Here is a 115,343-nt window from a genome sequence, read left to right as displayed (position 1 = left end):
CGCAGATCTTCGAGGAGATGGGCTTCACCGGCAACGGCCAGAACTTCCTGCTGCCGTCCTTCGTCGAACTGGCCTCGCTGGCCGCCACCGTGTGCGCGATCCTCATCATCGACCGCCTCGGCCGCCGGGTGGTGCTGCTCTCCGGGATCGGCACGATGGTGGTGATGCTCGCCGTACTGACCGCCGTCTTCGCCACGGGGGAGCTGCACGGCGCCACCACCTGGGTGGGCTTCGCCGCCATCCTGCTGTTCACCGCCGCGTTCAACTTCGGCTTCGGCGCGCTGATCTGGGTCTACGCGAGCGAGGCGTTCCCCGCCCAGCTGCGCTCCACGGGGGCGTCGGTGATGCTCACCGCCGACCTGGTCGCCAACCTCCTGATCGCCCAGTTCTTCCCGTCGCTCATGGCCCGGGCGGGCGCCGCCGCGACCTTCGCCGGGCTGGGCGTGCTCGCCCTCGCGGCCCTGGTGTTCGCCGCCTTCACCGCCCCCGAGACCAAGGGGCGCCAGCTGGAGGAGATCCAGGAGTACTGGCGCAACGGGGGCCGCTGGCCCGCTCCGGTCGGCTCCGCCCGGGTCGGCGCCGGGCCGCTGGACGGGTCCGCGGCGTCCCCGGCGCCCCCGGCCTCGCCCTCGTAGGACAGCGCTCGCGCGGGGGACGCAGGGCCCGGTCCGCCGGGCGTTCCGGTAGGCCGGGCCCTGGGGACGGCGGCTCAGGAGGGGAGCTGCTCCTGGTAGGCGGCCAGGGCCGGGGCGGTCTTCGTCGCCACGAATTCGGTGATCCGGTACTCGCACACCCCGGCGAGGACGAACGGGTCCTGGGCGGTCAGCTGCTCGACGGCCGCGCGGTCCGCGCCGGCGGCGAGGATCACGCCCCCGTCGCGCGGGTTCTTCCGCCCGGATGCGAGGAAGTGGCCGGCGGCGTACCCCTTTTCCAGCCAGACCACGTGGTCCGGGAGAACGACGTCGACACGGTCGAGCGGAGCGGTGTAGGTCAGTTCCAGTACGAACATGGCGGAAAATATACGCCTGCCGCAGGGGAACGGGGGTTCGGTAGCGTGGCGGGCATCATGGACACCTTCGGAACCCTCTCCCGCGCCGACGAGCTGCGCAACTGGCCGGCGGACGAGGCCGGGGCCCGCGCGGTCCAGGACCGGCTGCGCGCCCACGTGCGCCTGGACGAGGCCGGCCCCGAACCGGGCTTCGCCGGCACGGTGGCCGGGGTGGACGTCGCCTACGACGACGAACGGGGCGTGGTCGCCGCGGCCGCCGTCGCCCTCGACGCCCGGACCCTCGCGGTGGTCGACGAGGCCACCGCCGTCGGCCCGGTCTCCTTCCCCTACGTCCCCGGGCTGCTCGCCTTCCGGGAGATCCCCACCGTGCTGGCCGCCCTGGACCGGCTCGGCCACACCCCCGGCCTGGTGGTCTGCGACGGCTACGGGCTGGCCCACCCGCGCCGCTTCGGGCTCGCCAGCCACCTCGGGGTGCTCACCGGGCTGCCCACCCTCGGGGTCGCCAAGAACCCCTTCGTCTTCCGCTACGAGGCGCCCGGGCCGGAGCGCGGCGCCACCTCGCCGCTCGTGGACGACACGGCCGCGGGCCCGGAGGAGGTGGGACGTGCCCTGCGCACCCAACGGGGCGTCAAACCGGTCTTCGTGTCCGTCGGCCACCGGGTGGACCTCGACCGGGCCTGCGCGCACACGCTGCGGCTGGCGGCCACCTACCGCCTCCCGGAGACGACCCGGGCCGCCGACGCGCTGTGCCGCCGGGCGCTGGCGGACGCCTGACCGCGGGCGCCCCGCTATGCCCGGACCACCCGGAAGGCGATCCCCGCCCTCCGGAGGCGCCCGGTCAGCGCGTCCCCCATGGCCACGGCCGTCGTCACCTGGCCCGCGGTCGGCGGGAGGTCGTCGAAGGCCAGGCTGAGCGCCGCCTCGGCGAGCATCTTCGCGGTCTCGTCGTAGCCCGGGTCGCCGCCCGCCACCTCGGTGACCAGGCGGGTACCGCCGCCCGAGGCCACGAACCGCACCGCGAACCAGCTCCGCGCCCGCCGCTCCGGCCCGGGCCCCTCGCCCGGCTGGAGCCGTCCGGACAGCCAACGTCGGACCGGCGGTACCTGGGCGAGCGCCGACACCGCCCCCGCGCCCGCCGCACCGGCCACCGCGGTCGGCAGCCGCCGCACACCCGCGTAGTGGCGGTACCGGAAATCGGGGCCGTAGCGGTCCAGGGCGGCCGCGGAGCGGGCGACGATCCGCGGGTCCAGGGTCGGCAGCGGCACGCCCCAGGTGCCCGTCTCCCGGCTCCGGACGGGCGGCCCGAACGGGGCCCGCACCGTGCGGCCCGCCGGCCGCGGTTCGGCCCGCCGGCGGGCCCGGGCGGCGCGCGCCATGGCGGCCGGCCGGGAGACCGCGGTCAGCGCGGACGCCAGGGTGCCGCCGGAGAACGCGGCGTCGGTCCGCACGAAACCGTCGATGCGCACCGGGACGCCCTCCGGGAGCAGCCCCACCGTGTAGAGCACCCCCAGGTCGTACGGGACGGAGTCGAAGCCGCAGGCGTGGACCAGCCGGGCCCCGGACGCACGGGCCGCGGCGTGGTACCGCAGGTAGACCCGGTCCACGAACTCCGGCTCGCCGGTGAGGTCCAGGTAGTCGGTGCCGGTCTCGGCACAGGCGGCGACCAGGGGTTCGCCGTGCACCAGGTAGGGGCCGACGGTGGTGGCCAGGACGCGGGTGCCGGCGGCCAGGGCGCGCAGGGAGTCCGGGTCGGTGCTGTCGGCGCGCAGCAGCGGGAGGCCCGCACAGGCCGGGTTCACGGCGGCCAGCCGCTCCCGGAGCCGCTCCAGTCCCGCTCGGCTGCGTCCGGCGAGCGCCCAGCGGCAGCCCTCGGGGGCGTGCCGGGCCAGGTACTCCGCGGTGAGCGCGCCGGCGAAACCGGTCGCTCCGTACAGCACGAGGTCGTGGTCGCGTCCTGGGATGTCGGGCCGTGGCATCGCTGTCCTCTCCTGGCCGGGCCGGGGACCGGACCCTACCGAGGGGGTGCCAACCACCGGACGGGCGGGGGCCGTCGGCGCCCACGGGGGTGCGACCGGTCTCCACGCGGCCGGGGCGCGGGGCCTGGCGCTCGGCCAGGGCGTCTCCGGGGCCCTGCCGACGTACCTCGCGGGCCGCTTCCCGCCCGCGACCCGCGCCGCGTCGCTGGGCTTCGTCTCCCACACGGGCGCGCTGGGCGGTGCGGTGGAACCGGGGCGCGGGGCGGCGGTCCGGGGCGGAGGGCCGTGCGGTGCCGCGTAACGGGAGGCGGCGGGGCGTCAGGGTCCGGCGGGGGGCGGGGGCGCGGCCGCGCGGCCGGCGGTGCGGCTCACTCGGTGCTGTCGCCGCGGCGCCCGAGCGCCACGCCGCGCACGCCCTCCAGCTCCGTCAGCGCCTCGACCAGGGGATGCGCCGAACCGCTGCCCTCCAGGCGCAGCAGCACCTCGGCGGCTATCCGGGGGTTCTCGGCGCCGGTCTCCACCTGGACATCGGTGACCCGGAAACCACTCCCCGTGCACATCTCCAACATCCGTCCCAGCAGCCCCTGTTGGGGCTGGTAGGTGAGGCGCAGTTCGACCCGGCCGAAGGACGGGCCGGACCCGAACCGCTCCGAGACCCAGGAGAAACCGCGGACGACCAGGAAGTGCACCGCCGTCGCGCCGATCGCGAGCAGCGGCAGCCCGCCGCCGCACGCCATGCCGATGGCACAGGTCAGCCAGATGGTCGCGGCCGTGGTCAGGCCCCGGACGGCGTCCTTCCGCACGAAGATGAGGCCGCCACCGATGAACCCGATGCCGGAGACGACCTGGGCGGCGACCCGCGAGGGGTCCAACGCCACCCCGTCGGTGCCGAGCAGCGCCCCGAAGCCGTGGATCGACACCTCCATGAACAGGGCGCTGCCCACCCCGACGAGAGTGTGGGTGCGCAGCCCGGCGCTCTTCTGCCGGGCCTCCCGCTCCAGGCCGATCAGCGAGGACAGCAGCAGGGCCAGGGCCAGCTCGGTGAACTGGCGCAGTCCCTGGCCCGCGTGGACGTCGAACAGTGCGGCGGCGTGGTGAGACATGACGGCATTGTCCCTCCGCCGGCCCGGCGCCGGGCGCTCCGCGGGCCGTTGTCAGTGGTCGCGGTTAGCGTGGAGGTCGACGGGCGGCGCGGGTGTGCGCGGCCCCGCGGACAGGCACCGCGCGCGGTGCCGGACGGGGGAGCGGACGTGGCGGAGACGAGGGCGCGGGCGGTGCGGCAGGCGGCGGCGCGGGCGCGGGTGCGGACGGGCGCGCCCCGCCGCGGCATAGCGCCCGCGCGGCTCATCGACCGGCCTGGCGGGGGTTAGCGGCGCGGCAGTGGCAGGCGCGCGAAGGCCCGTGGCGGCGATGGCAGTTCGGCATCGCCGCCACGGGCCTTTTCCGGCACCGGCCACGCGGCACGAGGGGGCTTGTGGAAAGTGGAACACGTTCTTAACATCACGGGTGTTACATCAGAAGTGTCACAGTGTGGAAGGCAGCACGGAAGGCAGAGGGCGCGATGACGCAGTCAGCAGACGGCCCGCTGAGCGGCGTGCGGGTGGTGGAGCTCGCCGGCATCGGCCCCGGACCGTTCGCCGCCATGCTGCTGGCCGACCTCGGCGCCGACGTCGTGCGGGTCGACCGGCCCGGCGGCGCCGGCCTGGGCATCGACCCGGCCCGCGACGTCACCAACCGCAACAAGCGCTCGGTCCTGGTGGATCTGAAGCGGTCCGAAGGGGTCGAGCAGGTCCTCGCCCTGGCCGGGCGCGCCGACGTCCTCATCGAGGGCTACCGCCCGGGCGTCGCCGAGCGCCTCGGCGTCGGCCCGGACGCCTGCCTGGCGCGCAACCCCCGCCTGGTCTACGGCCGGATGACCGGCTGGGGCCAGCAGGGCCCGCTCGCCGGCACCGCGGGGCACGACATCGGCTACATCGCCCTCACCGGCGCGCTCGGCATGATCGGCCCGCCCGACGGCCCGCCCGCCGTCCCCGCCAACCTCCTCGGCGACTACGCCGGCGGCTCCCTCTATCTGGTCATCGGCGTCCTCGCCGCCCTCCGGCACGCCCGCACCGAGGGCGGCACGGGCCAGGTCGTGGACGCCGCGATCGTCGACGGGACCGCCCATCTGACGGCGATGATCCACGGCATGCTGGCGGCCGGCGGCTGGCAGGACCGCCGCGGCGCCAACCTCCTCGACGGCGGCGCCCCCTTCTACGGCGTGTACGAGACCGCCGACGGCGGGCACATGGCCGTCGGCGCGCTGGAGCAGCGGTTCTACGCCGAGTTCGTCCGGCTGCTCGGCCTGGGGGACGAGGTCCCCGGCCGGGACGACCTCGCCGCCTGGGAGGAGCTGCGCACCGCCATCGCCGCCCGGTTCCGGACCCGTACGCGGGCGGAGTGGACGGCCGTCTTCCAGGACTCCGACGCCTGCGTGGCCCCCGTGCTCTCGCTGCGCGAGGCCCCGGCGCACCCGCACCTCGCCGCCCGCGGCACCTTCACCGAACACGCCGGCATCACCCAGCCCGCCCCCGCGCCCCGCTTCTCCGCCACGCCCGGAACGCTCCGCAGACCGCCCGCCCGGCCCGGCGCCGACACCGCGGAGGTCGCCCGCGACTGGGACGTGCCCGCCCTGGTCACCCCCGGCGGCGCGCGCCCCGCCGAGCCCGGGGAGGCGGCCCGCTGATGGCACCGGCCACCCCCCGCCAGGAGCACCGCCCCACCGGCCGCGAGCGGGCGGCCGGGGCCGCGGTGCCCGCCGCGTTGGGCGAACGGGTGACGCTGCGCGCCTCCCAGGGGGATGTCCGCGGCGGGTTCGCCGCGTACCGCGCGGCCGGGGTGACGATGCTCCCTGACCGGCCCATAGCCCCCGGTCCCGTCCGGCCCGCCGAGACGGTCGAGGACCGGCTCTGAGGGGACCGGGCGCGACCCGGCGCCCACCGGGGGCCGCCCGGCCCCGCCCGGGCGGCCCCGCCCACCAACCGCACCGCACCCCCGAAGGGACAGCAGAGTGAAGCGCCAGCTCTTCACCGAGGACCACGAAGCCTTCCGCGAGACGGTGCGCACCTTCCTCGCCAAGGAGGTGACACCGCACTACGCCCAGTGGGAGAAGGACGGCATCGTCAGCCGGGACGCCTGGCGCGCCGCCGGCCGCCAGGGGCTGCTGGGCCTGGCCGTCCCCGAGGAGTACGGCGGCGGGGGCACCACCGACTTCCGCTACAGCGCCGTACTGGCCGAGGAGTTCACCCGCGCCGGCGCCCCCGGCCTGGCCATCGGCCTGCACAACGACATCGTCGGCCCCTACCTCACCTCGCTCGCCACCGACGAGCAGAAGCGCCGCTGGCTGCCCGGCTTCTGCACCGGCGAGACCATCACCGCCATCGCCATGACCGAGCCCGGCGCCGGCTCCGACCTCCAGGGCATCCGCACCGCCGCCGAGGACCGCGGCGACCACTGGGTGCTCAACGGCTCCAAGACCTTCATCTCCAACGGCATCCTCGCCGACCTCGTCATCGTCGTCGCCAGGACCACGCCCGAGGGCGGCGCGCACGGCCTGAGCCTGCTGGTCGTCGAGCGCGGGGCGCCCGGGTTCGAGCGCGGCCGCAACCTCGACAAGATCGGCCAGAAGTCCCAGGACACCGCCGAGCTGTTCTTCCACGACGTCCGGGTGCCCAAGGAGAATCTGCTCGGCGAACTCAACGGCGCGTTCGTGCACCTGATGACCAACCTCGCCCAGGAGCGGATGGCGATAGCCGTCGCCGGGATCGCCGGTGCGGAGCACGTCCTGGAGCTCACCACCCGCTACGTCAAGGAGCGCGAGGCGTTCGGCCGGCCGCTGGCCAAGCTCCAGCACATCCGCTTCGAGATCGCCGAGATGGCCACCGAGTGCGCGGTCACCCGCGCCTTCCTCGACCGCTGCATCGCCGACCACGCCGCGGGCGCCCTGGACGCCGTGCACGCCTCCATGGCCAAGTGGTGGGCCACCGAACTCCACAAGCGCGTCGCCGACCGCTGCCTGCAACTCCACGGCGGCTACGGCTACATGACCGAATACCCCGTCGCCCGCGCCTTCACCGACGGCCGGATCCAGACCATCTACGGAGGGACGACCGAGATCATGAAGGAGATCATCGGCCGCTCCCTGCTCGGCTGACCCTCCCCGACTGCGCCTCCCGGGCCCGTGGCACCGGCGGCCGTGCGCCGCCGGTCCCGCCCCGGGCCGGAAAGAAAGGCTTCCCCGTGAGCACCGAAGCGTATGTGTACGACGCGATCCGCACCCCCCGCGGCCGCGGCAAGGCGAACGGCGCCCTGCACGGCACCAAGCCCATCGACCTGGTCGTCGGCCTGATCCACGAGGTCCGGCGGCGCTTCCCCGGCCTCGACCCGGCCGCCGTCGACGACATCGTGCTGGGCGTCGTCGGCCCGGTCGGCGACCAGGGCTCCGACATCGCGCGGATCGCCGCGATCGCCGCCGGCCTCCCCGACACCGTCGCCGGGGTCCAGGAGAACCGCTTCTGCGCCTCCGGCCTCGAAGCGGTCAACATGGCCGCCGCCAAGGTCCGTTCCGGCTGGGAGGACCTGGTCCTGGCCGGCGGCGTGGAGTCGATGTCGCGGGTCCCGATGGCCTCCGACGGCGGCGCCTGGTTCGCCGACCCGATGACCAACTTCGACACCGGCTTCGTCCCGCAGGGCATCGGCGCCGACCTCATCGCCACGCTGGAGGGCTACTCCCGCCGCGACGTCGACGAGTACGCCGCGCTGTCCCAGGAGCGGGCCGCCGCGGCCTGGAAGGACGGCCGCTTCGCGCGCTCCGTCGTCCCCGTCCGGGACCGCAACGGCCTGGTCGTCCTCGACCGCGACGAGCACCTGCGCCCCGGCACCACCGCCGACTCGCTGGCCGGCCTGAAGCCGTCGTTCGCCGCCATCGGCGACGCCGGTGGCTTCGACGCGGTCGCCCTCCAGAAGTACCACTGGGTCGAGAAGATCGACCACGTCCATCACGCCGGCAACTCCTCCGGCATCGTGGACGGCGCCGCCCTGGTCGCCATCGGCTCCCGCGAGGTCGGCGAGCGCTACGGCCTCACCCCGCGGGCCCGTATCGTCTCCGCCGCGGTCTCCGGCTCCGAGCCCACCATCATGCTCACCGGCCCCGCCCCCGCCAGCCGCAAGGCACTGGCCAAAGCCGGGCTGACCATCGACGACATCGACCTGGTCGAGATCAACGAGGCGTTCGCCGCGGTCGTGCTGCGCTTCGTCAAGGACATGGGCCTGAGCCTGGACAAGGTCAACGTCAACGGCGGCGCGATCGCCCTGGGCCACCCGCTCGGCGCCACCGGCGCGATGATCCTCGGCACCCTCGTCGACGAACTGGAGCGCCAGGACAAGCGCTACGGCCTGGCCACCCTCTGCGTCGGCGGCGGGATGGGCATCGCCACCGTCATCGAGCGCCTCTGACCCTCGTCCCACCCCACTACGGAGTACCGACCATGAGCCGAGCCACCACCATCCGCTGGGAACAGGACGAGACCGGCGTCGTCACCCTGGTCCTGGACGACCCCGACCAGTCCGCCAACACCATGAACGGCGCCTTCAAAGCCTCCCTCACCGCGGTCGCCGACCGCCTGGAGGCCGAGCGCGACGGCATCCGCGGCGTCATCATCACCTCCGCCAAGAAGACCTTCTTCGCCGGCGGCGACCTGCACGACCTGATCGCCGTCACCCCCGACCAGGCCCAGCAGGCGTTCGAGGCGGGCAACGGCATCAAGCGCGACCTGCGCCGCATCGAGACGCTCGGCAAGCCCGTCGTCGCCGCGATCAACGGCGCGGCGCTGGGCGGCGGTTACGAGATCGCCCTGGCCTGCCACCACCGCGTCGCCCTGGACACCCCCGGCACCAAGATCGGCCTGCCCGAGGTCACCCTCGGCCTGCTGCCCGCCGCCGGCGGCGTCACCCGCACCGTCCGGCTGCTGGGCATCACCGACGCCCTGCTGAAGGTGCTCCTCCAGGGCACCCAGTACAGCGCCCCGCGCGCACAGGAGGCCGGGCTGATCCACGAGGTGGCGCAGACCCCCGAGGAACTCCTCGCCAAGGCGCGGGAGTTCATCGACGCGCACCCCGAATCCCAGCAGCCCTGGGACGTCAAGGGCTACCGGATCCCCGGCGGCACCCCCGCCCACCCGAAGTTCGCCGCCAACCTCCCGGCGTTCCCCGCCAACCTCAAGAAGCAGCTCAACGGCGCCCCCTACCCGGCCCCGCGCAACATCCTCGCCGCGGCCGTCGAGGGCTCCCAGGTCGACTTCGAGACCGCCCAGACCATCGAGGCGCGCTACTTCGTCGAGCTGGTCACCGGCCAGGTCTCCAAGAACATGATCCAGGCGTTCTTCTTCGACCTCCAGGCCGTCAACGCCGGACGCAGCCGCCCCCAGGGCATCGAGCCGCGCACGGTCCGCAAGGTCGGTGTCCTCGGCGCCGGCATGATGGGCGCCGGCATCGCCTACGCCTGCGCCAGGGCCGGTATCGACGTGGTCCTCAAGGACATCACCCTCGACGCCGCCCGCCGGGGCAAGAGCTACTCCGAGGGCCTGCTCGACAAGGCGCTCGCCAAGGGCCGGACCACCGAGCGCAAGCGCGACGAGCTGCTGGCCCGGATCACCCCCACCGCCGAGCCCGCCGACCTGGCCGGCTGCGACGCGGTCATCGAGGCGGTCTTCGAGGACGTCGCCCTCAAGCACAAGGTCTTCAAGGAGATCCAGCACCTCGTCGCCCCGGACGCGCTGCTGTGCTCCAACACCTCCACCCTGCCCATCACGCTGCTGGCCGAAGGCGTCGAGCGGGACGCCGACTTCATCGGCCTGCACTTCTTCTCCCCGGTCGACAAGATGCCGCTGGTGGAGATCATCAAGGGCGAGCGCACCGGTGACGAGGCCCTGGCCCGCGCCTTCGACCTGGTCCGCCAGATCCGCAAGACCCCGATCGTCGTCAACGACTCCCGCGGCTTCTTCACCTCCCGGGTCATCGGCCACTTCATCAACGAGGGCGTGGCGATGCTCGGCGAGGGCCTCGACCCCGCCTCGGTCGAACAGGCCGCCGCCCAGGCCGGCTATCCCGCCAAGGTGCTCTCCCTGATGGACGAGCTGACCCTCACCCTCCCGCGCAAGATCCGTGAGGAGACCCGGCGCGCCGTGGAGGAGGCCGGCGGCACCTGGCAGCCGCACCCGGCCGACACCGTCATCGACCGCATGGTCGACGAGTTCGGGCGCCCCGGCCGCAGCGGCGGCGCGGGCTTCTACGACTACGGCGACGACGGCCGGCGGACCGGCCTGTGGCCAGGGCTGCGCGAGCACTTCGGGCGCGCCGGCGCCGCGATCCCGTTCCGGGACATGCAGGAGCGGATGCTGTTCGCCGAGGCGCTGGACACCGTCCGCTGCCTGGAGGAGGGCGTGCTGACCTCCGTCGCCGACGCCAACATCGGGTCCATCCTGGGCATCGGCTTCCCCGGCTGGACCGGCGGTGTGCTCCAGTACATCAACGGCTACCGGGGCGGCCCCGGACGGGAGGACCTCGTCGGCCCGTCCGGTTTCGTGGCCCGGGCCCGGGAGCTCCAGGCGGCCTACGGCGACCGGTTCGCGCCCCCCGCGCTGCTGGTCGAGAAGGCCGACAGGGGTGAGACGTTCACGGACTGACCCACGCCTGACGGGGGCGGGTCCGCGCGGTCCGCCCCCGTCACCCCGCGCCGGTGGCGCCGCCGCCGTCGCCCCCGCCGGGACGCGCCCCGGCGGCCCCGGCCTCCCGGCCGTCCCGGCCGTCCCCGCTGTCGTGTCCGTCGCGGCCGCCCGTGCCGAGCCACTCCCGCAGCTCTTCCTTCATCGACCGCTGGAACGCCGTGACCAGCGCCTGCACCACCATCGGCTGCATATGCGCCGACAGCGACTTCATCCGCGCCATCTCCGCCGCGTCCGGCCCGCCGTCCCGGTACGGCTCCCACACCTCGTCCTTGAAGAGGCGGCTGAGCTCCCGGGCCGCCGAGCGGGTGTGCTCGATGACGACGGTGCGCGCCGCCAGGATCGTCTCCAGCGCGATCGGCACGTCGAGCAGCCGGGCCCCCAGGTGCAGCAGCCCCGGATCGACGCGGTAGACCCCCGGGTCCTCGGTCCGCACCAGGACGTTCATCGCCGCCAGCCGGTCGAGGTCCTCCTCGGTCAGCTCCCGGCCGGCCCGCCGCTCCAGCTGCTCCAGGGTCGCGTCCTCGGCCTGGTCCGGGATCCAGCCGGCCACCAGCGCCCGGTGGATGGCCAGGTCCTGGGCGCTCAGGTCGGGCGGCAGCTGCGCCAGGTAGCGTTCGATGGCGGACAGCGTCATGCCCTGGTGCTGGAGCTCCTCGATGAGCGCGAGCCGTGAGAGGTGGTCCGGTCCGTAGCGGCCGACCCGGCGCGGTCCGATCTCGGGCGGCGGGAGCAGACCGCGGGTGCTGTAGAAGCGGATCGTGCGGACCGTCACGCCCGCGCGGGCGGCGAGCTCGTCGACGGTCAGACCGGGGGCGGACTCCATCATGTTCAACAGTATTGCTGTCTCACCACAGCTGTGAAACCTCCGCGGCGCCCGCCGCACGTACCGGGCGTCACGCAGCGTGCGGGCCGGGGGTACAGATGCGACGGGCGCGAGCAAGCGAATTTCGCTACCGGCGAGTAGAGCGAAGTCGGCAAACTGGCGAACACTCATCGCCGCTGCGGCCACACCGCCGTGTTATTTGCCACAAAGGCGGACAAATACCTGGTCTTAAGTCCGCCATGTGAAATCTCCCACAGACGGCGGTCCGCTCTTCGGGGAAGGTGTGCCGACTGGCCGTTCGCGCGACCCGCGGAGCCGGTCATGGTCAAGCTCTCCGAAAGCGAGATGAACCACCAGTGAGCACTGAAACCGTCGTGGATGAAGCCCAGCGGCCATCGGACGGGGGGAGCGGGGTCCGGCAGGACGCGGGAGACGCCGGCTACAGCAAGGGTCTCAAGAGCCGGCACATCAACATGATCGCCATCGGCGGCGCGATCGGTACCGGGCTCTTCCTGGGCGCCGGCGGCCGGCTGCACTCCGCCGGCCCGGCCCTGGCCGTCGCCTACGCGGTCTGCGGGCTCTTCGCCTTCTTCGTCGTCCGCGCACTGGGCGAACTGGTCGTGCACCGCCCGTCCTCCGGCTCCTTCGTCTCCTACGCCCGGGAGTTCCTGGGCGAGAAGGGCGCCTACGCGGCGGGCTGGATGTACGTGGTCAACTGGTCCACGACCGGTATCGCCGACATCACCGCGATCGCCCTCTACACCCACTACTGGAGCCTGTTCACCAGCATTCCGCAGTGGGTGATGGCGCTGATCGCGCTGGCGGTGGTGCTCTCGATCAACCTCATCTCGGTGAAGATCTTCGGTGAGATGGAGTTCTGGTTCGCGATCATCAAGGTCGCGGCGCTGGTGGTCTTCATGTTCATCGGGATCTTCCTGCTGGCCACCCAGCACCCGGTCGACGGGCACACCCCGGGCCTGCACCTGATCACCGACCACGGCGGCCTGTTCCCGACCGGTCTGCTGCCCGTGGTGATCGTGCTCCAGGGCGTGGTCTTCGCCTACTCGGCCGTCGAGCTGGTCGGCGTCACCGCCGGTGAGACCAGCGAGCCGCAGAAGATCGTGCCCAAGGCCGTGAACTCGATCATGTGGCGGGTCGGCATCTTCTACGTCGGCTCGGTGATCCTGCTGGCGATGCTGCTGCCGTGGAACGTCTTCAGCGCCAACGAGAGCCCGTTCGTCACCGTGCTGTCCCACGTCGGCATCCCGCACGCCGGCGACGTGATGAACCTCGTCGTGCTCACCGCCGCGATGTCCAGCCTGAACTCCGGCCTGTACTCCACCGGCCGCATCCTGCGCTCGATGTCCATGGCCGGCTCCGCGCCGAAGTTCGCCGGGCGGATGAACCGCAACCAGGTCCCCTACGGCGGCATCATGCTCACCTCCGCGGTGTGCGTGCTCGGCGTCGGGCTGAACTACTGGCTGCCCAGCGACGCGTTCGAGATCGTCATCAACATCGCGGCGCTCGGCATCATCAGCACCTGGTGCACGATCATGATCTGCCACATGGTGTTCGTGCGCCGCTCCAAGCAGGGACTGGTCGAGCGCCCGCGCTTCCGCCTCCCCGGCACCCCGGTCACCGACCTGGCCACCATCGCCTTCCTGCTCGGCGTCATCGTGCTGATGTGGTTCGACGACGGTGTCGGCCGGAAGACCGTGCTGCTGATCCCGGTGCTGGCCGCGGCGCTGGTCGGCGGCTGGTTCGCGGTCCGCGGCCGGGTGAGCCGGATCGCCGCCGAGCGCGAACTCGCCGAGTGAGCCGCGCGGCACCGTAACCCCACGGCCTGCCAAGGGCGGCCGCGGCAGCCTCCGGGCCGCCGCGGCCGCCCTGCGGCGTTTGGCGGACCGGTCAGCCGGCGCGCAGCGGGTAGTGGTCGGAGAGGTTGGTGTAGGTGTAGTCCTTGCCCCAGCTGGAGACGGTCCAGGGCGCCGACTCCTCCTCGACCACGGTGTTGTGCCAGTCGGCGGGCCGGGCGTGGCCGTTGCGGAACAGCACGTAGTCCAGGTCCTCGCGGGGCTCGCCGGGGTAGCGGTAGCGGGCGATCGAGTTCTCCTGGGTGTCGAAGGAGTACGGGTGGCCGGTGCGGCTGTCGGCGGCCGCGAGATCGCCGTTGGCCAGCAGGGCCTGGTACTCCGTGCCGTGGGAGTCGATGTTGAGGTCGCCGGCCACCATGACCTCCTCGTCCGCCGGGATGTTCCGGGCGTCGAGGAAGGCGTCGATCTCCTTGAGCTGCCTGGCCCGGTCGGCGGCCGCCTCACCGGCCTTGCAGCCCGAGTCGGTGGACTGGGTATGGGTGCCGACCACGTGCACCCGGGTGCCGCCCACGTCCAGGACGGCGTAGACGAAGCCCTTGTTGGAGAAGGCGTCCGAACCGCAGGCGTCCTGGTAGACGTACTGCTCCTTGCGCAGGATCGGCCACTTGCTCAGCAGCGTCACCCCGCCGTCCTCGGGCGTGACGGCCGAGTAGGCGCCGCCGGTGGCGTCCCAGCCGCTCCGGCTGCGGCCGACCACCGGTGTCTGGTGCGGGTACTCCGCGGCGGCCCGCGCCTTCAGCGCGTCCGAGGAGGAGTTGTCGAAGGCTTCCTGGAGCACGACGACGTCGTTGCCGTGGAAGAAGTCCGCCGCGGTGATCGCCTGGGCGCGGTGGTCCTGGCCCCAGTTGGGGTAGAGGTTCTTGCTCATCAGGAAGGTGTTGTAGCTGAGCACCTTCAGCCGGGGCGCGGTGGCGGCCGTCGCGGTGGGGGACGTGGCGGCCAGCGCGGCGACGGCCAGGGCCCCGGCGAGGGCGGCGGTCCGGAACGTACGCGGCACGGAGTGCGGCACGGAAACTCCCTGTGGAGGTGGGGACATGGGGGCGTGCACCGGCGACGCACATCAAACCAGCTGGAGTTACTTCCAGGTAACCGTCCGATGGGCGGGAGATGGACGGATTCGGAGGCGAAAGGATGCAGAGGCGCGGCGCGGCGGTGAAGTCCCCTTGCCGGCGGGGTGAGTCCCGGCCCGCCGCCCGCCCGCCGCCCTTGGCACCCCGCCGCCCCGGCACCGGCCCGTGGGACCGCCGGTCGCCGGGGGCGGCCGTATGATGGGGAAACGGATGAACACCGCACGAATGGGCGTAGAACGGATGAAGCCGGTACGTGCCGACCCGGTGCCGCCCCCGCCCGGCGGGGTGCTCTGGTCGCTGGTCGGGGACGTCAGGACGCTGCTGAGCCTGCCCGCCGCGCTGACCCTCCAGGTCGCGCACCCCGCGGTGGGCGCCGGCGTGGCCGACCACTCCGTCTTCCGCACCGACCCGTGGGGCCGCGGGGAGCGGTCCCTGGCCTCCTATCAGCTGTGGGTGTACGGCGGTGCGCGGGCCGCCGAGGAGGGCCGGCGGCTGCGGACGCTGCACCGCACCATCCGGGGCACCGACGCGCACGGCCGGGCGTACCACGCGCTCAACCCCGCCTGCTACGCCTGGGTGCACGCCACCGGCTACCCGGTCTTCCGGCACGCCCAGCGCTACCTCGGCCGCCCCTTCACCCCGGCGCAGGAGCGGCGGCTCTACGCGGAGTGGCTCCGGGTCGGCCGGGTCCTGGGCCTCCGCGACCGCGACCTGCCGCAGACCATCGAGGAGTTCTGGCCGTACTACCGCGAGGTCCTCGACACCGAACTCGAACAGACCGCCGTGGTAAGAGAGTTGCTCGCCACCGACCGGCCGCTGCCGCCCCCCGACCGCGGTCCCCGGTGGCTGCGGCTGCTGCTGCGGCTCGGCTGGCCGGTGCTGCGGCCCGGCTTCCTCCGGCTCCTCCGCTTCCTGACCATCGGCCTGATGCCGGCGGACGCCCGGCGCGCCCTCGGCCTGCCGTGGACCGACGCCCAGGAGCGCCGGCTGCGCCGGCTGGGCCGGGTGGTGCGCACGGTCGTGCCGGTCCTGCCGGAGCGGCTGCGCTATCTGCCGCCCGCCCGCCGGGCCCGCCGGGAGTACCGCGCGGGCCTGCGGTGACGCGCCGGCGGGCGGGACCGGCGCACCCGCTCCGGTCCCGCCCGCCGGTGTCCGGTCAGTGCCCGCCGTGCACGTCGTGGGTGGCCGCGATCTGCTTCCAGGACTTGGGCTGGGCGACCAGCCCGCGCGCGGCGAACGCCTTCGCCCCGGCCCCCGCGGCCGGCTTGACCGGCTGGTACAGCCAGGTGTCGAAGAAGCCGGCCAGCGGCGTGCCGGACTTCTTCTCCGCGAACTTCACGAAGTCCCCGACCGCCGCGTTGCCGTACCGGTGCTCCGTCGGCCAGGACTTGAGGAGGTCGAAGAAGACCTTGTCGCCGATCTTGTTGCGGAGCGCCTGGAGGGCCAGTGCGCCGCGGTCGTAGACCGCCGAGTCGAACTGCCGGTCCGCGCCCGGGTCGCCCGGCTTGACCGTCCAGAAGGGGTCGTCGGCCGGGTGCTGGGCGTAGACGTAGTCCGCCAGCTGCTGCGCGGTGCCCTCGCCCTCCTTCTCCGACCACAGCCACTGGCTGTACGCGGCGAAGCCCTCGTTGAGCCAGATGTCCTTCCAGTCCTTGAGCGACACGCTGTCGCCGTACCACTGGTGGGCCAGCTCGTGCACCACCACCGAGACGTTGGTGCCCCGGTCGAACGCCTTCTTGCCGTAGAACGGCCGGGTCTGGGTCTCCAGCGCGTACCCGGCCGGGACGTTGGGGACGTAGCCGCCGACGGCGTTGAACGGGTACGGGCCGAAGACGCTTTCCAGCCACTCGGTGATCTCGGTGGTGCGCTCGATGCTGGCGCGCGCCGAGCCGAGGTTGGCGCCCAGGTCCGGGCTGACCGCGTTGATCACCGGCAGTCCGCCGGCGGTGGTGTCGGTGGTGATGTCGAACTTGCCGATCGCCAGCGTCGTCAGGTACGTCGCCTGCGGCTTGTCCGAGCGCCAGTTGTAGCGGGTCCAGCCGAGCTTGGAGGACTGCGAGGCCAGTACGCCGTTGCTGAGCGCCTGGGTGCCGTCCGGCACCGCGACCGAGATGTCGTACGTCGCCTTGTCGGTGGGGTGGTCGTTGCTGGGGAACCACCACACGGCCGAATCCGGCTCCTGGGCCACCACCGCGCCGTCCGGCGTACGGGCCCAGGCGGTGAAGCCGTCGATCTTCAGCTCCGAGGGCTTGCCCGCGTAGCGGACCACCACGGTGATGTCCTTGCCCTTCTCCAGCGGCGCGGCCGGAGTGACCTCCAGCTCGTGCTTGGAGGAGGTGGCGAAGGCGGCCTTCTTGCCGTTCACCCGGACCTCGCTGACCTGGAGGCCGAAGTCCAGGTTGAAGCGGGAGAGGTCCTGCGTGGTCCGGGCGAGCAGGGTCGCCGTGCCCTCCAGCAGGTCCGTCTTCGGCTGGTACTTCAGCCGCAGGTCGTAGTGGGAGACGCGGTACCCGCCGTTGCCGCTCTCGGGGTAGTAGCTGTCGCCCGCGCCCGGGGCGCCCGGGGTGCCGTGGACATCGAGGCCGGCGGCCGCCGCCGGGATCGCCAGCAGCAGGCTCAGCGCGGCCGCGCCCGGGACCAGGAGTCTGTGACGCACGAGTCCTCCAACTCGTAGGGGGGGTGGAACTGTTGAGGACCTTATGTGCGCACCCCGCCCCACGTCATGTCCATGGCCCCATTTGACACATGACCGACATCTCGTCGACATGCGTCCCCTGCGGCCCTCTTCTGCCCGGGAGTTGACCCGCGCTACCGTCCGCCCGTGACGATACGGAGGGGACTACCCCACACCCCATGGACCACGCTCGTCGGCGCGGCCGTCCTCGCCCTCCTCGCCCTGCTCGCCGGGCCACCCGCGGCGAGTGCGGCCCCACCGCCCGGGGAGAGCCGGCCCGTCTACTCCTACGACCACGCCATCCGCGAGACGGTCTGGGTGGACACCGGGCTGGACGGCGACGCGGACGGCCGCCCCGACCGGGTCGCGGCCGACATCATCCGGCCCGCCGAACCCGCCCGGCAGGGCCGCCGGATACCGGTGATCATGGATGCCAGCCCCTACTACTCCTGCTGCGGACGCGGCAACGAGAGCCAGAAGAAGACCTATGACGCCCAGGGCCGGCCGATCGGGTTCCCGCTGTTCTACGACAACTACTTCGTCCCCCGCGGCTATGCGACCGTCCTCGTCGATCTGGCCGGAACCAATCGCTCCGACGGCTGCGTCGACGTCGGCGGCCGCTCCGACATCCAGTCCGCCAAGGCTGTCGTCGACTGGCTGAACGGCCGGGCCCGCGGCTACACCGCCCGCACCGGCGGCAGCCCCGTCACCGCCGGCTGGTCCAACGGCCGCACCGGCATGATCGGCAAGAGCTGGGACGCCACCATCGCCAACGGCGTCGCCGCCACCGGCGTCCCCGGCCTCGCGACCATCGTCCCGATCTCCGGCATCTCCTCCTGGTACGACTACTACTTCGCCCAGGGCGCCCCGCTCTACGACGGCGGCCCGGACGGCCTCGCCGACGCCGTCGAGAGCCCCGGCGCGCACGGGAACTGCGCCGCCGTCCAGCGCAAGCTCGCCGACGGCGCCCCGCGCAACGGCGACTGGACCGGCCTGTGGACCGAGCGCGACTACGTCCGCAGCGCGGGCAAGGTCCGCGCCAGCGTCTTCCTCGTCCACGGCATGCAGGACCTCAACGTCCGTACCCAGCACGTCGGCCAGTGGTGGGACGCGCTCGCCCGGCACGGCGTCCAGCGCAAGATCTGGCTCTCCCAGACCGGCCACGTCGACCCCTTCGACTACCGGCGCGGCGCCTGGGTGGACACCCTCCACCGGTGGTTCGACCACTACCTGATGGGCTACCGCAACGGCATCGAACGCGCGCCGATGGCCGACATCGAACGCGCCCCCGGCACCTGGACCACCGACGCCCGCTGGCCCGCCCCCGGCACCGCCTCGGTGACCGTCTACCCGCGCCCCGGCACCACCGCCGGCGCCGGGGTCCTCGGCACCCGGCCCGCCCCGTCCGGCCGGACCGCGGCCTTCACCGACGACCCCGCCCGCGGCGAGGCCGACTGGGCCGCCGACGCCGACCGGGCCACCCCGGACAAGGCCGCCTTCACCACCGGGCCGCTGACCGCCCCGCTGCGGCTCTCCGGCGCCGGCACGGTCACCGTCACCGCCACCCCCAGCACCACCAGCGCGCACCTCTCGGCCGTGCTGGTCGACCTCGGCCCGGACACCATCCGGAACTACGCCGGCGACGGGGAGGGCATCCGCACCCTGACCGGGACGACCTGCTGGGGCGCCGGCACCCCCGCCGACACCGGCTGCTTCAAGGAGACCGCCGCCGACACCACCGGTGTCGGCGCCACCGTCTTCAGCCGCGGCTGGGCCGACCTCGGCCACGCCACCGACCCGCACCGCGGCCACCCGCTCACCCCCGGCACGCCCTACACCCTCACCCTCCGCCTCGCCGCGAGCGACCACGTCGTGCCCGCCGGGCACCGGCTCGCCCTGATCGTGGCCGGCACCGACGCCCACCTGATCGACCCGCCCGCCACCCGCCCCACCCTCACCCTCGACCTGGCCCGCACCGCCGCCCGGCTGCCGGTCACCGGCGGCGCCCCGGCCCTCGCCCGGGCCACCGCCGGCCACCCGGCCGCCGCACCGGCCGGCACCGCCACCGAGGGCATCGCCCCGCCGCCGGCCCTCAGCCGGCTGCCGTACGGCTCCTGACCGGCCGGGGCCGCCCCGGCGACCCGGGGCGGCCCCACCCCTGCTGCCCACCCACGGAGGCCCCCTCGTGGCACCCCGCAGAGCACTCCGTTCCCGCGGCCTGGTCCTCGGCGCGCTGACCGCCGCCCTCACCGCCGCCTTCACCCCCGCCCCGCCCGTCACCGAAGCGGTACCGACCCCCGTGCCGCGCACGGGATTCGAGACCAGCCACGGCGCCCGCTGGACCGGCGAAGCCGAGGAGGCGGCGTTCCTGGCGACGGTGGCCCGCGCCTCGGACCGGGTCCGCGTCGACCGGATCGGCACCACCGCCCAGGGCCGCCCGCTGCGCCTGGTCCGCATCGGTGCCCCGGCCCGCCCCGCCGGCGCCCGGCCCGGCACCTCCGTCCTGCTGATCTGCTCCCAGCACGGCGACGAGCCCTCCGGCCGGGAAGCCTGCCTGACCACCATCCGCGACCTGGCCTACGCCACCGACCCGGCCACCCGCCGCTTCCTGGCCCGCACCGGCGTCCTCGTCGTGCCCACCGCCAACCCCGACGGCCGCGCCGCCGACACCCGCGGCAACGCCGACGGCACCGACATCAACCGCGACCACCTCGCCCTGGCCACCCCCGAAGCCCGCGCGATGGCCGCCGTGCTCCGCGACCACCACCCCGACGCCGTCTACGACCTGCACGAATACACGCCCAAAGCGCCGTACTACGTCAAGGACCTGCTCTCCCTGTGGCCGCGCAACCCCAACACCGCGGACGCCGTCCACCGGGAGTCGGCCGCCCTCGCCGACGACTTCGTCGCCCCCGCCGTCCGCCGGGCCGGCTTCAGCACCGGCGTCTACGGCATCTGGACCGACCCGGTGACCGGCGACCCCGTCAAACAGGTCGCCGGGGACGGCCAGGAGCGGATCCTGCGCAACACCGCCGGTGTCAAGGGCGCGGTCGGACTCCTGGTGGAGACCCGCGTCGATCCCCTCACCGACGCCGAGAAGGCCGACCCGGCACGCAACAACCGCCGCCGCGTCACCTCCCAACTCGCCGGTCTCAAAGGGCTCTTCGCCTTCCTCGACCGGCACCGCGGGCGCATCGCGGCGGCCACCGCGGCGGCCCGGGCGGCCGGCCTGGCGGACCGCGGCCCCGTCTACCTCGGCGGCGCCGACAACGACCCGCCGGCCGCCGACCGCGTCCTGACCCGGCCCCCGCGCGCCTACCGCCTGGATGCCGCCCAGTACGCCCGGGTCCGCCCGGTCCTCGCGGCACACGGCGTGACCTGGCGGCCGGACGCCGGCGGCGGCGCCACCGTCCCGCTCCGCCAGCCCCTGCGCGCCCTCGTCCCGCTGCTGCTCGACGGCCGGGCGGAGTACCACCTCGTGGCCGGGCGGCCGGTGGACCGATGAGGCGCCGGGCCGGGCGCGGCCCGCACCGGAACATCCGGGCGCGGGCTCAGCGCCCGGCCGCCGCCCGCACCAGCCGCAGCACCTCCTCCGCACAGCCCCACGACACCGTCACCCCGGCGCCCCCGTGCCCGTAGTTGTGCACGCACACCGTCCCGTCCGGCAGCCGTTCCACTGCCAGCCGCACCGCCGGACGGGCCGGGCGCAGCCCCACCCGGTGCGCCAGGACCCGGGCCCGCGCGACCTGGGGGACATGGCGGGCGCAGCGCGCCACGATCGCCTCCGCGACCGCCGGATCCGGCTCCCGCGACCAGCCGCCCTCCCGCGCCGTACCGCCCAGGACCAGGCCGAACGGCTGCGGCAGCAGATACGTGGTGTCCACCGCGCCCGCCTCGGCGGCGGTGAACCACTCCGCCACGCCCGGATTCTCCACGATCACCAACTGCCCCTGGACGGGCCGCACCGCCGGATCGGGGACCAGCTCCCGGGCGCCCAGCCCGGCGCAGTTCACCACCGCCCGGACGCCTTCCGCGGCCTGCGCCAGGGACGCCACCGGCCGCCGCACCAGCGAGCCGCCGGCAGCCGCCAGCCGCCGCTCCAGGTACCGCAGGTGCACCGGCATCTCCACCAGCGGCGTCCGGGCCCGCCACCCCGCCCGGCAGCCGGCCGGCAGCTCCGCGGCGCGCGCCCGCCGCCAGCCGGGGACCGCCGCGTACCAGTCGGCGAGCCCGTCCTCGGGCCCCTGCGCACCGCCGTCCGCCCCCGGGCCGTCCGCCAGGGTCCCGGCGACCAGCCGCACCCCGGTCCGGTCCGGCCGGGCGGCAAGCCCGGTCAGCACCTCCAGGGACCGCAGCGACCACCGGACCGCCTCCGCGTACGGCTGTATCCGGTACGGCCAGCACAGTCCGCCGGCCACCGCCGAGGTGGTGCCGCCGGCCGTGTCGCGGGCCACCACCCGCACCCGGCAGCCGGCCTCCGCCAGCACGACCGCCGAGGTCAGCCCGATCACCCCGGCGCCGACCACGCACACCTCCGGTGCCACCGCCCCGCCCGGCACCGCCGCCCGCTGGTCCGCCATCTCCGCACCCTCCCACGCCCTCGCGCCCGCCGGCCCCGGCCCGCACCGCGCCCCGGTACCGCGCACCGGCACTGCGGACCGGTGCTGGGGTAGGGCTTCCCCGGCCGGCGCGGTCCGGATCATGTGATCTCCGGCCGGCGCGTCCCGGGCCGGGCGCGCCGCGGCCGGTGTGCGGAGGATCACGGGCCCTCCGGCCGGTACGTCCCCGGCCGGGCCCTGGGACCGGCCCGTTCACCGGCCCGCTTAAGGCGCATGTGATCTTCGCGTAACCCTCCGGAAGCGGTCCGGACAAAGCCGGACCTTACGCTGGTGGTGCCCCCGGTGGACCGGCCCGCGCCGCACCACCGGCCGGGCCCCGGCACCGTCGGCCGATGTCGCCCCTCGGATCCGCCCGCGTCCCCTGCCCACGTCACCGTCCGAGGAGACCCATGCCCCGCCCCCGGCGCGCCCTGCCCGCCTGGCTCGCCCACCCCTTCCGCTGGCAGCGGCTGCCCGTGCCCTGGGCGGCGGTGGCCCGGGGCACGCTGTGCGCGGGGCCGCTGCTCGCCGCGGGGATCGCCGCCGGTCACCCGGCGCCCGGGGTGCTCGCCGGACTCGGCTCGATGCTGGCGGGCGTCAACGACCGCCCCGGCACCCGCCGCACCGGCGTCGTCCACATCGGCCTGCCCGCGCTGGCCGCCGCCCTCGGGATGCTGCTCGGCGCGACGCTGCGGACGGCCGGTGCGGGCTGGTGGACCGTGCCGGCGCTGGCCGCGGTGGGCTTCGTCTCCGGCGCGGGCAGCGTGGCCGGCCCGGTCCGCTCCACCGCCGCGATGCAACTGCTCGCCGCCACCGTCCTGGGCGCCGGCATGCCGCTGCCCGGCGCGCCGTGGGCAAAGGCGCTCTACGTGCTCGCCGGCTGCCTCTGGCTGCTCCTGCTGCGGCTGGCACTGCGCCCGCCGCGCCCGGCGGGCGGCCCGCTCAGCGGGGAGCGGGCCGCCGTCGCCACCGTCTTCGACGCGCTCGCCGACGCCCTCGCGACGGCCGGCGGACCCGGTGCGGAGGCCGCCCGGCGCCGGCTCACCGCCGCCCTGGACCGCGCCGACGAGGCGCTGCGGCTGCGCCGCCTCACCGGCCGGCTGCTGCGCCGGCCGCCGCGCCCCGGGGAGCTCCTGCTGGCCGAGCGCTTCGCCGCGGCCACCGCGCTCTGCGAGGCCGGCGTCGCCCTGCTGTGGGAGGCCCGGCCGCTGCCGCCGCGGATCGCCGCCGCCCCCCGGCGCTTCGCCGAGGCGCTGCGCACCGGCCGCCCGCCCGGCCGGCTCGCCGCCCCCGAGCACAGCTCCGCCGCCCGCGCCGCCTTCGACCACGCCCTGCTGGACGCCGCGGTCGCCTTCGCCCGGGAACGGCCGGCGCCGCCCGCCGGGGCCCTGCCCGTCCGCGCACCGTTCCCGCTCCGCGTCCGGCGGCCCGGCCCGCCGACCCGGTCCCGCGGCCTGCTCGGCCCCGCCGCCCGGGACTACGGACTGCGGGTCGCGGTCTGCATCGCCGCCAGCACCGCGGTGGCGCTGCTGCTCCGCCCCGGCCACTGGTACTGGCTCCCGGTCACCGTCACCTTCCTGGTCAAGCCGGACCTCGGCCCGCTGTTCTCCCGTACGGTCAACCGCTTCGCCGGCACCGCCGCCGGGGTCCTGGTGTTCGCCGCGGCCGGGCTGTCGCTCGGTGCCGGGTGGGCCTGGTGGCCCGCGCTGCTGGCCGGCGCGGGCGGGGCGCTGCTGCCGTTCGCCACCCGCCACTTCGCGCTTCAGACCGGCGCGGTCACGGTGATGGTGCTGTCCTTCGTCTACGTCGGTGCGGCCTCCGCGTCGCCCGGCGGCGGCTACCCGCACAGCGCCGCGCCGACCGCCGCCGAGCGGATCACCGACACCTTCCTCGCCTGTGTGATCGTGCTGCTCGTCGGCCATCTGCCGCGGCTGGCCGACCCCCGCCGCCGGGTCGGGGCGCGGGTCACCGAGGCGCTGCGCGCCACCGAGCGCTTCCTGCGGTACGTGCTGGCACCGCGGCCCGGCCAGGACCCCGGCGGCGCCGTCGCGGCCCGCCGCCGGGCGCTGCGCCGGGCCGCGTACCGGACGCTGGCCGAGGCCCGGGCCGCGGCCGAGACCGCCGCCGCGGAGTTCCGCACCGGCCGTGCCGCCGGCCCCGACTGGCTGACCGTGGTCGCCGCCGCGGAACGCATCGTCGACGCGGCCACCGCCTGCGCGGTCCGCCTCGACCGCGGCGCCCGCCGCCCGTCCCCGGAGGAGGCCGAACGGCTCTGCCGGGCGCTGTCCACCATGGCCGAGGCCCTGGCGGCCCCCGACGGCCCCGCCGCCACCGGTGCCCCGCCGCCGCCCCTGCGCCCCCTCCCGGACTGCGCGACCCTCACCGACGTCGCCACCGAACTGGAACGCCTGCGCGGCCAGACGGCACTGGTCTGAGCGGCACCGGTCCGAGCGGCACCGGCCTGAAGGCCGCCGGGGCGTACCGGCGGCGGGGCGGGGGCCCGGCGGCGGTACGCGGACCCGGCGGCGGCCGGCGGCCCGGACGGACCGGGTCGGAAGCCCGCCGGGCCGACCGGCCGACCGGGCTCCATAGCCGACCGGACCGCTCGGGCCGCCCGCAGGGTCACCCCCCGGCCGCCACCCCCGCCCCGCCGGCCGCCCCGTCGGCCCGGCGGCGCAGCCGGACCAGCTCCGCCGTGCCGCCGAGGATCAGGGCCAGGGCCACCAGCAGGGCACTGACCCACAGGGGGGCGCGGTAGCCGAAGCCGGCGGCGAGTGCCGCGCCGCCGCACCAAGGGCCCAGCGCGGCACCCACGTTGAGCGCGGCGGTGGCGAAACCGCCGCCCAGCGTGGGGGCTTCGGCCGCCGCGTGGAGCGCCTGCGCGATGAGGGTGGAGCCGACCGCGAACGAGAGGGTGCCCTGGACGAGGACCAGCGCGACGGCGGCCGCCGGATGGCCCGCGGTGAGCGCGAAGAGCGCCCAGCCCGCCAGGAGCGCCGGGCCCCCGGCCGCGAGCAGCGGGCGCGGCCGGCGGTCCGCCAGCCGCCCGCCGGCCGTGACCCCGGCGAACGACCCCAGCCCGAAGAGCGCCAGCACCACCGGCACCGCGCCGGCCCCGAGCCCGCTGACGCCGGTGACCAGCGGCGCGAGATAGGTGAAGGTGCAGAACGTGGCGCCGTTGACCAGCGCGCCCAGCAGCAGCGTCACCAGCAGCCGCGGCCGGCGCAGCGCCCGCAGCTCCCCGCGCGCGCCCACCGCGGCCCCCGCTCCGGCACCGTCCTCCGCACCGGGCACCGACCGGGCGAGGGCCAGGACGGCCGGCAGGGACACCGCCGCCACCGCCCAGAACGCCGCCCGCCAGCCCCACTGCTGGCCCAGCACCGCGCCCGCCGGGACCCCGGCGACGCAGGCCAGCGTCGTGCCGCTCAGCAGGATCGAGGTGGCCCGGCCGGTGGCGCCCGGCGCGGCCAGCGCCGCCGCGGTCGCCAGCGCTACCGCCAGGAACCCGGCGTTGGCCAGCGCCGCCACCACCCGGGTGGTCAGCAGCACCGCGAAACTGCCGGTCACCGCGCCCACCACGTGCGCCACCAGGAAGGCGACCAGGAAGACCAGCAGCGCCCGGCGCCGCGGCCAGCGCCGGCTCAGCAGCGCCATCAGCGGCGCCCCGACGACCATCCCGGCCGCGAACGCCGAGGTCAGCGCCCCCGCCGCGGGGATGGACACCCGGAGGTCCGCGGCGATGTCCGGGATCAGCCCGGACAGCATGAATTCGGAAGTGCCCTGCGCGAACACCGCCAGCGCGAGCAGATACAGCACGAATGGCATGAGATTTCTCCGCACCACACACGACCGGCACGGCCCGGCGGCGCCGTCGGACGATCCGACGGCGCCGCGGTACGGCCGGTGGGGAAGCGGCAGCCCCGGCTACCGCGATGACAAGACCTGCCTCAACGGGCGGTCCGGTGGCGGAGAAAGCTGAGCAGCCACCGGACGGCGCCGGTGGCTAGCGTCTTGAGGACTCGGGGCTGTTCATGATCCGCAGGGTAACCCGGGCGGCCCGGCCCCGTCCACGGAATTGCCCGGACACCGCGGCCCCGGAAACGGGCCCGGGCGGCGGCGGGACACCGTCCCACCACCGCCCGGAAGACCACCGCGGGCCGCCCGCGGACCTCAGCGGCCCGTGCCGCCCAGCAGCCCGGCCCGCCGCAGCGCGTCCGCCATCGCGTCGTTGACCGGACCGGCGTCCCGACTGCCCCGGCCCTCGCCGCCGCGCCGGCCGCCGCCGCCCTGCCGCTGCCGCGGCGCACCGCCCCGGCCCTCGCGGGCCCCGCCGCCGCGCCGTTCGCCGCCGCCCGCCGGGCCCTTGCCGGGCTCGTCCTCCAGCCGCAGGGTCAGCGAGATCCGCTTGCGCGGGATGTCCACGTCGAGCACCTTGACCCGCACGATGTCGCCGGGCTTCACCACGTCCCGCGGGTCCTTGACGAAGGTCTTCGACATCGCCGAGACGTGCACCAGACCGTCCTGGTGCACGCCGACGTCCACGAACGCCCCGAAGGCGGCGACGTTGGTCACCACACCTTCCAGGAGCATCCCCGGCGCCAGGTCGCCGATCTTCTCCACGCCTTCCTTGAAGGTCGCGGTGCGGAACTCCGGACGCGGGTCGCGGCCCGGCTTCTCCAGCTCCTGGAGGATGTCGGTGACCGTCGGCAGACCGAAGGAGTCGTCCACGAAGTCGTCCGGGCGCAGGGCGCGCAGCACCGCGGTGTTGCCGATCAGCTGCCCGACCTCGCGGTCGGCCGCCCGCACGATCCGGCGCACGACCGGGTACGCCTCCGGGTGCACGCTGGAGGCGTCCAGCGGGTCGTCGCCGCCCCGGATCCGCAGGAAGCCCGCGCACTGCTCGTACGCCTTCGGGCCCAGCCGCGGCACGTCCTTGAGGGCCTTGCGGGAGCGGAACGGGCCGTTGCCGTCCCGGTGGGCGACGATGTTCTCGGCCAGGCCCGCGCTGATGCCGGAGACCCGGGCGAGCAGCGGCGCGGAGGCGGTGTTGACGTCCACCCCGACGCCGTTCACGCAGTCCTCGACCACCGCGTCCAGCGAACGGGACAGCTTGGCCTCGGCCAGGTCGTGCTGGTACTGGCCGACCCCGATCGACTTCGGGTCGATCTTGACCAGCTCGGCCAGCGGGTCCTGGAGGCGGCGGGCGATGGACACCGCGCCGCGCAGCGAGACGTCCAGCTCCGGCAGCTCCTGGGAGGCGAACGCGGAGGCGGAGTACACCGAGGCGCCCGCCTCGGACACCATCACCTTCGTCAGCTTCAACTCCGGCTGGGCGGCGATGAGTTCGGCCGCCAGCTTGTCGGTCTCCCGGGAGGCGGTGCCGTTGCCGATCGCGATCAGCTCGACGCGGTGCTCGCGCGCCAGCCGCGCCAGCGTGGCCAGCGCCGCGTCCCACTTCTGCTGCGGCACGTGCGGGTAGACGGTCTCGGTCGCCGCCACCTTGCCGGTCGCGTCGACCACCGCCACCTTCACGCCCGTACGGAAACCGGGGTCCAGGCCCATCGTGGCGCGCGTCCCGGCGGGCGCCGCGAGCAGCAGGTCGCGGAGGTTGGCGGCGAACACCCGGACCGCCTCGTCCTCGGCGGCCTGCCGCAGCCGCAGCCGCAGGTCGATCCCCAGGTGCACCTGGATCCGGGTGCGCCAGGCCCAGCGGACGGTGTCCCGCAGCCAGGCGTCGCCAGGCCGCCCCCGGTCGGTGATCCCGAAGCGGTGCGCGACGGCCCGCTCGTAGGCGCTGGGGCCCTCACCGGCCTCGGCCGGGTCCTCCGGCTCCAGGGTGAGGTCGAGGACGTCCTCCTTCTCGCCGCGCAGCATCGCCAGCACCCGGTGCGAGGGCAGCTCGGTGAACGGCTCGGCGAAGTCGAAGTAGTCGGCGAACTTGGCGCCTTCCTCCTCCTTGCCGGGGCGGACCTTCGCCGCGACCCGGCCGCGCGTCCACATCCGCTCGCGCAGCTCCCCGATCAGGTCCGCGTCCTCGCTGAACCGCTCGGTCAGGATCGCCCGCGCGCCCTCCAGGGCCGCGGCCGCGTCCGCCACGCCCTTGTCCGGGTCCACGAACGCCGCGGCGGCCGCGGCCGGTTCCACCGACGGGTCGTCCAGCAGCCCGTCGGCCAGCGGCGCCAGGCCCGCCTCCCGGGCGATCTGCGCCTTGGTGCGCCGCTTGGGCTTGAACGGCAGGTAGATGTCCTCCAGCCGGGCCTTGGACTCGGCCCCGCGGATCTGCGCCTCCAGCGCGGCGTCCAGTTTGCCCTGCGACCGCACCGATTCCAGGACCGCGGCCCGCCGCTCCTCCAGCTCCCGCAGGTAGCGCAGCCGCTCCTCCAGGGACCGCAGCTGCGCGTCGTCGAGCATCTCGGTCGCTTCCTTGCGGTAGCGCGCGATGAACGGGACCGTCGAGCCGCCGTCGAGCAGCTCGACCGCGGCCTTCACCTGCCGCTCCTTGACGCCGAGCTCCTCGGCGATCCTCGCTTCGATGGACCCGAGGGTCCCGGTCGGCTCCGTGGCTGCCGTCACGTTGATCCTGCCCGCCTTCCAGCGACTTGCCTTGAGCCTGCATTGTGCCGGGTGGCCCCCCGCGGTGTCGCACCGCCCGGCCGGAGCGGCGCGGTGTGAGAGGACGCACCCGCACCCCGCCGCCCCCGCCGCCGCGCGGCCGGCTACTCCTTGCCGAACAGCTCGGCGGGGAACGCCCCGGCCGCCATGAGGCGGGTGGTGAACCCGGCGGCCAGCTCGGTCAGCCGGGCCACCCCGGCCGCCCCCAGGTGCGCGTAGGGCGCCCGGTCCAGCCGGTCGGTGGCCGCCTCCAGGTCCTCGCGCAACTGCTTCCCGGCCGGGGTCAGCTCGTTCGCGGCGTCCAGCAGTCCGCGCCCGCGCAGCCGCTCCTGGGCCGCCGTCAGCTCCTCCGGCGACCAGCCGCGGGTCGCCAGCAGGCCCCGGTAGCTCATCCCGCGCCCGGTGGCGGTGTGCGTCACCAGCGCCTCCACCGGGTCCAGCTCGGCGTCCACCAGGGCCGCGAGGTGGCCGTCACCGCGGTGCTCGCGCAGCAGGGAGGCGGCGTGCCAGTAGGCCAGGTGCGGGGCGTCGGGCACCGGCAGATCGGCGTGCGCGGCGTACAGCGGCCGGAAGTGCCGGACGCAGCCCTCGGCGGCGCGCAGCGCCAGCTCGGCGGCCTCGGCCATCTCCGGTGCGGCCAGCGCCTCCTCGCCGAGCAGGCGGCGCAGCGTGGCGTCCACCGCGCGCAGCCGGGCCTCCAGGACGGCCTGCGGTGTGGTCACCGTCCAGACCTGCGGGACGTGGCGGGCGACCAGTTCGTACCTGAAGGAGTAGAAGGTCGCGGCGACCGTGCCCGGGCCCACCGCGCCCATCGGCGCGCTGCGCGCGGCGAAGTAGCCGGCGCGGCTGTCCTGGACGCCCAACGCGGCCATCTCCGCGGGGAGTTCGGGGGCGAAGTAGTGCGCCGAGTGGAAGGGGTTGAGCACCTGTTGGCAGTGCCGGCCGGCCTTGTCGGGCAGTGCGCTGGAAGACGTCATGCGAGCAGGTTACCGACCCGTTGGTATGGCGTCGCCGGCGGTCCGGCCGAGGGCTGCGGCGGCTCCCGCGGCGGCCTGCCGGGCGCCCGCCGCCGGCCGGCGGTCCCGGCGTGGCAGGAAAGGTGGGTTTTCCGTCATTGCCGCCCTCGCGCCCGGTGATCAGGATGGACGGCATGGAACCGCGCGATGTGCTGGTCGTCCTCTTCGACGGCGTGCAGAGCCTCGATGTGACCGGCCCGGTCGAGGTGTTCACCGGCGCCGGCGGGAGCGCCCCCGGCGCCTACCGCATCCGCACCGCCAGCCCGGACGGCGCCCCGGTCCGCACCACCAGCGGCCTCACCCTCGTCCCCGACCTCGCGCTCGGCGCGGTCACCGCACCGCCGCACACCCTCCTCGTCCCCGGCGGCGAGGGCACCCGCACCCCCGACCCGCGGATCGTCGACTGGCTGCGCGGGCACGCCCCGCGCGCCCGCCGCCAGGTCTCGGTGTGCAGCGGCGCCTTCCTGCTGGCCGCGGCCGGCCTGCTGGACGGCCGCCGCGCCACCACCCACTGGAGCCTGTGCGCCACGCTCGCCGCGCGCCACCCCGCCGTCCGCGTCGAACCGGAGCCGATCTACGTCCGGGACGGCGACGTGGCCACCTCCGCCGGTGTCACCGCCGGCATCGACCTGGCGCTGGCCCTGGTGGAGGAGGACCTCGGCCGGGACGTCGCACTGCGCGTCGCCCGCCTCCTGGTCGTCTTCCTCCGCCGCCCGGGCAACCAGACCCAGTTCAGCGCCCAGCTCGCCGCGCAGACCGCCGAACGCCGCCCGCTGCGCGACGTCCAGCAGTGGATCAGCGAGAACCCGGGCGCGGACCTCTGCGTCGAGGCGCTCGCCGCCCGCGCCGGGCTCTCCCCGCGGCACTTCGCCCGCGCCTTCCGCGACGAGACCGGGATGACCCCCGGGCGCTACGTCGACCGGGTCCGCCTGGAGGCGGCCCGGCGGAGCCTGGAGGACACCGCCGACGGCATCGAGCGGATCTCCCGGCACTGCGGCTACGGCACGCCCGAGGCGATGCGCCGGGCCTTCGTCCGGACCCTCGGCGCCTCCCCGGCCGAGTACCGCCGCCGCTTCCGCCCCGCCCCACCGCCCTGACCACCGCCCGCCCTGCCGCACCGCACCGGGCACGCCCCACCGGGCAAGCCCCACCGGGCACGCCCCACCAGGAACCCCGCACGGAACACCCCGCACGGAACGAGGCCCCCATGCAGATCGCCATCCTCCTCTACGACCGCTTCACCGCTCTGGACGCCGTCGGCCCGTACGAGACCCTCGGCCTCGTCCCGGACGCCGAGGTGGTCTTCGTCGCCGAACGCCCCGGCGTCCACCGCAGCGACAAGGGCTCCCTCCACCTCGTCGCGGAGGCCGCGCTGAGCGACGTCACCGCGCCGGACGTCCTCGTCGTCCCCGGCGGCCCCGGGCAGGCCGCGCTCATGGCGGACGGCCCGCTGCACGACTGGATCCGGACCGTGGACGCCGGCACCACCTGGACCACCTCGGTCTGCACCGGCTCGCTCCTCCTCGCCGCCGCCGGCCTCCTGCGGGGCCGCCGGGCCACCTCCCACTGGCTCGCGCTGGACCAGCTCCCCGCCTTCGGCGCCGAACCGACGGGGCAGCGGGTGGTCTTCGACGGCAAGTACGTCACCGCCGCCGGGGTCTCCGCCGGCATCGACATGGGCCTCACCCTGGCCGGCCGGATCGACGGGGACTTCACCGCGCAGACCATCCAGCTCGGCATCGAGTACGACCCGCAGCCGCCCTACGACGCCGGCGCCCCGGACAAGGCGCCGGCCGCCGTCGTCACCGCCCTGCGGGAGCACGGCGGCCTCATCCTGGCCGGCAAGCGGTGGCGGGACGGGGGCGCCGGCGGCGCGTGAGGAACCGGCGGCGCGGGCGGGCGGCCGCGGCTCAGCCCTCGGGCCACCGGAACCGCGGCGCCCGCCGCTCCAGGAAGGCCGCCGCGCCCTCCGCCGTCTCCCCGCTCTCCCGCGCCCGCGCCGCCCAGTACGCCCCGCGCGCCTCCGCCTCCTCGGGGGGCACGTCCCACGTCCCGTTGGCCAGCTCCTTGGCCGCGGTCTGGGTCAGCAGCGACCGGCTCGCCAGGATCGCGGTGAACTCCGCGATCCGCTTGTCCAGCCCGCCCGCGTCCACCACCTCGTCCACCAACCCGGTCCGCAGCGCCCGCGCGCAGTCGATCAACTCCCCCGAGAACAGCAGGTACTTGGCGGCCGGCAGCCCCACCAGCCGGACCAGCCGCCGGGTCGCCGACGCCGGGTACGCCACCCCCAGCTTGGCCGGCGTCACCCCGAACAGCGCGCCCTCCTCGGCGAACCGCAGATCGCAGGCGGCCGCCAACTGCGCCCCGCCGCCCACGCAGTAGCCCCGTATCGCCGCCACCGTCGGCCGGGGGAAGGCCGCCAGCGCCTCCTCGGCCGCCACCGCCAGCCCCGGCGAATCGCCCGCGGCGTCCCGCAGCGACCCGATGTCCGCCCCCGCGCAGAACGTCCCGCCCTCGCCGGTCAGCACCAGCGCCCGCACCGCGCGGTCCGCCGCCAGCCGCGCCAGCAGCGGCGGCAGCTCCCGCCACATCGCCACGGTCATCGCGTTGCGCTTGCCCGTATTGCTGATCGTGACGGTCGCGGTGCCGCCGCCGACCTGCGTCCTCAGACCCGGTTCCATGCCCGGATATTAGAGCGACCGCGCCGCGCCGGGCCGGATACGATCGGCGGCCTGATGTCAGCCACACTCGTCGCCAAAGACCTCGCCGCCGGCCACGGCGAGCGCGTCCTGTTCTCCGGTCTCGATCTGGTCGTCGCCCCCGGCGACGTGATCGGCCTCGTCGGTGCCAACGGCGCCGGCAAGTCCACCCTGCTGCGCATCCTGGCGGGCCTGACGCCTCCGGAGCAGGGCGGCCTCGCGCTCAGCCCGCCCACCGCCACCGTCGGCCACCTCCCGCAGGAGCCCGACCGCCGCAGCGGCGAGTCCGTGCGCGCCTTCCTGGCCCGCCGCACCGGCGTGGCCGCCGCCCAGCGCGCCCTGGACACCACCACCGAGGCGCTGGCCGAAGGCCGCCCCGGCGCCGACGACGCCTACGCCACCGCCCTGGAGCGCTGGCTCGCCCTGGGCGCCGCCGACCTCGACGAACGCGCCGAGGAGACCGCCGCCCAGCTGGGCCTCGCGGTCAGCCTCGACCAGCCGATGACCACCCTCTCCGGTGGCCAGGCCGCCCGCGCCTCGCTCGCCTCCCTGCTGCTCTCCCGCTACGACGTCTTCCTCCTCGACGAGCCCACCAACGACCTCGACCTGGACGGCCTGGAGCGGCTGGAGACCTTCGTCACCGGCCTGCGCGCCGGCACCGTCCTGGTCAGCCACGACCGCGAGTTCCTGGCCCGCACGGTCACCCGCGTCCTCGAACTCGACCTCGCCCAGCAGCAGGTCAACACCTACGGCGGCGGCTACACCGCGTATCTGGAGGAGCGCGAGCGGGCCCGCCGGCACGCCCGCGAACGTTACGAGGAGTACGCCGACACCAAGGCCGCCCTGGAGACCCGGGCGCACACCCAGCGCAACTGGATGGAGAAGGGCGTCCGCAACGCCCGCCGCAAGGCCCCCGACAACGACAAGATCGCCCGCAAGGGCCGCGTCGAGGCCACCGAGAAGCAGGCCGCCAAGGCCAAGCAGACCCAGCGGATGATCGAGCGGCTGGAGGTCGTCGAGGAGCCCCGCAAGGAGTGGGAGCTGCGGATGGAGATCGCCGCGGCGCCCCGGGCCGGCGCGGTGGTGGCCACCCTCCGGCGGGCCGAGGTCCGCCGCGGCGACTTCCGCTTCGGCCCGGTCGACCTCCAGATCGACTGGGCGGACCGGGTCGCCATCACCGGACCCAACGGTTCCGGGAAGTCCACGCTGCTCGCCGCCCTCCTGGGCCGGCTGCCGCTGGACTCCGGCGCCGCCGCCCTCGGCCCGGGCGTGGTGGTCGGCGAGATCGACCAGGCCCGCGGCCTGCTCTTCGCGGGCGACGGCGGCACCTCGCTGATGGACGCCTTCCGGGCCGCGGTCCCGGACCTGGCGCCCGCCGACGTCCGCACCCTGCTCGCCAAGTTCGGCCTCAAGGCGGCCCATGTGCTGCGCCCGGCGCGCACCCTCTCGCCGGGGGAGCGCACCCGCGCCGCGCTGGCCCTCCTCCAGGGCCGCGGGGTCAACCTCCTCGTCCTCGACGAGCCGACCAACCACCTCGACCTGCCCGCCATCGAACAGCTGGAGTCCGCGCTCGCCTCGTACCCGGGCACCCTGCTGCTGGTCACCCACGACCGCCGGATGCTGTCGGCGGTGCACACCACCCGCCGGATCGAGGTGGCCGCCGGCCGGATCACCGACCGCGCGGTCTGACCGCCGGCCCGCCCCGGACCGCGCCCGGTTTTCGATTTGTCTCCGGGGCACCGACCCCGTAAGGTAATCCGAGCCGACGCGGGGTGGAGCAGCTCGGTAGCTCGCTGGGCTCATAACCCAGAGGTCGCAGGTTCAAATCCTGTCCCCGCTATTCGAAGGAACAGCAGGCCCGGTGCATCCGCACCGGGCCTGCTGCCGTCTGCGCACCGCGGGTGCCCGCCTCCGCCCTGCCCGCTCCCGCGATCCGGGGTATACCGGGAAAAACGGTCACGATCGAGGAGGCGGCGATGGTCCGCGGATCCAGGTCTTCCGGGCGCGGCCCCACGGCGGCCCGGCTGGGGCGCAGCTTCGGTCTGCTGGCGGTGCTCGGCGCCGTCCTCGTCCTGGCCGGGATCGTCGGCCTGATCTACGTGGCCGCGGCCACGCTCACCACGATGCTGCTCTTCGGCTGGCTGCTTTTGATCGGCGGCGTGGTGGGGCTGGCGCACGCCGTCCAGTCCCGGGGCTCGAACTTCTTCTGGCTCGCGGTGGTCGTCGCGGCGCTGAACATCGCGGCCGGTGTGGTGGTGCTCCGCCGGCCCGAGGCGTCGGCCGCCGCGCTGACCATGTTCGCCGCCCTGCTGTTCCTGGCCGGCGGGCTGTTCCGCCTGGTGGGCGCGGTGGTGGTGCGCGGACCGCAGTTCGGCTGGACGCTGCTCCAGGGGGTGATCGGCCTCCTGCTGGGCATCGCGGTGCTGGCCAACTGGCCGCACAGCAGCCTGTACGTGATCGGCTGCTTCTTCTCGCTGGCGCTGCTCTTCGACGGGCTCGGCCTGCTCGCCATGGGGATCGGCGGGCGGCAGGTGGTCGGCATGGTCGAGCGCCGCTGAGTGGCTTGATCCATACCCCGCGCGGGGCGGTAGCGGTGGTGCGCCGGCGCCTACCCCCGGCCGCCACCGTCGAAAGGCGAAAGAAGGCCGACAGAATGCGCCGCGCGACTGATCAATACCGACAGAAACGGGCAAAAGGCGTCGATAGGCGCTGACTTGCGTTCAGGAGCCCGGGACGGACCGGCGGATTCTCAACACTCGTGGTGTGAGGATGCCTTCCGGACCCCCCGCAGAATCCCCCGACGAGCTGACCTCCCCGCTCGCGCACGAAGGTGTCTGGCGGTTCACCGCCCCGGCACTGGAGGCGTCGGTGCCGCAGGCGCGCCACGCGGTCCGGGACCTGCTCGCCGAGCAGCGCGCCCCGGTCACCGCCGGCACCCTGGACACCCTGCTGCTGATCGTCTCGGAGCTGGTCACCAACGCCGTCCGGCACGCCGCGCTGCTCTCCCCGCACATCGCCGTCCAGCTCGGTCTCGGCGCCGGCTGGCTGCGGATCGCCGTCGAGGACGACCACCCCTACCGCCCCAAGGCCCTGGAGGCGGACGAAGGGGACGTCGGCGGACGCGGCCTGTGGCTGGTGAAGGTGCTCACCGCGGAGGCGGGCGGGAAGTGCGGGGTGGAGCACACCGCGGGCGGCGGCAAGGCCATCTGGGCCGAGCTGCCGCTGGCCCCGCTCGCTACCAGCCCGCCGCCTGCCCGGTGAGCTCCCGCACCGCCGGCCGCGCCGCGTCCAGCACCGTCATGAACCACGCGGAGAACGGCGCCCGGCCGTGCCGCTCGGCCAGCTCCTCCGGCGTGACGAACGCGATCTCGGCGATCTCCTCGGCGTCCGGCGCGGGCTCGGCCCGCACCAGCCCGACGAACAGGTGGTTGTACTCCTGCTCCACCAGGCCGGAGGCCGGATCCGGGTGGTTGTAGCGCACCGTCCCCGCCTCGGCCAGCAGCGCCGGGGCGACGCCCAGCTCCTCCGCGGTCCGCCGGGCCGCCGCCGCGAACGGCGTCTCGCCCGGGTACGGGTGGCCGCAGCAGGTGTTGGACCACACACCGGGGGAGTGGTACTTCGACAGCGCCCGCTGCTGGAGCAGCAGCCGGCCCTTCTCGTCGAAGAGGAAGACCGAGAAGGCCCGGTGCAGCCGGCCGGGGGGCTGGTGGGCGGAGAGCTTCTCCGCGGTGCCGATCGTCGTGCCGTCCTCGTCGACCAGCTCCAGCATGATCGGCTCGGCGGCGCCGTCCGGCGTGCCCGCCGCCGAGGTCCCGGCGGTCTGTCCGTTGGCAGGTGTGATCGGCATGCCCATCCTTGTCGTCGGTCGTCGACGTCAAGTCTGCCCCACCGGGCTCCCCATCAGTGGCAGAGCGCCACCGGGCGCCGCGCGGCGCCGCGTGTCCCGGCGTGCACCGGGAGCCGCGCGCCCCCGGTCCGCCACCGGCATGGCCCGCGCCACAGCCGCACCGCGGCAACCCGTGACCAGCCCCCGCATAACCGGCGCCCCGCCCCGCGCCGACCCGCCCGCCAGTTGTTCCGGCACCGCCCGATCCACCATGATGATCGCGGCAGGCGCACCCGGCGCTCACCCGATCGAGTGGTGAATACGTGGTGAACGGCCGCATCCCGCGATCCGATAGCCTCTGCCGACGTGCCACCCGGCCCTCCCGGGCGAGGTGTGCCGCACCCGCCGCCCGGGTAGTTCGTGCCGAATGTGGTGAAACGGACCGACCGGCGCTGCTCGTCAGCATCCAAGGAGTGAGTTCGTCTGTCGACCGCCATCCTCACCGGTCCGCCGGTCGCCGGGTCGTCGCTCGAAGCCGACCTGCGCACACTGGGTTTTGACGTCCGTACGGCCGGTGACCCGTCCGGTACGGCCGCGCTGCTGGCCCAGGTGCCGGCCCAGGAGCGGGTCGCCCTGGTGGACCCCCGCTTCGTCGGCCACCTGCACGCCCTGCGGCTCGCCCTGACCGACCCCCGCTTCCCGGCCGCCGCGGTGCCCGGCGCGCTCACCGTGCAGCCCGCCGCCCGCGCCGCGCTGGACCGTGCCGCCGCCCGCATCCCGGTCGGCGCCGGCACCGCGCACCTGACGGACCTGCTCACCGACACCCTCACCGACGCCCTGGACCGGGCCGACGCGGGGCTGCACCGGGTCGAGCTGGGCAGCCTCGTCGCCACCCTGGCGCTCACCCCCGCCCAGCGGGAGGAGGCCAGGGCGGCGGTCGCGGCCGTCGACGACGAAGCGGTCCGGCTGCGCACCGCGGTGAAGTCCCGCGACGGGTTCTTCACCACCTTCTTCATCAGCCCGTACTCGCGCTACCTCGCCCGCTGGTGCGCGCGCCGCGGCCTGACCCCCAACCAGGTCACCACCGCCTCCCTGCTCACCGCGCTGATCGCGGCGGGCTGCGCGGCCACCGGAAGCCGCGGCGGCTTCGTCGCCGCCGGTGTGCTGCTCCTGCTCTCCTTCGTCCTGGACTGCACCGACGGGCAGCTGGCCCGCTACTCGCTCCAGTACTCGACGCTGGGCGCCTGGCTGGACGCCACCTTCGACCGGGCCAAGGAGTACGCCTACTACGCCGGGCTCGCCCTCGGCGCGGCCCGCGGCGGGGACGACGTCTGGGCGCTGGCGCTCGGCGCGATGATCCTCCAGACCTGCCGCCACATCGTCGACTTCTCGTTCAACGAGGGCAGCGAGTTCGAGGGCGGCGCCGGGAACGCCGGCCCCGCGGTGGCCCTGTCCGACCGGCTCGACGCGGTCGGCTGGACGGTCTGGGCGCGCCGGATGATCGTGCTGCCGATCGGCGAGCGCTGGGCCATGATCGCGGTGCTGACCGCGCTGACCACCCCGCGCATCGTCTTCTCCGCCCTGCTCATCGGCTGCGCGCTGGCCGCCTGCTACACCACCGCGGGCCGGGTGCTGCGCTCCCGGGCCCGCCGCGCCCGGCGCACCGACCGCGCCGCCCGGGCGCTCGCCGACCTCGCCGACCACGGCCCGCTGGTCGAGCTGCTCACCCGCGGCGGCCGGGGCCGGACCCGCACCGGTTCCCTGCTCGCGCCCGTTATGGCGTTTCTCTCGTCCGCGGTGCTGCTGGTGTGGGTGATCTCGCAGCCGCGGCCCGCCTCCTGGCTCACCGTGGGCGTCGCCGCCTGCTCCGCGCTGCTGGCCGCCGCGGCCCTGTCCCGCCCGCTCAAGGGCGCCCTGGACTGGCTCGTACCGCCCTTCCTGCGGGCCGGCGAATACCTCACCGTGCTGGTGCTGGCCGCCCGGTCCGGCGACCACGGAGCGCTGCCCGCGGCGTTCGGGCTGGTCGCGGCGGTCGCCTACCATCACTACGACACGGTCTACCGCATCCGCGGAGGCACCGGGGCCCCACCGCGGTGGCTGGTCCGGGCGACCGGCGGCTACGAAGGGCGGATCCTCGTGATCACCGTCCTCGCCGCCCTGCTGCCCGCCACAGGTTTCACACTCGCGCTCACGGCTCTCGCCGTGGTCCTGGCGCTGCTGGTGCTCGCCGAGAGCATCCGCTTCTGGGTGTCCTCCCAAGCACCCGCCGTACACGATGAAGGAGAACCCGCATGATCGGCCTCGTGCTGGCCGCCGGCGCCGGACGGCGTCTGCGCCCCTACACCGACACCCTGCCGAAGGCCCTGGTGCCGGTGGGCCCGGAAGGGGACGGGGAGGCGGCGACCATCCTGGACCTGACGCTCGGCAACTTCGCCGAGATCGGCCTGACCGAGGTCGCCATCGTCGTCGGCTACCGCAAGGAGGCCGTGTACGCGCGCAAGGAGGCCCTGGAGAAGAAGTACGGCCTCACGCTGACCCTCGTCGACAACGACAAGGCCGAGGAGTGGAACAACGCCTACTCCCTGTGGTGCGCCCGTGACGTGCTCGCGGCCCACGACGCGGTGATCCTCGCCAACGGCGACACCGTGCACCCGGTCTCCGTCGAGCAGACGCTGCTGGCCGCCCGCGGCAACGGCCAGCAGATCATCCTCGCGCTGGACACCGTCAAGCAGCTCGCCGACGAGGAGATGAAGGTCGTCGCGGACCCCGCCAAGGGCGTCCAGAAGATCACCAAGCTGATGGACCCGGCCGAGGCGACCGGCGAGTACATCGGTGTCACCCTCATCGAGGGCGCGGCCGCCGCCGAGCTGGCCGACGCCCTGAAGACCACCTTCGAGCGGGACCCCGACCTCTACTACGAGGACGGCTACCAGGAGCTGGTCAACCGCGGCTTCAAGGTCGACGTGGCGCCGATCGGCGACGTCCGGTGGGTCGAGATCGACAACCACGACGACCTCGCGAAGGGCCGTGACATCGCATGCCGGTACTGACCCGCCTCATCCCGTCCCCGGTCGTCGTCGACATCAGCGCCGGCGCCCTGGACGACCTGGCGGGTCTGCTGGCCGACCAGCGCATCTCGGCGTCCGGCAAACTCGCCATCGCGATCAGCGGCGGCTCGGGGGCCCGGCTGCGCGAGCGGCTGGCCCCCGCGCTCCCCGGCGCCGAGTGGTACGAGGTCGGCGGCGGCACCCTGGACGACGCGATCAAGCTCGCCGACGCCATGAAGAAGGGGCACTACGACGCGGTCGTGGGCCTGGGCGGCGGCAAGATCATCGACTGTGCGAAGTTCGCCGCCGCGCGCATCGGGCTGCCCCTGGTGGCGGTCGCCACCAACCTGTCGCACGACGGGCTGTGCTCCCCGGTCGCCACCCTCGACAACGACGCGGGCCGCGGCTCGTACGGCGTGCCCAACCCGATCGCCGTGGTGATCGACCTCGACATCATCCGGGAGGCCCCGGCCCGCTTCGTGCGGTCCGGGATCGGCGATGCGATCTCCAACATCTCCGCGGTCGCGGACTGGGAGCTGTCGCACCGGGAGACCGGCGAGGCGATCGACGGACTGGCCGCGGCGATGGCCCGGCAGGCCGGCGAGGCCGTCCTGCGCCACCCCGGGGGCGTCGGCGACGACAACTTCCTCCAGGTGCTGGCCGAGGGCCTGGTGCTGACCGGCATCTCGATGTCGGTGGCCGGCGACAGCCGCCCCGCCTCCGGCGCCTGCCACGAGATCAACCACGCCTTCGACCTGCTCTTCCCCAAGCGGGCGGCGAGCCACGGCGAGCAGTGCGGCCTCGGTGCCGCGTTCGCCACCCACCTGCGCGGCGACCGGCAGACCGCCGCGCTGATGGTCCAGGTGCTGCGCCGCCACGGGCTGCCGGTCACCCCGGGCGACATCGGCTTCACGGACGAGGAGTTCGTGCAGGCCGTCGAGTTCGCCCCGAAGACCCGTCCGGGCCGCTACACGATCCTGGAGCACCTGGACCTGTCCACCGACGAGATCAGGGACGCATACGCCGACTATGCCGAAACCATCAGTAGCTGAGCTCCGCCCGGTCGTTCACCCCGAGGGCGTGAAGGACCGGCGCAGCGGTGAGCACTGGGCCGGCCGCCTCTACATGCGGGAAATCTCGCTGCGCTGCGACCGGTACCTGGTCAACACCCGGGTCACGCCCAACCAGCTGACCTACCTGATGACCGTCTTCGGCGTGCTCGCGGCCCCGGCGCTGCTGGTGCCCGGCATCTGGGGCGCCGCGCTCGGCGTGCTGATGGTCCAGCTCTACCTGCTGCTGGACTGCGTCGACGGCGAGGTCGCCCGCTGGAAGAAGCAGTTCTCGCTGGGTGGCGTCTACCTGGACCGGGTCGGCGCGTACCTCTGCGACGCCGCGGTGCTGGTCGGCTTCGGCCTGCGCGCCGCCGACCTGTGGGGACCGGGCCGGATCGACTGGCTCTGGGCCTTCCTGGGCACTCTGGCCGCGCTCGGCGCGGTGCTGATCAAGGCGGAGACCGACCTCGTCGGCGTCGCCCGCCACCAGGGCGGTCTGCCGCCGGTCAAGGAGGCGGCGTCCGAGCCGCGCTCGTCCGGTATGGCGCTGGCCCGCCGGGCCGCCGCGGCGCTCAAGTTCCACCGGCTGATCCTCGGGATCGAGGCGTCGCTGCTGATCCTGGTCCTGGCGATCGTCGACGCGGTCCGCGGCGACCTGTTCTTCTCCCGGCTGGGTGTCGCGGTGCTGGCCGGTATCGCGCTCCTCCAGACGCTGCTGCACCTGGTGTCCGTCCTCGCCTCCAGCAGGCTCAGATGACCGCGGCGTCCGGGATGCGGCTCGGGGCGGTGGTCCTCACCATGGGCAACCGCCCCGACGAGCTGCGTGCCCTGCTGGAGTCGGTCGCGCGGCAGGAGGGCGACCCGGTCGAGGTGGTGGTGGTCGGCAACGGCGCCCCGCTGCCGGAGCTGTCCGTGCCGGGACTGGCCGTACGGACCGTCGAGCTGCCGGAGAACGTCGGCATCCCGGCCGGCCGCAACGCCGGCATCGAGGCGTTCGGCCCGGCCGGATCGGACGTCGACGCCCTGCTCTTCCTCGACGACGACGGGCTGCTGGCCGGGAACGACACCGCGCGGCTGTGCCGGGAGGCGTTCGCCGCCGACCCGGAGCTGGGCATCATCAGCTTCCGGATCGCCGACCCCGACACCGGGCTGACCCAGCGCCGGCACGTCCCGCGGCTGCGCGCCTCGGACCCGCTGCGCTCCTCGCGGGTGACCACCTTCCTCGGCGGCGCCAACGCGGTCCGCACCGCGGTGTTCGCCCGGGTCGGCGGGCTGCCCGGCGACTTCTTCTACGCCCATGAGGAGACCGACCTGGCCTGGCGGGCGCTGGACGCCGGCTGGCAGGTCGACTACCGGGCGGACATGGTCCTGCACCACCCCACCACGGCCCCGGCCCGGCACGCGGTCTACCACCGGATGGTGGCCCGCAACCGCGTCTGGCTGGCCCGCCGCAACCTCCCCGCCCCGCTGGTTCCGGCCTATCTCGGTGTCTGGTTCCTGCTCACCCTCGCCCGCCGGCCGTCGCTGCCGGGACTGCGGGCCTGGCTGGGCGGATTCCGCGAGGGCTGGGCCACTCCGTGCGGCCCCAGGCGCCCCATGAAGTGGGCTACCGTGTGGCGACTGACCCGTCTGGGCCGCCCTCCCATCATCTGACAAGCTCGTATCTGAGAGCATCAGGCGCGAACCGGTGCGTGCCCCGGCAGCGCACCATGAGGACGAAAGTGTCAACTGTGAGCGAGACTACGCACGACAGTGCGGTCGCCATGAGTGCCCCGCCATCCGCCGACGAAGGGCTCACGCCGGCCCAGCGGGCCCAGAAGTACGGACTGGCGCAGAGCGGGGCCCGCCCCACCCTCCCGGAGTACGTCCGGCAGCTGTGGGCCCGCCGGCATTTCATCTCGGCCTTCGCCAGCGCCAAGCTGACCGCGCAGTTCAGCCAGGCGAAGCTGGGTCAGGTCTGGCAGGTGGCGACGCCACTGCTGAACGCCCTCGTCTACTACCTCATCTTCGGTCTGCTGATCGGCACCCGGAAGGGCGTCCCGGACTACGTCCCGTTCCTGGTGACGGGTGTCTTCATCTTCACCTTCACGCAGAGCTCGGTGATGGCCGGCACGCGGGCGATCTCCGGCAACCTCGGCCTGGTGCGGGCGCTGCACTTCCCGCGCGCCTGCCTGCCGATCTCGTTCTGCCTGATGCAGCTCCAGCAACTGCTGTTCTCCATGGGCGTGCTGGTGGTCATCCTGCTGGCGTTCGGGCAGGTGCCGACGTGGTCGTGGCTGCTGGTGCTGCCGGCGCTGCTGCTCCAGTTCGTGTTCAACACCGGCCTGGCGATGATCATGGCCCGGCTCGGCAGCAAGACCCCCGACCTGGCGCAGCTGATGCCCTTCATCATGCGGACGTGGATGTACGCGTCCGGCGTGATGTTCAGCATCAGCGTGATCCTGAAGGGCAAGCACGTCCCGCACTGGGTCGAGGTGATGCTCTACTCCAACCCCGCCGCGGTCTACATCGATCTGATCCGGTTCGCGCTGATCGACAGCTTCAAGGCGAACCAGCTCCCGCCGCACGTCTGGGCGTACGCGCTCGGCTGGGCGCTGCTGGCGGGCGCCGCGGGCTTTGTGTACTTCTGGAAGGCTGAGGAGCGGTACGGACGTGGCTGAGCAGATGGACGGCGTCCAGCCGACGGCGGCGGCGCAGGAGCGGATCCCGACCGTGATCGCGGACGAGCTGCACATCGTCTACCGGGTCTACGGGACGGGTACGGGCAAGGGCAGCGCGACCGCAGCGCTGAGCCGGATCATCCGGCGCCGCCCCTCGGTGGGCGTGCGCGAGGTGCACGCGGTCAAGGGGGTCTCCTTCACCGCGTACCGGGGTGAGTCGATCGGCCTGATCGGCTCCAACGGCTCCGGCAAGTCGACCCTGCTGAAGGCGGTGGCGGGCCTGCTGCCCGCCGAGCGCGGCAAGGTCTACACCCACGGCCAGCCCTCGCTGCTGGGCGTGAACGCGGCCCTGATGAACGACCTCACCGGCGAGAAGAACGTCCTCCTGGGCGGTCTGGCGATGGGCATGTCCCGCGAGCAGGTCCGCTCCCGCTACGACGAGATCGTCGACTTCTCCGGCATCAACGAGAAGGGCGACTTCATCTCGCTGCCGATGCGCACCTATTCGTCCGGTATGGCGGCCCGGCTGCGGTTCTCCATCGCGGCCGCCAAGGACCACGACGTGCTCCTGATCGACGAGGCGCTGGCCACCGGCGACCGCGCGTTCCAGAAGCGCTCGGAGGCCCGCATCCGCGAGCTGCGCAAGGAAGCGGGTACGGTCTTCCTGGTCAGCCACAACAACAAGTCGATCCGGGACACCTGCGACCGGGTGCTGTGGCTGGAGCGGGGCGAGCTGCTGATGGACGGCCCGACGGACGAGGTCATCAAGGCGTACGAGAAGGAGACGGGCAAATAGCCCATCCGCCGCAGAAGGCCCTCGCGAGTCCGCTTCGCGGGGGCCTTCGGGTGTGCCGGGAGGGTCAACTCCCGGAGCCGCCGGAGGAGTTGATTCCGGCCATATGGTGACCGGATCGTTGCCCGGGGCGGCGGTACCCGCCCGGACGCCGGCTGGATACGCGGCGTAAGCTGTACGGGTACTGAACAGCACAAGTAGTGCAAGTCGGGCAATTCCCCCGAGCGAGCGACGGGAGCTCGATCGGAGCGCGTCGCGGGCAGCGGCGTGTCCGAAATGGGATGTTTTAGCTTGGCGGTGTAGAACGGGAGACGTGACGGCAATGGCTACTGGTTCGCTCCGGCTCCACAACGCGCCGGGTAGCCCCCGGTGAGCCGAGGAGACGAGCAGGCGCATCGCGCCTTCCTCCGGAGGGTGGCGGTGAGTGGCAGGAGGGACCACACGCGCACCGTGCTCGATCAGGCCGCGCACGAGAATTTCCCGGTCGCGCCGTTCTTCCTGCCCCGCGCCTGGCGCGCCGATCTGATGGCCCTCTACGGCTTCGCCCGGCTCGTCGACGACATCGGTGACGGCGACCTCGCCCCCGGTGGCGGCGACGCCGTCCTGCTCGGCCTGGACCGCGAGCGCTACGACGACCGGCCCGCGCTGCTGGACGCCCTCGAAGCGGACCTGCACCGGGTCTTCAGCGACCGCGCCCCCGGCCCCAAGCACCCGCTGATGCGCCGCCTGGGCCCCACCGTCCGCCGCTGCGCGCTCACCCCCGAGCCCTTCCTCGGCCTGATCGAGGCCAACCGCCAGGACCAGCGCATCAGCCGCTACGCCACCTACGGTGACCTCGCCGCCTACTGCGAGCTGTCGGCCAACCCCGTCGGGCGGCTCGTCCTCGGCGTCACCGGCACCTCCAGCCCCGAGCGCGTCCGGCTCTCCGACGCCATCTGCACCGCCCTCCAGCTCGTCGAGCACATCCAGGACGTCGCCGAGGACCTCGGCCGGGACCGGGTCTACCTCCCCGCCGAGGACCTCAAGCGCTTCGGCGTCACCGAGGACGACCTGGCCGCGCCCAGCGCGGGGGCGCCGGTGCGCGCCCTCATCGCGTTCGAGGCGGAGCGCGCCGGCCGGCTGCTGGACGAGGGCGCGCCCCTGGTGGGCAGCGTGCAGGGCAGGCTCCGGCTGCTGCTGGCCGGCTTCGTGGCCGGGGGGCGCGCCGCGCTCCAGGCGGTCGCGGCCGCCGATCACGACGTCCTCGCCGGCCCGCCGAAGCCGACCAGGCTCAGCCTGCTGCGCGAGGTCGGGGCGACACTGCGACGAGAGGGGTGAGTCGACCGTGGAGGCAACCGCACAGATGTCCGCGCCGGTGCTCGCTGCGTACCGCTACTGCGAAGCGGTCACCGGCCAGCAGGCGCGCAACTTCGCGTACGGGATCCGGCTGCTGCCGGCCGACCGGCGGCAGGCCATGTCGGCGCTCTACGCCTTCTCCCGCCGGGTGGACGACATCGGCGACGGCGACCTGGCGCCGGCCGCCAAGCAGGACCGCCTGGCAGGCACCCGCGCCCTGCTCGCCCGCATCAAGGACGGCCGGATCGCCGAGGACGACACCGACCCGGTGGCGGTCGCGCTGGCCGACGCCGCCCGGCGCTTCCCCATCCCGCTCGACGCGCTGGACGAGCTGATCGACGGGGTGCTGGCGGACGTCCGCGGTGAGACCTACGCGACCTGGGACGAGCTGAAGGTCTACTGCCGCTGCGTGGCCGGCGCCATCGGCCGGTTGTCACTCGGCGTGTTCGGCACCGTACCCGGCGCGCTCGATGTGGAGCGCGCCCCCGAGTACGCCGATACGCTCGGGCTCGCGCTCCAACTGACCAATATCCTCAGGGACGTTCGCGAGGACGCGGGCAACGGACGGACGTACCTGCCGGCCGAGGATCTGGCCAAGTTCGGCTGCTCGGCGGGGTTCGACGGACCGGTGCCGCCGCCCGGCGCCGACTTCGCCGGGCTGGTGCAGTTCGAGGCCCGGCGGGCCCGCGCGCTGTTCGCCGAGGGCTTCCGGCTGCTGCCGATGCTCGACCGGCGCAGCGGTGCCTGCGTCGCCGCGATGGCCGGTATCTACCACCGGCTGCTGACACGGATCGCCGCCGACCCGGAGGCGGTGCTGCGCGGCCGGGTCTCGCTGCCCGGCCGGGAGAAGGCGTTCGTCGCGGTGCGCGGGCTCTCCGGGCTCGACGCCCGGGCGATCGGCCGCCGCCAGGCGGTCAGGAGGCGTGGATGAGGTGCCGGACCCCGTACACCGGCCACGGTGCGGCACCGGTGCGGCGGGCAACCCCGAGCCGGACGGCGGCGTCCTTGACAGGCGTGAGGGGGGAGAGCGCATGAACGCGGGAGCCACGCCGTCCGAGCGCGCCCCCGGCCGTCCCGAAGGGGCGGCCGCGGTGGTCATCGGGGGCGGACTCGCCGGCACCACCGCGGCGCTGGCGCTGGCCGACGCCGGCCTGCGGGTCACCCTCGTCGAGGGCCGCCCGCGCCTGGGCGGCCTGGTCTTCTCCTTCCGCCGCGACGGTGCCGCCGGCCCGCTGACCGTCGACAACGGCCAGCACGTCCACCTCCGCTGCTGCACCGCCTACGGCGACCACCTGAAGCGGATCGGCGGGCACCACCTCGCCCCCCTCCAGGACCGCCTGGACGTCCCCGTCCTGGACGCCGTGGGCGCCGGCGGCCGGCCCCGGCTCGGCCGGCTGCGCCGCACCGCCCTGCCGGTCCCGCTCCACCTCGCCAAGAGCCTGGCCTGCTACCCGCACCTCTCACCCGCCGAGCGCGCCGGGGTGGTGCGCGCCACCCTCGCCCTGGGCCGCCTGGACCTGGACGACCCCGCCCTGGACGCCACCGACTTCGGCAGCTGGCTGCGCCGCCACGGCCAGTCGCCGCGCGCCGTCGAGGCGCTGTGGGACCTGGTCGGCGTCGCCACCCTCAACGCGACCGCCGGCGACGTCTCGCTGGGCCTGGCCGCCAAGGTCTTCAAGACCGGACTGCTCTCCGCCCCCGGCGCCGCCGACATCGGCCGGGCCCGCGTCCCGCTCGGCGACCTCCACGACACCCTCGCCGGCGCCGCACTGCGCGAGGCCGGTGTCCAGGTCGCGCTGCGCACCCGGGCCACCGCCGTCACCCGCGACGGGGACGGCGACGGCTGGCGGGTCGCGGTGGGCAGCGGCCCGCACGGCGGCCGGACGCTCACCGCCGACACCGTCGTGCTGGCCGTACCGCAGCGCGAGGCGCACGGCCTGCTGCCCGACGGCGCGCTGCCCGACCGGGACCGGCTGCTGGACATCGGCACCGCGCCGATCCTCAACGTCCACGTGGTCTACGACCGCCCGGTACTGCGCCGCCCGTTCTTCGCCGCGCTCGGCTCCCCGGTCCAGTGGGTCTTCGACCGCACCGGCCCCTCGGGCCTGGCCCGCGCCGACGGCCACCGGCGCAGCCAGTACCTGGCCCTCTCGCAGTCCGCCGCGCAGGAGGAGATCGACCAGCCGGTCGGCAAACTCCGCGCCCGCTACCTCCCCGAGCTGGAGCGGCTGCTGCCGGCCGCCCGGGGCGCCCGGATCCTCGACTTCTTCGTCACCCGCGAGCGGACCGCGACCTTCGCGCCCGCCCCGGGCGTGGGCCGGCTCCGCCCGGCCGCCCGCACCCAAGTCCCCGGCCTGTTCCTGGCCGGTGCGTGGACCGCCACCGGGTGGCCCGCGACGATGGAGAGCGCTGTGCGCAGCGGCACCGCCGCCGCCCGCGAGGCGCTCACCGAACTCGGCTGCCCTCCGGGCCGGTTGCCCTGAGGAGGCGGCATGACACCGCGTACGCGCGCTCGCACGAGCACGAGCATCGGAAACAGAGGAGAAACCGTGGCTTCCCCGGCTATCGACACCGCGAGCGTCACCGCGCTGCTGGAGCGCGGGCGGACACTCGCCACTCCCGTGCTGCGTGCCGCCGTGGCCAGACTCGCCCCTCCCATGGACACCGTCGCCGCCTACCACTTCGGCTGGATCGACGCGGCCGGCAACCCCAGTGCCGGGGACGGCGGCAAGGCGGTCCGCCCCGCGCTCGCGCTGCTCTCCGCCGAGGTGGCCGGCGCCGCCCCCGAGACCGGGGTGCCGGGCGCGGTCGCCGTCGAGCTGGTGCACAACTTCTCGTTGCTGCACGATGACCTGATGGACGGTGACGAGCAGCGCCGGCACCGCGACACGGTGTGGAAGGTGCACGGCCCGGCGCAGGCCATCCTGGTCGGCGACGCGCTGTTCGCGCTGGCCAACGAGATACTGCTGGAGCTCGGCACGGTCGACGCCGGCCGCGCCACCCGCCGGCTGACCCTGGCCACCCGCAAGCTGATCGACGGCCAGGCCCAGGACATCTCCTACGAGCACCGCGAGCGGGTCACCGTCGAGGAGTGCCTGGAGATGGAGGGCAACAAGACCGGCGCGCTGCTCGCCTGCGCGGTCTCCATCGGTGCGGTGCTCGGCGGCGCCGACGACCGCACCGCCGACATCCTGGAGCGGTACGGCTACCACCTCGGCCTCGCCTTCCAGGCCGTCGACGACCTGCTGGGCATCTGGGGCGACCCGGACGCCACCGGCAAGCAGACCTGGAGCGACCTGCGGCAGCGCAAGAAGTCGCTGCCGGTCGTGGCCGCACTGGCGGCCGGCGGTCCGGCCTCCGAGCGGCTCGCCCGGATCCTGGCGGCCGACGCCAAGAAGACCGAGACCGAGATCGCCGACTTCACCGAGGAAGAGTTCGCCTCCCGCGCGGCGTTGATCGAGGAGGCCGGCGGCCGCGAGTGGACCTCCCAGGAGGCCCGCCGCCAGCACGCCACCGCGATCGCCGCCCTGGACGAGATCGAGATGCCCGAGAAGATCCGCGGCGAGCTCGTCGCGCTCGCGGACTTCGTCGTCGTACGAGAGAGATGAGGACCGCCGCCACGCACTAGCTCGCAGTCGCCGGCCGGTGCCGCACCGCGCACCGGCCGACGGAATCCCTGACCACGCATTGACGGTTCACTGCAGAAGGGGAAGCCATGACAGCGACGACCGACGGCAGCACCGGGGCCCTCCCGCCCCGGGGCGCCTCGGCCACCGATGCCGCCGAAGCCGCAGCCGCGCCGGCCGGCGGAGCGCGCACCGCCGTCCTGCGGAACACGGCGGACGCCGCGCGGGAGGCCACCGCCCGCGCCACCGAGCACCTGCTCGCCCGCCAGGACCCCGCCGGCTGGTGGAAGGGCGACCTGGCCACCAATGTCACGATGGACGCCGAGGACCTGCTGCTCCGTCAGTTCCTGGGCATCCAGGACCCGGCCGTCACCGAGGCCGCCGCCCGCTTCATCCGGGGTGAGCAGCGTCCGGACGGCACCTGGGCCACCTTCCACGGCGGCCCCGGCGAACTCTCCACCACGATCGAGGCGTACGTCGCGCTGCGGCTGGCCGGCGACGCGCCGGGCGCCCCGCACATGGCCACCGCCGCCGCCTGGATCCGCGCCCGGGGCGGTATCGCCGCCTCCCGCGTCTTCACCCGGATCTGGCTCGCCCTCTTCGGCTGGTGGAAGTGGGACGACCTGCCCGAACTCCCGCCGGAGCTGATCTACCTCCCCAAGTGGTTCCCGCTCAGCATCTACGCCTTCGGCTGCTGGGCCCGGCAGACCATCGTCCCGCTCACCATCGTCTCGGCCAAGCGCCCGGTCCGCCCGGCGCCGTTCGCCCTGGACGAGCTGCACACCGACCCGGCCGACCCCGCCCCGCCGCGGCCGACGGCCCGCGTCACCAGCTGGGACGGCCTCTTCCAGCGGCTGGACAAGGCGCTGCACCTCTACCACAAGGTCGCCCTCCGCCGGCCGCGGGCCGCCGCGATGCGCGCGGCCGCCCGCTGGATCATCGAGCGGCAGGAGAACGACGGCTGCTGGGGTGGCATCCAGCCGCCGGCCGTCTACTCCCTCATCGCCCTGCATCTGCTCGGCTACGACCTCGACCACCCGGTGCTGCGCGAGGGCCTGGCGTCCCTGGACCGGTTCGCGGTGTGGCGCGAGGACGGCGCCCGGATGATCGAGGCGTGCCAGTCCCCGGTCTGGGACACCTGCCTGGCGACCATCGCGCTGGCCGATGCCGGGGTGCCCGCCGACCACCCGCAGCTGGTCAAGGCCGCCGACTGGATGCTCGGCGAGCAGATCGGCCGGCCCGGCGACTGGTCCGTGCGCCGCCCCCAACTCCCGCCCGGCGGCTGGGCGTTCGAGTTCCACAACGACAACTACCCGGACATCGACGACACCGCTGAGGTGGTGCTGGCGCTGCGCCGGGTCCGGCACCCCGACCCGCAGCGGATCGCGGACGCCATCGACCGCGGCGTGCGGTGGAACGTGGGGATGCAGTCGGGGAACGGCGCCTGGGGCGCGTTCGACGCCGACAACACCAGCCCGTTCCCCGACCGCCTGCCGTTCTGCGACTTCGGCGAGGTCATCGACCCGCCGTCGGCCGACGTCACCGGCCATGTCGTCGAGATGCTCGCAGAGGTCGGCAAGGCCCACGACCCGCGCACCCGCCGCGGCGTCGCCTGGCTGCTGGCCCAACAGGAGCCCAGCGGCGCGTGGTTCGGGCGGTGGGGCACCAACTACGTCTACGGCACCGGCTCGGTGCTGCCCGCCCTCGTCGCCGCCGGGATCCCCGCCTCGCACCCGGCCGTCCGGCGGGCCGTCGACTGGCTGGAGCGGGTGCAGAACGACGACGGCGGCTGGGGCGAGGACCAGCGCTCCTACCAGGACAAGGAGAAGTGGGCCGGGCGCGGCGCCTCCACGCCCTCGCAGACCGCCTGGGCGCTGATGGCGCTGCTGGCGGCCGGTGAACGGGAGAGCGAGGCGGTGCGCCGCGGGGTGCGCTGGCTGGTCGAGGCCCAGCGGCCGGACGGCTCCTGGGACGAGCCGTACTTCACCGGCACCGGCTTCCCGTGGGACTTCTCCATCAACTACCACCTCTACCGCCAGGTCTTCCCGCTGACCGCGCTGGGCCGCTACGTGCACGGCGGGCCGGCCACCGCCGGGGCCGCCGCGGCACCGGTGGGGGCCTGATGCCGGGACGGCCCCCGCCGGACGCGGATCCGCCGCTGCTGGTCGCCTGCGCGCTCGGCATCGAACGGTTCGCGCTGCGGGGCGGTGAGCGCGGCGCGGCGGGCCCGCCCGCGGTCACCCTCCGCACCGGCATGGGCCCCCAGGCCGCCGAACGGGCCCTGACCGCCGCCCTGGCCCCGGGTGCGGCCACCGCGGGCGCCCCGGTGGTGGCCAGCGGGTTCTGCGCCGGGCTCGCCCCCGGGATGCGGCCCGGGGACGTGGTCGTCGCCGCCGCCACCCGCGGCCACCGCCCCGGCGCCCCCGAGGTGCCCTGCCGGGACAATGCCCCGCTGGTGGCCGCCCTGCGGGCCCGCGGCCTGCGGGTGCACACGGGGCTGCTGTGCGGCGCCGACCACGTCGTACGCGGCGCCGAGCGGGCCGCCCTGCACGCCCAGGGAGCCCTCGCGGTGGACATGGAGTCCGCCGCCACGCTCCGGACGGCGGTGCGCCGCGGCAGCCCCGCGGTTGCCGCCGTCCGGGTGGTCGTGGACGCCCCGGAACACGAACTCGTGCGCATCGGGACGCTGCGCGGTGGAATATCTGCCTTCCGCGTGCTGCGCTCGGTATTTCCTGTTTTCTTTGAATGGCACCGTTCTTTGCTGCTCTCCAGGAGGTGAGCCAGATGGCAATGCCGCTCCGCCAGTCCATCCGGGTCGGGACCTATCTGTTTGAACAGAAAGTGCTGCGCAAGCGGGAGAAGTTCCCGCTGATTGTCGAACTGGAGCCGCTCTTCGCCTGCAATCTGAAGTGCGAGGGCTGCGGGAAGATCCAGCACCCGGCGGGCGTCCTCAAGCAGCGGATGCCGGTGGCCCAGGCGGTCGGGGCGGTGCTGGAGTCCGGTGCCCCGATGGTGTCCATCGCCGGCGGCGAGCCGCTGATGCACCCGCAGATCGATGAGATCGTGCGGCAGCTGGTGGCCCGCCGGAAGTATGTCTTCCTGTGCACCAACGCGCTGCTGCTGCGCAAGAAGATGGCGAATTTCAAGCCCTCGCCGTATTTTGCGTTCGCGGTGCACATCGACGGGATGCGGGAGCGCCACGACGAATCCGTCGCGAAGGAAGGCGTATTCGACGAGGCGGTGGCGGCCATCAAGGAGGCCAAGCGGCGCGGCTTCCGGGTCACCACCAATTCCACGTTCTTCAACACCGACACCCCGCAGACCGTCATCGAGGTCCTGAACTTCCTCAACGACGACCTGAAGGTCGACGAGATGATGCTCTCGCCGGCCTACGCCTACGAGAAGGCCCCCGACCAGGAGCACTTCCTCGGCGTGGAGCAGACCAGGGAGCTGTTCCGGAAGGCGTTCGCCGGCGGCAACCGCCGGCGCTGGCGGCTCAACCACAGCCCGCTGTTCCTGGATTTCCTGGAGGGCAAGGCGGACTTCCCCTGCACCGCCTGGGCGATCCCCAACTACTCGCTGTTCGGCTGGCAGCGGCCCTGCTACCTCATGAGCGACGGCTACGTCCCCACGTACCGGGAGCTGATCGAGGAGACCGACTGGGAGAAGTACGGCCGCGGCAAGGATCCGCGCTGCGCCAACTGCATGGCGCACTGCGGCTACGAGCCCACCGCCGTCCTGGCCACCATGGGCTCCCTGAAGGAGTCGCTGCGGGCGGCCCGGGAGACCGTCGGCGGCAACCGCGGGTGACGCGCCGCACGGGGGCGCCGGGGGCGGTGGCCCGCCGGCGCCCCCGGCCCGTTCCCGCCGACCGCCCGTAAGGAGAACACCCGTGTCCGGATTCGACCTCAACCGGCTGCTCGCCGAACGCGGCGCCGAGCGCTACGCCCTGCACGCCCGCCACCTCAACCACCAGCTCCCGCGGATGCTGCACACCATCGGCTTCGACAAGGTCTACGAGCGGGCCGAGGGCGCCTACTTCTACGACGCCGACGGCCAGGACTACCTCGACATGCTCGCCGGTTTCGGGGTGATGGGCCTGGGCCGCCACCACCCGGTCGTCCGCCGGGCCCTGCACGACGTCCTCGACGCCCAGCTCGCCGACCTCACCCGCTTCGACTGCCCGCCGCTGCCCGGTCTGCTCGCCGAGAAGCTGCTGGCCCACGCGCCCCACCTGGACCGGGTGTTCTTCGGCAACAGCGGTACCGAGGCCGTCGAGACCGCGCTGAAGTTCGCCCGCCGCGCCACCGGCCGCCCGCGCGTCCTGTATTGCGCGCACGCCTTCCACGGCCTGACCACCGGTGCGCTCTCGGTCAACGGCGAGGACGGCTTCCGGGACGGCTTCGCCCCGCTGCTCCCGGACACCGCCATCGAGCTGGGCGACCTGGCCGCGCTGGAACGCGAGCTCGGGCGCGGCGACGTGGCGGCCTTCGTCGTCGAGCCCATCCAGGGCAAGGGCGTCACCCCCGCGCCGCCCGGCTTCCTGCGCGCCGCCCAGGAACTGCTGCACCGCCACAAGGCGCTGCTGATCGCCGACGAGGTGCAGACCGGTCTGGGCCGCACCGGCGACTTCTTCGCCTACCAGCACGAGGAGGGCGTGGAACCGGACCTGGTGTGCGTCGCCAAGGCGCTCTCCGGCGGCTACGTCCCGGTCGGCGCGACCCTCGGCAAGGACTGGATCTTCAAGAAGGTCTACTCGTCGATGGACCGCGTCCTGGTGCACTCGGCGAGCTTCGGTGCCAACGCCCAGGCGATGGCGGCCGGCCTGGCGGTGCTCTCGGTGATGGAGGACGAGGAGGTCACCGCGAACGCCCGGCACACCGGCGAGCTGCTGCGCTCCCGGCTGGCGGCGCTGGTCGACCGGTACGAGCTGCTGCACGAGGTGCGCGGCCGGGGCCTGATGATCGGCATCGAGTTCGGCCGGCCGACGTCGCTGGGGCTGCGCAGCCGCTGGACGATGCTCCAAGCCGCCCGCAAGGGGCTGTTCGCGCAGATGGTCGTGGTGCCGCTGCTCCAGCGCCACCGGATCCTCACCCAGGTCTCCGGCGACCACCTGGAGGTCATCAAGCTGATCCCACCGCTGATCATCGGCGAACGGGAGGTGGACCGCTTCGTCGAGGCGTTCACGGCCGTGATGGACGACGCGCACAGCGGTGGCGGGCTGATGTGGGACTTCGGGCGGACCCTGGTCAAGCAGGCGGTCGCCAACCGCTGACCGCCCCCGGGGCGGCCGGGCCGGCGCGCCGCCGCCCGCCCGGCCGCCCGGGCGTCAGTCCTCCAGCAGCGTCGCGCGCAGCCGCTCGCGGGTGGCGGGGGAGAGCTTCAGGCCCTCGGTGAGGTAGGCGTCGACCGAGCCCCAGGTGCCCTCGATCGCGTCGAACGCGGCGGTGAGGTAGTCCAGGCGCGCGCCGAAGAGGGGCGAGAGCAGCTCCATGACCTCGGGCGACATCCCGGCGGCGGAGTGGTCCGAGCGGCGGACCTTGTAGCGCCGGCTGGGGTCGTCGGACTTGAGGTAGTCCGCCACGATGGCGTCCCGCTCCACGCCGACCGCGAGCAGGGTGACCGCGATGGACAGGCCCGCGCGGTCCTTGCCCGCCGCGCAGTGCATCAGCGCCGGGACGCTGTCCTCGGCCAGGGCGTGCAGCACCCGGCTGTGGTCGGCGGTGCGGGTGGTGATGATCTCGCGGTAGGTGTGGGCCATCCGGTCCGCGGCCTTGCCGTCGCCGAGGACGACGCGCAGCTGGTCCAGTTCGCCGTCGCGCACCATCGTCCAGAATTCCGCGCCGTCGGCGGGGTCGGTGAGCGGGATATTGACGTTCCGTACGCCGGGGAGGGCGACGTCGGGGCCCTCCAGCGCGATGTCGGAGGCGTTGCGGAAGTCGAAGATGGTGTGCAGCCCGAGGCCGGCCAGGAACGCGGCGTCCGCCTCGGTGGCGTGCGCGAGGTGGCCGCTGCGGTAGAGCCGGCCGTACCGGAGGCGACGCCCGTCGACGGTCGGCAGTCCGCCGACGTCGCGGAAGTTGCGGACCTCCGCGAGCTCCGGCGGGGACTGGGGGACCTGTGGCGTCTGCGTCACGGGCGCTCCTCGGGATCGGCCGCCGACGCTGTCGTCGACGAGGCGGGCTGGTTCGACGATACGACATTGATGCAATAGGCAATCAGGTCGCAACACCCGGCAACAGCGCGCAACAGTGCCGCAACGGCGCGCATCATCCCCTCTGCGCGGCGCTCGATGAGCACTCTGTGATCGATCGTTATTCCAACTTGAGCAGAATTTGACCGGGTGGCATTAATCACCTCCCGTCAACCCCTGGTTACGGTGGCGTAGGTCACTTCTGAAGGTGAAGTATGTCCCGACGTGGCAGACGATTCGAAGAACATCAGCAACGGCGCGGCAGGCGCCATCGGGTCGTACGCAGCCGTCGGGGACAGCTTTACCGAGGGGGTCGGGGACCCCGGACCGGACGGGGCGTACATCGGCTGGGCGGACCGCCTCGCGGTCCTCCTCGCCGACCAGCGGGACGAGGGGGACTTCCGCTACGCGAACCTCGCCGTACGGGGGCGGCTCCTGGACCGGATCGTCGAGGAGCAGGTGCCCCGGGCCAAGCAGCTCGCGCCCGCGCTGGTGACGTTCTGCGCCGGCGGCAACGACATCCTGCGCCCCGGCTCGGATCCGGACGCGGTCGCCGAGCGCTACGAGGCGGCCGTCGCCGAACTCCGCGAGACGGTCCCCTTGGTGCTGCTGTGCACCGGTTTCGACACCCGCGGGATCCCGGTCCTCAAGCACCTGCGCGGCAAGATCGCCACGTACACCGCCCACGTGCGGGCCATCGCCGACCGGCACGGCTGCCCGGTGCTGGACCTGTGGTCGCTCAAGTCCGTGCAGGACCGCCGGGCCTGGAGCGAGGACCGGCTGCACCTCTCGGCCGACGGGCACACCAGGGTGGCGCTGCGCGCGGCGCAGGTGCTGGGCCTGCCGGTGCCGGCCGACCCGGACCAGCCGTGGCCGCCGGAGACCGAGCGGACCGCCGCCGAGGCGCGGCGGGACAACATCCACTGGGCGCGCGAGCACCTGGTGCCGTGGATCGGCCGCCGGCTGCGCGGTGTCTCCTCCGGTGACGACGTCGCGCCCAAGCGGCCCGACCTGCTGCCGCTCTGACCGCCGCGCCCCTTACGGGAACCGAGGCCCCGGCCGCCCCTGGCGGCCGGGGCCTCAGTGCGTCGCGACGCGGTACGGCAGATCCGCCCAGACCACCTGGCCCCGGCCGCTGTCGACCGGCCGGGTGCCCCAGCTGTCGGAGAGCGCGCCGACCAGGAACAGGCCGCGCCCGCCCTCCTGATCGAGGCTGCCGGGCTGGGCGTGCGGCGCGGAGGTGCCCGGGCCGCCCTCGTCGGTGATCTCTATCCGGATGTGCGCCCCGACGACCGTGAGCTCGCAGCCGACCTTCTCGCTGTCGGTGTGCCGCACCGCGTTGGTGAACAGCTCGGTGACCACCAACTCCACGTCGTCGCGGACCTGTTGAGCAGCGCCCCACTCGCGCAGCAGCGTGCTCACACGCCTGCGCGCCTCGGGCACGGACGTGCGCCGCGCCGGCAAGTGGAACGCGTCCTGCGGGCTCTGGGCGAGGAAGCCGCCGCATCGCCCTAACGACGGAGCGTTTTTGTAGGAAGCCACGACATAACTATGTGCGATGTTGCTCACCGTTGGCAAGGATCACTCTGTAATTTGCAGAATTGAAAGTGCAGTCTGTTCGAGCTGATGACGGCATGACACACTGCTGAACACTGAAGCTGGTTGGAGGGGATCGGACGTGGCGGACCCACGGTCTGCGGGTGCACCCACCGTCCTGCGGGTGGTGCTCGGCAAGCGACTGCAGGATCTGCGGGAGAAGGCGGGGCTCTCCTTCGAGCGGGCCGCCGCCGCACTGGACGTGACGCACGCCACGATACGGCGCATGGAGAAGGCCGAGGTCGGCCTCAAAATCCCCTACGTCGAGAAGCTGCTCGCGACCTACGGCGTCACCGATCAGAAGGAGATCGACGGCTTCCTCTCCCTCGCCCGCGAGGCCAACCGCCCCGGCTGGTGGCACCGCTTCCGCGACGTCCTCCCCGAGTGGTTCAGCGCCTTCGTCAGCCTGGAGAGCGAAGCCAACCTCATCCGCTCCTACCAACCGCACTACGTCCCCGGCCTGTTGCAGACCGAGGACTACGCCGCCGCGGTGCTGCGCGCCGGGATGCCGCACGCCGCACCCGCCGACATCGACCGCGTGGTCGCCCTCCGCATGGAGCGCCAGGCGCTGCTGACCCGGGACGACGCCCCGATGCTCTGGTCGGTCATGGACGAGACCGTGCTGCGGCGGCCCATCGGCGGGCCCAAGGTGATGCGCGGCCAGATCGCCCGCCTGATGGAAGCCACCTCGCTGCCGAACGTCCGGCTCCAGGTGATGCCGTTCGCCGCGGGCCCGCACCCCGCCATGTACGGACCGTTCCACATCTTCCGCTTCCCGATCCCGGAGCTCCCGGACATCGCGTACGCGGAAAGCCTCGTCGGAGCCGTGTACTTCGACCAGCGCAACGACGTCTCGCAGTTCCTGGAGGCCCTGGACCGGATGTGTGCGCAGGCCGCGCCGGCACACACCACCGAGGCCATTCTGGGTGGCTTTCGCAAGGAGATCTGAACCCCCCATGGATCGCATACGTATCTACAACGGCATGCCCGCCAACGAGCTGGGCACCGACGGCTGGCACAAGCCGTGGAGCGGCGGAAACGGCGGCGAGTGCGTCGAGGCCATGCGCCTGCGGGACGGCCGGGTCGCGCTGCGCCAGTCCACCGACCCGGACGGCCCCGCGCTGATCTACACCCACCGCGAGATGGTCAGTTTCATCGAGGGCGCGAAGGCCGGCCACGCCGACTTCCTGCTCTCCGCCGCGCCGTGCCCGGCGCACTGAGGGAGGAGCCATGACCGACCAGCACAGCCCTCCCGAGCCGGCGGACCCCGCCGTCCCGGAGATCGGCCCCTACCCGCCCGGCCCCGACCACCTCGGCTTCGCCGCCGACGAGATCGACACCAGCCGGCCCCACCCGGCCCGGATGTACGACTACTTCCTCGGCGGCTGGGACAACTACGAGGTCGACCGGGTCGCCGGCGACCGGGTCATCGAACTCCACCCGCAGGTCCGCGACAGCGTGCGCGCCAACGGCGCCTTCCGCCGGCGCGCGGTCCGCGCGGTGACCGCCGCCGGGGTGCGGCAGTTCCTCGTCCTCGGCATCGGCATCCCCACCTCGCCCAACCCGCACGAGGTGGCCCGGGCGACCGCCCCGGACAGCCGGGTGGTCTACGTGGACAGCGACCCGATCGTCGCCACCCACGCCCGCGCCCGGCTCGCCAACGCCGCCGGCACCGCCTTCGCCCTCGGCGACCTCCGTGACCCCAAGGCCGTCCTGGACGACCCGGTGGTCCGCGAACTCATCGACCTCGACCGGCCGGTGGGGCTGCTGATCGGCGGGGTGATGGACTTCCTCGCCGAGGACGACAACCCCGCCGCGCTGCTCGCCGCGTTCGGCGCCGCGGTGCCCGCCGGCAGCCACCTCATCCTGTCGCACGGCACCTACGAGCCCTACGAGGGCTACGCGGAGGGCCGGGTCGACGAGGCCGCCCGCGCCCACGTGGAGGAGGTCTACAAGAGCTCCACCGCCCCGCTGACCCTGCGCACCAAGGACGAGATCGCCGCGCTCCTCGGCCCGTTCGCCCCCCTGGAACCGGGCGTCGTCCGGGTGCCGCTGTGGCGGCCCGACGAGGACGTGCCCGGCCCCGAGGAGCTCAACAACACCATTTTCTACGGTGTGGTGGGCCGCAAGGGCTGACCGGACCGCTCCCCGGCACGGCCGGACCGCACCCGGGCGCGGCCGGTCCCCGGGTGCGGGGGCGGAGGGCTATGCGCCGGTACCGGAGACCTGCGGCTCGGCGGGGGCGGGCGGCGCCGGGGGTGGCGGGGGCGGCGGCGCGGCCGCGGTGAGGGCGGCGCCGAGGTCGTCCGGACCGGCGAGCGCGGTGTGCGTGCCCGCGGCCGTACAGGCGTGCGCGCCGGCCACCGCGCCGAGCCGGGCGCACTCCTCAAGGCTCCGGTCGGACAGCTTCCCGTAGAGGAAGCCGCAGGTGAAGGCGTCGCCGGCGCCGTTGCTGTCGATGACCGGGCCCGGCGGTACGGCCGCCGGGATCAGCCGGGGGGTGCGGTCCTCCGGGGTGAGGAGGTACGCGCCGCCCGCGCCGGCGGTGGCGATCACCGCCTCGGCCCGGCCGTCCCGGATGATCTCCCGCATGATGGAGCCGATCCGCTCACCGGCCCCCGCCGTACTGAGGAAGACCAGGTCCGAGCGGAAGGCGAAGTCGCGGTGGTGCTCGGTCAGACCGTCCCAGTCGTGCAGGTCCGTGGAGACCGGAATGTCCAGGGCGGCGAGGTCGTCGTAGAGGTAGCGGGTGAAGTGGCTGATCGACAGGTGGACGTGGCGGGTGCGGCGCAGGAGGGGGAGGTAGTGCTCGGGCGGCATCCGCAGATCGAGCGGGTCGCGGGCGTCGTAGAAGGACATCCGGCGGCCGTCGGGTGAGACGAGGTTGACCGCCCGCCGGGTGCCGTGCGGGGAGATCAGCGGCCGGAAGTCGACCCCGCTGCCGGCCAGCCGCTCGCGGACCAGGGCGCCCGGGGGGTCGTCGCCGAGGAAGTCCACGAATCCGGTGGTCAGTCCCAGCGCCGCGCAGCCGAGCGCGACACCGGTGCCGGTGTGGCCCGCCCATTCGCGGATGGGCGGCACGGCGTGGCTGTCGGCGGTCGGTACGGGCAGCGCACCGACCCGCACGACGGTGTCCACACCCGATCCGCCGACGACGAGTACGTCATATGGCTCAGATACCTGCTGGAAGGTCACAAGCGTCCCTGAATCCCTTGCTGGTGAGACGAGTCCCGTGCTGGTGGGAGCGGCCGCGCCGGCGGTGCGCCCGCCGTCGGGAGTCTAGACGCACACTCGCCTCATATCGGGATGTCAGGGACGCGCGTGACGCGGGGAGGGGCGCACCGCCCGGCGGACGCCCCGCGCGGCGCGGCGGCTCCCTCCCGGGCGCGTGGGCACGCCCGCACGTGGGGGTGCGGTGGCCTGTCGCGCGGTCGGGTCCGCGCTGCGCGCGGGCCTCGGAACGCCCGCCCGCTCGGCAACCGGGCCGGCCGCGCCACCGGCCGGAGCGCGCCGGCCCGGTTGCCGCGTGCCCGGCCGTCCGGGCCCCGGGACGCACGGGCCGTTGACACCGGGGCGCCGGGCGGCCGAGGGTGAGGCCCGGTCAGTGATCGTCGGGAGCCCGGTGACGGGCCGCAGCCCGGCCGGGGCACGCGCACCCGGCCGCGGGGGAGAAGAGGGACGCCATGGCGGAGCACACCGGGCGCGGACGGACCGCGATCGTGATTGGCGGCGGGCTCGCCGGGATGCTCGCCGTCGCGGCCCTGCGCGGACACGCCGACACCGTCACGGTCGTCGAACGGGACCGCTACCCGGCCGGTCCGGTCTTCCGGAAGGGCGTCCCGCAGGCTCGCCACCTGCACATCCTCCTCACCGGCGGCCAGCGTGCCCTGGACCGGCTGCTGCCCGGTACGGTCGCCGCGCTCACCGGGGCCGGGGCCCGCAGCCTGTACTTGCCGCGCGATCTGGTGACCCGTACGCCGACCGGCTGGCAGCGCCGGTTCGACGAGCGCCGGCATCCCACCCTCAGCGTCACCCGGCCGGTCCTGGACGCGGTCGTCCGGGAACAGGCGCTGCGCGCCGCCGCCCCCGCCACCCGTGTCGAGGTCCTGGAGGCGACCGAGGCCGTCGGGCTGGCCGGCGAGGCGCGGCGGGTGACCGGCGTCAAGGTCCGTGCCCGCACCGGCGAACGGGCGGCCGGCCCCGCCCGGGTCCTCACCGCCGACCTGGTCGTCGACGCCTCCGGCCGCAGCTCCCGCACCCCCCGCTGGTACGTCGAACTGGGCCGCGAGGCGCCGCGCGAGGAGACCGTCGACTCCGGCCTCGCCTACGCCACCCGGATGTACCGCTTCCCCGGCGGCGAACCGGCGATCGGCGTCAACATCCCCGGCTGGCCCGCGTGCCCCAGGGGCGCCGCCTACGTCCCCGTGGAGGACGGCAACTGGCTGCTGACGCTGTCCGGGGTGCGCGGTCACCACCCGCCCACGGACGAGGCGGAGTTCGCCGCGTTCAGCGCCACCGTCGGCGACCCCTACGTCCACGATCTGCTGGACCGCGCCGAACCGGTCTCGCCGGTGCACGGCTTCCGCGACACCTGCAACCGCCGCCGGCACTACGGCCGGCCCGGCGCCGTCCCGGAGGGCCTGCTGGTCCTCGGAGACGCCAACTGCACCTTCAACCCGGTCTACGGCCAGGGCATGTCGGTGGCCGCACTCGGCGCGCTGGCCCTGCGGGACACCCTCGACGGCGCCGGGGGCCCGGGACCCGGCGTCGCGGCCCGGGCCCAGCGGGCGATCTGCCGGGCCGCCGAGCCCGCCTGGATGGCCGCGGTCGGCGCGGACCGCCCCTACGTGCGCGACCCCGGCGCCACGGCCGGTCCCGCCGAGCGGCTGACGACCTGGTACCTGGACCGGCTCTCGGCCCGCGCCGCCGTCGACCGGGTCGTGGGCGCCGCCTTCCGGGACGTCGTCTGCCTGACGGCCCCGCCGTCCCGCCTGATGTCCCCCCGCGTCCTCCTCCGCACCGTCGCGCTGCCCCGCCGCCCCGGGCCGCCGCAGCCGTCGCCGACGGTTGAGGGGGAGTGAGGCGCGTGAGGGGGGTGAGGCGCGGGGTGAGTGGGGTGCGGGGGTGAGCGGGGCGACTGCCGCCGGGGCGGCCGCCGGATGGTCTCCGGGCGGCGTTCGCGTGGCGTCCGCATGATGTCCCCGATGACGTCCGGACGGCCCGCGGCATGCGGGGACTTCGAGGAGGGGGGGAGGCCCTTGATCGGGTGAATCAGCGGGTTCGGGGTTCACTCGCACGGGTGTTTTCGCGGGGGCGCGATGGTGCGCTCGCGGTGCCGCATACGCACCCCGAACCGCTTGTGCGCCAGGAACGCGCTGGTCAGGGTGGGTGGCGGAGTGCGTGGTCGGGGCCGCCGGGCCCCGGGGCGGGCGTGGCGGCGGGGTGGCGCTGGAACCCAGCGATCGCGCGGTGCGTTCACTTCGCGACTGTTCCGACCCTGGAGGTGCCGTGACCGCGTCCCGACCCCGCCCCGCGCGCTTGTCCGCGCTGCGCCCCGCGAGCTTCGGCGCCGAGCCGACGGGGGAGCGGCTGGCCAGGATGCGCAGATCCCCGCAGTTCACCGACGGTCAGTTCCGGAATCCGGCGCCCACCCGGCAGGTGCTGCGGGGCGCCGCCCTGCCGATGGTCCGTACGCAGCTCAGCCGGGAGGGGCGGCTGCGGCGGGCGCCGGTCGGACGCGTCCCGGTGCACCGCCCGTCCGCGGCGGAACTGTCCCACCCACCCGCCTCCGGGCTGCGGCTCACCTGGATGGGGCACTCCACCGTGCTCGCCGAGATGGACGGGCACCGGGTGCTCTTCGACCCGGTGTGGGGTGAGCGCTGCTCGCCGTTCAGCTGGGCCGGGCCGAAGCGGCTGCATCCGGTGCCGCTGCCGCTGGCACAGCTGGGTCCGGTCGATGCCGTGGTGATCTCGCACGACCACTACGACCACCTCGACATGCCCACCGTGCAGGCCCTGGCCGCCACCGGCGCGGCATGCGTCGTGCCGCTGGGGATCGGCGCGGACCTGGAGTTCTGGGGCGTGCCACCGGCGCGGATCACCGAACTGGACTGGCACGAGTCGGCCCGGGTCGGCGAGCTGACCCTCACCGCGACCCCGGCCCAGCACTTCTGCGGGCGGGGAATGCGCGGCCCGCAGCACACCCTGTGGGCCTCCTGGGTGGTCGCCGGCCCCGAGCACCGGATCTACCACAGCGGCGACACCGGCTATTTCCCCGGTTTCGCCGAAACGGGCGCCGCGCACGGGCCGTTCGATGCGACGATGATTCAGATAGGGGCGTATTCGGACTTCTGGCCGGACATTCATATGACACCGGAGGAGGGGCTGCGGGCCCATCGTGACCTCCAGGGCGGGGAGCCGCGCGGCGTGCTGCTGCCGATCCACTGGGGCACCTTCAACCTCGCCCCGCATCCGTGGGCCGAACCGGCCGAACGGACCGTCGCGGCGGCCTTCCGGGCCGGGGTGCCGGTGGCCGTGCCGCCGCCGGGCCGGCCGTTCGAGCCTGCCGACGAGCAGGTCGTGGAGCCGTGGTGGCGCGCGGTGGCCGTCCCACCGGTGCAGGGCTGGCCCAGCTGGCCCCCGGCGGCCCCGTCTCCGGCGCCGGCCCCGGTGCCGGTTGCTGCCTCGGCCGTGGCGTCGGCGCCGCCCCTGACCTCGATTCCGGCACACCACGCAGCCGGTCAGCCGGCGGCCCCGGCCCCGGCCCTCGCACCCGACCCAACGGCCCCCGCCGCCGCTGCACCCGCCGCGATATCCACCCCCGTGTCCGCTGATCCCGGGACAGCCGCCCCGGCACCGGCCGCATCCGTGCCCGTAGCGATGGACGACGCCGTGCCCGGCGGGGCGCCCGATCCTGTGGCTCCCGCGGCGGACACGGCGACGGGGCCGTGAAACCGGCACCGGGCGCGTGGTCAGGCAGCGGAACGGAACGGGCACCGGGCGCGTGGTCAGGCAGCGGAACTGACAGGTGCGTCAGGCGCGTCGTCAGACAGCGGAAGGGCCTGGCGTGGGGCGCGACACCGGGCGGCGCAACCGGCGGCCGGGCAGTGACCGGACCGAGGTCGAGCCGAGACCGGATCGGGGAACCCGGGGTCGGGGCACGTCAGTTGGCCCTTGGCCCTGGCGACGGGCGGGAGGTCCGAGCCGCGGGGGAGGGGGAGCGCAGGCGGCGGAGAGCCACCGCGTCCTCCCGGCCTGCCGGCGACCGGCGTCCGGCGGCGGGGGTCCGACGACCGGCCACCCGCCTCCGGCCGGACCGGCGGCGCGAGGTGAGGGAAGGCGAAGCGAGGTGAGGGAAGGCCCCCGGGGCGTGTGAGGCGTAGGGCGTGGCGTAGGGCACTGCCCGGGAGGGGGGATGTGAGAGCAACTCGGCTGCTGCACACGACAGTTCGGATCTATTCGGATCTGTGTGCGGGGGGTGTCTACTCAAGGAGGTAGCGCGGGGTGGCGAAAGGCGGAGGGAGTCCGAACGGCGCCTCCGCAACAACTAGCGTGCGTGCTCCGCGAACCGCCAACGGCCGATCCGGAGGGCGCCGATGCCTACCGCTACCCCGCCGAGGACCGAGACGTCCCAGGAGGCTCCCAGGTCCCACGGGGGACGGCACGGCCGGGCCGCGTTCCCGGAGCCGGGCGCCGACGCCGCCATACGGTCCCGCCTGGTCCGGCTGGCCGCCGTCCCCGCCCTGCTGACCGCCGTCGTCTGCACCGGCGCCGCCGCCTTCACCGTCCACAGCGGCGGCGCCCGGCTCACCGGCCGCGAGTGGACGGTGCTGGCCGGCGGCCTCGTCGTGGTCTGCGGCATCGTGCTGTTCGCCGGCCTCGCCGGGAACGCCGAGGCGCGCGCCCTGGCGAACCGCTGCGCCCGGCTGCGCCTGGTGTGCGCCCGCGCCCGGAACGACATCGCCGACCTCCTCGACCGCGTCCGCGACGACGCATGGCTGCGGCCCCGCGAGGACCACGAGCCGCTTCCGGAGCCCGGCGGCGACCCGTTCGGCCTGCTCGCCCACGACGTGGCCGCCGCCGGGCGGGCCGCCGAGGCCGCCCTCATCGAGGCGGTCGGCATCGTCCGCAGCGACGCCACCGGCGACCAGCAGAAGCTGGAGGTCTTCGTCAACCTCGCCCGGCGCCTCCAGTCCCTCGTCCACCGGCAGATCCTGACCCTGGACGAGCTGGAGTACCAGGTCGAGGACCCCGACCTGCTCAAGGGCCTGTTCGTCATCGACCACCTGGCCACCCGGATCCGCCGGCACGCCGAGAACCTCGCCGTCCTCGGCGGCGCCATCACCCGCCGCCAGTGGACCCGCCCGATCACCATGACCGAGGTGGTGCGCTCCTCCACGGCCGAGGTCGAGCAGTACACCCGGATCAAGCTGGTCTCGCCCTTCGAGGGCACCCTGCGCGGTCACGCCGTCGCCGACGTGGTCCACCTGCTCGCCGAACTCGTCGAGAACGCCACCGAGTTCTCCGACCCGGGGACGCCGGTCACCGTGCGGGCGCGGCATGTCACCGCCGGGCTCGCCGTCGAGGTCGAGGACCGCGGCCTGGGCATGTCGGCCGAGGAGCAGGAGCAGATGAACCGCCTGCTCGCCGACCCCGAGCACATCGACCTCACCGAACTCCTCGACGACGGCCGGATCGGCCTCTACGTGGTCTCCTCGCTGGCCCAGCGGCACGGCATCGTGGTCCGGCTCCAGGGGAGCATCTACGGGGGAGTCCAGGCCGTGCTGATCGTGCCGCCGGAGCTGCTGGGCGCCAACTCCGCCGAGACCCGGGAGGAGTTCCCGGACGGGATGGAGGACGAGGACGTCCCGGCGCCGGTACGGAGCGACCGGGCGCACGGTGACCGGTTCGACGACGCTACGGGCCGCCGGGCCCCGGCCGCCGCCGGAGCCCCCGGGGCCCGCGCCCTGGCCCCCGTCCGCGCGCTCCCCGCCGGTCCGGGCGCGCTCCCCGCCGCTCCCGGCGCGCTGCCGGGCCGCCGCCGGATCGTCCGCACCCCGGCCGGGGCCACGGCCGCCGCCGTCGAGGCCGCCGCCACCTCCCCGCAGCACACCGCCGCGACGCCCGACGGCCCGCGCCCCGGCGGCCACCACCCCGCCGACCACCGGTCCCTGGAGCCCCGCCCCGCCGACCGCGGGACCGATCCGTTCGCCCCTTCCGACTACCGTCCGGCAGGCCCCGGCCCGGCAATCGCCCGCACCACCGGCTACCGGCCCGGCGAGCCCGCCCCTTCCGGCCACCGGCCCCTGGAGCCCCGCCCCGCCGACCACCGGCCCGATGCGGACGACCCTTCCCACTACCGCCCCGCAGGCCCCGCCCCGGCAACCGCCCGCCCCGCCGGTGTCCGGTACGACGACCCGTCCCGGGCCGGCACCCGCGCCCCCTGCCCGCCGGGCCACGACACCTCCCAGGACCCGGACCCGGGCCCGGCCCCCGACCCGGGCCCCGTGTTGCTGCCGCCGGCGCCGTTGCCGTTCCAGGAGGGGCCCCGGCCCCGGTTGCCGCGGCGTATCAAGCAGGCGCACATCGCGCCGCAGTTGCGGGACGGGCCGCCGCCGCAGCTCCGCCGCAGCGGCCCCGAGCGGCTGCACGACCCCCATCTGATGGCCGCCTACCAGCGCGGATTCAGCCGCGGCGACCCCAGCTACGCGGCCGGCCTCACCGCGGCCGGCCACCCCGCCCCCGGTCCTGCCACCACCCCGGGCCAGGACGGCGAAGCCGGCGGGCCCGGAGACCCCGGACCGCTCCTTGCCCCTGACCACGACGCCCCGATGGCCCGCCCCCGAGGAGACGACCCCGATCATGGTGAGTGACGTGCGTGCGCAGACGCACCCGGAGTTCCGCGGCGATCAGCACACCGACCTCTCCTGGCTGCTGACCGGACTCGTCCAGCGGGTCCCGCACACCCGCAGCGCCGTCCTGCTGTCCGCCGACGGCCTGGTCAAGGCGTTCCACGGCTTCGAACCCGATGTCGCCGACCACATGGCGGCGCTCTCCTCCGGCCTGTATTCCCTCGCCCGCAGCGCCGGTTCGCGCTTCGGGGAGGGCAGCGACATCCTCCAGGTCGTGGTCGAGATGGAGGAGACCTTCCTCTTCGTCGCCGCCGCCGGATCGGGCGCCTGTCTGGCCGTCCTGGCCGGCCGCGAGGCCGACGCCGGCGTCCTCGGCTACGAGATGGGGATGCTGGTCAAGAGCGTCCGCCCGTACCTCTCGACGCCCCCGCGCCGACCGGCCCCGGCGGGTGACCGTTGACCGTGCTCCTGCCCCGCCGCCAGCGGCGGTCCGGCCCGGACGCACCGTGGATCGACGACGGGGCGGGCCACCTGGTCCGCCCGTACACCGTCAGCAAGGGCCGTACCCGCCCCACGGCGCACTTCGACCTGATGACCCTGGTGCGGGCCACCGGCCGGCGGCCCGCCGGGCTCCAGGGCCCCGACTACGACCGGGTGCTGGGCCTGTGCGACGGGCCCGTCCCGGTCGCCGAGGTCGCCGCGCACACCCGGCTGCCCGCCGCGGTCACCAAGGTGCTCCTCGCCGATCTCGTCGCCTGCGGGGCCCTCACCGCGCGGGCCCCCGCGGCCGTCGCGGCCGGGCCCGCCCCCCGTACCGACCGCGACCTGCTGGAGGCGGTGCTGCATGGACTTCGTCAACGACTGTGACCCCCGGCTCCGGACGGACGCCGCGTCCGAGCCCTTCCCCACCGCGCTGAAGATCCTGGTCGCGGGCGGATTCGGGGCCGGCAAGACCACCTTCGTCGGGGTGGTGAGCGAGATCGAACCGCTCAGCACCGAGGAGCTGATCACCCAGCTCAGCGCCGGCACCGACGACCTGTCCGGCCTCGCCGACAAGGCGACCACCACCGTCGCCATGGACTTCGGCCGGATCACGCTCGGCCCGGAGCACGTCCTCTACCTCTTCGGGACGCCCGGCCAGCACCGCTTCTGGTTCCTGTGGGACGAGCTGTCCCACGGGGCGCTGGGCGCGGTGGTGCTCGCCGACACCCGGCGGCTGGACCGGTCCTTCGCCGCCGTCGACTTCTTCGAGGGGCGCGGCGTCCGGTTCGTCGTCGCCGTCAACGAGTTCGACGGCGGCCACCGCTACGCGCCCGAGGAGGTCCGGGCCGCCCTCGACCTCGCCCCCGGGATCCCGGTGCTGCGCTGCGACGCCCGTCGGTGCGCGTCCGGCACCCGCGTCCTGGCCTCCCTCGTGGAGCACCTCCTCACCCCCGTCCCCGCCCTCACCGCCACCCCGGAGCTGCCGTGAACGTCCCCTCCGCCCGCTTCCCGTTCCCCTCCCGCCTCCCGTCCTGGCGCCACCCCTCCTCCCAACTCCCTTATCTGGACGAGGACCTGACCCGCCGCCTGGTGATCACGCCCGAGGACCACGAGGCGCCGGCCCGGGTCGCCCGGCTGCGGGAACTGGGCATCGGCAAGAACCCGCTGCCCGCCTTCGACACCTTCGCCCGCAAGCTCGCCCGGACGACCAACACGCCCTACGCCATGGTCAACTTCGTCGACGAGCGCGAGCAGTACTTCGCCGGCCTCTACGCCCCCGACCTGGACACCGCCGTCGAACTGGGCCCCGCGCCGCCCAGCGGCCGCCCCGAGCGGTTCATGGCCCGCGACCACGGCTACTGCCCCTACGTCGTGGTCCGCCGCAAGGCACTGGTCCTGGAGGACGTCTGCGACTACCCCCGCTTCGCCGGCAACCCCGTCGTCGACGAACTCGGCATCCGCACCTACCTCGGCGCGCCGCTGATCGACCGCACCGGCACCACCCTGGGCACCGTCTGCGTCGTGGACCGCGAACCCCGCCCCTGGGGGCGCGAGGGGCTGCACACCATCAAGGCGTTCGCCGCCGAACTCGTCGAGCAGATCCACCAGATGGAGCGGCGGCAGCGGGAGGCCGGGGCCTCCTGACCGCTGCCGCCGCCCCGCCGCTCACCGGGCCCTGGCCAGCGCCGCCTGTCCGCCCGGGAAGCCGTCCCCGGCCGCCCGGTCCGCCGGGGCCGGCCGCAGCACCTCCGCCAGCCGGCCCGACCAGTCGCCCTTGCCCTGCCCCAGCGCCAGTTCACCCAGCCGCAGCAGCTGGACGTCGGAGGTGCCGGCCGGCGCGAAGACATGGTGCGCGTCGCGCAGGAAGCGTTCCACCGGCCGGTCGGTGAACAGCCCGCACGCGGCGTGGATATCCATCGCGTCGCGCGCCGACTCCAGCGCCGACTCCACGTTCACCAGCTTGGCGTTCATCAACTCCGCGTCGCACGGCTGCCCCTCGTCCAGCAGGTGCACCGCGTGGTACGCGGACAGCCGGGCCAGCAGCAGCCGGGACTGGATCCGGCCCAGCTTCAGCTTGATGGTGGGGAGCGCGGCGAGCGGTTCGCCGTAGCGGTGCCGCTCGGCACAGAACGCCGTGGTCTCGTCCAGCACCGCCTGGTGGATGCCCAGCGAGACCGCGGTCAGATTCGGCCGGCCGTACAGCACGCTGGAGGAGTACGCCACCGCCAGCCCGTCGCCCTCCCGGCCCAGCAGACTGGCCGCCGGGATCCGGCAGTCGTCGAAGAACAGCTCGCCGAAGCCGAAGCCGTGCAGCCCCATCGCCGGGCGCTGCGGCCCGACCCGGAAGCCCGGCGTACCGGTCTCCACCAGGAACGCCGACAGGCCCCGCGAGCCCTCGCCGGTGCGCACCACCACCCCGTGCAGATCACCGATGTGGCTGTTGCCGACGTAGATCTTGCGACCGTTGAGGACGTAGTCGGCGCCGTCGCGGACGGCGGTGGAGGCCATGCCCAGCACATGGCCGCCGGACTGCGGTTCGGTGACCGCGATGGTCGGCAGGCAGTCGCCGGACGCGATCGCCGGCAGCCAGGTCTTCTTCTGCTCCTCGCTGCCGAAGTGCACGATCTTGGCCACGCCCAGCTGGGACGCCTGCACCATGGCGCCCATCGCGGCACTCACCCGCGACAGCTCCTCGATGACGATGGTCTTCGCGACGTGCCCGGCGCCCATCCCGCCGTACGCCCGGTCCACCGTCGCCCCGATCCACCCCTGCCGGGCGATCAGCCGCGACAGGTCGGGGCAGACCGTGCGGCTCGCCTCCATCCCGGCGATCCGGGGCCGTACCTCGCGCTCGGCGAAGTCCCGTACCCGGCGCCGGAGTATCTCGTGCCGCTGGTCGGTGAAGTAGCGATGCAAGACGAGCCCTCCTCCGCGCACTTCCGCGCGTGCCGGCCGCGTTCCCCGCGGGGCGGCACGGGCGGCGCCGCCGTGGTCCCACCGGTACGTGATCTGTCACGTACCGCGTGCAATACCCGTTGGCATACCAGCTGCGGATCGCCCGAAACGTCGACCGGGCGCATTCACCACCGCAGCGGGAGCGCGCGCATACCGCGCGCGACCCCCCTGGTGGCAGCCGCGGAACGGCGCGGTCCGGGCGTCCCCCGGGCCGCGCCACCCCGCGCCTCCCCGGCCCTCAGTGCCCGGTGTCGCAGCACGACTCCCGGCGCTGCTGCCGCCCCACCTCCAGCCAGTCCGTCCCGGCCGCCGCCGACCGGACCGCCGGACCGCCCGGCGCGGGGAACGATTCCACCAGCGCCCGCTGCTCGTACAGCCGGCCGCCCTTGAGCACCGCCGGTGTCCGCACCAGCGCCCCGATGTCGCGGAACGGGTCCCCGTCCACCAGCGTCATGTCGGCGAGCTTGCCCACCTCCAGCGTCCCGAGGTCGCGGTCCGCGCCGAACACCCGGGCCGGCAGCACCGTCGCCGTGCGCAGCGCCTGTGCCACGCTCAGCCCGCCCAGGTGCAGCGCCCGCAGCGCCAGGTGGAGCGACAGCCCCACCGCCACCAGCGGCTGGTCGGTGCCCAGCGCCACCAGCCCGCCCCCGTCCAGGATCCGGCGGTAGACGCCCACCTCGGTGGCGATGGCGGACAGTTCCGCGGGCGTCGGCCGGTGCCCGGCGGTCTCCCGGACGAGCGCGGTGTCCCACGGCGGCATCAGCCGGGTCACCCGGGCGTCCTCGGCCAGCGCCGGGTCCGCGCCCAGCAGCGGTGACGCGGAGAACGGGGTGGCCAGCATGTGGAACCCGCCACCGTGCCGGTAGACCTCCACCACGTCCTGGTAGGCGTGGCCCGACGCGGACACCGCGTGCCCGAACTCCAGCCGCTGGGTGGCCTGGAGGTGGGTGGTCAGGTCCTGCCCGAGCTGCACGCCCGGGGTCAGCAGATGGCTCCCGGACCGCACCCCGAGCCGCTCGTGGGCGAACCGCGCCGCCTCCGCCATCACCCAGCCCGGCGCCCGCACATAGGTCTTGACGAAGTCCCAGTCCAGCGCCGCGCCCCGGGCCAGCGACCGCCGCAGCCCCTCCCGGGTCCGGTGCGCCCGCCCCATGCTGTACGCCACCCGGCCGCCGTCCAGCAGTTCACCGCAGGTCAGCAGCCGCGGCCCGGCCAGCACCCCGGCGGCCAGCGCCTCCCGCAGCCGCGCCTGCTCGTACGAGAAGCCGCCGCAGGACACCGTGGTGGTGATGCCGTACGCCAGCTGGAGCGCGGTCTGCCGGCCGCCGTAGGTGGTCTGCCAGGGGTGGGTGTGCGCGTCCCACAGGCCCGGCAGGACCGTCCGCTCCACGGCGTCCACCCGGCGCGCGGTGCCCGCCCGGGACGCGCGGTGCGGCTCCACCGCCGTGATCCGCCCGTCCCGCACCACCACGTCGACGTCCTCCCGGACCGTCTCGCCGGTGCCGTCCCAGAAGCGCCCGGCGTGCACGACGGTGTCCCGGGCCCGGGCCGGCCGGCGCTCCAGCGCCACCGGCACCGTCCGGGCCGGCCCGCCGGCCACCGGGACCAGCCGCAGCTTCCCGGCCGAGAGGTACAGCAGCGTCCCGGAGTCCCCGGACCACGACGGGTGGTCCGCCGCCTCGTCGGTCAACTGCCGCGGCGCGCCGTCGGGCGTCCCGTCCGGCCGCACCGGCAGCACCCACAGCGCCGACTCGGCGATCACCGCCAGCCACTTCCCGTCCGGCGACCACACCGGCCCGGAGTCGTAGCGGTCGGCGATCGAGACGTGCGGGGCGACCTGGTGCAGGCGGTCCCGGCCGGTGGCCGCGTCGACGATCCGGATGACGTTGTAGCCCTCCCGGAAGCGGCGGTTGAGGCGGTTGCGGTCGCACAGCGCGAGCCACCTCCCGTCCGGCGACCAGCTCGGGCGCCCCGGCAGCCCGCCCGCGCCCATCGGCGCCGCCAGCACCTGCTCCGCCCCGTCCTCCAGGCTCCGCACGACGAGGTTGCCCGCCATGTCCAGCGCGGCCAGCCGCCCGCCGTCCGGGGACAGCGCCGGCTGCACCCGCCCGCCGGACGCCAGCACCGTCTCCGCCCCCGAGTCCAGCGCGTGGCGGCGCACCGCGAACAACCCGTCCCGGTCGTCCGCGTACACCAGCGCCCGGCCGTCCCGCGACCAGCTCGGCGCGAGGACGTAGCGGGTGGCGGCGGCCGCGGTGATCCGGCGCGGCGCGCCCCCGCCCGACACCGGCGCGACCCACAGGGAGTTGAGCGCGGCGAACGCGACCCGGCGGCCGTCGGGGGAGAGCGCCGGCAGGTGGATGCCGCGGACCGGCCCGGCCGCCGTCCGCTCGAAGCCGTAGTCCTTGACGCGGTACCGCGGCCGGTCCAGCGGCAGCCGCGCGGCGAACGGCACGGTCTCGGCCTCCCGCGGCGCCTCCGGCCGGACGATGCGGAACTGCCCGCCGACCGTCAGCAGCAGCTCCTCCCGCGACACCCAGCGCGGCGGCACCGGCTCGACGTCGCCGTCCACCGCCACCGCCGCCCCGTCCACCACGAGCGTGCAGGCCGGGTCCGGATGGTCGGTGGTCCGCAGGTACGCGAGCCGGCCGGCGGGGGACAGCGCGGGCACCATCACCTGGGCCGCGGCCGTCTCGGTGTGCTCGGTGCGCACCGCGCCGCGCCCGTCGGCGGGCACCGACGCCACCGTCCGGGAGACCAGCGCGGTGCCGTCCAGCCGGCCGCGGACGAAGACGATCCGGGTGCCGTCCGGCGACCAGCAGGGGTCGAAGTCCTCCCAGGCGCCGCCCTGGTGGGGCCCGTCCTGGTCCGGCAGCCCGGTCACCCGGGTCAGCCGCCCCGACGCCACCTCCAGGACCCATATCCGGTACGGGCTGCCGGCCACCGGGTCGCCGCCGCGCTCCGAGGCGAACGCGATCCGGGTCCCGTCGGGCGACCAGGCCGGGGCCCGGTCGTCCCACGGCCCGTCGGTCAGCTGCGTCAGCCCCGTACCGTCCGGGCGCAGCGTCCACAGGTGGAAGGTGCCGCCCCGGTACGCGCAGACCGCCAGCCGGCGGCCGTCGGGCGCGAAGACCGGACGGGTGGGCTCCAGGTCCGGCGGGGTCAGCGCCCGGGCCTCGCCGCCGGCCCGGGGCAGCGACCACAGGACGTTCTGGACCTCGGCGACGATCCGGTCACCGGACGGGGCGAGGGTGGCCGCGCCGTTGGTGGCGGCGGTGAACGACAGCGCGGCGGCCGTCCCGCCGGAGGGCGCGGCGGCCCCGGCGGCGGCCGCGGGGACGGCGATCTGGGCGAGTCCGGCCGCGGCGGCGGCCGACGCGGTGCCCTGGAGGAATCTGCGGCGGGTGAGCGGCGAGCGGGGGAGCGGGGTGTTTCCGGGGCGGTCTGCGGTGTCCAACGATCCTCCTGCGCAAGGGGGTTGCGGCACAGTGCCGGCACAGAACCGATCGATGGTGTCACGCCTCGTGCCCGGCGGGCCATCTCCGCCACGCGCGCCCCGTGGCCGGCGGCCGCCCGCCACGCCAGAGTGGGCCCGACCGCCACGCCACCCCAGGAGGCACCATGCAGCAGGACGTCCACGAGGCCCCCGACGGCGCCCGGATCGCCGTGTACACCTGGCTGCCGGAGACCGGTACGCCCCGCGCCCTGGTGCAGATCGCCCACGGCGCCGCCGAACACGCCCGCCGCTACGACCGCTTCGCCCGCTTCCTGACCCGCCACGGCTACGCCGTCGTCGCCTCCGACCACCGCGGCCACGGCGCGACCGCCCCCTCCACCGGCGGCCGCGGCGTCACCGGCCCGGACGCCTGGCGCGCCGTCGTCGCCGACCTCAAGGCCGTCGGCGACCGCACCGCCGCCGCCCACCCGGGCCGGCCCCGCGTCCTCATGGGCCACAGCATGGGCTCCGTACTGGCCCGCGACTACGCCCAGGAATACGGCGCCGACCTCGCCGGGCTGATCCTCACCGGCACCTTCCGCACCCTGCCCGGCCTGGACATCGAGGGCGCGACGGCCGCCCTGGAGGCGGAGATCGCCGCCCACGGCCGGGCCCACCCCTCCCCCTTCCTCCCGCGGACCTTCGCCTCCTTCAACGACGCCTTCCCCCACCGCACCGGCTGCGAATGGCTCTCCCGCGACGCCGCGGAGGTCGACCGCTACGCCGCCGACGAGGACTGCGGCTTCCCGTTCTGCGCCGGCCTGGCCCTGGACTGGGTGCGCGCCCTGCGCAAGGTCAACGACCCGGCGCAGCTCGCCCGCATCCCGCGCGGCCTGCCGGTGCACGTCGCGGTCGGCGACCAGGACCCGTGCCACCAGCGGATGACCCTGGTCCACGCGCTCCTGGAGGACTTCCGCTACCTCGGCACCCGGGACCTGACCTGGCGCGCCTATCCGGGCGCCCGGCACGAGATCCTCAACGAGACCAACCGCGCCGAGGTGCGGGCGGACCTGCTGGCCTGGCTGGACGGACACCTCTGACCCACCGGCCCCCGGGGCGGGACCCCTGCCGGGCGGCCGCACCTCCCGGAACCCGCGGCCGGCCCCGGGGCGCCCGTACGAACCCGCCGGGAAATGGCGTCCCGCACCCTCTGACATGGGGTATCGTTTCGGTGCACGAACCGCCCGGGGACGCCCCCGGAGCATCGGGCGAACGGGACGTGGCGCAGCTTGGTAGCGCACTTGACTGGGGGTCAAGGGGTCGCAGGTTCAAATCCTGTCGTCCCGACTCGTGAACGCGAGTCGTAGGCCGTGTCGGACATGACCGACACGGCCTTCTTCGTGTGTCCGCCCCCCCCGCGCCGTTCCGTGCCGTGCCGCCCCTTCGAAGCGCCAGGTCAACGCATTGTTGTTGCATGGTCACTCAACCACCGGTTAAGTTCGGGGTTCCTCACTGTCCGTATGTGGACTGGTGCGGCGCGTTCCCGGCGTGACAGGATGGGGACGCGGCTCCAAACGGCCTTAACTGCTCGTTGGGGCCGGCTCGACGAACGGGGGAATGGCAGTGGGGGGCGACGGCCGGCCCAACGGGGAGGGCAGCGTGCTCGCGGAACGGCTCAACCACCTTTTCGCGCACATGCATCCGCCCGGCGCCCCGTACACCAACGCCCATGTGGCCGAGGAGATCAGCCGCGGGGCCGCGGAGTACGGCGGGGTGAAGGTCACCGAGCAGTACCTGTCCATGCTGCGCAACGGGCGCCGGACGAACCCGAGTCCGGAGATCCTGCGCGCACTGGCGAAGTTCTTCGCCGTCCCGGTCGGGTACCTGCTGGGCGACCTGTCCCAGCCGCAGGCCGCGCGGGTGGAGGAGGAGGTCCGGTTCCTCGCCGCCATGCGGGACCAGCGGGTGCGCGCCATCGCCCTGCGCTCGGTCGGGCTGCCCCCGGAAGTACAGGACAGCCTGACGACGATCATCTCCCAGTTCCGCCGGCAGATGAACCTGCCGGACGGTCCGCCGGAGCAGGGGGGTGACCGGCGTGGCGAACGGCCCGGTACGGACCGCTGAGCGCGACCGGATCTTCACTACCTGGCGGCGGGCCGGACACGAGGACGGAACGAGCATGCGAGTGGGGCAGATGCGCAGGCGGTGCAAGCAGCTCATCAAGGAGCTGCGGCTGCCCGCCTCGACCGACCTGCGGAGGATCTGCGACATCGTCGCGGCACGGGTCGAACGGCCCGTCCACCTGGTGCCGATGAGCCTGGGCGGGGTGGTCTCCGGGATGACCGCCACCACCGACGACGGCTACTGGGTCTTCTACGAACTCAAGACCTCCCCCTGGCACCAGACCCACATCGTGCTCCACGAACTCAGCCACCTCCTCCTCGGGCACGCCCAGGACCCGGCCGTCACCGAGGACGCCCTGCGGATGTGGACGCCGTCCGTCGACGTCGCCACCGCGATGCGCCGGATGGGCCTGACCATGGGCTTCGCCCGCCACCACGGCTACGACAACCTCGCCGAGCGGGAGACGGAGGTGCTCGGCACGCTGCTGATGGAGCACGTGGTGCCCATGGCGGTCGAGCCCGAGCTCCCGCTGGAGGGGCCGGCCGCCGAGGTCGCCGCGGCGCTCGGCCCCGCGCTCCAGCACATCCGCCGCCAGCAGGAAGCGGCCGGACCCACCGGAGGCGCCGGTGTTTGACCTCGTCTACCTCTGCTTCGGGGCCGCCGCCTGGGCGCTGGTGGCCTACAAGGCGGTCGCCTGGTTCCGGGACCGCAGCAACGCCGACCTCGGACTCACCTGCGTGATGACCGGCGGCGTGGCGACCGTCTTCCTCTTCTCCGCGCCCAGCCTCTACCGCGCCTTCGACCACCTGGTGGGCGTCGCCAACCTCGCCATGGTCTTCCTCTACTCCTCCGTGGTGGTCTTCGCCGCCGGCGCACTGGTCCTGCTGCTCCGCTGGACCGCGGGCGAGGGCGAAGCCGCCCGCCGCCGCGCCCGCCGCCGGGCCCGGACCGCCGTCGGAACGGTCGCGGCCCTGTGGGCGGTCGCCGTCACCGGCTTCGCCGTCGGCCGCCCGGACGCCGTCGAGCACCCCCGTGACTTCAGCACCGCCTACACCGACGCCCCCGGCGTCATGCTCTTCCTCGTGCTGTACCTGGCCATCTTCGGCGCCAGCCTGGCCGGTCTGGGCACCCTCTGCCCCCGCTACGCGCGACGGCTCGGCAGCACCTGGCTCGCCCGCGGCCTGCGGGTGCTGGCCGCCGGCTGCTGGCTCGGCCTGGTCTACTGCGCCTGCAAGGTGATCGGCTTCGCCCTGTCGTGGACCGGCCACCCGGCCCCGTGGCTCTCCAACGGCGTCGCCCCGCTCAGCGCCTCGGTCGCCGCGCTCCTCGTCCTCGCCGGCTTCTCCCTGCCGGCCGCCGGCCCCCGGGTCGCCGCCTGGCGCCGGCTGCGCCGCCTCACGCCCCTCTGGCGGACCGTCACCGCGCAGAACCCCGAGGTCACCATGGACGGCTCCCGGTGGACGGGCCACTGGCCCTTCGCCGATCTCGAATGGCGCGCCAACCGCCAGATGGCCGAGATCCGCGATGTCCAGCGCGGGATACGCCGCCACGTCGAGTCCGACGCCATCGACATCGTCCGCGAACGCGCCCGCGCGGTCTCCCTGGACGACCGCCAACTCGCCGCGGTCGCCGAGGCCGCCGCCCTCCGGCGCGGCCTGGAGAACCGCGCGGTCGGCCACGTCCCCGCCCACGGCGCCGACAGCGTGGTGGTCACCGAGGACCGCGACGGCGCCCAACCGGCCGCCGAGTACGAGCACTTGGCGCTGGTCGCGGACGTCTACCACTCACCGCTGATCGAGACCGTGCTCACCGAGTTGCGCCAGCGCAGCGCCACACCGCGCAGCTGACCGCGACCGCACAGACGGGGTGGCCCGGTACGGGGGTCCGGGCCTCCCGCGCCGCGCACGGCGGCACCGGCCCCGGCCGGTGCCGCCCGGCGCCCCGCCGCACCCCCGCACGCCGCTCCCCGACGGGAGTCCGGCGCCACCCCCTAGAGTCGGACGCCATGCAGAACACCGCCGAGACCGGGCCCGCCGCCCTCACCGACACCACGCCCCTCCTGGACGACCTGTACGCCGCCTGCGCGGCGCTCCGCGAGGCCGGGCCCGTCCACCGCATCGCCGGCACCGACGGGCAGCCCGCCTGGCTCGTGACCCGCTACGAGGACGTCCGCAGCGCGCTGGCCGACCCCCGGCTCTCGCTCGACAAACGGCACGCCACCCCCGGCAACTACCGCGGCTTCTCCCTGCCGCCCGCCCTGGACGCCAACCTCCTCAACATGGACCCGCCGGACCACACCCGGATCCGCCGCCTGGTCGCCAAGGCGTTCACCCCGGGGCGCGTCGAGGCGCTCCGGGCGCCCGTCCGCCGGATCGCCGACGACCTGCTCGACGCCATGGCCGCCGCGGGCCGCGCCGAACTCGTCCGGGACTACGCCGGGCCGCTGCCGATCACCGTCATCTGCGACCTGCTCGGCGTCCCCCAGGCGGACCGGCGCGACTTCCTCGCCTGGTCGGACGCGCTGATCACGCCCGATCCGGCCCGGCCGCAGGCGATGAAGGAAGCCGTCGGCGCCATGCTGGACTTCTACACCCAGCTGATCGCGGCCAAGCGCGCCGAGCCCGGTGACGACCTGCTCTCCGACCTGATCGCGGTCCGCGACGACACCGAGGGCACGGCCGGCGACCGGCTCAGCGAGGACGAACTGACCTCCCTCGCCTTCCTCATCCTGCTCGCCGGCTACGAGAACACCGTCCAGCTCATCGGCAACGCCGTCCTCACCCTTCTCGACCACCCCGAACACCTCGCCGCGTTGCGCCGAAATCCAGCCGAACTCCGGGGTGCCGTCGAGGAGTTCCTGCGCTACGACGGGCCCACCGCCCTGGCCATCCGCCGCTTTCCCGTCGAGGACGTGGAGATCGGCGGCGTCCGCATCCCGGCCGGCGAGAGCGTGCTGCTCTCCGTCGCGTCCGCGAACCGCGATCCGGCCCGCTTCGCCGAGCCCGACCGCTTCGACCCGGCCCGCGGCCTGACCGGCCACCTCGCCCTGGGTCACGGCATCCACTACTGCCTGGGCGCATCGCTGGCCCGGACGGAGGCGGAGATCGCCGTCGGCGCCCTCATCAGCCGCTTTCCGGGGCTGCGCCTCGACATCCCCCGGGACGAAGTGCGACACCGTCGGACCATCCGGGCACGTGGCCTGATTTCGCTGCCCGTGGCCTGGTAATCCGCTGACGCACAAGTTTTTGATGCGTATCCGTTCAGTCATGCGGTAGAAAAGTCCTGGGACCCGCCCGGTGTGCATCCCCCGTCGCACCGGGCGGGTCCTCCTTTGCGCCTGCGCACCGCCGCGACACGCCGGGCCCGTTACCCCGTCCGGTGGTCCGTCCGGCGCAACCGTGCTGCGTACCGGGCCCGCCCTCCATAGCGTGACCCCATGGCAATCGACGCGCTTGTGTCCAAGAAGGCCGGGGCGCTGGCCCTGATCGCCGCCACCGGCCTGTCCCTGACGTCCATACCGGCCGGTGCCCGGCCGGCCGCCCCGACGGCCCGTCAGCCCGCCGCGGCCGCCCGCCAGCTGCCCGCCGGCCTGTCCGCGCTGGCCTGGATGGTCGCCGACGCCGACACCGGCAAGGTGCTGGCCTCCCGCAACCCGCACCGCAGACTCGCCCCCGCCAGCACCCTGAAGACCCTCTTCGCGGTCACCGTCCTGCCCAAGTTCGCCGCCGGCCGGGTCCGCCAGGTCAGCGCCGCCGACCTCGCCGGCCTCGGCTCCGGCAGCAGCGTCGTCGGCGTCCGCCAGGGCCGGAGCTACACCGTCGCCGACCTGTGGCGCGGCGTCTTCCTGCGCTCCGGCAACGACGCGGTCCACGTCCTGGCCTCGATGAACGGCGGCTGGTCGGCCACCGCCCAGGAAATGCAGCAGACCGCCCGCCGACTCGGCGCCCGCGACACCACCGTCACATCCCCCGACGGCTACGACGCCCCCGGCCAGGTCTCCTCCGCCTTCGACCTGACGGTCTTCGCCCGCGCCGGCCTGGCCAACCCCGACTTCGCCCGCTACTGCTCCACTCCGCGCGCCACCTTCCCGGCCGCCGGCGGCGCCACCGTCCAGATCGAGAACACCAACCGGATGCTCGTCGGCTCCCACGGCCTGCCCCGCTACCCGGGCATCATCGGCGTCAAGAACGGCTACACCAGCAAGGCCGGCAACACCCTGATCGCCGCCGCCCGCCGCAACGGCCACACCCTCATCGCCACCGTCCTCAACCCCCAGTCCGGCGAGGCCAACGGCGTCTACAAGGAAGCCGGGGCGCTCCTCGACTGGGGCTTCAACGACGTCGCCGGCAGCGAACCGGCCCCCCGCGCCCGCCGCTCGGGCGCGTGACGCCGCGCACGGCTCAGCGGGCCGCGCGCAGCCGGGGAGCCGCCGCGGCCGCCGGCACCGCACCGGCCGCCCCGCCCCCCGCGGCCCCGGTCAGCCGGCCGGCCAGCCCCGCCGCCCACGCCGTCAGCCCCGCCACATCGACACCGTACGGCGGATCCCCGGCATACGGGACGAGGGCCGCCGCACCCCGCTCCAGCAGCGCCGCCCCTCCCGTCGCGTTGCCGCGCGCCGCGTGCGTGAGCCCCACCGCGAGCTGGGCCAGCCCCCGCCACAGCTCCCGCTCGCCCTCCCCGGCGGCCTTCCAGGCGTCCTCCAGCACCTCGTGGGCGTGGAACGGCATCCCCGCGTCCAGCAGCCGCTGCGCCTCCGCCAGCGACTCGTCCGGTGTCCGGGCCACCCCCTCCGGCTGCCGCTCCACGCCCGGTGCCCCGTAGGGCAGCGGCCGGCCGAGCCCGTCACGCGGTCGCGCGTTGCGCGCCCGGCCCTGCTCGTCACGATCCCGCCGCCGGGCCGCCGTACCCCCGCCGTCGTGACCGCGGGACGGCTTCCGGCGCTCCTGTTGCTGTTGCTGTTGCTGTTGGTGTTCCTGTTGCTGTTCCTGTTGCTCTTCCTCCTGCGCATTCACCCTTCGATTGTGCGCCGGGGGAGGGGCGGCCGGCGAGGCGGAGGCGGGCGCGCGGGGTGGCCGGGGCGGGCCGTCAGCGGCCCGGCTTCGGCCCTGGTGCCTTCGTCCCGGTGGCTTCGGCTCTCCGCCTTCTGCCGCGCGTGTTACGCCAACTCCGTGTCGTAGAAACAGAAATGGTCCTTGATCGCCGCGACCTCGGCATGCGGTTCGGGGTAGGCCCAGGCGACGTCCTCAGGGCCGCCGTCGAGCGACCAGTAGGAGGCGGTCCCCTTGAACGGGCACACCGTGTGGGTCGCGGAGGGCGTCAGCAGTTCCGTCCGCACATCCTCCGGCGGCAGGTAGTACCGCACCGGATAGCCGGTCTCGGCGAGCAGCAGCGGCCGGCGGCTCTCGGCGAGCAGCTGCCCGTTCACCACCACCCGGACATGGTCGGAGCCTTCTTCGATGTCGATACGGTGGCCTTGTGGGGACATCACCCTGATCTCCGTTCGCGCGTCGGACCGGTACCACCTCAGGGTCGCATCCGGGAAAGCGTCAGGGAGATCCCTGACGCCGACACGTCCCGCGATCGGCACAGTGTCAGTCATGACAACGACCAGCGCGACACCGCTCCCTTCCGCACCCCGGCCACCCACTCCGCCCCGTGCGCCACCCGCAGAGCCAGGGGAGTGGTCGGTGTCCTCGGGGCCGTGTGGGGGCCGGTGCGTGACCGTGCTGTCAGGAGGTGATCGTATGTTCGGTGAAGTGGCCGCAGGAGCGGAAGCCCAGCCGCCGGTAGAGGGGTTCGCCCTGGGCGGATGCCTGGAGGACGGCGACGGCGCAGCCCTGGGCGCGGGCGGCGTGCAGGGCGGTCAGGGTGAGGGCGCTGCCGTAGCCGCGGCGGCGGTGTTCGGCCGGGGTGCAGATGTTGTAGAGGCCGGCGACGCCAGGCGTGTTCGGCGAAATTGCGCTCCATCCTCGCCAGCAGGGCCTGCGGCGGGACGGAGGGATCGGGGAGATCGGAGGGATCGGGGAGATCGGAGGGATCGGGGGGTACGGCGGGTTCGGAGGGGTGAAGGGGAGCGGGTGGACGGGGTGGGTCGGATGGGTGGGAGGGAGCGGGTGTTGCGGAAGGCGGCGGTGCGTCGGAGGGAAGGGGGTGTTGAGGGGGCATAGGGGGTGATGCGACCACAACGCGGGGCGGGTGGCATCTGAATTCCGGGTCAGGTGCCGACGGGGCGGATGCCCTGGCCGGCCCAGGCGGGGGCCGGGGCGGTCAGAGCGGCGAGCCGGTCGCGGGTGGCGTCGGGGAACGCGACGGCGTGGCCCTGGTGCTGGTCGACATGGAGGGTGAACAGCTCTTCGGTGGCCACCGGGTTGCCGGTGGGAGCTCCGGCGGCGTCGCAGACGTACATCTCGTGGAGGAGGCGGAGTTTCTTGGCGGCGGTGCCCAGCACCGTGGTGTGGACGGCCAGTCGGCTGCCGCGCGGGACCTCGTCGAGGTAGCGGACGTGGGCTTCGACGGTGTAGAGCGAGCAGCCGGTGTCTGACCGGTAGGCGGCGCCGAGGCCGCACGCGTCCATCAGGGCGTCGGTCGCGAAGCCGAAGACCAGGACGTAGTACGCCTCGCTGAGGTGGCCGTTGTAGTCGATCCAGTCGTCCTTGACGACCTGGTGGAAGAGGGGGAGGGGGCCCCTCCCGGGCGTCGAGGCTCCCGGGGTCGCCGAGGCCCCCGAGGCTCCCGGGGCCCCCGGGGTCACCGAGTTCGCCGCGTTCACCGAGTTGATCGCGTCCATCGCGTCCATCGGGTTCATCGCGTCCATCGGGTTCATCGGGCCTGCTCCCCGGAAGCGCTGGCGGGGGATTGGGGGAGGCGGCCGGTGGCGCGGAGGACGTTGATGACGCCCTGGTCGCGTTCGGCCACCAGGTCGGCGTAGGTGCGGTTCCCGGCGGCGGCAGCGCAGCCGTCGACCATGGCGTCGCGGAGGGCGCGGTCCAGTTCCGGGGCCTCCAGGCGGGTCCAGGGGGACTTCAGGGACGGGCCGAAGTGGTCGAGCATATGGGCCATCCCGCCCTCGCCGCCGGCCAGCGCGAAGGTCAGGCAGGGGCCCATGAACGCCCAGCGCAGGCCCGGGCCTTCGGTGATCGAGGCGTCGATGTCCGCCACGGTCGCCTCGCCGTTCGCGACCATGTGCAGGGCCTCCCGCCACAGGGCCTCCTGGAGGCGGTTGGCGATGAAGCCCGGGAGCTCGCGGTCCATGGTGATCACGGACTTACCGGCCAGGTCGTAGAAGCGGGACGCCCAGGCCACGGCCGCGGGGTCGGTGTGCGTACCGCCGACGACCTCGACGAGCGGGATGAGGTACGGCGGGTTGAACGGGTGGCCGACGACGAGGCGGGACGGGTCGGCGGCCGTGGTCTGCATATCGGTCATCGGGTAGCCGGAGGTGGAGGAGGCGATGACCGCACCGGGCGAAGTGGCGGCGTCCAGTTCGGCGAGGAGGGAGCGCTTCAACTCCAGCTTCTCCGGGGCGCTTTCCTGGACGAAGTCGGCGTCGGCGACGGCTTCGGCGAGGGTCGGGGCGACCGTCAGCCGGTCCGGGGAGGCGCCGTCGGCGAGGCCCAGCTGCTCCAGGGCGGGCCAGGCGGCGGCGACCAGGCGGCGGAGTTTCGCCTCGGCGTCGTCGGCGGGGTCCCAGGCGGTGACGTCGTAACCGCGGGCGAGGAAGTGGGCGACCCAGCCGCCGCCTATGACGCCGGCGCCTATACAGGCCACGCGGCGGGCGGCTTCCGGGGAGGTGGCGGGGGTGTAGGGCATGGGTGTGCCTCCGTGGGGTGCGGGTGGGTGGGGGTGGGGCTGGTGCCGGTACCGGTGTGAAGTGGTGCGGGTGCGGGTGCGGGTGCGGGTGCGGGTGCGGGTGCGGGGGCTGCCGGGGTGCGGCTGGTGCCGGCACCGGCGTGAGGGGTGGTGCCGGTGTGGGGTGGCGGGGCTGGCGCCCCGGCCCGGGCGCCGCCGACCCGGGTACGCCGCTCCGCCCCCGGCGTGGTCGCCCGGTCAGTTGGCGTCCGAGGTCAGGTGCGGGGCTTCAGGCCCAGGCGGGTGCGGGCCTGGTCGGGGGTGGCGACGGTGGCGCCGAGGAGTTCGGTGATCTGCACGGCGCGTTCGACGAGTTGGGCGTTGGTGGCCTTGACGCCGCGGCTGAGGTAGAGGTTGTCCTCCAGGCCGACCCGGACGTTGCCGCCCAGCAGGATCGACTGGGCGACCCAGGGCATCTGCATCCGGCCGAGCGCGAAACTGGCCCACTCCGCGCCCTCGGGGAGCATGTTCACCATCGACTGGAGCACTCCGGGGTCGGCCGGGGCGCCCCACGGTATGCCCATGCACAGCTGGAAGGCGGTGGGGTCGTCCAGCAACCCCTCGGCGAGCAGCTGCTTGGCGAACCACAGCTGCCCGGTGTCGAAGATCTCCAACTCCGGCCGGACGCCCAGCTCCTGGATCCGCCGGGCGCCCGCGCGCAGCATGTCGGGGGTGGAGACGTAGAGCGTGGAGCCGTCGCCGAAGTTGAGGGAGCCGCAGTCCAGGGTGCAGATGTCGGGCAGCAGGTCCTCGACGTGCGGAAGCCGTTCCAGGCCGCTGACCAGGTCCGTTCCGGGGAGGTGGGTGAGCGGCCGCTCCGGGTCGATGACCAGGTCGCCGCCCATGCCGGCGGTGAGGTTGATGACGACGTCGGTGCCGGTCTGCTTGATGCGGTCGACGACCTCGGCGTAGAGGCGGGGGTCGCGGGACGGGGCGCCGGTCTCGGGGTCGCGGACGTGGATGTGCACCACCGCGGCGCCCGCGGCGGCCGCCTCGACGGCGGAGCGGGCGATCTGCTCGGGCGTGACCGGGACGTGCGGGGAGCGGCGGACGGTGTCGCCGGCGCCGGTGAGGGCGCAGGTGATGATGACCTCGTCGGTGGGGGTGGTCATGGGGTCCTTTCGGTTCGGGAGGGGCTGGCGGAGCGGTCGGGGCGGGGCAGGCGGCGGGCTGGCGGCGGTGGGCTGGGCGGGGGTGGGCCCGTCGCACCCGGTGGCGGTCGGTGGGGGGGTGGGTCGGTGGGTCGGCCGTTCAGTCGGTCGGTCGGGCCGGTCCGCGTGCGGTGCGGTTGCTGCAAGAGCGACTGGCTGAGGTCCGAGGGGCTGAGGTGCGAGGGGCCGCGGAGATGAGGCGCGGCCACCGGCGACCGGCACCCCCTGGAAACCCCTCACTCGGGCCCCTGCTCCTGCTCCGGCCCCGCCCCGGCCCCCGGCCCCGCCTCGGCCTCTGGACTCGATCCGGCTTCCGGACCCGGCCCGGCCTCCCGACCCACCTCGGTCTCCCCGCCCGCCCCGGCCTTCGGCCCAGCCACCCCGCCCACCCCAAGACCCCCCGCCGCCTCGCTCGTCTCCTGCGCCACCGCGCTCGTCTCCTGCGCCACCCCGCTCGTCTCCTGCGCCGCCCCGGATTCCCCCGCCGCCCCCCGCCCCACGTCCAGTTCGTTGCGGACGAAGGCCAGGAGGGCGGTGTGCATGCTGTCCGGGGTGGTGCTGTCGGGAGCGGTGGCCAGGACCTGGGTGGCGAGGCCGTCGATGAGGGCGGTGAGGCGGAGCGCGGTGACGTCGGGGTCGACGGGGCGGAAGACGCCCTGGGCGGTGCCGCGGCGCAGGACGTCGGCGACCGTGGTGCGCCACTGGCGGTAGTAGTGCTCGTGCAGGCGTCCCACCGCGGTGTCCCGGGCGGCCTGGGCCCACAGGTCGAGCCAGACCAGCCACTGCCGGCGCTGCTGTTCGGTGCGCGGGGTCTGGAGTGCGATCAGGTGGAGGAGTTCGGCGCGGGCGTCGGGGGCGGCGGCCAGGCCGGCCGCCCGGCGTGCGGTGTCCTCGTCCATGCACCAGCGGACGGCGGCCTCCAGGAGGTCGTCGCGGCCGGGGAAGTGGTAGTGCACGGCGGCCGGGCTGGTGCCGCAGGCGGCGGCGATGTCGGTGACCCGTACGGCGTGGAAGCCGTGCTCGGCGATCAGGCGGACGGTCTCCCGGACGATCTGCAGCGGGCGGCCGCCGTCGGGGACGGGCGCGGGGCCGCGGCCGGGCGGCGGCGCCGGGCGTTCCGGGGCGCCCAGCAGCCAGCCGGTGTCCACGCCGCCGAGATCGGCGATCCGGACGATCTCGGCGAGGGTGAAGCGCCGGGTGCCGCCCAGGGAGCGGGAGAGTTTGGAGGGGTCCATGACGATCCGGCGGGCGAATTCGCGCTGGTTGCAGCCGAGCCGGGCGATGACCTGCCGGACGCGGTCGGTGACGTGTCCGGTGTCGTCCGCGATCCGGCCGCCGGGGTCTTCGTCCATGGCCGGGGACGCTAACAGGGCGTTGAGAACATCGCAATGGGTGGGGTGATGTTCCGGGGTGGAAAGTGCTGGTGGAGGAGAGGTGGGGAGAGGGTGATGAGGGAGGGCTGAGACTGTAGTCAGGAGTGGGGCGGGTGGGGTGGCGGGGGGTCGGGCGGGGGCGCTGGACAGGCCGCAATACGGGTGAATGTGGCAAAGTGACGGCATGGCTGACCGGGGAGCGAAGCGGCCCACCGTGTCGGTGCCGGACGACTGGCCCGCCCACCCGGACCTGACGCTGGCGCTCAACGGCATGGGCGGCTTCGACTGGGACCTCGACAGCGGGCTGATGCACCTCGATCCGCCCGCCCTGGACGTTTTCGACCTGCGGCCGGGGGAGTACGACGACCGGCCGGCGAGCCTGGGCCGCCGGGTGCCGGGCCACGAGGCGGCCCGCCTCGACGCCCTGGTGGCCCGCGCGCTCAAGGACGGCAGCCACTCCTACGGCGCCTACTTCCGGATCCGGCGGCGGGACGGCGAGCTGCGCTGGACGCACGCCCAGGGCAGCATCCGCCGCGACCCCACCGGCCGCCCCCGCCGGATCATCGGCGTGGTCCGCGACGCCTCCGAGGAATACGCCCAGGCCGCCGAGCGGATCGCGGTCACCGAGGAGCGCCGCCGGCACGCCGGGATCGTCGAGCGCACCACCGCCGCCCTGGCGCACGCCCGCACGGTCGGCGAGGTGATCGGTGTCCTCGCCGACGAGCAGGGGCTGAGCCGGCTGGGCGCGGAGAACGTCATCCTCGGCCTGGTCGAGGCAGGGCGGATCCGGCTGGTCTCCGAGGGGCGGGCGGGCAGCTTCGTCCCGGACCTGGAGTACACCAAGGTCGGCGACGAGTTTCCGATGAGCGAGGTGGTGCGGACCCTCAGGCCGCGGTTCGTCCGCAGCCGGGAGGAGTTCCGCACCGGGTTCCCGCGGCTGTGGCCGGCCATCGAGCCGCTGAACGTCGGCTCCGCCGCATACCTGCCGCTGATCGCCCAGGGCCGCCCGATCGGCGTGATCGGGCTGTTCTTCGAGCGGGAGAGCGAGTTCGGCGACCAGGAGCGCAGTGTGCTGGTCGCGTTGGGCAGCAGCATCGCGCAGAGCCTGGCCCGGGCGATGCTCTACGACCAGGAGCACGAGATCGCCGCCGGGCTCCAGCAGGCGATGCTGCCGCGCCGGATCCCCGGCGTCCCCGAGGCGCAGATCGCGGTCCGCTACCGCTCCGCCCGGATGGGCCGGCACATCGGCGGCGACTGGTACGACGTGATCCCGCTGCCGGACGGCCGGGTCGCCGCGGTCATCGGCGACGTCCAGGGCCACGACACCCAGGCCGCCGCGCTGATGGGCCAGCTGCGGATCGTGCTGCGGGCCTACGCCGCCGAGGGGCACGCGCCGGCGACGGTGGTGGCGCGGGCCTCCGCGTTCCTCAACGAACTCGACACCGACCGGTTCGCCACCTGCACGTACGTGGACGCCGACCTGAGCACCGGTGCGGCGCGGTTCGTCCGGGCCGGGCACCTGGACCCGATGGTGCGGCACGCCGAGGGCATCTGCCGGCGGCTGCCGGTGGCGGGCGGGCTGCCGCTGGGCATCTCCTCGGAGTTCCGGCTGCTGGACTACCCCGTCACCACCGTCCACCTCGCCCCGGGCGACACCCTGGTGCTGTGCACCGACGGGCTGGTGGAGGAGCCGGGGGCCGACCTGGACGCCGGGCTGCGGCAGCTCAGCCGCGAGGTCCGCGAGGGCCCGCAGGACGTCCAGCAACTCGCCGACCGGCTCTGCGAGTCGGCGGACGGCCGGCGCGGCGAGGACGACATGGCGCTGCTCCTGCTGCGCCGCCTCGGCCCGCCGCAGCACGACACGGTGGGCCGCTTCCGGCAGCACATCGCGCCCGCCGACCCGCAGGGGCTGTCCGCCGCCCGCCACATGATCCGCGCCGCGGTCCGCGCCTGGGGCGCCCGGGAGCGCGCCGAGGAGATCGAGCTGGTCGCCGACGAACTGATCACCAACGCGCTGCTGCACACCGACGGCGAGGCGATCGTCAACATCCGTATGCCGCACGGGGTGGAACGCCGGCTGCGGCTGGAGGTCGAGGACGCGTCCAGCAGCCTGCCGCGCCGCCGGGAGCCGGGCGAGGCCGGGGTGTCGGGGCGCGGACTGCTGCTCGTCGACCGGCTGGCGGACGTCTGGGGAGTGGAACCCCGCGGCGGCGGAAAGTGCGTATGGTGCGAGTTCAACTGTCCCTGACCGGGACGGCCCTGGCCGGCCGGGCCGGCGGCGGAAGGGCACACAGCGGGATCGGGCGCCGAGGGATCGGCACGGCCAAGTGAGGACTGCTCTATGGGAACGCGGGCGGAAGAGCGCGAGAGCGCCCGCCAGTCGGCAGCGCGGCTGGACGCGGAGGGCGTCGGCAACGTCGCGCTGACCTGGGTGGACAACGCGGGCATCACCCGGGTGAAGACCGTTCCGGCGCGGCGGCTGCCGGACGTCGCCGCCCGGGGCGTGGGGATGTCGCCGGTCTTCGACGTCTTCACCTCCGACGACGCCTGCACCGCCTCCGACCACCTCGGCGGCCCCGACGGCGATCTGCGGCTCTTCCCCGACCTGGAGCGGCTCACCGTCCTGGCCGCCCAGCCCGGCTGGGCCTGGGCCCCGGTCGACCGCTACGACCAGCTGGGCCGGCCGCACCCGGCCTGCCAGCGGCTGTTCGCCCGCCGGATGGCCGAGCGGGCCGCGGCCGCCGGGCTGGAGCTGCGGATGGGCTTCGAGACGGAGTGGGTGGTCACCCGCGCCCCCCAGGGGACGGCCGGCCCCGACGCGCTCGACTACCCGTGCGCCGGGCCCGCGTACGGCATGGCGCGGGTCGTGGAGCTGTCCGACTACCTCCGCGACGTCACCGAGGCGCTCACCGTCCAGGGCGTGGACGTCCTCCAGCTCCACCCCGAGTATGCCCCGGGCCAGTTCGAGGTCAGCACCGCGCCCGCCGACCCGGTGCGCGCCGCGGACGAGGTGGTCCTGGTCCGGGAGACGGTCCGCGCGGTCTCCGCGCGGCACGGGCTGCGCGCCGTCTTCGCCCCGTCCGTCGTCGCCGGCGAGGTCGGCAACGGCTGCCACCTGCACCTCAGCCTGCACCGCGAGGGGACGAGCCTGCACCGGGCCGCGGGCGAGGAGTGGGCGCTGGCGCCGGACGCGGTGGCGTTCCTGGCCGGGGTGCTGGAGACGCTGCCCGCGCTGCTGGCCATCGGCTGCCCGTCGCCCGCCAGTTACCTGCGGCTCCAGCCCTCGCACTGGGCCGGGGTCTACCAGTGCTGGGGCGTGGAGAACCGCGAGGCCGCGCTGCGGCTGGTCATCGGCGCGCCCGACGACCCCGACGGCGGCAACGCCGAGGTCAAGACCTTCGACGCCGCCGCCAACCCCTACCTCGCGGTGGGCGCGGTGATCGCGGCCGGTCTGCACGGCATCGACACCGCGGCCGTGCTGCCGGCCCCGCAGACCGGCGACCCCGGCGCCCTGGGCGTCCGCGAACGGGCCCGGCGCGGCATCGTCCGGTTGCCGGCCACGCTCACCGAGGCCGCCGACCGGTTCGAGAAGTCGGCGCCGCTGCGCGAGGCGCTGGGCGAGGTGCTGCACGGTGCGGTGCTGGCGGTCCGCCGGGTCGAGGAGGCGCACTTCGCCGACCGCACGCCGGAGGAGATCGCCGCGGCCACCCGCGGGCGCTGGTGAGCGCCGCGGCCGGCCCGCCGGCCGGCGGGCTGCCGCCGCTGGTGGACCACCACTGCCACGGGGTGCTGCGGTACGAGCCGGACGCCGCGGAGTTCGCCGGACTGCTCACCGAGGCGGACCGGCCGCCGGCGCCCGGCACCTCGTTCTTCGACACCCAGACCGGCTTCGCGGTCCGCCGCTGGTGCCCGCCGCTGCTCGGCCTGCCCGCGCACTGCCCGCCGGAGGACTACCTGGCCCGCCGCCGCGAACTGGGCCCGGACGCCACCCGGCGCCGCCTGCTGTCCGCCACCGGCATCGGCGTCTACCTCCTCGACACCGGGCTGCCCGGCGACCTGACCGGTCCGGCCGAGACCGCCGCCGCGGGTGGCGGCACCGGGCGGGAGGTGGTGCGGCTGGAGGCGCTGGCCGAGCGGCTCGCCGCCGGCCACCGCGCGGGCGGCGCGGCGGACGCCGAGGGCTTCACCGGCGCCCTGGAGCGCGCCGTGCACGCGGCGGCCCGCACCGCCGTCGCGTTCAAGTCGGTGGCCGCCTACCGGCACGGCCTCGCCCTCGACCCCCGGCCGCCCGGCCCGGACGCGGTGCGGACCGCGGCCCGGGACTGGCTCGCCGCGGGCGCGCCCCGGCTGGCCGACCCGGTGCTGCTGCGCCACCTGATCTGGCTGGCGGTCGCCACCGGCCGGCCGCTCCAGCTGCACACCGGCTTCGGCGACCCCGACCTCCGGCTGGACCACGCCGACCCGGCGCTCCTCACCGACCTGCTGCGGGCCACCGCCGACACCGGTACCGACCTGGTGCTGCTGCACTGCTACCCGTACCACCGCCAGGCCGCCTACCTGGCGGCGGTGTTCCCGCACGTCTACGCCGACGTCGGGCTGACCCTCACCCACACCGGCACCCGGGCCGCCGCGGTGCTCGCCGAGTTCCTGGAGCTGGCGCCGTTCGGCAAGCTGCTGTTCTCCACCGACGCCTACGGCCTGCCCGAGCTGTACGTCGTCGGCAGTGCGCTGTTCCGCACCGCGCTGGCGGAACTGCTGGACGGGTGGACGGCGTCCGGGGCGTGGTCGGCGGCGGACGCCCGGCGGGTCGGCGCGATGCTCGCGGCGGACAACGCACGGCGGGTGTACGGGCTGGCGGGGGACGTCCCGGAGGAGGACGGGCCGGGGGCGGGCGGCCCGGGGGCCGCCGGGCGGGAGAGGTAAGGGGCACTCGGCCGGATCACCCGTTCACCGGCGGCCGGGTGGCGTGGTTTACTGCCGCGTGCCACGTACAACGACCTCCGATGCGCCCGCCGGTGACCGGGCCGCCCCGGCCGGAAAGCCCCGCGGACCGCTGAGCGGCCGGATATTCGCCGATCTGACGCCGCTGCGCACCTCGCCGGACTACCGCCGCCTGTGGTGCGGCAACACCGTCTCCTGGATGGGCCAGCAGATGACCGCGCTGGCGGTCTCCCTCCAGGTCTACGCCCTCACCCGCTCCACCTTCGCCGTCGGCCTGGTGGGCCTGTGCTCCCTGGTCCCGCTGATCGTCTTCGGGCTCTACGGCGGCGCCGTCGCCGACACCGTCGACCGCCGCAAGCTCGGCCTCGTCAGCGCCGCCGGAGCCACCGTGCTGTCGGTCGCGCTGGCCGCCGCGGCGCTCGCCGGCTACCACCGGGTCTGGCTGCTCTACACCGTCGTCGCGCTCCAGGCCGTCTGCTTCGCGATGAACTCCCCGGCCCGCTCCTCGATGATCCCCCGGCTGCTGCCCGCCGAGCAGCTGCCGGCCGCCAACGCCCTGTCGTCCCTCACCACCAACCTCGGCCTGATGGGCGGGCCGATGCTGGGCGGCCTGATCGTCGGCTGGTGGGGCTACCAGGCGGCCTACCTCATCGACGTGGTGGCGTTCGGCGCCTCCCTCTACGCCATGTGGCGGCTGCCGGCGATGCGGCCCGGTGCGGGCGACCGGCCGCCGCGCCGCGCCTCGGTCCTGGACGGCCTGCGCTTCCTCGCCACCCGCCCCAACCTGCGGATGACGTTCTTCTCCGACCTGGCCGCGATGGTGCTGGCCCAGCCCCGGGCGCTCTTCCCGGCGATCGCCGCGCTGTGGTTCGGCGGCGACGCCAGGACCGTCGGCCTGCTCGTCGCGGCGCCCGCGGTCGGCGCGGTGCTCGGCGGGCTGTTCTCCGGCTGGCTCGGCGGCGTCCGCCGGCACGGCCTGGCCATCCTGCTGGCGGTGGCGGGCTGGGGCGCGGCCATCGCCGCCTTCGGCCTCTCCCGGCACCTGTGGCTGGGCCTGTTCTTCCTGGCTGTCGCGGGCTGCGCGGACACCGTCTCGATGGTGTTCCGCAGCACCATGCTCCAGGCCGCCACCCCCGACGAGATGCGCGGCCGCCTCCAGGGCGTCTTCGTCGTGGTGGTCGCCGGCGGGCCGCGGCTCGGCGACTTCCTGGCCGGCTCCGCCGCCGACCTCACCTCGCCCGCCGCCGCGGTGATCGGCGGCGGCCTGGCCTGCGTGCTGGTGGTGACCGCGCTCGGGCTGGGCCGCCGCGCCTTCGCCCGCTACGACGCCCGCGACCCCCGCCCGTGACGCCCGGGCGACGGCCCGGCCCGGCGCCGGAATCCACCGTGCGCCGGGGCCATGGACGGGCCAGACTCGGGTACGGGGGCTCATAAGCCACCAGTCGTCCCATACCGGAGGCCCGCCGTGCAGCGGCACCCGCACACCGACCGCGGTCGCACCGCCGACCGAGAACCGCAGCCCCCACCGGTCCCGCCGGACCCCGGAGGCCCGCCGCCGGGTCCCGTCCCGGAGCCACCGCCCGGCCCCGCCCCGGAACCGCCGCCCGGCCCCGGCCCGATGCCCGGGCCGCCGCCGCACCCGCCGGCGCCGCCCCAGCCGCTCCCGCCGGAGCCCTCGCCGGTGCCGCGCCCGCCCGGCCCCGACCCGGTCCCGGACCCGTCCCCGGCGCCCCGGCCGCTGACCCGGCCGCCGGACGGCCCCTGAACCCGGCTCCCCCACCCGCCCCCGCAGCCCACCGCAAGGAGGTGCCGAACATGGCCATCGCCACGGTCAACCCGGCGACCGGCGAGACCCTCAAGACCTTCGACGCGCTCAACGCAGGCGAGATCGAGGACCGCCTGGTCCGCGCCGAACAGGGCTTCCAGCTGCACCGCAGCTCGTCCTTCGCCCGCCGCGCCGAACTGCTGCACAAGGCCGCCAACCTGCTGGAGGCCGACCAGGACGACGTCGCCCGGACGATGACCACCGAGATGGGCAAACCCCTGGCCCAGGCCCGCGCCGAGGCCGCCAAGTCCGTCAAGGCCATGCGCTGGTACGCCGACCACGCCGAGGCGCTGCTCGGCGACGAGCGCCCCGACCCCGCCGACGTGCACGACTCCGGCGCGGTCCGCGCGGTGGTGCGCTACCGGCCGCTCGGCCCCGTCCTCGCGGTGATGCCCTGGAACTTCCCGCTGTGGCAGGTCGTACGGTTCGCCGCCCCCGCCCTCATGGCCGGCAACACCGGACTGCTCAAACACGCCTCCAACGTCCCGCAGACCGCGCTCTACCTGGAGGAGCTCTTCCGCCGCGCCGGCTACCCCGACGGCTGCTTCCAGACCCTGCTGATCGGCTCCGGCGCCGTCGAGGACATCCTGCGCGACCCGCGGGTGGCCGCCGCCACCCTCACCGGCAGCGAACCCGCCGGCCGCTCGGTCGCCTCGATCGCCGGCGACGAGGTCAAGAAGACCGTCCTGGAACTCGGCGGCAGCGACCCCTACGTCGTCCTGCCCTCCGCCGACCTCGACAAGGCCGCCAAGGTCGCCGTCACCGCCCGCGTCCAGAACAACGGCCAGTCCTGCATCGCCGCCAAGCGGTTCATCGTCCACAACGACGTCTACGACGCCTTCACCGAGCGGTTCACCGCGGGCATGGCCGCGCTGACCGTCGGCGACCCGATGGACGAGGACACCGACGTCGGCCCGCTCGCCAGCGAACAGGGCCGCTCCGACCTGGAGGAACTGGTCGACGACGCGGTCCACCAGGGCGCCCGCGCGCTCTGCGGCGGCCGCCGCCCGCCCGGCGCGCAGGCCGGCTGGTTCTACGAGCCGACCGTGCTCACCGGCGTCACCCCGAGCATGCGGATCCACCGCGAGGAGGCGTTCGGGCCGGTCGCCGTGGTCTACCGCGTCGCCGACCTGGACGAGGCCGTCGCGCTCGCCAACGACACCCCGTTCGGGCTCAGTTCCAACGCCTGGACCAGGGACCCGGCGGAGCAGGAGCGGCTGGCCCGCGACCTCGTCGCCGGCGGGGTGTTCTTCAACGGCATGACCGCCTCCCACCCCGGCCTGCCGTTCGGCGGTGCCAAGCGCTCCGGCTACGGCCGGGAGCTGGCCGGCCACGGCATCCGGGAGTTCTGCAACATGACCACGCTGTGGTACGGGCCGGAGGAGGAGTAGCCCCGGCCCGCCCGCATCGCCGTCCCGATGCCCCTGACCCGGCGCGGCCCCGCCGGGTCAGGACGCGTCGCTCCACAGGGTGGCGGACAGCTCGAAGGTCGGGTTGGCCGGGCCCGCCCCGCTGCTGCTGTCCGTCGGGTCCACCTTGGTGAACACCACCTTCGCGACCTGGTTCTGGCTGGTCACCACGCACCAGACGGTGCCGGCGGTGATCTTGCCGGCGTTGGTGCGCGCGCCGAGGGGGTTGCCCTCGGCCGCCGCCCGGCAGGCCGCCGCGGTGTTCGTCCCGGCGTCCGCGGTGCCCGCCCGCAGCTGGGTGAACGCCGCGTCGCCGAGTTGGATGTACGCCGGGGACATACAGCCCACGTAGACCAGATCGGTGTCCTGGGTGGCGAAGGCCACCGCGTTGGCGGCGGGCTTGTCGAGGTCGAGTCCCTGGACGGGATTGCCCAGACAGGCCGCGGCGCGCCAGAACAGCTTGCGGTCGCGGTAGACGACGGTCGAGGTGTCGGCGGCCGGGCTGGGCCGGGCGTCCCGCGTGGGCGGGGCGCCCGTCGTCGCGGTGGGCGGGGGAGTGGTGGGGGTGGCGGGGGCGGTGCCGCCGGTGGTGCCCTGGGTGGTGTGGTTCCCGCCCCGGGTGCCGTCCGCCGCGCCGCCGGTGCCGGCGCTGTCCGCGCCGGTCAGGTGGTTGACCAGCGTCGTGGTCAGCACCACCGCGAGCGCGCCGGCGGCCGCGGCGGTGAGCAGCAGCAGCCCGCCCCGGCGCCGGGACCGGCGCGGCGGGACCGGCGCGACCGGGCCGTGCGGCGGCACCGGGCCGTGCGGTGGCACCGGGCCGTGCGGTGGCACCGGGTTCGGTGGGCGCACCGGACCCGGTGGCGGCACCGCGCCGGACGGACCCGGCGCGCCCGCGGCGCCCGCCGTGCCCGCCGGCCCCCGCATCAGCACCAGCGAGCCCGTCGCGCCGGACGCCAGCCGCTGCGGCCGGGGCATCGGCGTCGGCCGGCGGCTGAGCAGCCCGTCGGCGTAGGCGTGGATCTCGTCCAGGGTGAGCGGCATCGACGCGCCCAGCGCGTCCAGCAACGCGCCGGTGAACGCGGTGTACCGCTCCCCGGGGGGCGCCAGGGCCGGCGCGTTCTTCGGGGCGGCGGTGAGGATGTACGTGCCGGACAGATCCAGCTGGCCCAGCGCCAGCGACACCGGATCGGACATCACCGAGATCGCCCGGCCCGAGAAGCAGCAGTCCAGGATCAGCACCCGGGCCCGCGCCGGCGACCCCTCCAGATGCCGCTTCACCACGTCGATCGGCACCCCGGAGAACCGCACATGGCTCCGGTCGGTGGGCACCAGCCCCAGGTGCAGCCGCCCGTCGTCGTCCAGCACCCCGTGCCCGGCGTAGTAGACCAGCAGCAGCTCCCGCGCCTCCTCCTCCGCGCGGGTCAGCGCCTCGCCGATGGCCGCCGCGTCGGTGGGATCCGGCAGCACCCGGCAGTGCTCCGGGGCCAGCAGGCCGTGCGTGCCGTGGGTGAGCGCGTCCCGCAGCCCCCACAGGCTGTTCGCGACCGACGGCAGGTCGTCCAGACCCGGGCTGGTGAAGCGGCTCGTCCCGATCAGTACGGCGCGGCTCGCCGGGCCGTACGGGAACCACCGGCCCGCGGATCTGCCACTCATGGTGTCCTCCCCCAGGCGCGCTCCTCCACGGCGCGCGCTCGCCGCCATCCTGGCACGGCTGTCCCGGGGTCCGGACCGTTTCGCGCGCGGTGCGCACGCCGGGCGGCCGGCCGCCATCTCCCGGCGGACAGGCGGGAGTTCAGGTTCCGGTTCCGCCCGGGCCGGACGGCACCGTGAACTCGCACCACAGCGCCTTGCCCGAGCCCCGCGGCTCCGCGCCCCAGCGGTCCGCCAGCGCCTCCACCAGCAGCAGCCCGCGGCCCGAGGTCGCGGTCTCGCCGGGCCGGCGGCGGCGCGGCCACTGGCTGGAGCGGTCCTCGACCTCCAGCCGGATCCGGGGCGGCGCCCCGGGCAGCAGCTCCACCGAGACCAGCGCGCCGCTCTCGGTGTGGGTGAGCGCGTTGGCGATCAGCTCGGAGGCGGCGACCTCCACGTCGTGGGTGACCGCGCCGGCCCGCCACTGGTCCAGGGTGCGGCGCAGCGCCGAGCGGACCTCCGCGGTGCCCGCCGGGTCGGCCTGGTGCACGTGCAGCCGCATCCGCGGGGTGGCGGCCTCCCCGGGGACCGCGCTGCGGTGGAGCAGCAGCAGCGCCATGTCGTCGTCCGAGCCCGGCCGGGCCCACAGGTGGTCGGAGAGCCGGTCGGCCAGCGCGTCCAGCTCGGCCGGGCCGGCCCGGACCGTGGCGGACAGCGCGGCCATGCCCGCCGAGATGTCCCGGCCGGGCTGCTCGACCAGCCCGTCGGTGCACAGCAGCAGCGTCGAGCCCGGCTCCAGGAACAGCTGGGTCTCCGGGAAGTGGTCGTGGCCGAAGCCGGTGGCCAGGCCCAGCGGCAGTCCGCCGCTGGTCTCCGGCCAGTCGATGTGCCGGGAGCTGTTGCAGATCAGCGGCCCCAGATGACCGGCCCGGGCCAGGTGCAGCGCCCCGGACTCCAGGTCGGCCTGGACGTAGGTGCAGGTCGCGAACCGCTCGGTCTCCAGCTCCGCCAGGAAGCGGGAGGCCCGCACCAGCACCGTCTCCGGGGCGTGCCCCTCGCTGGCATAGGCCCGCAGCGCGATCCGCAGCTGGCCCATCACCGCCGCGGCGTGCGTGTCGTGCCCCTGGACGTCGCCGACCACCAGCCCGACGCGGCCCTGCGGCAGCGCGATCACGTCGTACCAGTCGCCGCCGACGTCCCGGCCGACGCTCGCCGGGTGGTAGCGGACGGTGACCTCGCCGCCCGCGATGGGCGGCAGCCGGCGCGGCAGCATCGCCGCCTGGAGGCCGGTGGCGAACTCCCGCTCCTGGTCGAAGAGGGTCGCCCGCTGGAGGGACTGCGCCACCACACCGGCCAGCGCCAGCGCCAGGTTCCGCGCCTCCGTCGACTGCACGGCCGGCTCGTGGTTGAACAGCCCCAGCGCCCCCAGCACGGTGTCCTGGGCGATCAGCGGCAGGAACGCGGCGCTGCCGGTCGGCAGCACGTCGACGTAGGGCCGCAGCTGCGGGTAGCGGGCGACCAGCTCGCCGCGGGTGCTCAGGAAGCTCGGCCGCCGGTGGCGCACCGCCTCGGACAGCGGCAGGGTGTCGTCCAGCCGCGAGCGCATCATGTCCTCGGGCACGTCGCCGTCCAGCCCGGCGGTCGCGATCACCTCGAAGCGGTCGTTCTCCACCAGCCCCAGCACCAGCGCATCCGCGCCGAACCGCCGGGCGCCGCCGGCCCCGGTCAGCACCCGCGTCACGTCCCGCACCGACAGCGCCCGGGCCAGCGCGGCGGTGGTCTGCTGCACCATGACCGTCTGCCGCTGCCGCTCCTGCTGGAGCGAGCGCAGCAGCGCGGAGTCGGCGAGTTCGCTGGTCGCCTCCCGGACGATGCCGATGACCCGGTACGCCACGCCCCGCGCGTCGTGCAGGATCCGGCCCTGGGAGTGCGTCCACCGGCGGGTCCCGTCCCGGCACTGGACGCGGAAGTACGCCCCGTAGGAGGAGCTGCCGTCCTGGAGGGCCTGGGAGAGCGCGGCGTCCAGGCGCATGCCCTCCTCCGGTGGCACCCGGGAGATCAGCGACATCGGCGCCCCGTCGTACTCGCCGGGGCGCAGGTCGAAGACCTCCATCGCGCCGGGGTCCAGCTCCATCGCGCCGCGGTCCAGGTCCCAGTCGAAGGTGCCCATGCGGTTGAGCGAGAGCCGCTCGCGCAGGCCGACCGGCTCGCGGTGGGACACCCCCGGCACCGACTCCTCGACCCGGGGCGCGTCCCGGTCGGCGCGGGGGGCGTAGCGCCCCGCGGAGGGGTCGGGGGGCCGCTGGGCCATGCGAACACCTTAGGCGGGGCCCGGGCGGCCCGCATTCCCGGCGGCCGCCGCCCGCAGCGGCGGCGCGCCGTCCCTCCGGCCGGGGCCCGCCGCGCGGGCCGGGTCCGGGCCGCCTCAGGCGTGCGCCGCGGTCCGGGCCGCCGGTGCCACCGGCCGGGTGCTGGGCGTCCGGTGCACCCGGGTGGCCCGCCGGGCCACGCCCCGCCCGGCAGCGCCCGGCGGCCCACCGCGCCGGGCGCCCGCCCGGCGGCCCACCGCGCCGGGCGCCCGCCCGGTGGTGGGCGGCGGACCGCCGGCCGGCGCCCCGGGGCCGGTCCGCGGCCACTGCCGTTCGGTCAGCTCCGGCGCCGGCGGGCCCAGTTCGTCTTCGCACCTGCCCGGCTTTCCCTCACGTGCGCCGGGCAGGTGGTGACGGAACGAGGAAGCCGGGGTGGACGCAGGGCGAGCGGCCGCCACCGGGCGGTCAGCGGCCGTCGTCGGGTGCCCCGTGCCGGCCGGCGCCGCCCGCGAACCGTGCCGCGCCCGTCAGCCCCTCGGCCAGCACGGCCTGCCCGTACCGGAGTTCGGCGGCCAGCGCGGCCGCCTCGTCGCGGCCCTCCTGGTCCAGCAGCGCGTCCCGGTCGCTGCGCAGGCACGCCTGGGGGAGGCGGGCCAGCTCCGCGGCCAGGCGCTCGGCGGCGGCCCGTGCGGTGCCGGTGGGCACCACGCGGCTGACCAGCCCGATGTCCAGCGCCTCCGCGGCGGGCACCGGGCGGCCGGTGAGCACCAGGTCCCGGGCCCGGCCCGCGCCGATCAGCCGGGGCAGCCGCACCGTGCCGCCGTCGATCAGCGGGACGCCCCACCGCCGGCAGAAGACCCCCAGCACCGCGTCCTCCTCCGCGACCCGCAGATCGCACCAGAGCGCCAGCTCCAGGCCGCCGGCCACCGCGTGCCCGGCGATCGCCGCGATCACCGGTTTGCCCAGCCGCATCCGGGTCGGCCCCATCGGCCCGTCGCCGTCCGGCGCGACGCGGTTGCCGCGCGCGGTGCCGGCCGCCTTCAGGTCGGCCCCGGCGCAGAACGTGCCGCCCGCGCCCCACAGCACCGCCACCCGCGCCTCCGGGTCCGCGTCGAACTCCCGGAAGGCATCAGCGAGCTGACGGGCCGTCGGGCCGTCCACCGCGTTGCGCACCGCGGGCCTGGACAGCACCACCGTCGTCACCGGACCGGCCTTCTCGACGCGGACCGGCGCGCCGGGCCCCGCGCCCATCAGGCGGCGTCCGCGCCGGTCCGGGCGCGGGCGAGGACCCCGGTGAGGTCGGCGCCGGGCGGCAGGGTGCCGAACGCGTGCCCCCACTCGCCGTCCAGCCGGGAGGCGCAGAACGCGTCGGCCACCGCCGGGGTGCTGTGCCGCACCAGCAGCGCGCCCTGGAGCACCAGGGCCAGCCGCTCCGCCAGCGAACGGGCCATCAGCTGCGCCCGGTCGGTGTCGCCGAGCCCGCCGATCAGCTTCCGCAGCCCGGCCGCCGCCGCGTCCAGCCGCCGGTCGGCGCCGGCCGCGGCCTCGACCTCCGCGAAGTAGGCGTCCAGCGCGTCCGGTTCGCGGGACAGCGCGCGCAGCACGTCGAGCGCGGCGACGTTGCCCGAGCCCTCCCAGATGGACAGCAGCGGCGCCTCCCGGTAGAGCCGCGGCATCCCGGAGTCCTCCACGTAGCCGTTGCCGCCCAGGCACTCCAGCGCCTCCGCCGCGTGGCCGCTGCCGCGCTTGCACACCCAGTACTTCCCGGCGGCCAGCGCCAGCCGGCGCAGCGCCGCCTGCCCGGCGTCGCCGGCCTGCGACCGGTCCACCGCAGCCGCCAGCCGCAGGCCCAGCACCGTCGCCGCCTCGGACTCCACGGCCAGGTCGGCCAGGACCGCGCGCATCAGCGGCTGCCGGTCCAGCTCCCGGCCGAACGCCCGCCGGTGCGCGGTGTGGTGCAGCGCCTGCCGCAGCCCCGCCCGCATCCCGGCCGCCGAGCCCAGGACGCAGTCCAGCCGGGTCATGTTGACCATCTCGACGATGGTCCGCACCCCGCGGCCCGGCTCGCCGACCGGCCAGGCGACGGCGCCGGCGTACTCGATCTCGGAGGAGGCGTTGGAGCGGTTGCCGAGCTTGTCCTTCAGCCGCATCAGGTGCATCCCGTTGCGGGTGCCGTCCGGCAGCACGCGCGGCACCAGGAAGCAGCTCAGCCCCTCCGCGGTCTGCGCCAGGGCCAGGAAGACGTCGCTCATCGGGGCCGAGGTGAACCACTTGTGGCCGGTGAGGCGGTAGCTGCCGTCCCCGGCCGGCACCGCCGCGGTGGTGTTCGTCCGGACGTCGGAGCCGCCCTGCTTCTCCGTCATCGACATCCCGGCGATCAGCCCGCGCTTGGTCAGCGGCGGCCGCAGCCCGGCGTCGTAGTGCCGGGCGGTGAGCAGCGGCTCGTACGCGGCGGCGAGTCGGGGCGCGGCGCGCAGGGCCGGCACCGCGGCGTAGGTCATCGAGACCGGGCAGCCGTGGCCGGGCTCGGCCTGCGACCAGACGTAGAACTTGGCGGCGCGCACCAGGTGCGCCCCCGGCCGGGTCTCGGCCCACGGTGCGGCGTGCAGGCCGTGCTCCACCGCGGTGGCCATCAGCCGGTGCCACGCCGGGTGGAACTCCACCTCGTCCACCCGGTGCCCGAACCGGTCGTGGGTGTGCAGCCGCGGCGGCTGCTGCTCCGCCCACCGGGCCTGGTCCTGGACCTCCGCCGAACCGGCCAGCGCGCCGAGCGCGGCCACCTCCGGCTCGCCCCAGGCGCCGCCGTCCCGGCGCAGCGCCTCCAGGAGTGCCGGCTCGTCCGCGGTGCTGAAACCGGTCAGCGGCGGGGCCTGATTGGTGACTTCGTGGGTGACGGTCATACCGCGACGTTACAGATTTCCTGCGGGCGAGGGAAGACTGTAAGGCGCGGGGGCGGCGCCGTCCCCCGGGGAGGGCGGCCCGCGCCCACGACCTAGACTTCCGGCACCTATGAACGACGCCGCCCCGCCCGCCCTCCGGCCGCTGACCGCCCGCTCCGTGGTGCTGAGCACCCTGCTCGGCCACCACCCGCCCCGGCTCCCGGCGCGCGCCCTGGTGCGGGTCGGGGAGCTGTTCGGCATCGCCGAGGGCACCGTCCGGGTCGCGCTGTCCCGGATGGTCGCGGCCGGCGACCTGCGGCAGGACCCGGACGGCTACGCGCTCACCGCCCGGCTGCTGGCGCGCCAGGCCCGGCAGGACGAGAGCCGCGCCCCGCGCACCCGGCCGTGGACCGGTGACTGGGAGGTCGCGGTGGTCACCGCCGACCGCCGCCCGCCCGCCGAACGCACCGCCTTCCGCCAGGCGATGGCCGCGCTGCGGCTGGCCGAACTCCGCGAGGGCAGCTGGCTGCGCCCGGCCAACCTCGACCGGCCCCGCCCGGCGGCGGCCGCCGCGCCGTGCGCGTGGTTCACCGCCGTGCCCGACGGCGACCCGGCCGCCCTGGCCCGGAGCCTGTGGGATCTGCCCGGCTGGGCCGCCCGCGCCCGCGACCTGCTCGCCGCCCTGGACCGCGCGGCCACCCCCGCCGACCGCTTCACCGCCGCCGCGGCCGTCCTCCGCCACCTCCTCACCGACCCGCTGCTGCCGGCCCCGCTGCTGCCCGCCGACTGGCCCGGCGCCGCCCTGCGCGCCCGCTACGCCGCCTTCGAGGCCGAACTCCGGGAGCTGCTGCGCGCGTTCCTGGCCCCCGGCGACCGGTAGCGCGGACGGGCCCGCCCGCCCCTGGCGCGCGGGTGCCACCCCCCGGGGCGCGGCGCTCCCCGGCCCCCGCGGGCGGCGGGTCGGGGCGGCGGAGGGGCGCACGGGCGGCGCGGCGACGCGCGGGGAGGCGGGGGGCCGGGGTCCGGGCGGGGGCGCGCGGAACGGGCCGGGCCGGCCGGGGCCGGTGCGCCCGGCGGCCGCGCGCCGCGCGACCGGCCGCCGGCCGGGGAACGGCCTGCCGCCCTCCGGTGCCCGGCCGGCGGTCGCACCGCCCCGCCGGCCGTGCGCGGTCCGTGCGGCCCCCCGCCGCGCGTGTGCACCGAGGCCGGCGGAGGCACAGGGCGTAACCCCCCGAAGTCGAACGCGCGTCCGGTGGTGGGGCGGGCCGGCCCCCGGGGCGCGAGGGGTGCGCCCCTACCCGCCGGGTCCGTGCCCCATGCGGAAGATTCCGTCCCCCTTCCGGCGGCGAGGGGGCAGAGCGCCCACCGAAGGCGCTACCGCGCGCTCTGCCCGTGCCGAGCGGCCCATGATTGTCTCTTGCTCGTCGAATTCGACGGCCCGGAGAAAGCACCCGACGATCCAGAATCCCAGAACTCGCCGAAAACGCTGACAACTTCGCGCGCTCGCCGGCCCCGGCCCGCCGGAAATCCGGACCGAGCGGCATCCGAACAGGAACAGCACACGCGACGGGAGTACGCACATGGAAACGCAAGCCGTACCGGTGGCCCAGGAATCCGGGGAAGCGCGGAGGTGCCGGGCCGGGGAATTCCCGCCGGCCGACCGGGCCGCCCGCGCCGAAGCGGTCCGCGGCCGGGGCGCCCGGGGCGTCACCGCGGCCGCCGTCCTGCTCGCGGCCGGCGCGCTCGGCGTGGCCGCCGAGGAACCGGCCGAGGCGGTCAGCGGCTCCACCTGGGACCGCCTGGCCCAGTGCGAAAGCGGCGGCAACTGGCGTACCGACACCGGCAACGGCTTCTCCGGCGGTCTCCAGTTCGGCCACTCGACCTGGCATTCCTTCGGCGGCCGGGCCTATGCGCCGCGGGCCGCCCGGGCCAGCCGGGCGCAGCAGATCCAGGTCGCCGAACGGGTCCTGGCGCGCCAGGGCTGGGGCGCCTGGCCGGCCTGCGCGGCCTCCCTGGGGCTGCGCGGCACTCCCCGCGGCGGCGGCGCGCACACCCTGCCGGCCCCCCGAAAGGCCGCCCCCGCACACCCCCGCACCCGGCACGAAAAGCCCCGGAACGCGCCCTACGAAAAGGAGCGGCACCGGGCGTCCGACGGCACCGTGGTGGTCAATGCGGGCGATACGCTGAGCGGAATCGCCGCCGTCCACGAAAAGCCCTGGCGGGAAATCTACCGGCAGAACCGCCAGGTTATCGGCGCCGATCCGAATCTCATCTACCCGGGCACCCGGCTGACCGTTCCGGGATCCGCTGCGGATTGACGGGGGTTGCCCCGGCCGCCGCGACGTGAGCGGCCGGGGCCGCTGATTGCCGCTCATTCCCGGGCTGTTCCGAGGGAATTCCGGGGACCGGTGCACAGGTCCCCGACGGAAATCCCAGGCCTTTCCTTCCCGGGGAATGCGGGACCCGGTGCGCGAGGGGGGCCAGGCCGTCCGCGGCGCCGCGGACGGCCTGGAGCGCCGGGCTGCCTCAGTCCCGCCCGACCCGCTTCCGCACCTCGTAGGCGGCCAGCACCACACCCAGCGTGAGCAGGCTCAGCCAGAACTGCGCCCGGCTGTCCGGCAGCACCGCCATCGCCCCGATCACCAGCGCCATCAGCGCGATGGTCAGCCGGCTCAGCCAGGGGAAGCCCCACATCCGCAGGGTCAGCCGCTCCGGCGCGGAACGCTCCAGCCGGCGCCGCATCCGCAGCTGCGCCACCGCGATCGCCAGATAGACGAACAGGGCGATCGCGCCGTAGGAGTCGATGAGGAAGGCGAAGACGACATCGGGCGAGATCCACGCCGCGATCACCGACAGATACCCGACCGAGGTGCCGGCCAGCAGGGCCCGGCGCGGCACCCCGCTCGCACCGACCTTGGTCAAGCCGCGCGGCGCGTCGCCGTTGCGGGTCAGTGCGAAGAGCATCCGGGACGAGGTGTAGAGCGCGGAATTCAGGCAGGACAGCACGGCGATCAGCACCACGGCGTTCATCACCGTCCCGGCCGCCGGTACCGCCAGCCGGTCCAGCACCGCCGCGTACGGGCTGACCTCGATCGCCCGCGCCGTCCAGGGCACCACCGCCACCACCACCAGGACCGAGAGCACGTAGAACGCCACCACGCGCAGCACGATCGAGCGGATCGCGTCCGCCACCGCCCGCTCCGGCTCCACCGACTCCGCGGCGGCGATGGTGACGATCTCCGCGCCGGTGAAGAAGCCGACGCACGGTACGACGGCGGCCAGCACGGCGCCGATGCCCGCCGGCGCGAAGCCGCCGTGCGCGGTGAGCAGCCCCAGGCCCCCGGGCGCGTCCGGCCACAGCCCCAGCACGAAGAGCCCGCCGAGGAACAGGAACACCACGATCGCCACGACCTTGACCGAGGAGAACCAGTACTCGAACTCGCCGTAGGAGCGCGCCGACACCAGGTTCGTCGCGGTCAGCAGCGCCATCAGCACCAGGCTCACCGCCCACAGCGGCACACCGGGCAGCCACAGCCGGACGATCCGGCCGCCCGCCACCGCTTCCACGGCCACCACGATCACGAAGAAGTACCAGTACAGCCAGCCCACCGCGAAGCCGGCCCGGTGCCCGAGGGTCTCCCGGACGTGCGCGTAGAACGACCCCAGCGCCGGGCGGGCCACCGTCATCTCGGCGAGCATCCGCATGATCAGGACGGTCAGTCCGCCGGCCGCCAGGAACGACAGCACCGCGGCCGGCCCGGTGGACCGGATCACCACGCCGCTGCCGACGAACAGTCCCGCACCGATCACCCCGCCCAGCGCGATCAGCCGCACATGGCGGCGCCGCAGGCCCTGCCGCAGGCCGCTGCCGGCCGGGTCGGCGCCGGTGGCGGCGCCGGATGCCGATGCTGTGGTTTCCGTCCTCATGGGGCGCGACGCTAACGCGCCAATCCTGCGGCGCCGTTGCCGCAGTGTTTCAGCCGCCCGGCCCGCCCCGCCCGGCCGGGGCGCGGGTCAGTACGGCAGCACGCACACCGCCATCGGCGCCGGGAACGGCTCCCCGGTCCGCGTCAGCGCCCCGGTCCGGGCGTCCACCGCGAACACCGTCACCGTCCCGGACTTCTGGTTCGCCGCGAACAGCCACCGCTGGTCCGGCGAGAAGGCCAGCTGCCGCGGGAAGTCCCCGCCCACCGGGACGGTGCCCAGCAGCCGCAGCCGCGCCCCGCCGTCCGCCACGGCGTACCGGGTGAGGCTGTTGGGGCCGCGATTGGCCAGGAAGGCGAACCGCCCGTTCCGCGTCACCAGGAACTGCGCCGGGTAGCTCACCCCCGGGCCGGTCCCGGTGGACTGCGGCGCCCCGGGCGCGAGCCGCCCGCTGCCCGGGTCGTAGCGGCAGACCACCGCCGTGTTGTCGACCTCGTTGGCCAGGTAGGCGTACCGCCCCGAGGGGTGGAACGCCAGGTGCCGCGGACCGGCGCCGGGCCGCAGCGCCGCGTACGACACCGGCGCCAGCGTCCCGGCCCGCGGGTCGAGCCGGTAGGTGTAGACGGTGTCGTTGCCCAGGTCGACGGCCAGCACGTGGCGGCCGTCCGGGGCGGTGACGACCTGGTGCGCGTGCGGCCCGCTCTGACCGGGGCCGGGCGGCGGAAAGGAGTGCGTCACCAGGTCCGTGCGCGGGCCCAGCGCCCCGCTCGCCGGATCGATCGGGTGCACCGCCACGCTCCCGGAGAGGTAGTTGGCGCTCAGCAGCCACCGCCCGCCCGGGTGGACCGACAGGTGGCACGGCCCGGCCCCGCCCGTGGACCGGCTGCCCAGCACCACCGGGGCGCCGCCGCGCGGCAGCGCCACCGCCGTCACCGCGCCGTCCGCCCGCTCGTCGACCGCGTACAGCGTGCGGCGGTCCGGGGCCGGCGCCAGATACGACGGGTCGGCCACGCCCGCCACCACGCCGGCGGCGGTCAGCGCGCCGGTCACCGGGTCGTAGCCGGCCAGCCCGATGCCGCTGCCGCCGCCCGGCCGGGAGGTGTACGTCCCCAGGAACAGCGGCCGTGCCCGGCGCGCCCCGGCCGGCGCGGCCGCCACCCCGGCGGCCCCCGCCGCCACCGCCCCGGCCCCCGCCACGAACCGCCGCCGCCCGATCCCCGCACCCGCCTCACCCACACCGCACCTCCGGTGCCGTAATGCCCTGCCCGAGCAAAGATATTGACGCCCCGTCAGCTCACGCTACCCCGAGATCCCCCTACGTCACGGTGATGACCACCGGCCCCGCACGTAGCACTCCAGTCGTACGCCACAACCCATACCCGGACGGATTCGCGGCACCCCCTGCCTTCCGTACGTTCGTGATCACCGCTAACGAATGATCGAGAGGCCCCCCACGATGTACGGCAAGGCATTCGCCCCGGAGTACCAGGGCGAACTGGGTTCGGCACTGAGCGTGAACTCCTCCTACGAAGAGGTCCTGGCCACCGCGCACCGCGCCCTGGCCGACGCGGCGACCCCGCTCGCCCGGTCCAGGGCCCAGCTCGCCGTCGCCGAGGCCAACCGGCGGCTGGGCCGGGTCGAGGCGGCCGGGACCGCCTGGCGGGCCGCCTACCGCAGCGCCCGCACCGCCGGCGACGCGGCCGCCATGGCCTGGGCGCTGTGGAGCGGCGGCACCCTGGCCCGCCAGTGCGGCGCCCTGTCCCTGGCCCGCCGGCTGCTCGGCCACGCGGTGGCGCTGGCCGAGACCGGCGGCGACCGCCTGGCCCACGGCTACTCCCTGGCCGGGCTCGCCGAGACCGGCCGCATCCAGGGCGACTACGCCGCCGTCGCCGCCCTGCACGAGGAGCTCCTGGCCCAGGCCCGCACCCACGGCGAGGCCCGCCACATGGTCTGGGCGATGTCCGGCATAGCCCAGATGCACCGCAACACCGGCGACCACGGCAAGGCCCTGGAGCTGTTCGAGGAGTCCGCGCGGATCGCCGCCGAGGCCGACGACTTCCGCGGCCGGGCCTGGTCGCTGCGCGGGGTGGCCGACGTGCTCTCGGTCCGCGGCGAAGCGGACCGGGCGCTGGACCTGCTCTCCGAGGCCGAGACCCTCTGCCGCACCATGGACCTGGCCGGTGCGCTCGCCTACAACCACAAGATGCGCGGCAACGTCCTCTACCGCGCCGGCCGCTACGCCGCCGCCCGCGACACCTACGCGCTGGCCCTGCGGGAGTTCCGCGAGATGCGGGAGCCGCGCGGTGAGGCGCTCGCCCGGCTCGGACTGGCCAAGTCCCGCGCCCGGCTGGGCCGCGACCGCGCCGCCACCCTCGCCGAACTCGACGTGCTGGAAGCCGACTTCACCCGCATCGGGCTGCGCCACGCCCGCGAGATGGTCATCGCCTTCCGGACAGAGCTGACCGCGACACCGGCGGCAGGAACTCCCGCTCCGCGGTCCGGTGCCACCACTCACCGGTCTCCCGCAGTTCCCGCCAGGTCGTGAAGCGGTAGCGGAACACCCGCGCCCGCACCCGGGCCGGCGGCACGTCCGGGAAGGGATTGCGGCGCAGCAGCCGCAGCGCGTCCCGGTCGTTCTCCAGCAGCCGCGCCACCAGCGGTACGAACCACGGCCGGGCGTAGGCCGGCGACAGCGCCGCGAACCACATCAGCCAGTCCAGCCGCAGGTGGTACGGCGCGAACTGGCGCGGCAGCCGGCCCGTTTCGCCCGGCTTGCCGTGGAACTCGTACGCGTGCCAGGTCGTCCCCGGGCCGGACACCGCGTCCGCCGTGCCCTCGATGACGATCTCCCGGCGGACCCGGGTGATGCTGCCGAACGCCCCGTAGGAGTTGACCAGCCGCAGCGGATCGTAGGAGGTGTTCATCAGCTGCCCCCGGGTCAGCAGATTGCGGGCCGGGCGGTAGCTGAGCACCAGGACGCCGGCCGCGGCGGCGGTCACCAGCGCCTCGAACCACACCGGCGCGGCGCCCGGCGCGGCCGGCGGACCGCCCCACAGCGGGGCCGCCGCCGACAGGGCCAGCGCGATGGTGATCCAGTTCAGCCAGGCGAAGTTGCCGGACAGCACCAGCCACAGCTGGGTGACGGCCATGCCCAGCGCCGCCCACCCGGCCACCGGCTGCGGGGTGAACAGCAGGACCGGCAGCACGAGTTGGGCGACGTGGTTGGCGGCCGTCTCGACCCGGTGCAGCGGTTTGGGCAGGTGGTGGAAGAACCAGCTGAGCGGGCCCGGCATCGGCTGGGTCTCGTGGTGGTAGTACAGGCACGTCAGATCGCGCCAGCAGCGGTCCCCGCGCAGCTTGATCAGCCCGGCGCCGAACTCCACCCGGAACAGCAGCCAGCGCAGCAGCCACATGGTCAGCACCGGGGGAGCGGTGTCGGCGTTCCCCAGGAAGACCGCCAGCACCCCGGCTTCCAGCAGCAGCGTCTCCCAGCCGAAGCCGTACCAGGTCTGCCCCACGTTGACGATGGACATATACATCGCCCACAGCACGGCCCACATCAGCATCGCCGCGCCCAGCGGCACCGCGTCCGCCGCTCCCGCCGCGACCGTCGCCGCCAGCGCCGCCCCGCACCACGCCCACCCCGCGAAGAAGCGGTCCGAGTAGTGCAGGTGGAACACGGAAGGGGAGAGCCGGAACGGCACCCGCGCGGTGAAGCCGGGCACCGGCAGCAGCCCCCGGACGCCCAGCAGCGCCCGGAACTGCCGGGCCGCCGCCACGAACGCGACCAGATAGAGCACCGCGAGCATCCGCTGGAAGACCAGCCGCCCGAGCCAAGAACCAGGATCCGCGAACCATTCCACCCGCCCATGGGTAGCACCGCGGCCACCGGCGCACCGGCACGGCACGCGGACGGGCGCCGCTCGCGCATACGCGCTACCTTCCCAGGCTACGGAACGGCCCGGCGGCGGCAACCGGGGTGCCGCGGACGCGGCGCGGACGAGCGGGCCGACGGCCGGTGGAGTGAATGACGGAGCGTAGCGCCGCGCCCGGGGGCGGGCCGGAGCGCCGGGCGGCTTTCCGGCCCCCCGGCGACCTGCCGTTCCCGCCCGAAAACGTCGAGCGGTTCACCGGGCGCGCCGATATTCTGGAAGGTGACGGACGACCCTCCTGGGAGACGCCAACACCATTGGCCCGTCGCGGGAACGCCACAAACCCTGGCCGACCTCCCGGTTTGTGAACAAGGCGCCACCGCGTCGGAACCAATACCTCGATGAAGGAGTGCGTGGTGGCAGTGCACAAGGCTCAACACAAGCAGCCCCGTCTGAAGCAGGGCGAGCGCCCCGGGCGAATCAAGGAAGTCCGCAACCTCGAAGCCTGGGACCGCTGCGCTCCGGTGCGCCTGGCGGGCTGCGACGAGGATCCGGGCGAATCCCACATCGTCCGCGGTATCGACTGACCCGGGCCCTCGCGCCGGCCCCGGCCCCCGCAGCGGGGCCGGGGCCGGCGCCCGTCCCTCCGCCGCCCGGCCGGCTCAGGGCCGGCGGCCCAGCAGGCACAGCAGCCGCGTCAGCTCGTCGGCGCCCTTCGGCGGCTTCACCGGCGCGGCGAACAGCCCGGTGCCGGCCAGCGCCCCGGCGTACGGCTCGACCTCCCGCAGCGCGGCCGACACCAGCTCCGCGGGCAGGCGCTCGTCGGCGCCGATCGCCCGCGACAGGTCCCAGGTGTGCACCACCGCGTCCGCGGTCATCTGCGTGCAGTACGCGTCGGCCGGGGTGGTGCCGTACGAGAGGTGGACGGAGCGGCGCAGCGCGCCCGGCGCGGCGAACGCGGCGTGCGCCGCCGCGGCCGCCCGGTCCCAGGCCCCCACCGGGTCCTCGCCCAGCTGGTCGCCGTCGAAGTCCCCGTCCAACTCGGCGATCGTGGCGCCGTCCCGCACCAGGCGCGGCACCCACAGCTGCTCCGCCGTCAGGTGGTTGACCAGGTCGAACACCGACCACGCGGTGCACGGGGTGGGCGCCTCCCACTGGTCCTCGGCCACCGCGTGGACCCGGGAGCCGAAGAGCCGCAGCGCCTCGCCGTGGGCGCGCAGGATCGCGTTGTCGTTCATGGCCCCGAGGATAGGAGCGCCCACCGGCGGCGGCGCCCGGTGCGGGGCGATCGGAGCACCGGGGCGCGGCGGGGATGGCGCGGGGCGCTCTGGTGGGTGCCCGGCGGTCGGCTGTTCAATGAGCCGGACCGGTGTGCGCCGGTCCTGGCCGCTCCCCTCTGGAGGCACCATGGAACCCGCCGCACCGCCCGCCACCGCTGCCCCCGCCGTCCGCTGCGCCGGTCACGAGCGCGGCGTCGCCGCACTCCTGGACCGCGCCGCCCGGATCGCAACGGGCCTGGCCGGCCGGGGAGTCGGCCCCGGCGACCGGGTCGCCGTGGTGCTGCGCAACGAGCCCGCGCACCTGGAGATCACCGCCGCGGCCGCCTCGCTCGGCGCCTGCGCCGTCCCCGTCAACTGGCACTTCCGCCAGGACGACCTGCGCCATGTGCTCACCGACAGCGGCAGCGCGGTGGTCTTCGCCCATACCGACCTGCTGCCCGCGGTGACCGCCGTCCTCCCCGCCGGCGTACCGGTCGTCGAGGTGCCGGTGCCGCCCGGGGTGGCCGCCGCCTGCGGCACCGCCGCCCCACCCCCCAGCGGCCGGTACCCCCTCCTCGACGCCTGGCTTGCGGAGCACCCGCCGCTGGCCCGCCCCGTCGCGGAGCGCCCGCCCACCGTCATCTACAGCTCCGGTACGACCGGGCGCCCCAAGGGGGTGCTGCGCGAACCGGTCGGCCCGGAGCGGCTCGCCGAGGCGGTGGCGGGCTTCCTGGAGTACTTCGCGGTCGCGCCCGGCGGCCGGACGCTGATCCCCGCGCCGCTGTACCACGCGGCGCCCAGCCAGCACGCGGCGCTGGCGCTGGCCGCCGGACTGGACATCACGCTGATGCCGCGGTTCGACCCCGAGGAGTTCCTCCGGCTGGTCGAGCGGCGCCGCATCGAGCAGACGCAGATGGTCCCCACCATGTTCGTCCGGCTGCTGCGGCTGCCCAAGGAGGTGCGCGAGCGCTACGACCTGTCCTCGCTGACCTCCGTGGTGCACGCCGCCGCGCCCTGCCCGCCGCACATCAAACACGCCATGATCGACTGGCTGGGACCGGTCCTGCGGGAGTACTACGGCGGCAGCGAGACCGGCGCGGTGACCTGGTGCGACAGCGCGGAGTGGCTGGCCCGGCCCGGCACCGTCGGACGCGCCCGGGGCAGCTGCGCGGTCGCCGTCCTCGGCCCCGGCGGGCAGCCGCTGCCGCCCGGCGCCACCGGCGAGGTCTACGTCCGCCCCGCCGACACCTGGCCCCGCTTCAGCTACCTCGGCCACCCCGCCGACCGCGCCGCCATGGAAGCCCCCGGCCTGCCCGGATACGTCACCCTCGGCGACCTCGGCCACCTCGACGCGGACGGCTACCTCTACCTCAGCGACCGCCGCGCCGACCTGGTCATCTCCGGCGGCGTCAACATCTACCCGGCCGAGATCGAGGGCTGCCTGCTCGCCCTGGACGGGGTCCGGGACGCCGCGGTGTTCGGCGTCCCCGACGAGGAGTACGGCGAGGCCCTCGCCGCCCACCTGGAGACCGATCCCCGGGTACGGCTCACCGCCGCGGCGGTCCGTGCCCACGTCGCCGGGCGGCTGGCCGCCTACAAGGTGCCCCGCACGGTGGTCTTCGAGGAGCGGCTGCCGCGGGACGAGTCCGGCAAGCTCTTCAAACGCCGCCTGCGGGACCCGTACTGGGACGGCCACGGCCGCCGGATATGACCCGGCGGCCGCGGCCGTGCCCGCGCTCAGCCCGCCGCCGCGTCCAGCGCCGGGATCAACTCCTGCTCCTCGTAGTCGAGATGAGCCTCCAGCTCGCCGGCCAGCCGCTCGACCTCGGCGCGTACCGCACCGGGCTCCGCGGCCGGGGCGGCCAGCACCTGCCGCAGCGCCTCCAGGAGCGCGGCGATGCTCCGGTGCTCCTCGTCGAGCCGGTCCAGGACCGGTGCCAGGTCCGGCCGGTGGCGGCGGAGCGCGGGGAACATCATGCGGTCCTCGCCGGTGTGGTGGTTGTCCAGGCCCTGGCACAGCGTCAGGCAGTTGATCCGCAGCTGGGCGCCCAGGACGGAGCCGGTGGCGGCCAGTTCCTTGCGGATCAGGGCCAGTTCGCGCCGGAACGCGTCGTGCACGAGGCCGACCGACTCGCCCGGCGTCGCCCCGGCGAACCGCGGCGGACCGGCCTCGGCCGGGGCCAGCGCCACCACCGGGATGGTCCGCCGGGTCTTCGCCTGGTAGGCGGCCCAGCCCGGATCGGCCTCGACGGCGCGGGCGAAGACCTCGTCGCGCTCGGCACCGGACAGGACGGTGGCCTCCGCCTCGTAGGTGAACACCCCGGTCTCGACGGTGACCCGCGGGTGGGCGACGAGGTTGCGGAACCAGTCCGGGTGGCGCGGGGAGCCGCCGGCCGAGGCGATGACGAGGATCCGCGCGCCGTCGGGGAGGTAGCCGACCGGGGTGGTGTGCCGGGCGCCGGTGCGGGCGCCGGTGGTGGTCAGCAGGACCAGCCGGCCGCCCTCGAAGGGGCCGCCGACCCGGCCGCGGTTGGCCCGGAACTCGTCGATGACCTGCTGGTTGAAGTCAAGGGGCATGAAGGGATTCGTCTCCGGGGATGAGGAGCCCGGGGCAGGGCCGCCGGGGCAGGGTGAAGCGCCACGCGACGGCGGTGGCGGCGCGGCAGGGCGCGCGGCACGGCAGCGTCCGCGGTGCGGAAGGGGGGTGCGCGCAGCGGCCGCGCGCGGCAGTGCCGTCGGCGCGGTGGGAGGCGCGGAAAAGGAAGCGGTGGAACGGAAGAGGGGAGGAGGCGGGTCGCGTACCCGCCGCGCGGTCACGGAGTGACCGGGCGCCTCACTCGTGCGTGGCCCATGGCCGACCCGGTAGTCACGCCGCCCACCGTACGGGCACACCCGTGCGAAGGCAATGCGGAATTGGCCCCTCCGTCCGCCGTCCCCCCGCACACCGCCGCCACGCCCCCCCGATACAGTCGGCCCACCACAGCAGACCAGGGCAGACCGGCACAGACAGCGCGGCTGCCACCGGGTTCCGGGGGACGCCCCGGGGGGAGGACGAACCGCGAGATGAGCCGCCGTTCCCAGGGATTACTCGGCATCTGGGCCGAGGCGCAGCGCCAGCAGCAGCGCCGGGCGGAGGCCGAACACCGCGCCCGGGCGCAGCAGCAGCGGGAACAGGAGCGGCAGGCCCGCGCCGCCGAACGCGCCATGGCGCGGATGCACCGCGAACGGCAGAGCGCCTACCGCCGGCAGCGGGAGGCCGACGCCCGCCGCCGCACCGAGGAGCTCGACGCCCGCGTCGAGGCCCTCACCGGCCTGCTCGCCGCCGGCTGCCGGGCGCCCGCCTTCACCGCCGAGGCCCTGCGGCGCCCCGAACGCGTCGAGCCGTTCGCCCCCGGCGCGCTGGCCGCCCCGGTGGCGATGCCCGACCCGGCGCGCTATCAGGTGCCCACCGGCGGCATGCAGTTCGGCGCCCGCCGCGACCGCGCCCAGCAGGAGGCCCGGGCCCGCTTCGAACAGGACTGGTACGCGGCCCAGGCCGCCGAGGCCGACCGGCAGTCCCGGCTCGCCGCGTACCAGCAGCAGTACGACCAGTGGGCGGCCGCCGCGCTGGCCGAGATACGCCGGCACAACGCGGGCGTCGAGGAACTGCTCGCGGGCCTGCGCGCCGGCGACCCGGACGCGGTCGTCGAATACTTCTCCGCCGCCCTGTACTCCGGCACGTCCTGGCCCGAGGGCTTCCCCCGCCAGCTCAGCGCCGGCTACGACACCGCCGCCCGCCAGCTCGTCCTGGACTGGGAACTGCCCGGCTACGACGTCGTCCCGGCCGTCAAGGCCGTCCGCTACCTCCCCACCCCCGACGAGGAGCGCGAGACCGCCCGCCCGGCCGCCCAGCGCCGGGCCCTGTACCGCGAGGTGCTCGCGCAGAGCGTCCTGCTGGTGCTGCGCGACCTGTTCGCGGCGGACCCGCACGGCGCGCTGGACTCGGTGGCCCTCAACGGCTTCGTCGACGACGTCGACCCGGTCACCGGCCGCCCCGCCAAGATCTTCCTGGCCACCGTGCTGGCCACCCGGGACGCCGTCGGCTCCTACCACCTGGACCGGGTCAGCGCCCCCGAGTGCCTGACCGAGGGCCTGCGCGGGCAGCTCTCCGCCCGGCCCGACCAGCGCACCCCGGTACGCCCCGGCCGGCGCCCGGACGACATCGCCGGCGGCAGCGCGGTGGTCTCCCACGGCACCGACGGCGAACCGGACCTGTACGCGATGGACCCGCTGGCCTTCGAGCAGCTGATCGCCGAGCTGTTCCGCGCCATGGGGATGCAGGCCGTCACCACCCAGCGCTCCGGCGACGGCGGGATCGACGTGGATGCCCTGGACCCGGATCCGGTCCGCGGCGGCAAGATCGTCGTGCAGGTCAAGCGCTACCGCAACACCGTCCCGCCGTCCGCCGTCCGCGACCTGTACGGCACCGTCCAGTCCGAGGGCGCCAACAAGGGCGTGCTGGTGACCACCTCGCAGTTCGGGCCGGGCGCGCACAGCTTCGCCCAGGGCAAGCCGCTCACCCTGATCGCCGGGCCGGAACTCGTCGACCTGCTCGGCCGCCACGGGCTGCGCGGCCGCCTCGGCCCCGGGGACGACACCCCCGGCCCGCCCGCCGGGGACCCCGGCGACCACAACGTCCTCGCCCTGAACTGGACGGGACCGGCCGCCCTCGACATCTGCGCCCTGGTCTGCAAGGGCGGCACCGTCCTGGGCGACGACCACTTCGTGTTCTTCAACAACCCCGCCACGCCGGACGGTTCGGTGCGGATGCTGCCCGGGGTCACCGAGGACCGCGCCGCGCTGCGGGTCGGCTTCGGGGAGCTGCCGCCGGCCGCCGACCGGCTGGTGCTGGTCGCCGCGGTGGACACCGAGACCGACCCGGACGGCGACCTCGGGGGCTTCACCGACGCCCGGGTCCGGCTGCTGGACGCCGCCGGCGCGGAGCTGGACCGGCTGCCGGTCTCCGACGGGCGGCCCGGCGAACGGGCCCTGGTGCTCGGCTCGTTCCGCCGCCGCGCCGGCGACGACTGGGACTTCGTGCTGGGCGGCCAGGGCTATCCGGGCGGACTGGCCGCCCTGGTGGGCGACTTCGGCATCGAGGTCGCCTGACCGGGCCGGGCGGGCGCGGGTCGCCCGAGCCGGCGCGGCCCCTCCGGGCGAGCAGGCCGTCGGCCCCCTCCGGGCGGTCGCGGTGCGGGAGGTGAGCGGTGCCCGCCACCCGCTCCTGGCGGGCGCCGGGCATCCCGGCCGGATACCGGCGCCGACCGGGCAGCCCGCGACCGGCGGGGGCGGCTCCGGTGGCGCCGCCCAGGTGGGGCCGCCCCGGCCGCCGCTGCCCGGTGCAGCACGCGGGCCCCACGCCGGTGTCCTGTGCGGACCGGCCGGCGGGGCGGCCGCCCGCGGCGCCCCAACGCATCGCCATCCGACGGGAGTTGGTGGCGAGGCGTGCCAACCGCCCGGCCCGCCGCGCGCCGCCCGGGGCGCGGCGGGCCGGGCGCGGCCGTCCGGGGGACAGCGGCGGACACCGCCGCACACGGTCGATTTCCGCCACCGCACCGCCTGATATCTGTCGGATATGAGCGCGTTCTCCCGGTACGCAGCGGCCGCCCTGCTCCCCGCCCTCGCGGCCCTGGCCGCGCTGGCCACCGGCTGCGGCACCGGGCCGGGCGACCCGCCGCCCACCGCACCGCGGACCGCCCCGCCGCACCCGGCCCGGCGCGCCGTCCCGCAGCGGCGCGGGCAGCCACGGCCCCCCCTACCGTTCGCGGCGGGCCCGGGCCGAGCCCAGCAGGTC

General features: G+C 75.0%; 94 protein-coding genes, 2 tRNA genes and 2 pseudogenes (1 of these 98 running past the window's edge). 64 read left to right on the top strand and 34 right to left on the bottom strand.

What is annotated here, in order from left to right; all coding sequences use genetic code 11:
• A protein-coding gene (locus tag MUU72_RS06520) for a sugar porter family MFS transporter (RefSeq protein WP_248012158.1) crosses the window boundary here: on the top strand, positions 1–635 show its end. It extends 841 nt beyond the left edge of the window; 635 of the gene's 1,476 nt are visible here — the last part of the coding sequence; the start codon falls outside the window, past its left edge; it ends in the stop codon at positions 633–635.
• A 74-nt stretch (positions 636–709) separates the two neighbouring features.
• Here MUU72_RS06520 and MUU72_RS06515 read toward each other — a convergent pair whose 3' ends face one another.
• Positions 710–1,009, bottom strand: a complete 300-nt coding sequence (locus MUU72_RS06515) for a YciI family protein (protein ID WP_248012157.1) — start codon at positions 1,007–1,009, stop codon at positions 710–712.
• Positions 1,010–1,066: 57 nt separating this feature from the next.
• Between MUU72_RS06515 and MUU72_RS06510 the strand changes: the two genes are divergently transcribed.
• Complete coding sequence (locus MUU72_RS06510) at positions 1,067–1,783, top strand: endonuclease V (protein ID WP_248012156.1); 717 nt, start codon at positions 1,067–1,069, stop codon at positions 1,781–1,783.
• A gap of 14 nt (positions 1,784–1,797) precedes the next feature.
• On the opposite strand, the gene MUU72_RS06505 is transcribed toward MUU72_RS06510, so the two are convergent.
• Entirely contained in the window at positions 1,798–2,985 is a 1,188-nt protein-coding gene (locus MUU72_RS06505) for a saccharopine dehydrogenase family protein (protein ID WP_248012155.1), read from the bottom strand.
• Between the two features lie 46 nt (positions 2,986–3,031).
• Here MUU72_RS06505 and MUU72_RS06500 point away from each other — a divergent pair, with 46 nt between their 5' ends.
• On the top strand, positions 3,032–3,286 hold the full coding sequence (locus tag MUU72_RS06500; RefSeq protein ID WP_248012292.1) for a hypothetical protein: 255 nt from the start codon (positions 3,032–3,034) through the stop codon (positions 3,284–3,286).
• A 67-nt stretch (positions 3,287–3,353) separates the two neighbouring features.
• Here the strand turns inward: MUU72_RS06500 and MUU72_RS06495 are convergent, their stop codons facing one another.
• The gene (locus MUU72_RS06495; RefSeq protein WP_248012154.1) at positions 3,354–4,088 is read right to left on the bottom strand and encodes an MgtC/SapB family protein; all 735 of its coding nucleotides are present in this window, start codon (positions 4,086–4,088) and stop codon (positions 3,354–3,356) included.
• Between the two features lie 458 nt (positions 4,089–4,546).
• On the opposite strand from MUU72_RS06495, the gene MUU72_RS06490 reads away from it, so the two are divergent.
• From MUU72_RS06490 to MUU72_RS06470, 5 genes are all read left to right on the top strand, one after another.
• On the top strand, positions 4,547–5,710 hold the full coding sequence (locus MUU72_RS06490) for a CaiB/BaiF CoA transferase family protein (RefSeq protein ID WP_248012153.1): 1,164 nt from the start codon (positions 4,547–4,549) through the stop codon (positions 5,708–5,710).
• A complete protein-coding gene (locus MUU72_RS06485; protein ID WP_248012152.1) occupies positions 5,710–5,937 on the top strand; it encodes a hypothetical protein in 228 nt (75 codons plus the stop codon). Before MUU72_RS06490 ends, MUU72_RS06485 begins: the two co-directional genes overlap by 1 nt.
• Positions 5,938–6,034: 97 nt before the next feature.
• Positions 6,035–7,177, top strand: coding sequence for an acyl-CoA dehydrogenase family protein (locus MUU72_RS06480; RefSeq protein ID WP_248012151.1), 1,143 nt, complete (start codon positions 6,035–6,037; stop codon positions 7,175–7,177).
• Between the two features lie 86 nt (positions 7,178–7,263).
• Positions 7,264–8,478 (top strand): acetyl-CoA C-acetyltransferase, encoded by a 1,215-nt coding sequence (locus MUU72_RS06475; protein ID WP_248012150.1) that lies wholly within the window; start codon positions 7,264–7,266, stop codon positions 8,476–8,478.
• A gap of 32 nt (positions 8,479–8,510) precedes the next feature.
• On the top strand, positions 8,511–10,706 hold the full coding sequence (locus tag MUU72_RS06470; RefSeq protein ID WP_248012149.1) for a 3-hydroxyacyl-CoA dehydrogenase NAD-binding domain-containing protein: 2,196 nt from the start codon (positions 8,511–8,513) through the stop codon (positions 10,704–10,706).
• Positions 10,707–10,746: 40 nt separating this feature from the next.
• On the opposite strand, the gene MUU72_RS06465 is transcribed toward MUU72_RS06470, so the two are convergent.
• Positions 10,747–11,574 carry a MerR family transcriptional regulator gene (locus MUU72_RS06465; RefSeq protein ID WP_248012148.1) on the bottom strand — a complete coding sequence of 276 codons (828 nt, stop codon included), beginning with the start codon at positions 11,572–11,574 and terminating at the stop codon, positions 10,747–10,749.
• Between the two features lie 371 nt (positions 11,575–11,945).
• Here MUU72_RS06465 and MUU72_RS06460 point away from each other — a divergent pair, with 371 nt between their 5' ends.
• Positions 11,946–13,388: an amino acid permease gene (locus MUU72_RS06460; protein WP_248012285.1), complete on the top strand. Its 1,443-nt coding sequence runs from the start codon at positions 11,946–11,948 to the stop codon at positions 13,386–13,388.
• A gap of 91 nt (positions 13,389–13,479) precedes the next feature.
• Here the strand turns inward: MUU72_RS06460 and sph are convergent, their stop codons facing one another.
• On the bottom strand, positions 13,480–14,454 hold the full coding sequence (sph, locus tag MUU72_RS06455; protein ID WP_248012147.1) for a sphingomyelin phosphodiesterase: 975 nt from the start codon (positions 14,452–14,454) through the stop codon (positions 13,480–13,482).
• A gap of 286 nt (positions 14,455–14,740) precedes the next feature.
• On the opposite strand from sph, the gene MUU72_RS06450 reads away from it, so the two are divergent.
• The gene (locus tag MUU72_RS06450; RefSeq protein WP_372503014.1) at positions 14,741–15,616 is read left to right on the top strand and encodes an oxygenase MpaB family protein; all 876 of its coding nucleotides are present in this window, start codon (positions 14,741–14,743) and stop codon (positions 15,614–15,616) included.
• A 55-nt stretch (positions 15,617–15,671) separates the two neighbouring features.
• Here MUU72_RS06450 and MUU72_RS06445 read toward each other — a convergent pair whose 3' ends face one another.
• A complete protein-coding gene (locus tag MUU72_RS06445) occupies positions 15,672–17,171 on the bottom strand; it encodes a M1 family metallopeptidase (RefSeq protein ID WP_248012145.1) in 1,500 nt (499 codons plus the stop codon).
• A 165-nt stretch (positions 17,172–17,336) separates the two neighbouring features.
• Between MUU72_RS06445 and MUU72_RS06440 the strand changes: the two genes are divergently transcribed.
• Together MUU72_RS06440 and MUU72_RS06435 are read left to right on the top strand one after the other, a co-directional pair.
• The gene (locus MUU72_RS06440) at positions 17,337–19,307 is read left to right on the top strand and encodes a Xaa-Pro dipeptidyl-peptidase (RefSeq protein WP_248012144.1); all 1,971 of its coding nucleotides are present in this window, start codon (positions 17,337–17,339) and stop codon (positions 19,305–19,307) included.
• 67 nt (positions 19,308–19,374) lie between these two features.
• Entirely contained in the window at positions 19,375–20,694 is a 1,320-nt protein-coding gene (locus tag MUU72_RS06435) for a M14 family metallopeptidase (protein WP_248012143.1), read from the top strand.
• Positions 20,695–20,740: 46 nt separating this feature from the next.
• On the opposite strand, the gene MUU72_RS06430 is transcribed toward MUU72_RS06435, so the two are convergent.
• Positions 20,741–21,769 (bottom strand): FAD-dependent oxidoreductase, encoded by a 1,029-nt coding sequence (locus MUU72_RS06430; RefSeq protein ID WP_248012142.1) that lies wholly within the window; start codon positions 21,767–21,769, stop codon positions 20,741–20,743.
• A gap of 428 nt (positions 21,770–22,197) precedes the next feature.
• Here MUU72_RS06430 and MUU72_RS06425 point away from each other — a divergent pair, with 428 nt between their 5' ends.
• Positions 22,198–24,222, top strand: a complete 2,025-nt coding sequence (locus MUU72_RS06425; protein ID WP_248012141.1) for an FUSC family protein — start codon at positions 22,198–22,200, stop codon at positions 24,220–24,222.
• 187 nt (positions 24,223–24,409) lie between these two features.
• On the opposite strand, the gene MUU72_RS06420 is transcribed toward MUU72_RS06425, so the two are convergent.
• The 3 genes from MUU72_RS06420 to MUU72_RS06410 form a co-directional block, all read right to left on the bottom strand.
• On the bottom strand, positions 24,410–25,612 hold the full coding sequence (locus tag MUU72_RS06420) for a Cmx/CmrA family chloramphenicol efflux MFS transporter (RefSeq protein ID WP_248012140.1): 1,203 nt from the start codon (positions 25,610–25,612) through the stop codon (positions 24,410–24,412).
• A gap of 345 nt (positions 25,613–25,957) precedes the next feature.
• Positions 25,958–28,360: a Tex family protein gene (locus MUU72_RS06415; RefSeq protein ID WP_248012139.1), complete on the bottom strand. Its 2,403-nt coding sequence runs from the start codon at positions 28,358–28,360 to the stop codon at positions 25,958–25,960.
• 143 nt (positions 28,361–28,503) lie between these two features.
• The gene (locus MUU72_RS06410; RefSeq protein WP_248012138.1) at positions 28,504–29,376 is read right to left on the bottom strand and encodes an SCO6745 family protein; all 873 of its coding nucleotides are present in this window, start codon (positions 29,374–29,376) and stop codon (positions 28,504–28,506) included.
• Between the two features lie 173 nt (positions 29,377–29,549).
• On the opposite strand from MUU72_RS06410, the gene MUU72_RS06405 reads away from it, so the two are divergent.
• Positions 29,550–30,512 carry a GlxA family transcriptional regulator gene (locus MUU72_RS06405; RefSeq protein ID WP_248012137.1) on the top strand — a complete coding sequence of 321 codons (963 nt, stop codon included), beginning with the start codon at positions 29,550–29,552 and terminating at the stop codon, positions 30,510–30,512.
• A gap of 110 nt (positions 30,513–30,622) precedes the next feature.
• Entirely contained in the window at positions 30,623–31,294 is a 672-nt protein-coding gene (locus MUU72_RS06400; protein WP_248012136.1) for a DJ-1/PfpI family protein, read from the top strand.
• A gap of 31 nt (positions 31,295–31,325) precedes the next feature.
• Here the strand turns inward: MUU72_RS06400 and MUU72_RS06395 are convergent, their stop codons facing one another.
• Positions 31,326–32,096 (bottom strand): enoyl-CoA hydratase/isomerase family protein, encoded by a 771-nt coding sequence (locus tag MUU72_RS06395; protein ID WP_248012135.1) that lies wholly within the window; start codon positions 32,094–32,096, stop codon positions 31,326–31,328.
• A 54-nt stretch (positions 32,097–32,150) separates the two neighbouring features.
• Between MUU72_RS06395 and MUU72_RS06390 the strand changes: the two genes are divergently transcribed.
• From MUU72_RS06390 to MUU72_RS06375, 4 genes are all read left to right on the top strand, one after another.
• Complete coding sequence (locus MUU72_RS06390; protein ID WP_248012134.1) at positions 32,151–33,803, top strand: ABC-F family ATP-binding cassette domain-containing protein; 1,653 nt, start codon at positions 32,151–32,153, stop codon at positions 33,801–33,803.
• A gap of 77 nt (positions 33,804–33,880) precedes the next feature.
• A tRNA-Met gene (locus MUU72_RS06385) sits at positions 33,881–33,954 on the top strand.
• 136 nt (positions 33,955–34,090) lie between these two features.
• Positions 34,091–34,672, top strand: a complete 582-nt coding sequence (locus tag MUU72_RS06380; protein WP_248012133.1) for an HdeD family acid-resistance protein — start codon at positions 34,091–34,093, stop codon at positions 34,670–34,672.
• A gap of 211 nt (positions 34,673–34,883) precedes the next feature.
• Positions 34,884–35,375 carry an ATP-binding protein gene (locus MUU72_RS06375; RefSeq protein WP_248012132.1) on the top strand — a complete coding sequence of 164 codons (492 nt, stop codon included), beginning with the start codon at positions 34,884–34,886 and terminating at the stop codon, positions 35,373–35,375.
• Here the strand turns inward: MUU72_RS06375 and idi are convergent.
• Entirely contained in the window at positions 35,350–35,961 is a 612-nt protein-coding gene (gene idi / locus MUU72_RS06370) for an isopentenyl-diphosphate Delta-isomerase (protein WP_248012131.1), read from the bottom strand. The two genes, MUU72_RS06375 and idi, sit on opposite strands and share 26 nt — an antisense overlap.
• A gap of 462 nt (positions 35,962–36,423) precedes the next feature.
• Here idi and MUU72_RS06365 point away from each other — a divergent pair, with 462 nt between their 5' ends.
• The 15 genes from MUU72_RS06365 (at position 36,424) to MUU72_RS06295 (ending at position 53,728) form a co-directional block, all read left to right on the top strand.
• Positions 36,424–38,235, top strand: coding sequence for a DUF5941 domain-containing protein (locus MUU72_RS06365; protein WP_248012284.1), 1,812 nt, complete (start codon positions 36,424–36,426; stop codon positions 38,233–38,235).
• Positions 38,232–38,990, top strand: coding sequence for a phosphocholine cytidylyltransferase family protein (locus MUU72_RS06360; protein ID WP_248012130.1), 759 nt, complete (start codon positions 38,232–38,234; stop codon positions 38,988–38,990). Before MUU72_RS06365 ends, MUU72_RS06360 begins: the two co-directional genes overlap by 4 nt.
• Positions 38,978–40,039, top strand: coding sequence for an iron-containing alcohol dehydrogenase family protein (locus tag MUU72_RS06355; RefSeq protein ID WP_248012129.1), 1,062 nt, complete (start codon positions 38,978–38,980; stop codon positions 40,037–40,039). Before MUU72_RS06360 ends, MUU72_RS06355 begins: the two co-directional genes overlap by 13 nt.
• Complete coding sequence (locus tag MUU72_RS06350) at positions 40,017–40,796, top strand: CDP-alcohol phosphatidyltransferase family protein (protein WP_248012128.1); 780 nt, start codon at positions 40,017–40,019, stop codon at positions 40,794–40,796. Before MUU72_RS06355 ends, MUU72_RS06350 begins: the two co-directional genes overlap by 23 nt.
• On the top strand, positions 40,793–41,692 hold the full coding sequence (locus tag MUU72_RS06345; RefSeq protein WP_248012127.1) for a glycosyltransferase family 2 protein: 900 nt from the start codon (positions 40,793–40,795) through the stop codon (positions 41,690–41,692). Before MUU72_RS06350 ends, MUU72_RS06345 begins: the two co-directional genes overlap by 4 nt.
• A gap of 77 nt (positions 41,693–41,769) precedes the next feature.
• Positions 41,770–42,699, top strand: a complete 930-nt coding sequence (locus MUU72_RS06340; protein WP_248012126.1) for an ABC transporter permease — start codon at positions 41,770–41,772, stop codon at positions 42,697–42,699.
• A gap of 4 nt (positions 42,700–42,703) precedes the next feature.
• The gene (locus tag MUU72_RS06335) at positions 42,704–43,495 is read left to right on the top strand and encodes an ABC transporter ATP-binding protein (RefSeq protein ID WP_248012283.1); all 792 of its coding nucleotides are present in this window, start codon (positions 42,704–42,706) and stop codon (positions 43,493–43,495) included.
• A 447-nt stretch (positions 43,496–43,942) separates the two neighbouring features.
• Positions 43,943–44,809 (top strand): squalene synthase HpnC, encoded by an 867-nt coding sequence (gene hpnC / locus MUU72_RS06330; protein ID WP_248012282.1) that lies wholly within the window; start codon positions 43,943–43,945, stop codon positions 44,807–44,809.
• A 25-nt stretch (positions 44,810–44,834) separates the two neighbouring features.
• Positions 44,835–45,758, top strand: a complete 924-nt coding sequence (hpnD, locus tag MUU72_RS06325) for a presqualene diphosphate synthase HpnD (RefSeq protein WP_248012281.1) — start codon at positions 44,835–44,837, stop codon at positions 45,756–45,758.
• A 100-nt stretch (positions 45,759–45,858) separates the two neighbouring features.
• Positions 45,859–47,310: a hydroxysqualene dehydroxylase HpnE gene (hpnE, locus tag MUU72_RS06320; protein ID WP_248012125.1), complete on the top strand. Its 1,452-nt coding sequence runs from the start codon at positions 45,859–45,861 to the stop codon at positions 47,308–47,310.
• Positions 47,311–47,319: 9 nt separating this feature from the next.
• The gene (locus MUU72_RS06315; RefSeq protein ID WP_248012124.1) at positions 47,320–48,435 is read left to right on the top strand and encodes a polyprenyl synthetase family protein; all 1,116 of its coding nucleotides are present in this window, start codon (positions 47,320–47,322) and stop codon (positions 48,433–48,435) included.
• Positions 48,436–48,542: 107 nt separating this feature from the next.
• Positions 48,543–50,576: a squalene--hopene cyclase gene (shc, locus tag MUU72_RS06310; RefSeq protein WP_248012123.1), complete on the top strand. Its 2,034-nt coding sequence runs from the start codon at positions 48,543–48,545 to the stop codon at positions 50,574–50,576.
• Positions 50,576–51,232 (top strand): phosphorylase family protein, encoded by a 657-nt coding sequence (locus MUU72_RS06305; RefSeq protein ID WP_248012122.1) that lies wholly within the window; start codon positions 50,576–50,578, stop codon positions 51,230–51,232. The genes shc and MUU72_RS06305 overlap by 1 nt, the downstream gene beginning before the upstream one ends.
• A gap of 5 nt (positions 51,233–51,237) precedes the next feature.
• Positions 51,238–52,263 (top strand): adenosyl-hopene transferase HpnH, encoded by a 1,026-nt coding sequence (gene hpnH / locus MUU72_RS06300; protein ID WP_248012121.1) that lies wholly within the window; start codon positions 51,238–51,240, stop codon positions 52,261–52,263.
• An 82-nt stretch (positions 52,264–52,345) separates the two neighbouring features.
• Complete coding sequence (locus tag MUU72_RS06295; protein WP_248012120.1) at positions 52,346–53,728, top strand: aspartate aminotransferase family protein; 1,383 nt, start codon at positions 52,346–52,348, stop codon at positions 53,726–53,728.
• Between the two features lie 54 nt (positions 53,729–53,782).
• On the opposite strand, the gene MUU72_RS06290 is transcribed toward MUU72_RS06295, so the two are convergent.
• Together MUU72_RS06290 and MUU72_RS06285 are read right to left on the bottom strand one after the other, a co-directional pair.
• Complete coding sequence (locus MUU72_RS06290; RefSeq protein ID WP_248012119.1) at positions 53,783–54,589, bottom strand: tyrosine-protein phosphatase; 807 nt, start codon at positions 54,587–54,589, stop codon at positions 53,783–53,785.
• Positions 54,586–54,753, bottom strand: a complete 168-nt coding sequence (locus MUU72_RS06285; RefSeq protein WP_248012118.1) for a hypothetical protein — start codon at positions 54,751–54,753, stop codon at positions 54,586–54,588. Before MUU72_RS06285 ends, MUU72_RS06290 begins: the two co-directional genes overlap by 4 nt.
• 118 nt (positions 54,754–54,871) lie before the next feature.
• Between MUU72_RS06285 and MUU72_RS06280 the strand changes: the two genes are divergently transcribed.
• Positions 54,872–55,672 (top strand): SGNH/GDSL hydrolase family protein, encoded by an 801-nt coding sequence (locus MUU72_RS06280; RefSeq protein ID WP_248012117.1) that lies wholly within the window; start codon positions 54,872–54,874, stop codon positions 55,670–55,672.
• 54 nt (positions 55,673–55,726) lie between these two features.
• Here the strand turns inward: MUU72_RS06280 and MUU72_RS06275 are convergent, their stop codons facing one another.
• The gene (locus tag MUU72_RS06275) at positions 55,727–56,110 is read right to left on the bottom strand and encodes an ATP-binding protein (RefSeq protein ID WP_282503752.1); all 384 of its coding nucleotides are present in this window, start codon (positions 56,108–56,110) and stop codon (positions 55,727–55,729) included.
• A gap of 214 nt (positions 56,111–56,324) precedes the next feature.
• On the opposite strand from MUU72_RS06275, the gene MUU72_RS06270 reads away from it, so the two are divergent.
• Genes MUU72_RS06270 through MUU72_RS06260 form a run of 3 tightly spaced genes read left to right on the top strand, consistent with a single transcriptional unit; the run spans position 56,325 to position 58,378 of the window.
• Complete coding sequence (locus MUU72_RS06270; RefSeq protein WP_248012115.1) at positions 56,325–57,191, top strand: Sco1979 family transcriptional regulator; 867 nt, start codon at positions 56,325–56,327, stop codon at positions 57,189–57,191.
• A gap of 7 nt (positions 57,192–57,198) precedes the next feature.
• Positions 57,199–57,462 carry a DUF397 domain-containing protein gene (locus MUU72_RS06265; RefSeq protein WP_221911991.1) on the top strand — a complete coding sequence of 88 codons (264 nt, stop codon included), beginning with the start codon at positions 57,199–57,201 and terminating at the stop codon, positions 57,460–57,462.
• Positions 57,463–57,472: 10 nt separating this feature from the next.
• Positions 57,473–58,378 (top strand): SAM-dependent methyltransferase, encoded by a 906-nt coding sequence (locus tag MUU72_RS06260; RefSeq protein WP_248012114.1) that lies wholly within the window; start codon positions 57,473–57,475, stop codon positions 58,376–58,378.
• 69 nt (positions 58,379–58,447) lie between these two features.
• On the opposite strand, the gene MUU72_RS06255 is transcribed toward MUU72_RS06260, so the two are convergent.
• Positions 58,448–59,380 (bottom strand): carbohydrate kinase family protein, encoded by a 933-nt coding sequence (locus MUU72_RS06255; protein ID WP_248012113.1) that lies wholly within the window; start codon positions 59,378–59,380, stop codon positions 58,448–58,450.
• A gap of 545 nt (positions 59,381–59,925) precedes the next feature.
• Between MUU72_RS06255 and MUU72_RS06250 the strand changes: the two genes are divergently transcribed.
• From MUU72_RS06250 to MUU72_RS06215, 7 genes are all read left to right on the top strand, one after another.
• Positions 59,926–61,323 carry an NAD(P)/FAD-dependent oxidoreductase gene (locus tag MUU72_RS06250; protein WP_248012112.1) on the top strand — a complete coding sequence of 466 codons (1,398 nt, stop codon included), beginning with the start codon at positions 59,926–59,928 and terminating at the stop codon, positions 61,321–61,323.
• Positions 61,324–61,750: 427 nt separating this feature from the next.
• Positions 61,751–63,193, top strand: coding sequence for an MBL fold metallo-hydrolase (locus MUU72_RS06245; RefSeq protein WP_372503007.1), 1,443 nt, complete (start codon positions 61,751–61,753; stop codon positions 63,191–63,193).
• A gap of 644 nt (positions 63,194–63,837) precedes the next feature.
• Entirely contained in the window at positions 63,838–66,114 is a 2,277-nt protein-coding gene (locus MUU72_RS35220; RefSeq protein WP_282503736.1) for a sensor histidine kinase, read from the top strand.
• A complete protein-coding gene (locus tag MUU72_RS06230) occupies positions 66,104–66,553 on the top strand; it encodes a roadblock/LC7 domain-containing protein (protein ID WP_248012111.1) in 450 nt (149 codons plus the stop codon). The genes MUU72_RS35220 and MUU72_RS06230 overlap by 11 nt, the downstream gene beginning before the upstream one ends.
• Positions 66,550–66,960 (top strand): DUF742 domain-containing protein, encoded by a 411-nt coding sequence (locus MUU72_RS06225; protein WP_248012110.1) that lies wholly within the window; start codon positions 66,550–66,552, stop codon positions 66,958–66,960. The genes MUU72_RS06230 and MUU72_RS06225 overlap by 4 nt, the downstream gene beginning before the upstream one ends.
• Complete coding sequence (locus MUU72_RS06220) at positions 66,938–67,564, top strand: GTP-binding protein (protein ID WP_248012109.1); 627 nt, start codon at positions 66,938–66,940, stop codon at positions 67,562–67,564. Before MUU72_RS06225 ends, MUU72_RS06220 begins: the two co-directional genes overlap by 23 nt.
• 74 nt (positions 67,565–67,638) lie before the next feature.
• On the top strand, positions 67,639–68,220 hold the full coding sequence (locus MUU72_RS06215) for a GAF domain-containing protein (protein ID WP_282503749.1): 582 nt from the start codon (positions 67,639–67,641) through the stop codon (positions 68,218–68,220).
• Positions 68,221–68,241: 21 nt separating this feature from the next.
• Here the strand turns inward: MUU72_RS06215 and MUU72_RS06210 are convergent, their stop codons facing one another.
• Entirely contained in the window at positions 68,242–69,492 is a 1,251-nt protein-coding gene (locus MUU72_RS06210) for an acyl-CoA dehydrogenase family protein (RefSeq protein ID WP_248012107.1), read from the bottom strand.
• Positions 69,493–69,769: 277 nt separating this feature from the next.
• Entirely contained in the window at positions 69,770–72,988 is a 3,219-nt protein-coding gene (locus tag MUU72_RS06205) for an amidohydrolase family protein (RefSeq protein WP_248012106.1), read from the bottom strand.
• A 164-nt stretch (positions 72,989–73,152) separates the two neighbouring features.
• Here MUU72_RS06205 and MUU72_RS06200 point away from each other — a divergent pair, with 164 nt between their 5' ends.
• The 7 genes from MUU72_RS06200 (at position 73,153) to MUU72_RS06170 (ending at position 79,478) form a co-directional block, all read left to right on the top strand.
• A complete protein-coding gene (locus MUU72_RS06200) occupies positions 73,153–74,067 on the top strand; it encodes an alpha/beta fold hydrolase (RefSeq protein WP_248012105.1) in 915 nt (304 codons plus the stop codon).
• Positions 74,068–74,240: 173 nt separating this feature from the next.
• Positions 74,241–74,314, top strand: a tRNA-Pro gene (locus MUU72_RS06195).
• A 270-nt stretch (positions 74,315–74,584) separates the two neighbouring features.
• Complete coding sequence (locus tag MUU72_RS06190) at positions 74,585–75,091, top strand: helix-turn-helix domain-containing protein (RefSeq protein WP_248012104.1); 507 nt, start codon at positions 74,585–74,587, stop codon at positions 75,089–75,091.
• A 61-nt stretch (positions 75,092–75,152) separates the two neighbouring features.
• A complete protein-coding gene (locus tag MUU72_RS06185) occupies positions 75,153–75,725 on the top strand; it encodes a hypothetical protein (RefSeq protein WP_248012280.1) in 573 nt (190 codons plus the stop codon).
• Positions 75,718–76,938, top strand: a complete 1,221-nt coding sequence (locus tag MUU72_RS06180) for an MAB_1171c family putative transporter (protein ID WP_248012103.1) — start codon at positions 75,718–75,720, stop codon at positions 76,936–76,938. Before MUU72_RS06185 ends, MUU72_RS06180 begins: the two co-directional genes overlap by 8 nt.
• Positions 76,939–77,096: 158 nt before the next feature.
• The gene (locus tag MUU72_RS06175; protein ID WP_248012102.1) at positions 77,097–78,317 is read left to right on the top strand and encodes a cytochrome P450 family protein; all 1,221 of its coding nucleotides are present in this window, start codon (positions 77,097–77,099) and stop codon (positions 78,315–78,317) included.
• 210 nt (positions 78,318–78,527) lie between these two features.
• A complete protein-coding gene (locus MUU72_RS06170; protein WP_248012101.1) occupies positions 78,528–79,478 on the top strand; it encodes a D-alanyl-D-alanine carboxypeptidase family protein in 951 nt (316 codons plus the stop codon).
• 13 nt (positions 79,479–79,491) lie between these two features.
• Here MUU72_RS06170 and MUU72_RS06165 read toward each other — a convergent pair whose 3' ends face one another.
• The 7 genes and pseudogenes from MUU72_RS06165 to MUU72_RS06135 all read right to left on the bottom strand — a co-directional run.
• Positions 79,492–80,103, bottom strand: a complete 612-nt coding sequence (locus MUU72_RS06165) for a DUF309 domain-containing protein (protein ID WP_248012100.1) — start codon at positions 80,101–80,103, stop codon at positions 79,492–79,494.
• Between the two features lie 143 nt (positions 80,104–80,246).
• Complete coding sequence (locus tag MUU72_RS06160) at positions 80,247–80,576, bottom strand: DUF427 domain-containing protein (protein ID WP_248012099.1); 330 nt, start codon at positions 80,574–80,576, stop codon at positions 80,247–80,249.
• A gap of 244 nt (positions 80,577–80,820) precedes the next feature.
• Positions 80,821–81,048 carry a GNAT family N-acetyltransferase gene (locus MUU72_RS06155; RefSeq protein WP_372503013.1) on the bottom strand — a complete coding sequence of 76 codons (228 nt, stop codon included), beginning with the start codon at positions 81,046–81,048 and terminating at the stop codon, positions 80,821–80,823.
• A gap of 257 nt (positions 81,049–81,305) precedes the next feature.
• On the bottom strand, positions 81,306–81,914 hold the full coding sequence (locus tag MUU72_RS06150) for a thioesterase family protein (RefSeq protein ID WP_282503734.1): 609 nt from the start codon (positions 81,912–81,914) through the stop codon (positions 81,306–81,308).
• Positions 81,911–82,900 (bottom strand): 3-hydroxyacyl-CoA dehydrogenase NAD-binding domain-containing protein, encoded by a 990-nt coding sequence (locus MUU72_RS06145; protein ID WP_248012098.1) that lies wholly within the window; start codon positions 82,898–82,900, stop codon positions 81,911–81,913. The genes MUU72_RS06150 and MUU72_RS06145 overlap by 4 nt, the downstream gene beginning before the upstream one ends.
• A gap of 254 nt (positions 82,901–83,154) precedes the next feature.
• Positions 83,155–84,051 carry a beta-keto acid cleavage family enzyme gene (locus tag MUU72_RS06140; protein ID WP_248012097.1) on the bottom strand — a complete coding sequence of 299 codons (897 nt, stop codon included), beginning with the start codon at positions 84,049–84,051 and terminating at the stop codon, positions 83,155–83,157.
• Positions 84,052–84,593: 542 nt separating this feature from the next.
• Positions 84,594–85,442 (bottom strand): annotated as a pseudogene (locus MUU72_RS06135) (TetR/AcrR family transcriptional regulator); the annotation flags it as partial.
• A 205-nt stretch (positions 85,443–85,647) separates the two neighbouring features.
• Between MUU72_RS06135 and MUU72_RS06130 the strand changes: the two are divergent.
• From MUU72_RS06130 to MUU72_RS06110, 5 genes are all read left to right on the top strand, one after another.
• Complete coding sequence (locus MUU72_RS06130) at positions 85,648–87,711, top strand: SpoIIE family protein phosphatase (RefSeq protein WP_248012096.1); 2,064 nt, start codon at positions 85,648–85,650, stop codon at positions 87,709–87,711.
• 93 nt (positions 87,712–87,804) lie between these two features.
• The gene (locus MUU72_RS06125) at positions 87,805–89,187 is read left to right on the top strand and encodes a type I glutamate--ammonia ligase (RefSeq protein ID WP_248012095.1); all 1,383 of its coding nucleotides are present in this window, start codon (positions 87,805–87,807) and stop codon (positions 89,185–89,187) included.
• Positions 89,184–90,386 carry an amidohydrolase family protein gene (locus tag MUU72_RS06120; protein ID WP_248012094.1) on the top strand — a complete coding sequence of 401 codons (1,203 nt, stop codon included), beginning with the start codon at positions 89,184–89,186 and terminating at the stop codon, positions 90,384–90,386. The genes MUU72_RS06125 and MUU72_RS06120 overlap by 4 nt, the downstream gene beginning before the upstream one ends.
• A gap of 58 nt (positions 90,387–90,444) precedes the next feature.
• Positions 90,445–91,752: an MFS transporter gene (locus MUU72_RS06115; protein WP_248012093.1), complete on the top strand. Its 1,308-nt coding sequence runs from the start codon at positions 90,445–90,447 to the stop codon at positions 91,750–91,752.
• A gap of 467 nt (positions 91,753–92,219) precedes the next feature.
• Positions 92,220–93,620 carry an NADP-dependent succinic semialdehyde dehydrogenase gene (locus MUU72_RS06110; protein WP_248012092.1) on the top strand — a complete coding sequence of 467 codons (1,401 nt, stop codon included), beginning with the start codon at positions 92,220–92,222 and terminating at the stop codon, positions 93,618–93,620.
• Positions 93,621–93,677: 57 nt separating this feature from the next.
• On the opposite strand, the gene MUU72_RS06105 is transcribed toward MUU72_RS06110, so the two are convergent.
• The 4 genes from MUU72_RS06105 to MUU72_RS06090 all read right to left on the bottom strand — a co-directional run bounded on the left by MUU72_RS06105 (position 93,678) and on the right by MUU72_RS06090 (position 100,476).
• Positions 93,678–95,291 carry a caspase family protein gene (locus MUU72_RS06105; RefSeq protein WP_248012091.1) on the bottom strand — a complete coding sequence of 538 codons (1,614 nt, stop codon included), beginning with the start codon at positions 95,289–95,291 and terminating at the stop codon, positions 93,678–93,680.
• A 139-nt stretch (positions 95,292–95,430) separates the two neighbouring features.
• The gene (locus tag MUU72_RS06100; RefSeq protein WP_248012090.1) at positions 95,431–97,578 is read right to left on the bottom strand and encodes a SpoIIE family protein phosphatase; all 2,148 of its coding nucleotides are present in this window, start codon (positions 97,576–97,578) and stop codon (positions 95,431–95,433) included.
• A gap of 463 nt (positions 97,579–98,041) precedes the next feature.
• Positions 98,042–98,827 carry a crotonase/enoyl-CoA hydratase family protein gene (locus MUU72_RS06095; protein WP_248012089.1) on the bottom strand — a complete coding sequence of 262 codons (786 nt, stop codon included), beginning with the start codon at positions 98,825–98,827 and terminating at the stop codon, positions 98,042–98,044.
• A complete protein-coding gene (locus MUU72_RS06090) occupies positions 98,827–100,476 on the bottom strand; it encodes an acyl-CoA dehydrogenase family protein (protein ID WP_248012088.1) in 1,650 nt (549 codons plus the stop codon). The genes MUU72_RS06095 and MUU72_RS06090 overlap by 1 nt, the downstream gene beginning before the upstream one ends.
• 109 nt (positions 100,477–100,585) lie before the next feature.
• Here MUU72_RS06090 and MUU72_RS06085 point away from each other — a divergent pair, with 109 nt between their 5' ends.
• Positions 100,586–101,335 (top strand): PaaX family transcriptional regulator C-terminal domain-containing protein, encoded by a 750-nt coding sequence (locus MUU72_RS06085; RefSeq protein WP_248012087.1) that lies wholly within the window; start codon positions 100,586–100,588, stop codon positions 101,333–101,335.
• A 700-nt stretch (positions 101,336–102,035) separates the two neighbouring features.
• Positions 102,036–102,773, top strand: coding sequence for a LysM peptidoglycan-binding domain-containing protein (locus tag MUU72_RS35215; protein ID WP_282503733.1), 738 nt, complete (start codon positions 102,036–102,038; stop codon positions 102,771–102,773).
• Positions 102,774–102,981: 208 nt separating this feature from the next.
• Here the strand turns inward: MUU72_RS35215 and MUU72_RS06070 are convergent, their stop codons facing one another.
• Both MUU72_RS06070 and MUU72_RS06065 read right to left on the bottom strand, forming a co-directional pair.
• On the bottom strand, positions 102,982–104,382 hold the full coding sequence (locus MUU72_RS06070) for an amino acid permease (RefSeq protein ID WP_248012086.1): 1,401 nt from the start codon (positions 104,380–104,382) through the stop codon (positions 102,982–102,984).
• Positions 104,383–104,469: 87 nt separating this feature from the next.
• Positions 104,470–105,615, bottom strand: a complete 1,146-nt coding sequence (locus MUU72_RS06065) for a lactonase family protein (protein ID WP_372503006.1) — start codon at positions 105,613–105,615, stop codon at positions 104,470–104,472.
• A 220-nt stretch (positions 105,616–105,835) separates the two neighbouring features.
• On the opposite strand from MUU72_RS06065, the gene MUU72_RS06060 reads away from it, so the two are divergent.
• Positions 105,836–106,924, top strand: a complete 1,089-nt coding sequence (locus MUU72_RS06060) for a tetratricopeptide repeat protein (protein WP_248012276.1) — start codon at positions 105,836–105,838, stop codon at positions 106,922–106,924.
• Here the strand turns inward: MUU72_RS06060 and MUU72_RS06055 are convergent.
• Positions 106,818–108,242, bottom strand: coding sequence for a lipase maturation factor family protein (locus MUU72_RS06055; protein WP_248012085.1), 1,425 nt, complete (start codon positions 108,240–108,242; stop codon positions 106,818–106,820). The two genes, MUU72_RS06060 and MUU72_RS06055, sit on opposite strands and share 107 nt — an antisense overlap.
• 425 nt (positions 108,243–108,667) lie before the next feature.
• On the opposite strand from MUU72_RS06055, the gene MUU72_RS06050 reads away from it, so the two are divergent.
• The gene (locus tag MUU72_RS06050) at positions 108,668–108,838 is read left to right on the top strand and encodes a hypothetical protein (RefSeq protein WP_248012084.1); all 171 of its coding nucleotides are present in this window, start codon (positions 108,668–108,670) and stop codon (positions 108,836–108,838) included.
• Between the two features lie 75 nt (positions 108,839–108,913).
• Here the strand turns inward: MUU72_RS06050 and MUU72_RS06045 are convergent, their stop codons facing one another.
• Positions 108,914–109,489 carry a TIGR03086 family metal-binding protein gene (locus MUU72_RS06045; protein ID WP_248012083.1) on the bottom strand — a complete coding sequence of 192 codons (576 nt, stop codon included), beginning with the start codon at positions 109,487–109,489 and terminating at the stop codon, positions 108,914–108,916.
• A 169-nt stretch (positions 109,490–109,658) separates the two neighbouring features.
• Here MUU72_RS06045 and MUU72_RS06040 point away from each other — a divergent pair, with 169 nt between their 5' ends.
• Positions 109,659–111,221: an AMP-binding protein gene (locus MUU72_RS06040; RefSeq protein WP_248012082.1), complete on the top strand. Its 1,563-nt coding sequence runs from the start codon at positions 109,659–109,661 to the stop codon at positions 111,219–111,221.
• Between the two features lie 26 nt (positions 111,222–111,247).
• On the opposite strand, the gene MUU72_RS06035 is transcribed toward MUU72_RS06040, so the two are convergent.
• Complete coding sequence (locus tag MUU72_RS06035; RefSeq protein WP_248012081.1) at positions 111,248–112,087, bottom strand: nitroreductase/quinone reductase family protein; 840 nt, start codon at positions 112,085–112,087, stop codon at positions 111,248–111,250.
• 486 nt (positions 112,088–112,573) lie between these two features.
• On the opposite strand from MUU72_RS06035, the gene MUU72_RS06030 reads away from it, so the two are divergent.
• Positions 112,574–114,658 carry a restriction endonuclease gene (locus MUU72_RS06030; protein ID WP_248012080.1) on the top strand — a complete coding sequence of 695 codons (2,085 nt, stop codon included), beginning with the start codon at positions 112,574–112,576 and terminating at the stop codon, positions 114,656–114,658.
• Between the two features lie 466 nt (positions 114,659–115,124).
• Positions 115,125–115,343, top strand: a pseudogene (locus tag MUU72_RS06025) (hypothetical protein); the annotation flags it as partial.

The organism is Streptomyces rhizoryzae (genome assembly GCF_023155275.1).
In the GTDB taxonomy this organism is placed as follows: domain Bacteria; phylum Actinomycetota; class Actinomycetes; order Streptomycetales; family Streptomycetaceae; genus Streptomyces; species Streptomyces rhizoryzae.
The sequence above is the reverse complement of the archived record's forward strand: the minus strand, read 5'-3'. Positions and strand labels throughout refer to the sequence as shown.

Bases quoted from the DNA above. Each gene is read 5' to 3' on its own strand.
- hpnD (WP_248012281.1), top strand. From the start codon at position 44,835: ATGTCCGCGCCGGTGCTCGCTGCGTACCGCTACTGCGAAGCGGTCACC.
- MUU72_RS06465 (WP_248012148.1), bottom strand. From the start codon at position 11,574: ATGATGGAGTCCGCCCCCGGTCTGACCGTCGACGAGCTCGCCGCCCGC.
- MUU72_RS06030 (WP_248012080.1), top strand. From the start codon at position 112,574: ATGAGCCGCCGTTCCCAGGGATTACTCGGCATCTGGGCCGAGGCGCAG.
- MUU72_RS06130 (WP_248012096.1), top strand. From the start codon at position 85,648: ATGGCTGACCGGGGAGCGAAGCGGCCCACCGTGTCGGTGCCGGACGAC.
- MUU72_RS06140 (WP_248012097.1), bottom strand. From the start codon at position 84,051: ATGACCACCCCCACCGACGAGGTCATCATCACCTGCGCCCTCACCGGC.
- MUU72_RS06410 (WP_248012138.1), bottom strand. From the start codon at position 29,376: ATGACGTCTTCCAGCGCACTGCCCGACAAGGCCGGCCGGCACTGCCAA.
- MUU72_RS06305 (WP_248012122.1), top strand. From the start codon at position 50,576: ATGCCGGGACGGCCCCCGCCGGACGCGGATCCGCCGCTGCTGGTCGCC.
- MUU72_RS06100 (WP_248012090.1), bottom strand. From the start codon at position 97,578: ATGGCCCAGCGGCCCCCCGACCCCTCCGCGGGGCGCTACGCCCCCCGC.
- hpnE (WP_248012125.1), top strand. From the start codon at position 45,859: ATGAACGCGGGAGCCACGCCGTCCGAGCGCGCCCCCGGCCGTCCCGAA.
- MUU72_RS06510 (WP_248012156.1), top strand. From the start codon at position 1,067: ATGGACACCTTCGGAACCCTCTCCCGCGCCGACGAGCTGCGCAACTGG.
- MUU72_RS06380 (WP_248012133.1), top strand. From the start codon at position 34,091: ATGGTCCGCGGATCCAGGTCTTCCGGGCGCGGCCCCACGGCGGCCCGG.
- MUU72_RS06160 (WP_248012099.1), bottom strand. From the start codon at position 80,576: ATGTCCCCACAAGGCCACCGTATCGACATCGAAGAAGGCTCCGACCAT.
- MUU72_RS06375 (WP_248012132.1), top strand. From the start codon at position 34,884: ATGCCTTCCGGACCCCCCGCAGAATCCCCCGACGAGCTGACCTCCCCG.
- MUU72_RS06495 (WP_248012154.1), bottom strand. From the start codon at position 4,088: ATGTCTCACCACGCCGCCGCACTGTTCGACGTCCACGCGGGCCAGGGA.
- MUU72_RS06360 (WP_248012130.1), top strand. From the start codon at position 38,232: ATGATCGGCCTCGTGCTGGCCGCCGGCGCCGGACGGCGTCTGCGCCCC.
- MUU72_RS06505 (WP_248012155.1), bottom strand. From the start codon at position 2,985: ATGCCACGGCCCGACATCCCAGGACGCGACCACGACCTCGTGCTGTAC.
- MUU72_RS06250 (WP_248012112.1), top strand. From the start codon at position 59,926: ATGGCGGAGCACACCGGGCGCGGACGGACCGCGATCGTGATTGGCGGC.
- MUU72_RS06040 (WP_248012082.1), top strand. From the start codon at position 109,659: ATGGAACCCGCCGCACCGCCCGCCACCGCTGCCCCCGCCGTCCGCTGC.
- idi (WP_248012131.1), bottom strand. From the start codon at position 35,961: ATGCCGATCACACCTGCCAACGGACAGACCGCCGGGACCTCGGCGGCG.
- MUU72_RS06145 (WP_248012098.1), bottom strand. From the start codon at position 82,900: ATGCCCTACACCCCCGCCACCTCCCCGGAAGCCGCCCGCCGCGTGGCC.
- MUU72_RS06230 (WP_248012111.1), top strand. From the start codon at position 66,104: ATGGTGAGTGACGTGCGTGCGCAGACGCACCCGGAGTTCCGCGGCGAT.
- MUU72_RS06150 (WP_282503734.1), bottom strand. From the start codon at position 81,914: ATGAACCCGATGGACGCGATGAACCCGATGGACGCGATGGACGCGATC.
- MUU72_RS06220 (WP_248012109.1), top strand. From the start codon at position 66,938: ATGGACTTCGTCAACGACTGTGACCCCCGGCTCCGGACGGACGCCGCG.
- MUU72_RS06095 (WP_248012089.1), bottom strand. From the start codon at position 98,827: ATGGGCGCGGGGCCCGGCGCGCCGGTCCGCGTCGAGAAGGCCGGTCCG.
- MUU72_RS06260 (WP_248012114.1), top strand. From the start codon at position 57,473: ATGACCGACCAGCACAGCCCTCCCGAGCCGGCGGACCCCGCCGTCCCG.
- MUU72_RS06490 (WP_248012153.1), top strand. From the start codon at position 4,547: ATGACGCAGTCAGCAGACGGCCCGCTGAGCGGCGTGCGGGTGGTGGAG.
- MUU72_RS06390 (WP_248012134.1), top strand. From the start codon at position 32,151: ATGTCAGCCACACTCGTCGCCAAAGACCTCGCCGCCGGCCACGGCGAG.
- MUU72_RS06450 (WP_372503014.1), top strand. From the start codon at position 14,741: ATGGGCGTAGAACGGATGAAGCCGGTACGTGCCGACCCGGTGCCGCCC.
- MUU72_RS06420 (WP_248012140.1), bottom strand. From the start codon at position 25,612: ATGCCATTCGTGCTGTATCTGCTCGCGCTGGCGGTGTTCGCGCAGGGC.
- MUU72_RS06430 (WP_248012142.1), bottom strand. From the start codon at position 21,769: ATGGCGGACCAGCGGGCGGCGGTGCCGGGCGGGGCGGTGGCACCGGAG.
- MUU72_RS06105 (WP_248012091.1), bottom strand. From the start codon at position 95,291: ATGAGTGGCAGATCCGCGGGCCGGTGGTTCCCGTACGGCCCGGCGAGC.
- MUU72_RS06405 (WP_248012137.1), top strand. From the start codon at position 29,550: ATGGAACCGCGCGATGTGCTGGTCGTCCTCTTCGACGGCGTGCAGAGC.
- shc (WP_248012123.1), top strand. From the start codon at position 48,543: ATGACAGCGACGACCGACGGCAGCACCGGGGCCCTCCCGCCCCGGGGC.
- MUU72_RS06345 (WP_248012127.1), top strand. From the start codon at position 40,793: ATGACCGCGGCGTCCGGGATGCGGCTCGGGGCGGTGGTCCTCACCATG.
- MUU72_RS06060 (WP_248012276.1), top strand. From the start codon at position 105,836: ATGTACGGCAAGGCATTCGCCCCGGAGTACCAGGGCGAACTGGGTTCG.
- MUU72_RS06200 (WP_248012105.1), top strand. From the start codon at position 73,153: ATGCAGCAGGACGTCCACGAGGCCCCCGACGGCGCCCGGATCGCCGTG.
- MUU72_RS06470 (WP_248012149.1), top strand. From the start codon at position 8,511: ATGAGCCGAGCCACCACCATCCGCTGGGAACAGGACGAGACCGGCGTC.
- MUU72_RS06175 (WP_248012102.1), top strand. From the start codon at position 77,097: ATGCAGAACACCGCCGAGACCGGGCCCGCCGCCCTCACCGACACCACG.
- MUU72_RS06265 (WP_221911991.1), top strand. From the start codon at position 57,199: ATGGATCGCATACGTATCTACAACGGCATGCCCGCCAACGAGCTGGGC.
- MUU72_RS06335 (WP_248012283.1), top strand. From the start codon at position 42,704: ATGGACGGCGTCCAGCCGACGGCGGCGGCGCAGGAGCGGATCCCGACC.
- MUU72_RS06400 (WP_248012136.1), top strand. From the start codon at position 30,623: ATGCAGATCGCCATCCTCCTCTACGACCGCTTCACCGCTCTGGACGCC.
- MUU72_RS06110 (WP_248012092.1), top strand. From the start codon at position 92,220: ATGGCCATCGCCACGGTCAACCCGGCGACCGGCGAGACCCTCAAGACC.
- MUU72_RS06355 (WP_248012129.1), top strand. From the start codon at position 38,978: ATGCCGGTACTGACCCGCCTCATCCCGTCCCCGGTCGTCGTCGACATC.
- MUU72_RS35220 (WP_282503736.1), top strand. From the start codon at position 63,838: ATGCCTACCGCTACCCCGCCGAGGACCGAGACGTCCCAGGAGGCTCCC.
- MUU72_RS06035 (WP_248012081.1), bottom strand. From the start codon at position 112,087: ATGCCCCTTGACTTCAACCAGCAGGTCATCGACGAGTTCCGGGCCAAC.
- MUU72_RS06085 (WP_248012087.1), top strand. From the start codon at position 100,586: ATGAACGACGCCGCCCCGCCCGCCCTCCGGCCGCTGACCGCCCGCTCC.
- MUU72_RS06315 (WP_248012124.1), top strand. From the start codon at position 47,320: ATGACACCGCGTACGCGCGCTCGCACGAGCACGAGCATCGGAAACAGA.
- MUU72_RS06350 (WP_248012128.1), top strand. From the start codon at position 40,017: ATGCCGAAACCATCAGTAGCTGAGCTCCGCCCGGTCGTTCACCCCGAG.
- MUU72_RS06070 (WP_248012086.1), bottom strand. From the start codon at position 104,382: ATGAGGACGGAAACCACAGCATCGGCATCCGGCGCCGCCACCGGCGCC.
- MUU72_RS06125 (WP_248012095.1), top strand. From the start codon at position 87,805: ATGGGAACGCGGGCGGAAGAGCGCGAGAGCGCCCGCCAGTCGGCAGCG.
- MUU72_RS06425 (WP_248012141.1), top strand. From the start codon at position 22,198: ATGCCCCGCCCCCGGCGCGCCCTGCCCGCCTGGCTCGCCCACCCCTTC.
- MUU72_RS06395 (WP_248012135.1), bottom strand. From the start codon at position 32,096: ATGGAACCGGGTCTGAGGACGCAGGTCGGCGGCGGCACCGCGACCGTC.
- MUU72_RS06045 (WP_248012083.1), bottom strand. From the start codon at position 109,489: ATGAACGACAACGCGATCCTGCGCGCCCACGGCGAGGCGCTGCGGCTC.
- MUU72_RS06485 (WP_248012152.1), top strand. From the start codon at position 5,710: ATGGCACCGGCCACCCCCCGCCAGGAGCACCGCCCCACCGGCCGCGAG.
- MUU72_RS06170 (WP_248012101.1), top strand. From the start codon at position 78,528: ATGGCAATCGACGCGCTTGTGTCCAAGAAGGCCGGGGCGCTGGCCCTG.
- MUU72_RS06515 (WP_248012157.1), bottom strand. From the start codon at position 1,009: ATGTTCGTACTGGAACTGACCTACACCGCTCCGCTCGACCGTGTCGAC.
- MUU72_RS06190 (WP_248012104.1), top strand. From the start codon at position 74,585: ATGGCAGTGGGGGGCGACGGCCGGCCCAACGGGGAGGGCAGCGTGCTC.
- hpnH (WP_248012121.1), top strand. From the start codon at position 51,238: ATGGCAATGCCGCTCCGCCAGTCCATCCGGGTCGGGACCTATCTGTTT.
- MUU72_RS06090 (WP_248012088.1), bottom strand. From the start codon at position 100,476: ATGACCGTCACCCACGAAGTCACCAATCAGGCCCCGCCGCTGACCGGT.
- MUU72_RS35215 (WP_282503733.1), top strand. From the start codon at position 102,036: ATGGAAACGCAAGCCGTACCGGTGGCCCAGGAATCCGGGGAAGCGCGG.